The organism is Lysobacter yangpyeongensis (genome assembly GCF_042655745.1).
GTDB lineage: Bacteria > Pseudomonadota > Gammaproteobacteria > Xanthomonadales > Xanthomonadaceae > Agrilutibacter > Agrilutibacter yangpyeongensis.
This window is the reverse complement of sequence record NZ_JBHSNM010000003.1, coordinates 169,505-276,085: the sequence shown is the minus strand read 5'-3', so window position 1 is coordinate 276,085 and position 106,581 is coordinate 169,505. Positions and strand designations below refer to the sequence as shown.

The following is a 106,581-nucleotide window of genomic DNA, read 5'->3' as shown; positions in this document are numbered from 1 at the left end:
CTGTTCGCCGGCCCGGTCGCGCTTTCGCAGTTGTGGCTGTTCTGGCTGGCGCCGATCCTCGGCGGGCTGATGGGCGGCTACCTGCACCGGATGCTCGAGCGCGATTGAGCATCGCGGATGCGACCAAGGCCGCGTGATCAACGCGGCCTTCGTCGTTTCGCATCGCTGTTGTCGAAGCGTGCCGCACAGGCACCTGCCTCAGAAGCGCCCTTCCTGGTAATCCACGAAGGCCTGCATGAGCTCCTGCTTCGTGTTCATGACGAAGGGGCCGTAACGCGCCACCGGTTCGCGCAACGGCCGGCCCGCCACCAGGATCAGGCGCGCGCCGGCGCCGTGCGCGGTCGCCTTGAACACGTCGCCGCCACCGAGCACCGCCATCTCGTGCGTCGCCAGGCGCCGCGCGTCTTCGCCATCGCCGATGCTCGCCTCGCCTTCGAAGACGTACGCGAAAGCGCTGTGCCCCGGCGGCAGCGCGTATTCCCACACGCCGTGCGGATCGAGCGCGACGTCCAGGTACAGCGGATCCGTCGCCGGTTGCGAGATCGGTCCGCGCGCGCCGTCGACTTCCCCGGCGATCACCTTCACGCTGACGCCATCGCGCGGTCGCACCACCGGCATCCGCTCGGCCGGGAATTCCTGGTAACGCGGCGGCGTCATCTTCTCCTTCGCCGGCAGGTTGACCCACAACTGGAAGCCGCGCATGCGGCCTGCCTGCTGCTCGGGCATTTCCGAATGCACCAGGCCGCGGCCCGCGGTCATCCACTGCACCGCGCCCGGCGTCAGCAGGCCTTCGTTGCCGTGGTTGTCGCGATGGCGCATGCGGCCGTCGAGCATGTAGGTCACCGTCTCGAAGCCGCGATGCGGATGCTCGGGGAAGCCGGCGAGGTAGTCTTCCGGCTTGTCGGTGCCGAACTCGTCGAGCAGCAGGAACGGATCGAGTTCGGACAGCTGCGGCCCGCCGATGACGCGGGTGAGGCGCACGCCGGCGCCGTCGGACGTCGCCTGTCCGCGCAGGGTGCGCACGGCGCGGGCGTAGGAGGAAGAAGCCGGGGTGTTCATGCGGAAGCATTCCTGTGGGCTGCGGCCAAGATGGCGCCGGCCCGGCGACAGCGAAGTGACGCCGCGGCGAAGCAACGTTCCGGCAGCGGCTTCAATGCGCCGCGGATGCGCGCGCGTGACGCGAGTACACGTACACCGTGGCGGGCGGGACGTTGCGCAGGACGAAGTCGCCGCGATGCACCTTCAGGTCCAGCTCCCGCGCCACCGCGTCCGCCACCGGTGCGGCCGGCCCGTAGGTGAACTGGATGAAGACGCCGTCCGCGCGCAGGCAGCCGAAAGCGGCGGCGAGGATTTCCTGCTGCAGCGAGGGCGGCATCGTGAGCAGACCGAGTCCCGACACGACCGCATCGGCGGGTCCCTCCTCGAGGAAGCCGCAGGCACCCGCCAGTTCCGGCAGCGAGCGTGCGTCGCCGAGCACGACGTGCACGCCGGGAAAACGCGCATGCAGATGCGCATGCAGTTCCTCGTTGAGCTCCAGCACGAGCAGCTGCGAAGCGTGGATGCCGGCCGCAAGCAATTCGCGGGTGATCGCACCGGTGCCGCCTCCCAGCTCGATGACGCGGCGCGTGTCTTCTGGCAGCTCGGCGATCATCGCGTAGGCCAGTTCGGAGCTGGACGGCACCACCGCAGCGGTGCGCAACGGGTTCTTCAACCATTGCCAGAAGAACTTCCAGACGCCCGGACGCGCTCGCTTCATCGACTCGCGTTCCGTGTCAGCCGCCAGCAACGGTGGATGCGCGCATCGCGCCCGAAGTCGGGCGGCAGGGTTTCGCGCGTGATTTCCACGCAGTGCGCGAATTGTGCCACCGCGGCCTCGTCGAGGCGGAAGCGGCGGAAGTTGTTGGAGAAATACAGCGCGCCCTCGCGCGACAGCCGCGCCACCGCGGCACGCAGCAAGGCGACATGCGCCGCCTGCACGTCGAAGTCGTCGGCACGCTTGGAATTGGAGAAGGTCGGTGGGTCGCAGAAGATCAGGTCGTACTCCCCCTCGTCGTGCGACAGCCATTCCATCGCATCGGCCTGCACCAGCCGGTGCTTCGCGCCGCCGACGCCGTTCTCGCGCAGGTTGTCGGCGCACCACTGCAGGTAGGTGGCGGAAAGATCGACCGTGGTGGTGGCGCGCGCGCCGCCCAGCGCCGCGTGCACGGTGGCTGCGCCGGTGTAGGCGAAGAGGTTGAGGAACCGCGCGTCGCGGGCCTCGTCGGCGATGCGCAGGCGCATCGGGCGATGGTCGAGGAACAGGCCGGTGTCGAGGTAATCGAACAGGTTGACGCGCAGGCGCGCGCGGCCTTCACGAACGACCACGAATTCGCCGCGCGTGTCGAACTGGCCGTACTTGCTGCCGCCCTTGCCGCGGGCCCGCGTCTTCAGTGCGATGCGTTCGCGCGGCACGCCGAACACCTCGCGCGCGGCGGCCAATGCCTCGTTGAGCCGACGCCGCTGCACGTCCTGCGGAATTTCGGCCGGCGCGGCGTATTCCTGCACGTGCAGGAAGGTGCGCGAGGGCGATTCGTCGGTCTCGTAGACGTCGATGGCCGCGGCGTATTCGGGGATGTCGGCGTCGTAGGCGCGGAAGCAATGCACGCCTTCGCGCTCGCGCCAGCTCTTGAGCTTGCGCAGGTTCTTGCGCAGGCGGTTGGCGACCATCTGCGCGCCTTCGGACAGTTCGCGCGGCGCCGCATCCTCCGCGCGTTCGCGCTGCGGTGGCGCGATGGGATCGACCACGATCAGCGTGCATTCGATCGCGCCGTTGAAGACCTGGTACTTCTTCGCCGCGCGCAGGCCGGTGGCGTAGGCGAGATCGGCATCGCCGCACAGCAGGCTCGCGCGCCACTGCGGCACCGCGCGCTTCAGCGCGTCGCCGAGCGCGCGGTAGAGCGCGGGATCGGCGGCGAGGCGGGCGTCGTAGGGCGGGTTGCAGGCGACGAGGCCGCGTTCCGGCTGGCCCTCGGCGGCGGCGAGTGCGCGCACGTCCTCGACCTTCCACTCGATCGCTTCGGCGACGCCGGCGGCTTCCGCGTTCTCCCGCGCCGCCCGTACCGCATGCGGATCGATGTCGCGACCCTGGAACACCGGCCGCAGCGCCGTGCGGCCCTTCGCCTCGCGTTCGATCGCCTCCACGCGCAGCTGCTTCCAGGCATCCGTGTCGAATCCGAGCCACCCGGTCGGCATGAAACCGCCATGCCGCTGCAACCCCGGCGCGACATCGGCCGCCATCAGCGCGGCCTCGATCACCAGCGTGCCGCTGCCGCACATCGGATCCAGCAATGCGCCGCCCTCCGCATACATGCGCGACCAGTTGCCCCGCATCAGCACGGCGGCGGCAAGGTTTTCCTTCAGCGGCGCATCGCCCTGGATGCGGCGCCAGCCGCGGCGGTGCAGCGGGCCGCCGCCGAGATCGACCGACAGCACCGCCCGGCCCTTGCGCACGACGAGGTTGAGACGCAGGTCCGGCGATTCGACATCCACGTCCGGCCGCGCGCCGGTGCGCGCGCGCATCACGTCGACCACCGCGTCCTTCACCCGCTGCGCCGCGTAGCGCGCGTGGGTGAGCGCCTCGCCCGACACGTGCGCATCGACCGCGAGCGTATGACCGGGAGCGAGGTGCCGCGGCCAGTCGATGCGGCTCGCGCCTTCGTACAACGCGTGTTCGTCGGGGCAATCGAATTCCGCCAGCGGCCACAACACCCGACTGGCCAGGCGCGACCACAGCACGGCGCGCTGCGCATCGGCCAGCGAGCCTTCGGCATTCGCGCCGGCGACGGTGGCGGTGGCGCGCGCGCAGCCCAGCGCGACAAGTTCGTCGGCGAGCAGGTATTCCAGACCCTTGCCGCAGCTGGCGAAGAAGCGGCTCACGCGATCGTTCCGGCAGGGGCGCCCGGGGGCGCGGTGTGTTTGGTCATTGGTGATGGTCGCGCCCGTGGGGCGCTCCTACAGGGAGTGGAGGAATTGGGCGAAGGCGGTGGCGGCCAACGCCGTGACCCTGGTCGCGTCCGGGCCGCTTTCGAAACCGTGGCAGAGGAAGCAGTGTCCGGGCATGAAGAGGTTTGCGAGGAAAAGAAAGTGCGCGATGCCGCGCGACGCGATCGCGTCAGCTCAGCACGACCACCGCATCGCCGAGCCGGAACATCCCGCCTTCGACGATCCGCGCGCACAGCCCGCCATGGCTGCGCATCGCATTGAAGCCGCCCGGTCCCAGCGCGCGCTCCATGTTCGAACACGGATCGCATTCGCCGGTGCCTTCGAGCACCACCTCGCCGATGCGGAAGCGCCGTTCCTTGAGCGCGAGCAACGGCAGTCCCGACACCACGACGTTCCGCCGCAACAACGACGGCGCCACGTCCGCATGGCCCGACAGCGCCGCGATCACCGGCAGGTGCTCGGCCTGGATCAGGGTGACGCCGCGCTTGCCGCTGCCGTTGGCCAGCGCATAGCGGTCGCCGACGAGGCCCTTGCCCGCAACTGCCTGCGCTTCGCCGACCGCGCGCATCGCCTCGCCGCGCGCGGGACGCAATCCGATCCACTCCACGCGACCGGGCCGTGGCAGCGTCGCCATCAGCTTGCCGAGTTCGGAATCCGCCGGCGGCAGGGTCATGGGGCGCCCGTCGAAACGAGTGGAACAGGGGCGAATGCTAGCATCCGGCGCATGTTGACCACCCCGCCGCCGCTGCCGATCACCGTCGATCTCCTGCCCTACGAGGCCCGCCTGGACGCGCGTGCGCTGGCGCAGATCGACCTGGTGGTGATCCATTGCACCGAACTGCCGGACCTGGCGACGGCGCGCGCCTTCGGCGAACGCGAACTCTATGCCTCGGGCACCGGCAACTGCGGCCACTACTACATCGACCGCGACGGCAGCGTCGTGCAGTACGTGTCGCTGCAGCGCATCGCCCACCACGTGCGCGGCTACAACGTGCGCGCGATCGGCATCGAACTGGTGAATACCGGCCGCTATCCGCACTGGCACGATTCGCGCCATCAGGCGATGGACGAGCCCTACACCGAGGCGCAGATCGCCGCACTGATCGCGCTGCTGCGCCGGTTGCAGGCCGAAGTACCGTCGCTGCGCCTGATCGCGGGCCACGAAGACCTGGACACCACGACCGAAGCCGCATCGGACGATCCCGCCGTGCAGGTGCCACGCAAGCGCGATCCCGGACCGCTGTTCCCCTGGCCGCGCGTGCTGGAAGCGGTGACCCTGCAACGGCTGCTTCCGTAAACCTCGCAACACCGCGACACGACAAGCCGGATCATTGCGCGCGCGCCCGCGTTCCGCGAACGTGCACGCCGCACGCCGTTGCCGCCCTTCGTCCACGGACTCACGCTATGCAGATCGCACCGCTCGCTGCCGACGACCGCGCCCAGTGGGAAGCGCTCGCGCGCGGCTACAAGGACTTCTACGCCACCGCGACCAGCGACGCCGAATACGCGCTGGCCTGGCAGCGCCTGCTCGCGCAGGACGGCGTGTACGGCCTGGGCGCGAAGATCGATGGCGAACTGGTCGGCATCGCCCATTACCTGTTCCACACCTCGACCTGGTTCCGCACGACGTGTTACCTGCAGGACCTGTTCACGGCGCCGGCCGCGCGCGGTCGCGGCGTCGCCCGCGCGCTGATCGAAGCCGTCGCCGAGGCTGCCCGCGCGCAGGGCGCCACGCGCTACTACTGGCTGACCCAGGACAGCAACGCCACGGCACGCGCGCTGTACGACAAGGTTGCGCTGAACAAGGGCTTCATCCGCTACGACTTTCCGCTGCATCCCGGCGGCTGAGCGCGCCGCGGCGGGGGCGCCCGGGCACGCCCCGTATACTTGCGGCCTTCCGCCGGAGTCCGCCGCCCATGACCTCCCCCGTTTCCGAGCTCATCGAGCTGCTGTCGCTCGAACGCCTGGAGGACAACCTGTTCCGCGGCCAGAGCCGCGACATCGGCACCAAGTACGTGTTCGGCGGGCAGGTGCTGGGGCAGGCGCTGTCGGCGGCGCAGGCGACGATGGACTCGGCGAGCGCGCCACGCAACGCGCATTCGCTGCACGCCTACTTCCTGCGCGCGGGCAACATCGAGGCGCCGATCGTCTACGTCGTCGACCGCACGCGCGATGGCGGCAGCTTCTCGGTGCGCCGCGTAACCGCGATCCAGCACGGCCAGCCGATCCTGTTCCTCGCCGCCTCGTTCCAGAAGGACGAGGACAGCGCCGAGCACCAGCTGTCGATGCCGGAAGTGCCCAAGCCCGAGGACATCGAACCCGCGCCCGCGCTCGCGCCGGAAGTGCTCGCCACGCTGCCGACCAAGGTGCAGCGCTGGGTGTCGCGGCAGGGCCCGTTCGAATTCCGCCACGTGTATCCGCGCGACGAACTCAATCCGCCCAAGCGCCCGCCCTACCAGCATGTCTGGTTCCGGCTGTCGGAGAAGGTCGGCGACGCGCCCGAACTGCACCGCGCGCTGCTCGCGTACTGCTCCGACTTCCACCTGCTGGGCACGGCCACGTTCCCGCACGGCATCAGCTATTACCACCCCAACGTGCAGATGGCCTCGCTCGATCACGCGATGTGGTTCCACCGTCCGTTCCGCGCGGACGACTGGCTGCTGTACTCGATCGACAGCCCCAGCGCGCAATCCTCGCGCGGGCTGGCGCGCGGCATGATCTACGACCGCGACGGCCGCCTGGTCGCGAGCACCGCGCAGGAAGGCCTGATCCGCGTCCTGCATCCCGAAGACCGGCCGGCCCGCGCCGTGCCGCAAGAACCGAAGACGAAGTAAGCCGATGCGCCAGGTATTCAGCAGTCTCCGCCTCGAGAACGTCGAATCGGTCGCGCAGCTCCTGCGCGATGCCGGGATCGAGGTGCGCATCAGCAACGGCCGCAGCTACAAGGGCAAGATGCGCAGCCGCGCCAGCTACAGCGACGATTCCGCGCCGAAACCGGCGGTGTGGGTCGTGCACTCCGAGGACCACACCCGCGCGCGCGAGATCCTGCGCGACAACGGCCTGCTCGAATCCACGCGCCCGAGCGACAGCTTCCTGCCGATGAGTTTCCACACCGAGGAAGCGCGCGACGCGAAGACGCCAGCGCAGAAGCGCGTGTTCCGCTTCAAGCTGGTCCTGCTCGGCGGCATGGCATTGATCATCGTGCTGGCGATGCTGCGCGGCTGCTACACGCCGCGGCAGGCGCCGGTGTCGAAGCCGGCCGCACCCGCCGTGTCCGATCGCGCCGCCCGCCAGGGCGGCACGCCCGAATCGCTGGCGCTGGTGGTGTTCGCGCGCGAAGTCCCGGCCGAGAAGATGGTGCTGTGCCTGTCCATCGACGATGCCGACGCTTCCGGCGCGATCGTCGCGGCGATGACCCAGCCCGGCCACGTGGTCGTGCCGATGTCGCAGTGCGTGCGCGAATACGACCCCGACCGCGGCAGCTACCAGGCCGCCACCGGCAAGCCCGCGCTGCTGGCGACGGTGCGTTCGTTCAAGCCGACCGGCCCGGACGCGGGGACGGTCGAGTTCGAGTCCTTCCATCACGGCCAGTACGCGCACTACAAGACGCTGGAAGTGAAGCGCGTCGACGGCGCCTGGCAGGTGGTGAAGGTCCTGCGCCACGTCGCCTCCTTCGGCATGACGGAATGAAGCCGCGCCGGCCCGGGCCGGCCGCGCCCGGGTAACGACGGGTTCACCCGGCGCACGCAGCCGGTTTCGCGCCACGGCGCTATGCTGCCGCCATGGGCACCGACCCCGGCCAGCATGCAGACGATTTCCGTCTGTTCCAGACCACCGAGCACCCCTGCGGTTACTGGCCCGATCGCGTCGCGCGCGACCTGGTGTTCGACCCGCGCGATCCGCGCATGGGGCAGTGGTATCCGCTGGCGCTGGGCTGGGGCTTCCGTCGTTCCGGCGACATCGTCTACCGCCCGCACTGCGCGCAATGCCGCGCCTGCGTGGCGGTGCGCGTGCCGGTCGCGCGCTTCCGCCCCGACCGCAGCCAGCGCCGCTGCCTGGCGCGCAACGCCAACGTGGACATGCGCGTGCGGCCGGCCGAGCGCACCGCCGAACAGCTCGCGCTGTACCGCCGTTACCTGAAGGCGCGGCACGCCGGCGGCGGCATGGACGACCACGGCGCAACCGAGTTCGACCAGTTCCTGGTCGGCAGCTGGAGCGAGGGCCGCTTCATCGAACTGCGCGAGCATGCCGAGCACGGCAGCGGTCGCCTGCTCGCTGTCGCGGTGACCGACGTGATCGATTCGGCGGTCTCGGCGGTCTACACCTTCTACGAACCCGAACTCGCCGACCGCGGCCTGGGCACGCTGGCCATCCTCCGGCAGATCGAGTGGGCGCGCAGCACCGGCCGCACGCACGTGTACCTGGGCTACTGGATCGCCGGCCACCGCAAGATGGACTACAAGCGCCGCTTCCGCCCGCTGGAAGGCTTCGACGGACGCGAATGGCGCGAACTCGCGTTCGACGACGCGGGCGACGCCGCTTCCGGTGCGTGACGCCTGAAGCGATTCAGTCGTAGTTGGACACTTCGATCAGGTTGCCGTCCGGATCGCGGAAATACAGCGAGCGGATCGGCCCCGTCGCACCGGTGCGCGCCACCGGCCCTTCGATCACGTCGACGCCGCAGGCGCGCAGATGGCGCCGCACTACATCCAGCGGCGTCGCCGCGATCAGGCACAGGTCGGCCGTACCGGGCAGCGCGTGCGCCGCCTTCGGTTCGAACTCGTGGCCGTGCGCGTGCAGGTTGATCTTCTGCATGCCGAACGCGAGCGCCCTGCGGCCGGCGCCGAACGTCACCACCTGCATGCCGAGGACGCGGGCGTAGAACGCGCACGTCGCCTCGATGTCGCGCACCGTCAGGACCAGGTGGTCGAGGCGGTCGACGACGATCATCGCGAATGCGCAACCGCGCCAGGCGCCTTCACGGCTTGGGCGGGGTCTGCGTGGGCGCGTCGCCCGTGTCGGCGGGCACGGATTGCGGCGCGGATTGCGCCGGTGCGCCGGCCGGTCCCACCGGCGGCAGGGCCTGCGCCGGCGCGGCGGGATAACGCGGCTGGAAACCGAACTGCTCGTCGCCATGCGCGGACACGATCATCCGCACCATCGAGCCGGGCACCATCAGTTCGATCTGCACCGTCTTGCCGTCCGGCGTCTGTCCGGCCAGCGTCATCTCGATCAACGCACCGCCCGTGTCGACCTCGCGGCAGAGGATGTGCTGGTTCTCGCCCTCGCCAAGCAGGTAGGGCTTGATGGGATTGCCCAGCGCCTCGAGCGCCTGCGGGTGGAAGAAGACGAAATAGCCGTGTGCATCGTTCATGGGCGCGCTCCGGTTCGTGGGTCCTGTCTGTCGCGCGCTCAGCGCAACCCGATCTGCAATGCCGCTGCGGCGGTGCGCGCACGCTCGCGCGCGGTGTCGATGTCGCCGGCGAGCGCCAGGGTCACCGCGACGCGGCGATGGCCCTCCACGCGCGGCTTGCCGAACAGCCGCAGTTGCGTGTCGGCCTGCGCCAGCGCCGCATCGACGCCGTCGAACACCGGCACGCCGTGGCCCTGCGCCAGCACCGCGCAGGAAGCCGCGGGCCCGTTCTGGCGGATCGCCGGAATGGGCAGGCCGAGGATCGCGCGCGCATGCAGGGCGAATTCGCTCAGATCCTGCGAGGCCAGCGTAACCAGGCCGGTGTCGTGCGGGCGTGGCGAGACTTCGCTGAACCAGACCTCGTCGCCCTGCACGAACAACTCGACGCCGAACACGCCCCAGCCGCCGAGTTCGTCGGTGATCGCCTTCGCGATCTGCTGCGAGCGTTCCAGCGCCTTCGCCGACATCGGCTGCGGCTGCCAGCTCTCGCGGTAGTCGCCGTCGCGCTGCAGGTGTCCGATCGGATCGCAGAAGCTGGTGCCGTCGCGGTGGCGCACGGTCAGCAGGGTGATCTCGTAATCGAAATGGATGAAGCCTTCGACGATCACGCGTCCGGCGCCGGCACGGCCGCCGGTCTGCGCGTAATCCCACGCGGCATCGATGTCCGCTTCGGTGCGCACCAGCGACTGACCCTTGCCCGACGAGGACATCACCGGCTTGACCACGCACGGCAGGCCGATGGCCTGTACCGCTGCACGATAGTCGTCGAGCGTGTCGACGAAGCGGTAGGCCGACGTCGGCAGCCCCAGCGTCTCCGCAGCGAGGCGGCGGATGCCTTCGCGGTCCATGGTCAGGCGCGCCGCGCGCGCGGTCGGGATCACGCGTGTATGGGTGCCTTGCGTGGCGAATTCCTGCTCCAGTTCCACGAGCGTCTGCGTGTGGATCGCCTCGATCTCCGGCACGATCAGGTGCGGGCGTTCCTGCGCGACCAGCGCGCGGATCGCGGCGCCATCGAGCATGTCGAGCACATGGCTGCGATGCGCGACCTGCATCGCCGGCGCATTCGCGTAGCGGTCGGCGGCGATGACTTCCACGCCGAAGCGCTGCAGTTCGATCGCGACTTCCTTGCCCAGTTCGCCCGATCCGAGCAGGAGCACGCGGAAGGCGTGCGGAGACAGCGGCGTACCGAGCTGGGTCATGGCGATGCGGGGGCGCGTGGCGAAGGGGCCGCCATTTTAGCGGCCGGATCCCGTCGTGGCCGGATCGCGGAGCGCATGCGATGCTTCGGCCATGCCGCGCACCGTCATGTCCCTGCTGCTTGCCCTTGCCGTGCTCGGCACGGCGGCGTGTTCGCGCGACGAGACGCCCGCGCAGGCGGGCAGCGGTTCGCTGTCGGGCGTGCTGCTTGACTCGCAACTGGCCGAGGTCAGCGGGCTGGCGGCGTCGCGACGCCATCGCGGCGTGCTGTGGCTGCACGACGACGGCGGCAATCCGGCGCGACTGTTCGCGATCGGCACCGACGGCGATCGCCTGGCCACGCTGCGCATCGAGGGCGTGACCAAGACCGACTGGGAAGACATGGCGGCCTTCCGTCTCGACGGCCACGACTACCTGCTCATCGCGGACACCGGCGACAACGGCGGCCTGCGCCGCACGCTGCAGCTGCACGTGATCGAGGAACCCGCGCGACTGCAGAACGCGCGGCTGCGTCCGGCCTGGTCGATCGTGTTCCGCTGGCCCGACGGCGCGCGCGATTGCGAAGCGGTGGCGGTGGACGAACGCGCGGGCCAGGTGCTGCTGATCTCGAAGAAGCGGCGGCCGCCGGAAGTGTTTGTGCTGCCGCTGCGTCCGTCGCGCGGCATCCAGACCGCGCGCCCCATCGGCAGGCTCGCCGGCGTCCCGCAACCGACCGCGGCCGAACTGCGCGCGGATCCGAAACAGGCGCGCATCCTCAACCAGGTCACCGCGGCCGATATCTCGCCGGACGACCGCACGCTCGCGGTGATGACCTACCGCCACCTGCTGCTGTATCGACGCGGGCAAGGCCAGACCTGGACACAGGCGACCGCGGCGACGCCGAAGGTCAGCGCCCTGCCCTGGCTGCCGCAGGCCGAAGCGCTGGGCTGGTCGGCCGACGGCAAGGCGCTGTACGCGACCGGCGAATTCATCCCGGCGCCGCTGTACCGGATCGAGCCGTAGCCACCCCTTCTCCCCGCGGCAGCGGGGAGAAGGTGGCGCGAAGCGACGGATGAGGGGCGCTTTTCAGGCGCGGATGGTTAGGTCGACGCGGCGCCACGTCCCCTGACCCTGCGTTGCTTCGCGACACTGTCCCTCGCTCTGCCCCCGGCCCCTCGTCGCCGTTGATTCCCTTCTCCCCGCGGCAGCGGGGAGAAGGTGGCGCGAAGCGACGGATGAGGGGCGCTTTTCAGGCGCGGATGCCTCTCACCCTGCGTTGCCCGCAACGCTGTCCCTCGCTCTGCCCCCGGCCCTTGCGCGTAGCGCAAGGGCGTTCAGTCGGGCGTGCGCCAGTGGCGCACAAGCGCCCGCCTTCACCCGCAAGCAGGGCGAGGGGAAGCGGTCTGCGTACCGCGTTCCTTGCCCACCCGTTCCCGCTTCCCGGCCCCGGCACCCCGCCGTCCGTCGGCGGCCTCTTGTTTTGATATCAATTTGATATCAACCTATCTGCACCACAGGAGAGCCTCCATGAAAGAGAACCCGACCCAGTCCCTCCCCGGCATCCCCACCCTGCTGGCGATCATCGTCGCCTGGCTGCTGGCCGCCTGGCTGTTCATGACCGGCATCGCCTCGCAGGCCCCGGGCATGCTCGCCGCCGGCGCGGTGGTCGCGGTGCTCGCCTTCTTCTGCCTGTTCGGCCTGTACATGGTCGAGCCCAACCAGGCCGCGGTGCTGAGCCTGTTCGGCAAGTACGTGGGCACGGTCAAGGACAACGGCCTGCGCTGGAACAACCCCTTCTACGCCAAGCGCAAGGTCAGCCAGCGCGTGCGCAACTTCGAGAGCGGCAAGCTCAAGGTCAATGAGCTGGACGGCTCGCCGATCGAGATCGCGGCGGTGATCGTGTGGCAGGTCGTGGATTCGGCCGAAGCCGTCTACAACGTCGACGACTACGAGAGCTTCGTGCACATCCAGTCCGAATCGGCTCTGCGTGCGATGGCGACGAGCTATCCGTACGACCAGCACGAGGAAGGCCAGCTCGCGCTGCGCAGCCACGCCACCGAGATCAGCGCGCACCTGCAGCAGGAACTGTCCGATCGCCTCGCCGATGCAGGCGTGCAGGTGCTCGACGCACGCATCAGCCACCTCGCCTACGCGCCGGAAATCGCCCAGGCGATGCTGCAGCGGCAGCAGGCCAACGCGATCATCGCCGCGCGCACGCGCATCGTCGCCGGCGCCGTGGGCATGGTCGAGATGGCGCTGGCCGAGTTGCAGAAGAACGGCGTCGTGCACCTCGACGAGGAACGCAAGGCGCAGATGGTGAGCAACCTGCTGGTCGTGCTGTGCGGCGAGCGCGCCACCCAGCCGATCGTCAACGCCGGCACGCTGTACTGAACCATACCCCGGGCCGCGCGTCGCAAGGACGCGCCGGCCCGACACCAGGAGAGAACGTCATGAACAGCTTCCACGGCGCCGCCGTCCTGATCGCACTGCTGCCGGTCCTGCCGCTGGCCATGGTTCTGCGCCGCCGTTCCCGCGACCCGCGCGCGTTCCGCGGCGCGGCGGCGGTGTCGCTGGTCCTGCTCGTCTGCGGCATCGCCGCGGCCGTCGCCGGCGCCTGACGACAGCGCACAGGAGCCGCACGCGACGATGAGTGAGAAGAAGGCCTATCCGCTGCGCATCAGCGCCGACGTGCTCGCCGCGGCGCAACGCTGGGCCGACGACGAGTTGCGCAGCCTCAACGCGCAGATCGAGTACGTGCTGCGCGATGCGCTGCGCAAGGCCGGACGCCTCAAGGCGCCGGAGGCCGAGCCGCCCACGGAAGACGACGCGAAGTAACCCACCCCGCCTGTCCGGACTGTCCCGCTCCATCAGAAGGATTTGAAATGAAACGCATACTGCAACGCCTGTTTCCCGTGCTGTGCCTGCTCGTGGCCACCGGCGTGTCCGCCGCGAGTGCGCTCGCCATGGCGCAGGCGAAGGATCCCGTCGCCATCGCCACGCACCTGCTCGACGAGCTCGACGCTGGCCGCTTCGACGCGGCGGAAAGCGGATTCACCGAAACGATGCGCACGGCCGTGCCGGCCGCAAAGCTGAAAGCGGGATGGGAAGCGCTGCCGGCGCAGGCCGGTCCCGCGCAGGGCCGTGGCGTTGCGGTGGCACAGCCGCAGGGCCTGATGACGCTCGTCGTCGTACCGCTGCACTACGCGCGCATGGAAGTGGTGGCGAAGATCGCGATCGACGCGTCGGGGCAGATCGCGGGCTTCCTCATCCAGCCCGCGCCGCCGCCGTCGGCCCCGGTGCCCGCCGATGCCGCCTTCACCGAACGCGAAGTCGCGATCGGCGACGCCACCGCGACGCTGCCGGGCACGCTGGCCCTGCCCAGGGGCGCGGGCCCCTTCCCGGCCGTCGTGCTGGTGCACGGTTCCGGACCGCACGATCGCGACGAGACCATCGGCCCCAACCGGCCGTTCCTCGACCTGGCGCGCGGGCTGGCCGCTCAGGGCATCGCCGTGCTGCGCTACGAGAAGCGCACGCGCGCGCGTCCAGGCGACTACACCGCCACGCCGCTGACCATCGACAGCGAGACCACGCAGGATGCGGTGGCCGCGGTCGCACTGCTGCGCACGATCCGTGAGATCGACGGTAAGCGCATCTACGTGCTCGGCCACAGCCAGGGCGCGATGATGGCGCCGCGCATCGCCGCGCGCGCGCAGGCCGCGGGCCTCATCCTGCTGGCCGCGCCGTCGCGACCGCTGCTCGACATCCTGGTCGAACAGAACCGCCGCCTCGCGGCGATGGACGGCAGCGTCTCGCCCGAAGAATCCGCGTTCATCGACACGCTCGTGCAGCAGGCCGCGCGCATCCGCGCCGGCGAGGACGTGCCGCCACAGGACACGCCGATGGGACTGCCGGCCGCGTACTGGCGCGATCTCGACAGCGTGGATGCGGTCGCCGAAGCGAAGCCGCTGCATCAGCCGATGCTGTTCCTGCAGGGCGGACGCGACATCCAGGTGGTCGATGCCGACTGGCAGCGCTGGCAGGACGCGTTCGGCAGGGATGAGCGCGCCACGTTCCGCCGCTATCCCGCGTTGAACCACTTGGCGATCGCCGGCGAAGGCCCCGGTTCCCTCGCCGAATACCAGACGCCCGGGCACGTCGACACCGGACTGATCGGCGACGTGGCGCGCTGGGTCCTGTCGCGCTGAGTGCCGGCCATGCGCACGACTTCCTCCACTGACCACGGCCCCGCCGAATTCGCGGTGGCTCCCGTCGACGCGCGCCTGGTGTGGCTGTTGCCCGGCCTCGCCGCGGTGGGCGTGCTCATCGGCGCGCTCGTGCTCCTGCCGCGCGAGCCCCGCGTCTGGCCGATGCTGCCGGTGGCGTTCGCCGTGCTCGCCCTGGTTGCCGTGCTGGTGCGTCGGCGTCGCGTCAGCATCGTCGACGACACGCTGGTGGTGGTGGCCGGCTTGAACCGACATCGCATCGCGATCGCCGATCTGGACCTGGCGAGTGCGCGGGTGGTCGATCTGCGCGAACGTCGCGAATGGAGGCCGTGGATCAAGGTGTTCGGCACGCGCATGCCGGGCCTGAGCATGGGCCACTTCCGCCTGCGCGACCGCAGCCGCGCCTTCGTGCTGATGACGACGACGGCGCGCGTGCTGGTGCTCGACGAAAAAACTTCCGGGCGACGCCTGCTGCTGGGCCTGGCCAGACCGCAGGCCCTGCTCGATGCACTGCAGGCCCGGAGCCGCAACAGAACCTGAGGCGCGCCCCGTCGGCGCGCAAGGAGCGTGCGATGAAACCGTTCACTGCTACCGCGTGCGTATTGCTCGGCGTGATCGCCGTGCTGCAGCTCGTCCGTTTCGCGGCGGGCTGGGAGATCACGGTCGACGGCCACGTCGTTCCGGTGTGGGCCAGCGGCGTCGCCGCGCTCGTCGCGGGCACGCTGGCGGCAATGACCTGGCGCGAATCGCGGCGCTAGTGGCGCATCGCGGCGCCAGCGCGGTTCGACGCATCGCCGATCGCTGAATGCGGCACCCGGCATGGCGCCGCTGCACGCCGATCGCTACCCTGCGCGCATGCGCCCTGCCTCGCACCTGCTGGTCAACACCCCCGACATCGAGATCTGGCCCGGCGGTTTGCTGCGTGCGCGCAGCAACCACGATGCGCGCGCACTATCGCGTGCCCGGCACGTACTGCGACGCAAGCGCGACGGCCAGTACCTCGCCGCCGACCTGCCCGAAGGCCTGCTCGCGCTGGTGCCGCGGCTGCGGCGCGAGGACGGCATCGAAACCGCACTGTTCGTGCTGGAACGCCTCCGCGAACCGCAGCGTGCCGGCATCGACGCGATCGGCGAGCTGCCGCTCGACCGCCTGCAGGAACGCCTGCACGCGCTCGGCCTGGACGAAACCTACGCGCAGCGCACCGGCCTGCCGCTGGTGGCCGAGCCGACGATGCTCACCCTCGCCGGCTTCGACCGCTATCGCCGGCCGCTGTGGCTGGTGCCCGGCGCCGCGCGCGCCTGGCGTTCGATGCACGCGGCGGCGCTGCTCGACGACGTGGTACTGGAAGCGATCTCCGGTTACCGCAGCCACGACTACCAGCTGGGGATCTTCGAACGGAAGCGCGCGCGCGGACTCACGGTGGAAGAGATCCTCACCGTCAACGCCGCACCGGGCTACAGCGAGCACCATTCCGGCCGCGCGCTGGACATCGGCGCACCCGGCGAACCGCCGGCGGAAGAATCGTTCGAGAACACCGCGGCCTTCGCGTGGCTGCGCGACAACGCCCCGGCGTACGACTTCGCGATGAGCTATCCGCGCGACAACCCGCACGGCATCGTCTACGAACCGTGGCATTGGGCTTGGCGCGGCGCTTAGCCGATGCCCTATCGGCATCGGCTGCCGCGCCAAGCGCGTGGCCATGGATGGCCAGGCCGGACGATCCGAAGCCGATATCGTCGCGCCAGGGATGGCAACCGCTTCTTCTAACGAAGCAGAGCCCCATCGGCATCTGCTGCCGTGCCCTGCGCCCGGCCATGGATGGCCGGGCCGGACGATCCGAAGCCGATATCGTCGCGCCAGGGATGGCAACCACTTCGTCGAACGAAACCGAGCCGATGTCCTATCGGCATCGGCTGCCGCGTCAAGCGCGTGGCCATGGATGGCCAGGCCGGACGATCCGAAGCCGATATCGTCGCGCCAGGGATGGCAACCGCTTCTTCTAACGAAGCAGAGCCCTATCGGCATCTGCTGCCGTGCCCTGCGCCCGGCCATGGATGGCCGGGCCGGACGATCCGAAGCCGATGTCGTACCGCCAAGGATGGCAACCACTTCGTCGAAAGAAGCAGAGCCGATGCCCTATCGGCATCGGCTACCGCGCCAAGCGCGTGGCCATGGATGGCCAGGCCGGACGATCCGAAGCCGATATCGTCGCGCCAGGGATGGCAACCGCTTCTTCTAACGAAGCAGAGCCCTATCGGCATCGGCTACGGTGCCCTGCGCCCGGCCATGGATGGCCAGGCGGGACGATCCGAAGCCGATGTCGTACCGCCAAGGATGGCAACCACTTTGTCGAAAGAAGCAGAGCCGATGCCCTATCGGCATCGGCTGCCGCGCGGTTCGCTAAGTCGTACGCGGATGCCCCGGGTGGGCTGCGCTTACCCGGGCTACTTGCTGCGCTGGCCATGGATGCCAGGACGATCCGGAGCCAGTGTCTTAGCGCCAGAGTGGCAACCACTGCGTCGAACGAAGCAAGACAAAGTAGCCCCGGGTAAGCGCAGCGCACCCGGGGAAGCCCCCAAGCGAGCCGCCACCCCCTACTCCTGCGACCGCTTCGTCGGCTCCTTCGCCTTCACGCCCGTATCCGCGATCCGCCACAGATACAGGCTCGCGTAGGTCCGGTACGGCCCCCAGCGCTCGCCGCGTTCCAGCAGCTCCTTCGGCTTGAGCATCTCGTCGAGCTTGTCGACCAGCTGCGCACCCTTGCGCACACCCAGGTCGTCGACCGGCAACACGTCGGGACGGCCGAGGCGGAACATCAGCATCATCTCCACCGTCCAGCGACCGATGCCGCGGATGTGGGTTAGCGACGCGATGATCGCGTCGTTGTCCATCGTGCTCATGCGGCGCAGGTCGGGGATCTCGCCGCGGGCCTCGCGCGCGGCGAGATCGCGCAGGGCGAGCGTCTTGTTGCCGGAGACGCCGCAGGCGCGCAGGCCAGCATCGTCGATCTTCGCCAGCGTGTCGCAGTGGAAGCGGTTGCTGCCGATCGCGGTCTCCACGCGCCCGACGATCGTGGCCGCGGCCTTGCCACTGAGCTGCTGGTAGAGGATCGCGCGCGCGAGCGCATCGACCGGATCGAACGGCTTGCGCCAGCGCGGATCGCGCTCGATCGGGCCCAGCTTCTTCATCCAGGCGCCGAGTTTGCGGTCGCGCCGCGAGAGGTGATCGAAGGCGGCCTGCGTATCGAAGCCGCGGCTGTGTCGCGGCATCGTCAGCGCCTCAGGGATGCGACGGCGTAGAGCAGCCAGGACACGATCAGCAGGCCGCCGCCGAACGGCGCCAGCCCGAGGGACCGATCGAGCAGGTAGCGCACCACGATGCCGCCGGAAAACAGCAGCGTGCCCAGCAGCAGGCCGGACAGGGTGAAGAACTGGATGCGCAGCCGCGCGGGCGGTGCGAGCGCCGCGAGGGCGACCCCGTGGCCGAAGGCGAAGATCGCCGCGGTGTACAGCGACGTCTGCGCAGGGCCGGCGACGGCATGCGCCGCGTACGCCGCCAGCGCGACGGATATCGCCGCGAGCGCGGCGCCGGAGGCGGCCAGCACGCGTAGGCGTCGGGCCAGTTGGTCGGGGGTATACATGGGGCGCACGATAGAACGCCGCGGGCGGGCTTTGTAGTCCCGCCGCCACGACAGGCGCCAGCCCTCCCCCGAAAAGCAAAACGCCGCGCAATGCGCGGCGTTTGCAGGTGTCGCTGCGTTCGGCAGCCGGCGTCGCTTACTTGACCGCCCACACCACGTCGTACTCGCCTTCCTGGCCCGGCGCGAAACCGGCATCGATGCCGTTCTTCCAGATTTCGTACGGACGCTCGGTCGTTTCGTAGCCGCGGGTCATGGCCCAGGCGCGCAGGGCGTCGCGCACGTTCTGCAGGTTGGACATGTGGCCCTTGAACGCGACCTGCGCGGTCCTGCTCGGCGGGTTGTAGAGCAGTTCGACGCTGTTGGCGAGCTTCAGGCCTTCCAGCTTGACGGTCGGGTCGGCGTCGGCCTTGCGGACCTGCTGGGCGACGTCGAACGAGTAGATCTGGCTGCCGTATTCGTTGGTGATGATGCGCACCGGGCCGACGGGCTCGAGGCCGTTGGCGGCGATGTTCTTCTTGATCCACTCGATGTTGGTCTTCATCTGGTTCTGGATCGTCACCTGGTTCAGCGGAACCGCAGCGCTGAGCACCAGCAGGTTCTCGCCCGGACGGTCGACCAGCTTCGGCGCCATGGCCGGATCGTCCTTGCCCAGCACGGTGTAGTCGAGGTTCGGGATCGTCGCCAGCATGTTGCTGAGGCTGGCCAGGCCGAGCTTCATCTTCTCGCCGACGTTGCTGGTGACGTACAGGCCCGAGTAGCGACCCAGCAAGTTCATGCCGTAGTCGACGTCGTAGGTCTGCGTGATCTGGAGGTTGCGACCGCCCTTGCCGGTCGGGGTGAAGGTGAATTCCGAACGCTTGTTGTGGCCGCGGTCGATGTCTTCGATGTCATACGCGACCAGCTTGCCCGGCTCGCTCTTGCTGATCGTCCAGCTGCCCTGACCGAGTGCCTTTTCTTCGGAATCCCAGCTGACCCTGGCGCCGACGCCCGACTCCGGACCGGAGAGGGTGATCTTGATCTTCGGATCGCCGGCGACGGCCGGGTTCCAGTCCTTGAAGCGACGCACGCTGTTCAAGGTATCGAACACGATCGGCATCTTGCGGTTGGTCTCAACCGAGTTTTCCAGATGACGACTCGACGGCAGGATGAAGCCGACGACGGTGAACAGCACGGCGACGATCGCCAGGGAAATCAGGATCTCGAGCAGACGGGTCATTCAGGGTTCTCCAGGGCCCGGTCTCGGCAATCGGCCGGGGCGCAAGTCGGCAATCGTACCCCAGCCAGCGGCCGCAAGGCAGCTTGGCGCGGGCAGAAGGGCCGTTGCGGCACGTCCGGAGCCGTACGGCGCCACGAAAACGCAAAGTCGATCAAGGCCCGGCGTGGCGGTCACCCACGGGATCGGCAAAGGTGCCCCGGTCCGCGGGGTTTGTCTGGCCGAGGGGAGTGCGAACGGAGGCAGCGAACACCCCTCCAGACACCGGCCCCAAGACCCGTTCCCCGTGGGCGCGACGCGCGACGCCACCTCGCCGCGCGGGTGCCGCAGCCGTCAGACCAGCTGCAACTCGAAGGCCTTGAGCACCGCGCGCGTGCGGTCGCGCACGCCCAGCTTGCTCAGGATGTTCGAAACGTGGTTCTTGATCGTGCCCTCGGCGACGCCCAGGGAGTTGGCGATTTCCTTGTTGGAGAAGCCGCCTGCCATCAGCCGCAGGATCTCGGTCTCGCGCTCGGTCAGTGGATCGGGACGATCCAGGCTGACGAAGTCGTTGCGCATGTGCTCCAGGCCCGACAGCAGGCGCTGGGTCATCGCCGGCTGGACCAGCGAACCACCCTCGGCCACGGTCTGGATCGCGCCGACCAGCTGTTCCAGCGAGACGTCCTTGAGCAGGTAGCCCTTCGCGCCCGCCTTCAGGCCGGCCAGTACCAGCTGGTCGTCGTCGAAGGTGGTCAGGATGATGGTGGGCGGCAGCGAATTCGTGCGTGCCAGCGCCTGCAGCGCTTCCAGGCCCGACATCACCGGCATGCGCATGTCCATCAGCACTACATCGGGCCGGACCTGCGGAATCATCTCCACCGCCTGCTTGCCGTCGCTGGCTTCGGCGACCACGTCGATGCCTTCGGCCAGGGCCAGCAGTGAACGCACGCCCTGGCGCACCAGGGTCTGGTCGTCCACCAGCAGCACACGGATGCTCTTTTCACTCATGCAATCGCTCCTTCGCTTGCGGCCAACGTGGCCGAGGCCGGCAGCGTCAGCCGCAGGCGGAATCCCGCCTCGGGGTGAGGCCGGGATTGGGTTTCGATACGCAGGTCGCCGCCGTGCTGGAGCAGGCGCTCGCGCATGCCGCGCAGGCCATTGCCCGCCACCAGTGCATCGGCGCCGCGACCGTCGTCGCGCGCATCCACGACGATGTTGCCACCCTCGCGCCGCGCATGAATCCACAGGTTGTGCGCGTTGGCGTGCCGCACCGTATTGGTGATGATTTCCTGCGTGCAGCGCAGCAGCACGTGGGCGCGTTCGGGATCGTCCAGGGTCAGCGGTGTCTCGATGTCCATGTGGATGTCGAGCGAAGGCACGTTTTCCGACAGCGGTTGCAGCGCGGCGGCGAGGTCGATCGCGCCGCCCTCGCGCAGCTGGCTGACGGCTTCGCGCACGTCGGTGAGCAGCAGCTTGGCGAGGGTGTGCGCCTGCTGCACGTGCTCGCGGGCGCGGCCTTCGGGCGCGAGGTGGCCGGCGACTTCGAGGTTGAGGCTCAGCGCGGTCAGGTGGTGACCAAGCAGGTCGTGCAGTTCGCGCGAGATGCGGGTGCGTTCGTTGACGCGCACGCTCTCGCCCAGCAACGCGCGGGTGGCGCGCAGTTCGGCGTTGAGGCGACGCTGCTCCTCGCGCGCCTCGGCCTGCTGCCGCGCGACGAGCGCGGTGACGAAGACGAAACTCGAGAACCCCAGATACAGCAGCGACTGCAGCACCCCGATCATGGGCGGGAAGTCGAGCGCATTGACGAACACCGGGACCGTCGCGAGATTGCTGGCGATCAGCCAGGCCACGCCCACCGGCAACCGCAGCAGCCAGGGCAGCAGACCGGCCAGCACCATCAGCAGGATGCTGCCCAGCCCCGTGCCGGAGAAATAACTCACGCCGATCGCACACGCGGTCAGGACCAGCAGCAGCGCGTGATCGGCAAATCCGGGGCGGCGCTGGCCGAGCGAACGCGTGATCCACCAGAACACCACGCCGAACACCAGGTACACCGCCAGCCAGCGCAGGATGCGCAGGCTCAGCACCTCGCCCGGCTCGGGTGGAACGAAGGCCGGGTCGAGCCACACGTTCAACAGCCACAGTCCCACCGCGCCCCAGGTGAACAGACCGGCGTAACGGAGCAGCCGCGAGTGGTTGAGTCGGGAAAGCATGAACCCATGCTAACCATTCGCCCCTGTAGGGGAGCCGTCCGAAAGTCATGCAAGGGGGCCGGATCGGCCGCCAACTTCAGGGAACTGCGTTGGCACAGGCAGAAGCATGCGGCTTCGCTGCCCCTGTCGGCCGTGCGATAATCGCCGGGCCATCGGCACCAGGGCCGCCGATGGCCAGAACCATGGAGTCACGACGAAATGTCGATCGTTGTCCGCGACGTGCGTGAGCACGAGCTGGATTCCGTCCTCGCTCTCAACAACGCCGCCGGACCCGCCATCCTGCCGCTGGACGCGACCCGACTGCGCTACTTCTTCGATCACGCCGAGTACTTCCGCGTCGCCGAGCGCGACGGGACGCTGGCGGGTTTCCTGATCGGCATGGGTTCGGGCTCGCGGCACGACAGCAGCAACTTCCGCTGGTTCCGCGAGCGCTACCCGGATTTCTTCTACATCGACCGCATCGTGGTGGCGAGCCGCCGACGCGGCGGTGGCGTGGGCCGCGCGTTCTATGCCGACGCGCAGAGCTATGCCGAACTGCGCTATCCGCACATGGCCTGCGAGGTCTTCCTCGACGGCACCAACGACCCGGTGCTGCTGTTCCATGGCAGCTTCGGCTTCCGCGAGGTCGGCCAGCACGTGATGCAGGAAACCGGCGTGCGCGCCGCGATGCTCATGAAGCCGTTGTGCAGCTACGCCTGGGTGCACGAGACCTACGGCGACGCATTGCCCAACGTGCCGTGGCTGAGCCGCCCGCGCACTTCCGCGGCGCAGGTGGCGCCGCGCGCGACGGGAACCTGCCCGTGAGCGTGGCGGTCGACTACGAGCTGGCCGGCGATCTCAAGATCGGCCAGGTGGGCATCGCCAATCTGCGCATCCGCGCCCTGGACGTTCCGCGTCTGGTCGAGGAAATGCGCGGCCGCGTGCAGCGCGCGCCCAAGCTGTTCGCGCGCGCGGCGGTGGTGATCGACTTCGGCGGCCTGACCCGGACGCCCGACGTCGACACCGCACGCCAGCTCATCGACGGCCTGCGCGAGGCCGGCGTGCTGCCGGTGGCGCTCGCCTACGGCACCAGCGAAATCGAGCGCCTGTCCGAGCAGCTGGGCCTGCCGTTGCTGGCGAAATTCCGCGCCTCGTACGAACGCGACGGCGAAACCGAACCGACGCCCGCCCCGCCCCCGCCGGCACGCGCCCGGGCGGAAGCGGCCAAACCCGACCCCGCGCCCGCGCAGCAGGCGCCGACGGCCCCCGGGCTGATCCATTCCACGCCAGTGCGCTCGGGCCAGCAGGTTTACGCCGCCAACCGCGATCTGAGCGTGCTGGCGAACATCGGCGCCGGTGCCGAAGTGATGGCCGACGGCTCGATCCACATCTACGGCCCCCTGCGCGGTCGCGCCCTCGCCGGCGCGCAGGGCTGGAGCCAGGCACGCATCTTCTGCCGCGAATTCCACGCCGAACTCGTCGCCATCGCCGGCCACTACAAGGTGCTGGAAGACATCCCCAGGGAACTGCGCGGCAAGGCCGTGCAGATCTGGCTGGAAGGCGAGGAATTGAAGATCGCCGCGCTCGACTGATCGACGATCCGCCGGACGCCGGGCTTGCCCGGCGTTTTTGCTGTAAATAGTGCTACGACAAGACGCGGGCCATGCCCGCCATTACAAGAAGAACGGCGGATCCAGCGACGAGCCCGCCGTCGAGAACAGGACTGGGAGAGACAACTTGGCAGAAATCATCGTAGTCACCTCGGGCAAGGGCGGCGTGGGCAAGACCACCACCAGCGCCAGCGTCGCCTGCGGACTCGCCCGCCGCGGCCACAAGGTCGCCGTCATCGACTTCGACGTCGGCCTGCGCAATCTCGACCTGATCATGGGTTGCGAACGTCGCGTGGTGTACGACTTCGTCAACGTCATCAGCGGCGAAGCCTCGCTCAAGCAGGCACTGATCAAGGACAAGCGCTTCGACAACCTCTTCGTGCTCGCCGCCTCGCAGACCCGCGACAAGGACGCGCTGACCAAGGAAGGCGTGGAGAAGGTGCTCAAGGACCTGTCCGACGACGGCTTCGACTACATCGTGTGCGACTCGCCCGCCGGCATCGAGAAGGGCGCGTTCCTGGCCATGTACTTCGCCGACCAGGCGGTGGTCGTGGTCAATCCGGAAGTCTCCTCGGTGCGCGACTCCGACCGCATCCTGGGCCTGCTGTCGTCCAAGACGCGCCGCGCCGAGAACGGCGAGCGCGTCAAGGAGCATCTGCTGCTGACCCGCTACAGCCCCAAGCGCGTGGAAACCGGCGAGATGCTGAGCGTCGGCGACGTGGAGGAGATCCTCGGCCTCAAGACCATCGGCGTCATTCCCGAATCCGGCGACGTGCTCAATGCCTCGAACAAGGGCGAGCCCGTCATCCTCGAAGCCGAATCCGACGCCGCGCAGGCCTACGACGACGCGGTTTCCCGACTGCTCGGCGAGGATCGCCCGATGCGTTTCACCCAGGTGGAAAAGAAGGGATTCTTCAGCAAGATCTTCGGAGGTTGAGATGGGTTTGTTCGATTTCCTGATCGCGAAGAAGCCCACCGCCTCGATTGCGAAAGACCGGCTCCGCATCATCGTCGCCCACGAACGCAGCGGCCGCGGCAGCAGCCCGGATTACCTGCCGATGCTGCAGCGCGAACTGCTGGAAGTGATCCGCAAGTACGTCAAGGTCGACGACGAAGCGGTGAAGGTCGACCTGATCGGCGAAGGCGACAACAAGGTGCTGGATATTTCCGTGGCACTGCCGGAGCAGCCGGCGCAGGCGTGATTCGCCTGCGTCGTCCTGACGAAGCGTTTTATGCCGTACTTGCGGCGCACGCCGATTGCCGTCGTCATCCCGGTGCAAACCGATTCCTGTTGTCGGCCTGCCGCAATCCGATTCCCGCCGTCATCCCGGCGCGAGCCGTATCCCGTTCGTCATCCCGGCGCAAGCCGGGATCCATTTTGACCTTTGCTCTTGCCGTTGTTGTCGAACCACAAAGCAACGACAACAGCAAAATGGATCCCGGCTTTCGCCGGGATGACGAGCAAAAGCCGGGACGACGGACAAGCCGGCACGACGCGCCGCCACCATGCTCACCCTCGCCGACATCTCCATCCCCGACGTCGTTTCCCTGCTCGCCCGCTACGGCCTGCAGTTCCAGCCTGTAGCCGATGGCGAAGCCATCCCCGGCAGCTACTGGGGCGAATGCGAAGCCGGCCTGATCGGATCCACGGTTTACGCGCGGCAGGACACGCCCGTGCATTCGCTACTGCACGAGGCCGCACACCTGATCGTGCTGCCGCCCGACCGTCGCGCGCAGGTGCACACCGACGCCACCGATTCGGTCGAGGAAGAAGACGCCGTGTGCGTGCTGCAGGCGTTGCTGGGCGACGAACTGCCCGGCGTGGGTCGCGATCGCGTGCTCGCCGACATGGACGAGTGGGGCTACACCTTTCGCCTGGGTTCGGCCCGCGCCTACTTCGAACACGATGCCGAGGCCGCCTGGCAGTGGCTGTCCGCACACGGGTTGATCGACGCGCCGCACGGCCGCCTGGTCCGCATCGCCGCCTGACCCGCCTCGCGGGCGTGAGACCTTGCCGATCGCGGGGTCGCGACCGGCATCACTTGCAGCCCCCTGCCCGCCCCTACTAGCCTCGCGGTTCTCCGCGCCCACCCGGGCGCCCGCAGAGGATTCGCCGTGAACCACCGTCATGCCCTGCTCGCGCTCGCCGTAGCCGCGGGCCTTACCTTGTCGGCCTGCAAGAAGGAACAGGCCCCCGCGGATGCGGCGAAGGCGCCGGAGGGCGAGACCGCCGACCAGTTCGTCGCGCGCGTCAACGAGGAAATGCGCAAGATCTATCCGGAGCTCAACGCCGCTCAGTGGACGTCGTCGACGTACATCAACGGCGACACCGAGATGCTCACGGCGAAGGCGAACGAGCGCTTCCTGTCGCAGCTCAACAAGTGGATCGACGAGTCGCGCAAGTTCGAGGGCCAGAAGATGTCGCCCGAGACCGCGCGCGCGATCAAGCTGCTGAAGCTGTCGGTGGCGATGCCGCCGCCGAAGGATGCGAAGAAGCTGGAAGAACTCACCGGCATCGCCACCCGCATGGAAGGCATGTACGGTTCGGGCGAGTACTGCAAGGGCGAAGGCAGCGCACGCAAGTGCCGCCAGCTCGGCGAACTCGAGGACGCGCTGCGCGATCCCGCCGCCACCTACGACGAGCAGCTCGACGCCTGGCAGGGCTGGCACACGATCTCGCAGCCGATGCGCAAGGACTACACGCGCTTCGTCGAACTGGTGAACACCGGCGCGAAGGACATGGGCTTCGCCGATACCGGCGAGCTGTGGCGTTCGGGCTACGACATGACGCCGGCGGAAATCGCCGCCGAAACCGATCGCCTGTGGCTGCAGGTCAAGCCGCTGTACGAACAGCTGCACTGCTACACCCGCACGCAGCTGGAGAAGAAGTACGGCGACAAGGGCCATGTCGAGGGCGGCATGCTGCCCGCGCACCTGCTGGGCAACATGTGGCAGCAGGACTGGGGCAACCTGTGGCCCATCCTGCGGCCGTACAGCGATGCGCAGGCCGGCAGCCTCGACATCAGCGGCACGCTCAAGCAGGCCCGCGACGCCAAGGAAGCCGCGCTGCTGCGCGCGCTCGACCACGAGCCCACCTACGACGAGCGTGCCGACATCGCCCGCGACGCCGACCTGGCCGAAGCCAGGGAGATGACCGAACGCGCGCAGGACTTCTACACGTCGCTGGGCATGCCCAAGCTGCCGGAGAGCTACTGGACCAAGACCCAGTTCATCAAGCCGCGCGACCGCGACGTCGTCTGCCACGCCAGCGCGTGGGACATCGACATGCAGGGCGACGTGCGCACGAAGATGTGCATCAAGCCGAACGAGGAAGATTTCACGACGATCTACCACGAGCTCGGCCACGTCTATTACTACATGGCCTACAACGACCTGCCGCCGATCTTCCAGCAGGGCGCGCACGACGGCTTCCACGAAGCCATCGGCGACACCATCGTGCTGTCGATGACGCCGGCCTACCTGCAGTCGATCGGCCTGGTCGGCGCGCAGACGCCGAGCAACGAGGGCCTGATCAACGCGCAGATGCGCATGGCACTGGCGAAGGTGTCGTTCCTGCCGTTCGGCCTGATGATCGACCGCTGGCGCTGGGGCGTGTTCGACGGCTCGATCAAGCCGGACCACTACAACCAGGCCTGGTGGGACCTGAAGGCCAAGTACCAGGGCGTGGCCCCGGTGACGGCGCGCGGCGAGGACTTCTTCGATCCGGGCGCGAAGTACCACGTGCCGGGCAACACGCCGTACACGCGCTACTTCCTCTCGCACGTGCTGCAGTTCCAGTTCTACAAGGCGCTGTGCGACGCCTCCGGCTACAAGGGCCCGCTGCACGAATGCAGCTTCTACGGCAACAAGGCCGCCGGCGCGAAGTACCAGGCGATGCTGAGCAAGGGCGCCAGCCAGACCTGGCAGCAGACGCTGAAGGAACTGACCGGGAGCGAGAAGATGGATGCGTCCGCGATCCTGGAATACTTCTCGCCGCTGCAGGCCTGGCTGAAGGAACAGAACGAAGGCAAGACCTGCGGCTGGAATGCGGCTGCGGCGAAGGCGGCACCGGGTGAGGAGAAGAAGGCGGCGGGTTGATTCGTTGCCTTGTTCCGTTACAAGAAAGCCGGCAATGCCGGCTTTCTTGTTTTTTGGCTCGCCGCTGGGGCGGCAATACCCATGCTCTCTCCGCCGCAATGCGGAGAGCATTTTCCAACTCCGTGATGCCAGAGCATTTCCCCTCTCCCCGCTTGCGGGGAGAGGGTCGAAGCGGCGTCAGCCGCTGCGGGAAGGGCGGGTGAGGGGGAACGAGCGCAGCGAGCTGCTTTGGCTGTTGCTCTTGCTTGAAGAAAAATCAAAAGCAGCTCGCTGCGCTCGCCCCCTCATCCGGCGCTGCGCGCCACCTTCTCCCCGCAAGCGGGGAGAAGAGGAGTGAAAGCGACGTAGGATGCCCAGAGCATTTCCCCTCTCGCCGCTTGCGGGGAGAGGGTCGAAGCGGCGGCAGTGGCTGAGGGAAGGGCGGGTGAGGCGGAGCGAGCGCAGCGAGCTGCTTTGGCTGTTGCTCTTGCCTGAAGAAAAATCAAAAGCAGCTCGCTGCGCTCGCCCCCTCATCCGGCGCTGCGCGCCATCTTCTCCCCGCAAGCAGGGAGAAGAGGAGTGAAAGCTACGTAGTTCGCAGCGAGCGGCTTTTGGCTGCTGCTTGAAGAAAAATCAAAAACAGCTCGCTGCGCTCGCCTCCCCTCATCTGCCCTGCGGGCATCTTCTCCCCGCAGCGGGGAGAAGAGGTGCTGAGGCGGCGTGTCGGATGGAGGCGCTACCGTCGAAAGTAACGGACACGAACCATCGAAGCCGCACGACGCCTTACCGCACCGCCGCCGCCGTCTGTCCGAACAGGATGCGGCGCTCTTCCTCGGAAATATTGCTCCGCCCCTGATACGGCGGCGCCACGCCTTCATACGCCCGCACCGTCGCCGGCCGCGCCTTGATCGCTTCGAACCAGCGCCTGAGATTCGGGAAATCGTCCAGGTCCTGCCCGTGCGGCACGTAAGGCACGATCCAGGGATAGATCGCCATGTCCGCGATCGAATATTCGTCGCCCGCAACGAATTCGCGATCGGCCAGGCGCTTGTCGAGCACGCCGTACAGGCGATTGGTTTCCTTCACGTAGCGCTCGATCGCATACGGCACCTTCTCCGGCGCATACACCGCGAAGTGTCCGTTCTGCCCGGCCATGGGTCCCAGGCCGCCCACCTGCCAGAACAGCCACTGCAGGACCTCGGCGCGACCATGCAGGTCCGACGGAATGAACCGCCCGGTCTTCTCGGCGAGATACAGCAGCATCGCGCCGGATTCGAACAGCGAAACCGGCGCGCCTCCGCCCGCGGGATCATGGTCGACCAGCGCCGGGATCTTGTTGTTCGGCGAAATGCGCAGGTACGCGGGCGCGAACTGCTCGCCCTTGCCGATATCGACCGGAACGATCCGGTGCGGCAGACCGCTTTCCTCCATGAACAGCTTGAGCTTGAGGCCGTTGGGCGTGCCCCAGTAGTACAGGTCGATCATCGTTCGCTCCGATGGGATTTCCGTGTGGTCTGAGGGTGGACGGCGGCCGGGCCAAGGCGTTGCTCCGGTCCACTGTGTTGCGGGGATGGCCCGATGCGCTATCCGCCCTTTGCGGTGAACACACAGTGCGCTGTGCGCACGTGGCGTCGGGAACCAGATCCGGGCGCTTTCCGGGAACCAGTTGCGGCCGCTGGCGGCAGGCGCGGAAGGAACGCGATACTCGCCGCATGAACAGACCCGACACCGCCCACGACCTCGCCCCGCAACCGCTCGCCCACGCCACCGCGCTGCCGGCGCGCTTCTATGCCGATCCGGCGATGGTGGCCGTCGACCGGCAGCTGATCTTCGATCGCGGCTGGCAGCTGCTGGCGCACGTGTGCCAGCTGCAGAACGCGGGCGACCACGTGGTCGGCGATTTCGGCGGCCTGCCGGTACTCGCGGTGCGCGGCGCCGACGGCGAGATCCGTGCCTTCCACAACGTGTGCCGTCACCGCGCCGGTCCGATCGCGCAATGCGACGGCCTGGCCGCGCGCTCGCTGCGCTGCCGCTACCACGGCTGGACCTACACGCTGGAAGGCACGCTGCGTTCGGCGCCGGAGATGGGGACTGCGCCCGACTTCGACGTGGCGCAGATCAAGTTGCCGCAACTCGCCGTGCGCGTATGGCAGGGCCTGGTGTTCGCCGCCGTCGACGAAGCGAAGGCGCCCGCATTCGATGATTTCGTCGCCGGCATCGACGCGCGCATCGGCCCGGATGCGCACCTGGAACGCTACGGCTACCACAAGCGCGTCGGTTACGACGTCGCCTGCAACTGGAAGGTCTACATCGACAACTACCTCGAGGGCTACCACGTCCCGCACGTGCACCCGGGCCTCAACAAGCTGCTCGACTATCGCAACTACGTCACCGAGACCGCGCGCTGGTACTCGCTGCAGTTCAGTCCGCTGGTCAGCACCGGCACGCCCAGCCCGTACGGCACCGGCGGCGACGACAGCGAGGCGCTCTACTACTGGCTGTGGCCGAACACGATGCTCAACATCCTGCCCGGCCGTCTGCAGACCAATCGCGTGATTCCCAAGGGCGTCGGCCACTGCCGCGTCGAGTTCGACTTCTACTTCACCCTGGACGAGTCGGAAGAAGCCGCCGCGCGACGCCTGTCCGATCTGTCTTTCAGCGACGAGGTCCAGTTCGAGGACCTGGGCATCTGCGAAGACGTGCAGCGCGGCATGGCCTCGGGTTCGTACGTGCCGGGGCGCCTCAACCCGCTGCGCGAGAACGCCGTGCACCACTTCCACGAACTGCTGCGCGAGACCTATCGCAACGCGTAGGGTGGGCCCTGGCCCACCGATGTATTCACGCGACCGTCATTCCGCACGGTGGGCCTGGGCCCACCCTACAGCGTCTCGCCCGGCACCGTTTCGGTCTCGCACGTCGGCGGCTGCAGCGGACGCGAGACGCGCCGCTCCCAGGTCCAGAATCCGAACGCGAGCAGCAGGAACAACGAGGACACGCCGACCATCCACGGCACGTGCGCGCTGATCAGCGGCGACAGCACGCCGGCGATCAATGCATTGAGGACGAGGCTGGTGAAGGCCTGCAACGACGATGCCGAGCCGCGCTGGCGCGGATACATGTCGAGGATGGCAAGCGTCACGATCGGAAATACCAGCGCGATGCCGAAGGCATTGAGCGAAATCGGGATCACCGCCCACGGCACCGTCGGGTGTTCGATCAGCAGCGTATAGGCGAAGTTGAGCAGCATCGCCACGGCACTGGCGATGAAGCCGATGCGCACCAGCTTCTCGCCGCTGATCCTGCCGGCGAAGCGGCCCGACACGAAGGAGCCGCTCACCATGCCCGTGATCATGGGCACGAAGAACCAGCCGAAGTCGCTTTCGCCCAGGCCGAGGTGATCGACCACGAACGCCGGCGCCGACGATATGAACAGCCACAGCGCCGCGAAATTGAACGCGCTGGCCGCCGCCAGCCGCTGGAAACGCGGGTTGGCGAAGATCGCCACGTAGTCGCGCGTCAGCGAGCCCAGACGCAGCGGCAGGCGTGCCTCCGGCGCGTGCGTTTCCGGCAACCCGAACCAGGTCACCGCCAGCAGCACCACCGAAAACAGCGCGAGGAACCAGAAGATCACCGACCATGCGCTCCAGCCCAGGATCCACCCGCCGATGATCGGCGCGATCGCCGGCGCGATACCGAAGATCATCGACACCTGGCTCATCAGGCGTTGCGCGGCTTCGCCATGCAGCACGTCGCGGATGACCGCACGGCCCACGATCAGGCCCACGCCAGAGGACAGACCCTGCAGCGCGCGGAATGCCAGCAGCGTGGTCAGATCCTGCGACAGCGCACAGCCGATCGAGGCAAACGTGAACACCACCAGCCCACCGATGATCACCCGCTTGCGTCCGATCGCATCCGACAGCGGGCCGTGCACCAGGCTCATCACGGCATAGGCCACGAGGTAGGCGCTGATCGTCTGCTGGATCTCGATCTTGTCGGCGTCGAGCTGCGCGCCGATGGCGGGAAACGCCGGGAAGATCGTGTCGATCGAGAACGGCCCGAACATGGCCAGGCCACCGAGCAGCAGGGCGAGACGGCGGAAGGAGAGCGTGGAGCCTGCGGGGGTGGTCATGGGGTTCGGTAGCTTTGTACTGCTTGTGATTGAGGCTGGAGCCGCGGTTTTCGCGACTGCGTGTCCAGCGCGTCTGGCGCAGGCTCTCGGGGACAGATGTCCGGTTGTCGCAACTGTGTGTCCACCGCCGCCGACGCGGCCTCATTTGTGTCGTGGTTTCAGTTAGTCGCGGGTCGGCGGGCCCTTCAGTTCGACCAGATTGCCTTCCGGATCGAACAGATACTGCGAAGGTCCCTCGCCCTCCGCGCCGTAGCGCGATCCGAAGTCGCCGATACGCACGCCATGCGCCTGCAGGTGCTGCGCGATCGCCTCGCGGTCGAACGGATCCACACGCAGGCACAGGTGGTCCATGTTGCGGCCTTCCACACCGGGCGCCGCGCCTCCCATCGCACCCAGCTTGCCGTCCACCCGCACCAGATCGATCAGCGATCGGCCGGCCCGCAACTGCACCAGTCCGATCGTCTCCTGCCGCCGCTCCACCGTGCAGCCGAGCACGTCGCAATAGAACGCGATCATCGCCGCCTCGTCGACCACGCGCAGCACGACGTGGTCGATATGGCGCAATTCGAACGGAGCAGCCATGGCGTGTCTTCCATGCGGGGCGCGCCAGCATAGCAAGCGCGATTGCCCAGGACCGCGTCGACAAACACGACTGCTCAGCGCTGCCCGACCCGGGAAATGAAATCGTCGATCAGCATCGCGATGCGCGGCGCTTCCTCTTCCAGCGCGAAATGGCCGCTGTCGAGGACATGCACCTCGGCGTCGGGCAGGTCGCGCCGGTAGGCGTGCGCACCCGGCTCGGGAAAGAACGCGTCGTTGCGCCCCCACAGCACCAGAGCGGGCGGGCGATGCTCGCGCAACCACGCCTGCCAGACCGGGTAGCGCGCGACGTTGCTGCGGTAGTCGAGCGCGAGATCGCGCTGCATCTGCTTGCGCCCTGGCTGATCGAGGAAATGCTGGTCCAGCGTCCATCCGTCCGGGGCGATATGCGCCGGGTCCCCCGCACCGCCGAGGTACTGGTTGCGCGTCATCTCCAGCGTCAGCAGCTGGCCCAGTTCGCGCTCCGCCGCCTCCCCCGGCTGCAGGGCGACCAGGGCGCGGGCCATCGGACTGAGGCCTTCCTCGTAAGCATTGGCGTTCTGCACGACGATCCCGGCGATGCGCTGCGGAAAACGCTCGGCCAGGCGCATGCCCACCGGCCCGCCGAAATCGAACATGTAGAGGAAGAAGCGCTGCAGTTGCAGCGCGTCGCAGAATTTCGCGATCACCTCCGCCAGCTCGTCGAAGCGGTAGTCGAACGTGCCGCCCTCCGACGCGGGCCGCGGCGCGTCGCTGTGACCGAAACCGGGATAGTCCGGCGCGACCAGCCGATAGCGCGTGCCCAGCGCATCCATCAGGCGCCGGAACTGGTGCGACGAAGCCGGAAAGCCGTGCAGCAGCAGCAGGGTCGGCGCGTCCTGCGGGCCGGCTTCGCGGTAGAAAACGCGCACGCCATCGATATCGACATGGCGGTGGCGTACGACGGGCAAGGCATTGATGGCGGACATGGTGATGCTCCTGGGGTTTCCGGGCGATCAATAGGCGACGTTGAACAGCTGGCGTTCGTGCTGCGGCTGTTCCAGCTCGTCGATCATGGCCTTGGCGTAATCGGCGACGCTGATCCGGCTCTGGCCTTGCGCGTCGACGAGGAACTGTCCGGTACCGATGCGGTAACGAGCGGTGCGCTCGCCGGGCTCGAGATGCGCCGCGGGCGCGAGGAAAGTCCAGCGCAACGACGGCGTCTGGCCAAGCAGGCGCAGGCTTTCGCGCGTGGCCAGTGCGGTCGCTTTCCACTGTTCGGGAAATTCGGGCGTATCCACCAGCTGCACGCCCGGCGCCACTTCCAGCGTGCCGGCGCCACCGACCACGAGCAGGCGACCGGCGGTGGAGCGCGCGACGCCGGCGATGATCGCGCCGATGCCCGCGACGTGGTGCGCATACAGCCCGGGGTCGGCCAGGCCGGGGCTGAAGGCGCTGATCACCGCTTCGTGACCGTTCGCTGCCGCGGCGATCGAAGCGGCGTCGTACACGTCCGCGTCGATGGCATCGAGGGCCGGATGCTGCGGCAGGCGCGAGGGATCGCGGACGACGGCCGATACCTGGTGGCCACGGTCGAGCAGTTCCTTGAGCAGGGCGCTGCCGACATAGCCGCTGGCGCCGATAAGCAGGGTCTTCATGGGAGAGGTTCCTCGGTTGGGGTGGCGCGGCAGTATCGGACCGGGGACTGTCGCGATAAACAGCCATAAACTGGAATATCTGTCCAATAACCATGGACAATCCGGATCATGCCGAAACCATCGCAACGCCCGCGCCGCGCTCCTTCCCTGGACCGACTGAGCGCCTTCCTCGCGGTCGCCGAAGCCGGCGGCTTCACCGCCGCGGCGCAACGGCTCGACATCAACAAGACCGTGCTCAGCCAGCAGATCGCCCGGCTCGAAAGCGAACTGGGCGGCGCCCTCTTCACCCGCACCACGCGCCGGGTCGAGCTCACCGAAGCGGGCCGGTTGCTCTTCGATGAATCCGCGCCGCTGCTGCAGCAACTGGAATCCGCGGTCGCGCAGTTCGGGCAGGCCAGCACCGATCCCAGCGGCACCCTGCGCATCACCGCCCCGGCCGACTACGCGGTCAACGTGCTGGGTCCCGCACTCGCGGCCTTCCAGCGCGAACATCCGCAACTACAGGTCGACCTGATCGCCACGCACGACGTGCTCGATCTCGTCGCCGAACGCATCGACCTCGCGGTGCGCTTCGGCTGGCTGCGCGATTCCTCGTTGCGTGCGACGAAACTCGGCGAGTTCCGGCAGCTCGTGCTCGCCTCGCCCGACTACCTCGCACGCGCGGGCGCACCGCGGCGGCCGGAGCAATTGGCCTCGCACGCCTGGATCGCGCTGTCGTTGTTGCGCAGCCCGTTGACCTGGCGATTCGAAAAGCACGGTGGCCGGCAGGTCACGGTGCGCATGCGGCCGGGCCTGCGCGCGAGTTCCCCCGAGGGCGTGCTCGGGCTGCTGCGCGGTGGCGCGGGCATTTCGGTGCTCACCGATTTCGCGGCGACACCGGATCTTCACGCGGGCGCATTGCAACAGGTACTGCGCGACTGGTCGCTGCCCAGCGGCGGCATCCATCTGGTGTATCCGGCCACGCGCCAACCGCCGGGCAAGGTGCGCCGCTTCATGGACTTCTTTCGTGACTGGCTGGCAAACGGCGCGGGCCAATAGTCGCAATCCCGCACACCGTCGCGTGCCGAGTGCAATCCACGTCACGAAACGCGCCAACCGCTTAATGGAAGCTCTACGCCCCCACGGCTAACGTGCCGCTCTGTCCGCACGTCCCTCGTGCGGACACTCGTCCGGATGCGGCCTGCGTCCGGAAACCGAGGAGCGAGCGGCCTTGATCGATCCCAAAGCGCGCAACCACCCGAGCGGCAAGCCACCCGTGCGCGATGCGCGCGGACGCGGCGCGTTGTCCGCCGACGCCGCCGACCTGGGGCGCCTGGAAGCCGAGCTGCTGCAGAAGAACGCACTGCTCGAATCGCTGCTGGAAAATGTCGACGCATGCATCTACACCAAGGACCGCGCGCGCCGCTACACCTACGCCAACGCCAAGATGGCCGCGATCGTCGGACGCGAGCCGCAGGAGCTGCTGGGCCGAACCGACGACGAACTCGTCGCCCCCGAAGTCGCCGCCAACTGGCGCGTGCTCGACGATCGGGTATTCACCACGGGCTCGACGCAGTCGGGCGAGCAGATCTCCACCGCACCCGACGGCGAGATCCGTCACTTCTGGGTCGTGCAGATCCCGCAGCGCGACCGCGGCGGCGAAATCGTGTCGCTGCTCGGCATCGCCACCGACTTCACCCAGTTCTACAAGCTCAAGGAAGAACTCGCGCGCCAGGCCACCACCGACGAGCTCACCGGCGTGCGCAACCGCCGCAGCCTGCTGGAAACCGCGCGCCAGGAATTCACCCGCGCCCTCCGCTACCAGCATCCCCTGTCGGTGCTCATGCTCGACATCGACCACTTCAAGGACATCAACGACAGCCACGGCCACGACGTCGGCGACCAGGTGCTGCGCGCCGTCGCCGATGCGTGCCGCCGCGAACTGCGCGACAGCGATGTGCTCGGCCGCCTCGGTGGCGAGGAGTTCGGCGTCGTCCTGCCCAACACCCGCCACGAAGGCGCGCTGGCCGTCGCCGAACGCCTGCGCGCACGCATCGAAGCCCTGCGCGTGGGCGATGGCATCGCGCCGAAGGTAAGCATCGGCGTGGCCTGCATGGAGGGCGCCAATGGCATCGAGGACGTCCTCAAGCGCGCCGACCAGGCGCTCTACGCAGCCAAGGCCGCCGGGCGCAACCGCGTGAGCCTGGCCGCCAAACCCGCCTGACCCCGATTTTCGAGGGTTAACCGGTAGGAGCAGGGCGCACCCGCGACCGCTCCTGGGAAACCGTCGCGAGCATGGCCCACTCCTCCGGATTGCGGTCGGGCAGGCGGGCCGAACCGGTATAATTCCCGCTCCACGCACACGGTGGGAGAAGCGGCTGGCCAGACAGGGGCAGCCGCTGCCGAAGGCGCAACCGCCCGGAATCGCTCAGGCCCACGTACTTCCGTGTCGCGATGGATGTGTCCGCTTCCCCGTGGCCTGCTGCGGGAAGGCAGGCATATCCAACACTCTGGAGAGATCGGCTCGCAGGCGACACGCGGGAACCGGCGCCGAAGGGGCAAGAAGCAACGGAGCGGGACTCCTCCCCCTCCCGCTCCGCTTCCCAAACTCTCAGGCAAAAGGACAGAGGGGCACTGCCGAACCGGCATGCTTTTGCTCGTCGTTCCCGCGCAGGCGGGAGCCCAGCGCCTTCCGCCTTTCGCCGATCAGTCGTACGAGCGCAAGGGCACTGGATTCCTTCGCGGGAACGACGAACGGAAGCGCCGACATCGGCGCCCTCCACTTCCGGTGCCCTTTGTCATGACCAAGTCCTCGCTGCGCGACCTCGAACACCACGACGCTTTCCTCGAGCGCCACATCGGCCCCAACGACGCCGAAATCGCGCACATGCTGCGCGTCGTCGGCCACGACTCCCTCGATGCGCTGACCGACGCGATCGTCCCCGCCTCGATCAAGTCCGCCAACCCGCTGGTTCTGCCCGAGCCGGTCACCGAAGTCGAAGCCCTCGCCAAGATCCGCGCGATCGCGTCGAAGAACCAGGTGTTCAAGTCGTTCATCGGCCAGGGCTACTACGGCACGCACACGCCGAACGTCATCCTGCGCAACATCCTCGAGAACCCGGCGTGGTACACGGCCTATACGCCGTACCAGGCGGAAATCTCGCAGGGCCGCATGGAAGCGCTGATCAACTTCCAGCAGATGTGCGCCGACCTCACCGGCATGGAGATCGCCAACGCCTCGCTGCTCGACGAGGCGACCGCCTGCGCCGAGGCGATGACGCTGGCCAAGCGCTCGTGCAAGTCGAAGTCGAACGTGTTCTTCGTCTCCAGCGGCGTGCACCCGCAGTCGCTCGAAGTCATCCGCACCCGCGCCGAGCCGCTGGGCATCGAGATCGTGGTCGGCAACGATGCCGAGGCGAAGGACGTCGATGCGTTCGGCGTGATGCTGCAGTACCCCGACACGTTCGGCCAGATCGGCGACTACAAGGCCGTGGCCGACGCCGTGCACGCGCGCGGCGGCCTGGTCGCCGTCGCCACCGACTTGCTGGCGCTGACGCTGATCGCGGCGCCGGGCGAATGGGGCGCCGACATCGTCGTCGGCAACTCGCAGCGCTTCGGCGTGCCGTTCGGGTTCGGCGGCCCGCACGCCGCGTTCATGGCCTGCCGCGACGCGTACAAGCGTTCGATGCCGGGCCGCCTGATCGGCGTGTCGATCGACGCCGAAGGCAAGCCGGCCTACCGCCTGACCCTGCAGACGCGCGAACAGCACATCCGCCGCGAGAAGGCGACCTCCAACATCTGCACCGCGCAGGTGCTGCTGGCGGTGATGGCGTCGATGTACGCCGTCTACCACGGCCCCGAAGGCCTGGCCCGCATCGCGCAACGCACGCACCGCCTCGCCGCGATCCTCGCCGCCGCGCTGGGCAAGGCTGGCGTGAACGTGGGCCCGGACTTCTTCGACACGCTGCACGTCACCGGCGTCGACGCCGCCGCGATCCACGCGAAGGCGAAGGCCGCGCGCATCAACCTGCGCGCGATCGACGCGAACAGCGTCGGCATCAGCCTCGACGAGACCACCACGCGCGATGACGTCGCCGCGCTGGCCGCGCTGTTCGGCGCCACGGCGGACATCGACGCGCTCGATGCGGCCACCGCCGACGCGATCCCGGCTGGCCTCAAGCGCACGTCGGCATTCCTCACCCACCCGGTCTTCAACACGCACCACAGCGAGCACGAACTGCTGCGCTACATGCGCGCGCTCGCCGACAAGGACCTGGCGATGGACCGCACGATGATCCCGCTGGGCTCGTGCACGATGAAGCTCAACGCCACCGCAGAAATGATCCCGGTGACGTGGCCGGAATTCGCCAACCTCCATCCACTGGCGCCGGCCGAACAGGCGCAGGGCTACCAGGAGCTGATCGCCAGCCTCGAAGCCATGCTGGTCGAATGCACCGGCTACGACGCGGTGAGCCTGCAGCCGAACTCCGGCGCGCAGGGCGAATACGCCGGCCTGCTGGCGATCCGCGCCTACCACCGCGCGCGCGGCGAAGGCCATCGCGACATCTGCCTCATCCCCGACTCCGCGCACGGCACGAATCCGGCCTCCGCGCAGATGTGCGGCATGACCGTCGTCGTGACCAAGACCGATGGCAACGGCAACGTCGACGTCGAGGACATCCGCCGCAACGCGGAGAAGTACAGCGACCGCCTCGCCGCGATCATGATGACCTACCCGTCCACGCACGGCGTGTTCGAGGAGGAAGTCGTCGAGATCTGCGAGATCGTGCACAGGCACGGGGGCCAGGTGTACACCGACGGCGCCAACATGAACGCCCTCGTCGGCGTGGCCAAGCCGGGCAAGTGGGGTTCGGACGTCTCGCACCTCAACCTGCACAAGACCTTCTGCATCCCCCACGGCGGCGGCGGTCCCGGCGTCGGTCCGTGCGCGGTGAAGTCGCACCTCGCGCCGTACCTGCCGGGCGCGCTCGGCAAGGACGGCGTGCGCACGCCGGGCGTGGGCAACAACGCGATGGTGTCGGCGGCGACGTTCGGCTCCGCCTCGATCCTGCCGATCTCGTGGATGTACATCACGATGATGGGCGCGGCCGGCCTGCGCCGTGCGACCCAGGTCGCCCTGCTCAACGCCAACTACATCGCCAGGCGCCTGGAAGCGCACTACGAGACCCTCTACACCGGCCGCAACGGCCTGGTCGCGCACGAGTGCATCCTCGACCTGCGCCCGCTCAAGGACGCGACCGGCGTGTCCGCCGAGGACGTGGCCAAGCGCCTCATCGACTTCGGCTTCCACGCGCCGACGCTGAGCTTCCCGGTCGCCGGCACGCTGATGGTGGAACCGACCGAGTCCGAGTCGCAGCATGAACTCGACCGCTTCATCGACGCGATGATCCAGATCCGCGAGGAAATCCGTGCGATCGAGGAAGGCAAGCTCGATCGCGAGGACAACCCGCTCAAGCACGCACCGCACACCGCGACCGCCGTCAGCGCCAGCGAGTGGACGCACGCCTACCCGCGCGAGCTGGCAGCCTTCCCGCTGGCCACGCTGAAGCAGCAGAAGTACTGGCCGCCGGTCGCGCGCGTGGACAACGTCTACGGCGACAAGAACGTCATGTGCGCGTGCATCCCGGTGGATGCGTACAAGGAAGAAGCCGAGGCGTAAGCCGGCAGGTTCCGCTCCACAAAAGCCCCGCGAAAGCGGGGCTTTTTGTTTTGGCGCATCCATCGGAAGAAACGGAGCGCGTTGCCAGCGGCAATGGCGCCGCGATTGCCCCCCCTGAGATGGGGGGCTCCGGAATCTTTCCGTTCGGCTACTTATCCGGCTCTGCCGGATCCAACGGCGGTCTTCTCGCGGTTTTCCAACCCGCACGATGCCTGTGCGGCCCTTCCTGCACGTCATCGTGCGACATCCCGAGTGAGGTCTTATGTTCAACATCAAGTCGTCGTCTCTGTGGTTGGTATCCGCCGCTCTCCTGCTGATCCTTGCCGCGCCCGCAGCCAGGGCCGCCGGAATGGCACCCGCCGGAAACTTCGTGTCCGTGCGCATCAACGGCGCGCATGTGGCTTACGGCGCGATCCTCAGCCCGACCAAAATCCTGGTCCCGGCGCATATCGGCGGCGGCGCGCTGTCCACCATGAGCATCCTGGCCGGCGCGCCCGATCGCACCGTGACCACTTGCGGCACCTGCCAGTTGCGGGCGGTGCAGTCGTTCGTACGCCATCCGAACTACAACAGCGGCGGCGCACCGTTCGGCAACGACGTGGCGGTCATCCATGTGTCCGCGCTCAGCTACAACGCGAACGTCTTCGGTTCGACGATCGCCGCACCGTTCTCGAATGCGGTGGGCACGCAGTTCACGCAGATCGGATACGAGTCGGGCGGCACCAACCACAACCGCCTGCAGACGACGGCCACGTCACCGTGGACGCTGGCGACGATGCCGGGTTACGTCTACACGCCCGGCGCCTTCGTCACCGCGACCGTCGATACCACGCTGAACGGCATGATCAGCTACGCCATGGGCACGACGCAGACGTACACGAAGCTCTCCGACTACGCCGCGTGGATCAATGCCAACTGACGCCGGCCGTACGAAGCAGTCAGTCAGCCCCTGAGCGTCTGACTAAGGCAAGACGTAGCCCGGGTAAGCGAAGCGCACCCGGGATCGCACCACCGCAACGTGTGCACGAATACCCCGTGCGGCTCCGGCCTGGAGCCGCACGGCTTGAAGCCCGCCGGTCGCACGACCGTGCCTAGGCGCCGGCTCGGTCAATCGAAAACGCCAGTACGAACCGACGGCGGATCATGGGCTTGACATGATTCCATATTTCCGGAATATTGGAAGTATGGAAACCCCAGCTGCCCTCTCCGCGCTCTCTGCCCTCAGCCACGACTCCCGCCTCGCCGCGTTCCGCCGCCTGGTCCAGGCCGGCCCCGCCGGCCTGTCGGTCGGCGAGTTGCGTGAGCACCTCGACCTTCCTCCCGCCACGTTGAGCGCGCACCTCAACGTGCTGCGCGCCGCCGCGCTGGTGGAGGACCAGCGCGAAGGCCGGGTGATCCGCGTGCGCGCCAACTACGGGCAGATGAATGCCCTGCTCGCCTACCTCACCGAAAACTGCTGCGCCGGCGCCGATGACTGCGGCCCGGCGTCGTCCTGCACACCCAAAAAAACCGGAGCCAGGAAATGAACCGATTCCACGTACACCTCAACGTCGCCGACCTCGCCGGCAGCATCCGCTTCTACACCCAGCTGTTCGCCGCGGAGCCGAGTGTGGTCAAGCACGACTACGCCAAGTGGATGCTCGAAGACCCGCGCGTCAATTTCGCCATCTCCAGCACCGGTCGCGCACCGGGCATCGATCATCTCGGACTGCAGGTCGATTCGGCGGACGAACTGGCCGCGCTCGGCCCGCGCCTGGATGCGGCGGGCGGCACGGTGGTACCGGAAGACGCGACGATCTGCTGCTACGCCCGCTCGGACAAGCTGTGGACCGAAGATCCGCAGGGCACGCGCTGGGAGAGCTTCCACACCGTCGGCGAAGCCACGACCTACTACGCGGCCGATGCCGCCTGCGCGACCGATGGCGCCGCTTGCACGCCGGATGTGCGTGAGATGAAGCCGAAGATCGACAAGGGCGCAGCGTGCTGCGCACCGCAATCGGCCTGCTGCTGAGCGGCGGCGATGGAACTGCGCCCGCTTCAGGAAACCGAGCACGCGGACATCCGCGTGCTCCTCTCCGACAACAAATTGCCGACCGAAGACCTGGATCCCGCCGCGATCGAGTTCATCGTCGCGGTGGATGACGCGCGCGTCGTCGGCGTGGTGGGACTGGAAACGCATGCGAACGCCGGACTGTTGCGCTCGCTGGCCGTGGATGTGGCGCACCGCAGCACCGGCCTGGGCGCAGCACTGGTGCAGGCCGTGGAAGCGCGCGCACGCGACAGCGGCCTGTCGCAACTGGTGCTGCTGACGCAGACCGCCGAAGCATTCTTCGCCCGGCGCGGCTACGCCGTCATCGACCGCAGCAGTGCGCCGCCGCCCGTGCAGTCCAGCGCCGAATTCCGCTCGATCTGTCCGGCCTCGGCCACCTGCATGTCCAAACTTCTTTCCTGAGCCCTATCGATGAAGCATCCCCCGAAGAAACGCGTCCTGTTCGTCTGCGTCGAGAACTCCAATCGCAGCCAGATGGCGGAAGCCTTCGCGCACATCCATGGCGGGGACCAGGTGGACGCCTTGAGCGCCGGTTCCGCGCCTTCGGGCGTGATCAATCCCAAGGCCATCCGCTTCATGGCGGAGGTCGGCTACGACCTGAGCGCCCATGCATCGAAGTCGCTCGACGAAATCGGTGGCGCGTTCGATGCGGTCATCACCATGGGCTGCGGCGACAACTGCCCGTGGGTGCCGGCGAAGCGGCGCGAGGACTGGGGCCTGCCTGATCCCAGGGACATGGACGACGAAGGCTATCGGGCGGTACGCGACGAGATCTCGGCACGCGTGAAGCAACTGCTGGCGGAGCTGTAACCATGCTCCTGCGCAGACTGGCGGCCGAGTTCCTCGGCACGGGGGTGCTGCTCGCCACGGTGGTGGGTTCCGGGATCATGGGCGTGGCGTTGTCCGGTGGCAACGACGGCATCGCCCTGCTGGCGAATGCGGGTGCAACCGCGGGCATCCTGTACGTGCTGATCACCGTGCTGGGTCCGATCTCCGGCGCGCATTTCAATCCGGCCGTGACGATCGCGTTGCGCTGGCGTGGCGAACTTCGCACCGCGGAAGCTATTGCCTACATGCTGGCGCAGGTGATCGCCGCGATCGGCGGCGTGCTGCTGGCGCACGCGATGTTCGACCAGCCGCTGTTGCAGCCCGGCACCCATGCACGTACCGGCGCGGCGCAGCGGCTGAGCGAAGGCGTGGCCACCGCGGGACTGCTGCTCACCATCCTGCTGGGCCTGCGGGCGCGGCCGGCGGCGATTCCGGCGCTCGTGGCGAGTTACATATTCGCCGCGTACTGGTTCACCGCCAGCACCGCTTTCGCCAATCCCGCGGTCACGGTGGCACGTGCATTGACGCAGACGTTCGCGGGAATCCGTCCCGACGACGTGCCGGGGTTCGTGATGGCCCAGCTCCTGGGGACCGCAGTCGCCCTGGTCGTGGCGTCCGTGTTGGGGGAACGGACGATCGATCCGGGTGAGGCATCGTCTTAGGCCGCGTCGAAATGGCCGCGGCGTTGCCAACGCGCCAATGCTTGCATGTCGGCAGCAAGTAGACCGGCCAAGTGAAGCGCACCCGGGTAGCCACCGCGGCGATGTACACGAATGCCGCGTGCGGCTCCGGCGTGGGCCGCACGGCTTGACCCCGCCGGTCGCGCGACCGAGCCTTGACGCCATCGCCGCCAGCGCTGCCGAGGTGGATGCATGTACGCCAAGCACATCACCCCCATCCTCAACGTCTCCGACATGGAGCGCAGCTTCGCGTGGTTCAAAGCGTTGGGCTGGGACAAATGCTGGGACTGGGGCACGCCGCCGACCTTCGGTTCGGTCGGTTCGGGCGAATGCGAGATCTTCATGTGCCTCGATGGCCAGGGGCACCGGCAGGATCCCGCCGCCGGCTACGTCGAGACCGGCGGCGTGTGGATGTCGATCTGGGTGGACGACGTCGATGCCATCCACCGGACGTGCCTGCAGAACGGCATCGAGGTGACGTGGCCACCGACCGACGAGCCCTGGGGTGTCCGGGAAATGCACGTGCGCCATCCCGACGGCCACGTCTTCCGCATCAGCCAGTCGCGGTGACCGGCAACGATTTGGTCTCCGATCCGGCGACCCGGGCCGGATAGGCCCGATCAACCCGGCGGCATTCGACCCGCGCCGTTGCGGTCGCGATCACGCTCCGTCGGCCGGATGCCCCTCGCTTGCCAGCACCGCCTGCAGCAGCCCGGGAAACGCGGCATCGAGGGCGTCGCGCCGCAGCACGTTCAACGCCAGGCCGCCTTCGCGATGCGTGGCGATCACCCCCGCCTCGCGCAGGATCCGGAAGTGGTGGCTGAGCGTGTTCTTCGCCACCCCGGTGTCGAAGCGGCCGCAGGCGATCGGCGCCGTCGACTGGCCCAACTGGCGCACCAGGTCCAGGCGCACGGGATCCGCCAGGGCGCGCAGGACGCTGGTCAGGTCGAGCCGGGCGGGAATTTCGGGGTACGAGGTCATCGCAGGCTCTGAGGCGGGACACGGCCGGGTGTTCCATTATCATGGAACTAGTTCTATTCTTGTTCGATGAATATCGAACAGACACGCCGGGGCCTCGTCGCCCTCGCCCTGATTGCGTCGTTCATGGGTGTTCGTCGTCACCCCTCCCGCACTGCTGTCGCATGACGGCAGCACCGCGTCCGCCAATCCGGACCGGATTTCTCCCCCCGAAAGCAACTGGAGTTCCCATGCCCTTTACCCGCATCGCCATCCCTGCCGGCACCTCGCCCACGCACAAGGCCGCCATCGCGCGCGCCGTGCACGACGCGATGGTGACGGCGATCCGGATTCCCGAAGACGACTTCTTCCAGCTGTTGTCGGAGTACCAGCCCGGCGACTTCCACTTCGACCGCGATTTCCTGGGGCACCAACGCTCCGATCGCATGATCGTCGTACAGATCACCTTGCGTCGCGGTCGCAGCGACGCGATGAAGCGCGAGCTCTACGCCCGCATCGCCGCCAACCTCGAACAGGCCGCGCAAATTCGCGCTGAGGACGTATTCGTCTATCTGGTGGAGAACGACTTCTCCGACTGGTCGGTCGGCAGCGGGCGGATGAGCATGGAGATTCAGGTACAAGCGGCATCGGCTGCGTAGATCCGTTGACCAGCGGAAGAATGGGGTGGCATCGGCCTTTGCAGATGCCGCCCGTCACGCGGCGCGGGCACTGGCGATGCCACGCCCGCGTTCCCACGAAGAGGCATTCCGATGACGGACCTGCGCGTTTACCAAATCGATGCGTTTACCACGAAGCGATATCAGGGCAATCCGGCGGGTGTGGTCGCCAACGCGGACGGTTTGAGCGATACGCGCATGCAGGAGATCGCGCGAGAACTCAACAACTCCGAAACAGCGTTCGTCCTGAGTCCCCTCCGTGACGATCACGATGTTCGCGTACGGTTCTTTACGCCGACCACCGAGGTCCCGGTCTGCGGCCATGCAACCCTCTCTGCGCATTACGTCATGGCGCTGGAGGGACGACCACCGGGACGTTACAGGCAACTGACGGGAGCGGGCATCCAGTACGTCCGGGTCGCAGAGGTGGACGATGACTACCTCGTTGCGATCGGGCAGGGCCGTCCCAGCTTTTCTCCTCCGCTGCCCGACCAGATCGCCGCCGATGTCGTGGCCGCACTCGGCGTGGATCACAGCGCACTCGACCCCAGATGTCCCCTGCAATTCGTCAGCACCGGCCATGGCAAGCTCATGATTGGCCTGCGCAAACGTGCCACGCTGCAACGTCTTGCTCCCGACGTCGCGCGCCTTGCTGCCCTGTCGGAAGCCGCCGGGACCAGGGGCTACTTCGCCTTCACGCTGGATACGCCGGACGGTGACGAGGCGTACACATGGGGCCGGATGTTCGCTCCCTCCATCGGAATCACGGAAGACCCCGTGACGGGCAACGCGAACGGGCCACTCGGCGCCTATCTGGTAAAGCACGGATTGATCGCGGTCGAGGATGGTTGCGCCCGCTATCGAGCGCGTCAGATCGCTGCCAATGGCCGGGGCGGCTGGATGGATGTCACCGTCGCTGTGGAATCGGGTTCACCCGTTTCCGTGCAGATCGAAGGCCGCGCGGTCATGTGCTTCCGCACCAGGCTCCCTGCTGATTGACCTTTGGCGGCCGGCGCCGGAATGGACATGTCCCGCACGCCGAGATCGCGAACTCAGCCATCGCGCGAAGGCGTCACGGAAATGCGGAAAATTCGGCCCCGGTGCATTGCGAATTGCACTCGATGCGGAATGCGGGCCAGTTCGACCCCTCGCTATCGGAGGCAGCGCGCGAACCGGCGCGACGACGGTCCGGCCGATCTACGGCTTCGTCGCCGGTGCAGATGCAGTCGCAGCGCACGTGGCCCGACCCGTCGCCTCCGCGTGCGCACGCGCCACGTAGTCGCTCACGAGTTGCTTGAGCTTCGGATAGTCGGCGCGATCGGTCACCGCACCGGAAATCGTTCGGCCCGACACCGGCTCGCGCGCGACCAGCGTACCCCAGAAGCCGGAATGGCCTGCGGCCGCGGTGCCGTCGAGGTCGTACGCGAAGATGCCGAGCCGGTACTGGCTGTCGGTCGGCAGTCCGTCGGCCGATTGCATCAGCGCCAGCGTTTCTGGCTTGCTGAAGACACGTCCTTCGAGCAACGCATCGAAGAACACGGCGACGTCGATCGGCGGTGCGACCAGGCCACCGCCGCCGTACAGGTCCATCGACGGATCCCAGTCGTAAGTGTCTAGGCCTTCGTAGCGCTGGTGCGCACGCGGTCCACCGACCGGCTTCTCGTAGCGCTCCCAGTACGTACCCGGTACGCCAAGCGTGTCGAGATGCAACTGCGCGCGCGCCGCCTGCGGCAGCGTCTGCCCGGTGATGTGCTCGATGATCGCGCCGAGCAGCACGTAACCCGTGTCCGAATACGCGAACTTCTCGCCCGGCCTGCCGACCGGATCGGTCCATTCGACCAGGTCGTGCAGGTCGCCCTCGCGCGTCCACTGTGTATGCGGATGCGCCTTGAGGGTGGCGATGAACTGCGGCGCCTGTGCCGCGTCGGCCATGCCGCTGGTGTGGCTCAACAACTGCCGCACGGTCATGGCGTGCGGCTGGTAGCCGTCGCTGGCGAGCAGCTTCATCCAGTTGTCCGGCAGGTAGCGGTCGATCGGCGCCTGCAGCTCCAGGCGTCCCTGCTCTGCCAGGCGCAGCGCGGTGGCGGCGACATAAGTCTTGGTGATGCTCGCCAGGCGGAATCCCTCGCTGCCCTGCAGGCCCTCGCCGGTCGCGGGGGTGCCGAGAACGCGCATGTCGCGACTGCCGTCGGGCGCCAATGCGGCGATCGCGATCTGCCCGGCGCCGCCTGTGAAGGCATGCGCGTCCACTGCCTGATCGAGGCAGCCATCCGCGGCGTGGACGGTGGACGTGGTCAGGGCGAGCAAAGAGGTCACCAGCAGTCGCTTCATGTCGGAGCCCGTTTCCAATGAGGGATTGATTCTCCGTACCCACCGCGCGGAACGACTCTGGCAATGGTCACGAGGGCTTTGCAGCATCCGGCGGCAAACGGGAACGCCGTACGGGGCTGTATGGCTTAATGCCGCGGGCCGCGGGATCCGCGGTTGGCCGGATTTGCCTTCACGCAACGCTTCTATAGAGGCCGGCAGCATCCGCCGGCCGGGTCGTCTCGCGGTAATGGGCCACCGCAACCCGACGGGCCGTGCACCTCGACCTTCATCCATAGGGGGTAATCCCAGATGCGCAAGTTCGACTCATGGGCCAGGCGTGGCCTGTTCATCCTCTCGCCGCTGTCGCTCGCCGTCGCCATGGCTGCTTCCGCCGCCGGACCGTCCGACGGTCTCTCGCCGACGCTGCGTGCCGCAATGCAGCGCGACCTCGGTATGTCATCGGCCCAGCTGGCCCAGTACCTGAAGATCGAACGCCTCGCCGCGCAGCAGGAGAAGCTGCAGGCCAAGGCGCAAGGCCGCAACTTTGCCGGCAGCTGGATCGAGCGTTCGGCCGATGGCAGCTTCCACATGGTGGTGGCCACCACCACGGTTCGTCCGCAGAAGGGCGCGGCCGGCATCGAGATCCGCAACGCGCGCCACAGCCTGGCCGAACTCGACGGGTCGAAGGCGCGGCTCGACGCGATGCTCGCGCGCGGCGCAAAGGTGCCCAGGGGCGTGTACGGCTGGTACGTCGACCTGCCCGGCAACAGCGTCGTGGTCACCGTCGGCAAGGGCCGGCAGCAGGACGGCATCGACTTCGTCGCCGCCAGCGGCATCGATGCGCAGACCGTGCGCCTGGTCACCGAAGACGAGCAGCCGACCCTGCGCGCCGACCTCAAGGGCGGCCTGGGCTACCTGCGCAACCCGGGCGACGGCTACCTCTACGCGTGCTCGATCGGCTTCAGCGTGACCAAGGGCACCACGCCCGGTTACGTCAGCGCAGGCCACTGCGGCGATGCCGGCGAGAAGGTCTATCTGGAACTGTCGCCGCAATGGACGCTGGGCCCGCAGATCGGCACGTTCGCGGCATCCAGCTTCCCCAATCCCGGTCAGACCGGCAACGACTGGTCGTGGATCCAGGTTTCCGCCGGCCACAACACGCTGCCGACCGTCTACGGCTGGGGTAAGGGCGACGTGACCGTCAAGGGCGGCACCGAGGCCGCGGTGGGTGCGGCCATCTGCCGCTCCGGCCGCACCTCGGGCTGGCGCTGCGGCACGATCGAAGCCAAGAACCAGACCGTGAACTACAGCAGCGGCGAGACCATCCTCAACCTGACGCGCACCACCGCGTGCTCGGAAGGGGGCGACTCGGGCGGCTCGTTCATCACCGGCGCGGGCCAGGCGCAGGGCGTGCTGTCCGGCGGCAGCGGCAGTTGCAAGGGCAAGCAGCCGAACAAGCGCACGCGCAGCTTCTACCAGCCCCTGCTGCCGATCCTGTCGACCTACGGCCTGACGCTGAAGACCGGCTGATCGATCGCGGTTGTGCAAACGAAACGCCCCGGCATGCCCGGGGCGTTTTTGTTCGCAAGACGCGAATGCTCAGTGCTGCGCTGCGCCGTCCAGACGCACGCCGCGTCCGTAGCGAGCGCGCACGTCGCCCTTCATCCAGTCCGCGAGCAGCTTCAGGTAACCGTCGGTGATGCGCGTGGACTTGCGGCTGCCATCGGGCTGCACGGCGTACTCGAACATGCCGTGGTCGGTATCGGGGAACAGGTACACGTCGATCGGCTTGCCCGCCGCGACCTGTGCGGACAGCACGCGCCGCGAGGTGTCGATGGGCGCTTCGCGGTCGTCTTCGGCAAGCACCCACAGCAGCGGAACCTGGAGACGATTCAGCACCGCGACCGCGTCGTAGTTCCAGATCAGCTCGACGTTGTCGAAGATGGCGCGGCCGACGCGACGCAGTTCCGCATCGCTGGTGCGCAGCATCTCGCCGCTGTACTCGCCGCGGATGGTCCGTGCCCAGGGCTTGTTCGCGAACTCGCCCCGCAGCCGCTCCAGTGCTTCGAAGCCTTCCGTGAAGTTGGACGTCACCAGTTCCGCAGTGGCCTGCGAAAGCCGTTCGATATCGGCGCGTGCCTCGTCGGACAGTCCGGCGGCGTTCGCTTCGCTGAGCATCTGCTCGCGGTCTTCATCGATGGGCGACACGACCAGGCCGAAGCCAACCGCAACGAAGTCTGCATGCGAATGCGTCGCCGCCAGCGGCGCGACCCAGCCGCCCTGGCTGCCGCCGTAATAGCCGGCGCGGCCGAAGCGTCCCGCCGCCATCGTGCGGGCATGCTCGAGCGCGGCCGCCGCGTCGTCCGCGAGCAGTTCGAAATTCTGCGTGTACTCGCCCTCGGATACGCCGGTGCCGCGCTTGTCGTACGCGAACACGCGCAGACCCTGCGCGGCGAGCGCGTAGGCATAGGGCGAATGGGTGGACGACCAGCGCTCCGAACCGTGCACCATGACCACCAGCGGCGCGTCCGCAGCGGCCGATGCGGGTTCGATCAGGTTGCCTGCGAGCTGCTTGCCGTGGCTCGCGAATGTAGTCGCGGTTTCGCGCATCGCGATGCGGGGCCAGGACGCGGCCCGGCCGTCCTTGCCCGCCACTTTTACGCTCTCGCCTTCACAACGCGCGAGGGCATCCTGGTCCGTCGTGGAGCCGCGGCGTCCATCGCGGAACATGTAGCGCTGTGCCGGCGGGGCCAGCGTGTCCGGCGAGGTCAGCACGACGAAGTCGCCATCGCCCGGACCATACGCGCCGGTCGGACACGCAGCGGAAACCGCCGATGTCCATGACAGCCCGACGAACAGCAGCGAGGCACAGAAGTTTCTTGCGGGAACGGACATGGTCATGGGATGCGGTTCGCCTCCTGTGGGTTTAAGGGAAGGAGTGTCGCGATGGCGACGAAGCGTCAGCTCTCGCGATGGATCATTCACGCCACGCATTCCCGCACCGAAGTGCCGATGGTCACGAAGCGCGCGACGCGCATCGTGTTCATGATGGGATTTGCGTGGGAACGCGGCGAATACTCGCACCGCTTCGCAGGTGTTTTGCAGACATGAATCGCGCGCTGCGTTGCGCACGCGCTATTGCAGGTAGCCCACCACCATGCGCGTGGCCTGCTCGACAAGCGCGTCCGTTGCTTCGTCCGACAGTGCTTCGTTGCCATGCAGGACCGCCGTATGCGCGACGGCCTCGATCGACGTCGCGCACAGGAACGCCGCGAGCTCCACGTCGGCGACGCGCAGTTCGTCGCGGTGCGCCTCCAGATAACTACGGAACAACGCGTGCGCCTCGCGATTGAAGGCTTCGATGTTCTTGAGGCGACCCGTACGCGGGATCTGCTCGGCCAGCACGCGATGCAACCGGGGATCGATACGGTGCGCTTCGATCGCCACGGCAACCAGCCGGCGCACGGCCTGCGCAACCGGCCGGTCGGCGACTTCTGCCAGCGCGCTGCGGACCACCCGCATGATCTCGGCGTTGTGGCGATCGATGACGGCCGCGACCAGCGCCTCCTTGCACGGGAAGTACTGGTACAGCGAGCCGATGCTCACGCCGGCCTTCTCCGCGATGCGGTTGGTGCTGGCCTTCTCGAAGCCTTCCCTGACCAGAATGCGAGCGGTCGCCTCGACGAGCGCGTCGACCGTGGCGCGCGAGCGCTGCTGGACCGCGTTTTTCCGGGGTTGCGTCAGCGGTTTGCGCGCCATGGCCGGGCCTTCCGGATGCGAGTAGCGAATATGAGTCTTCGCTCGCATTCTATCCGCACACCACGACACGGACCATCGGGAGCGAAAACGCATGAACGAACTGCTGCATCGCCTGTTCCGCTACAAGGCCTGGGCGAACGAAGAGCTGCTGGCGACGCTGGAGCGCCTGGGACAGGCACCCGTGACGACCCTGGCCATCAAGGCACTGAGCCATACGTACGTCGTGGACCGGATCTTTGCCGCGCACCTGCGGCGGTGCGAACACGGCTACGCCTCCACCAATCCCGATCCCCTGCCCCCGCTGAAGGACCTCGCCGCGAACATCCGCGCCAGCGATCGCGACTACGTCGACTACGTCGCCACGCTCGACCGCGATCGGCTGGCGGAGCGGATCGACTTCACCTTCACCGACGGCAGCGCCGGCCGCATGTCGCGCGAGGAGATGCTCATGCACGTGATCACGCACGGGGCAGGCCATCGCGGGCAGATCAGCGCGGTGCTGCTGCTGAATTCAGCCACGCCCGCGGTCGACGGCCTCACCACCTACCTGCATCGCGCCGAGGGGGCGACGCGGAGGCGGAGTGGCAGTGCACAGATGGCCGGAGCATAGGGCGGGAATTTCGCCACATGACCGCGGGTGAGGTGGCGACCCGAGTCAGGTTGCGCGAACCGCTTCCCTCGTTGGCTGCACGCGGCTTCGTCGCCGGATGGCACGCTTCATCACGTCCACCGCCCGGTTCGTCGCATTCGTGCTTGTTCGCGGCCGGCGCGTGTCCCGACAATCGCGTGCCTGCCGGTCGCCCGACCGCGAACGCCAACGAGGACCCCGCCATGAAGACCTTCATCGCCATCGTCGCCTGGTGCCTGCTGTTCGTGCTGTGCTGGCCGCTGGCGCTGCTCGTGCTGGTGCTGTGGCCGCTGGCGTGGCTGATCGCGCTGCCGTTCCGACTGGTGGGCATCACCTTCGACGCCGTGTTCGCGCTGCTGCGGGCTCTCCTGTTCCTGCCCGCGCGTCTGTTCGGCTGGCGGCCTGCTGCCGCGTCGCGACAGGCAGCGGCCTGACCGACGGCGTACAGGCGCCGCGCGCGATGGGTTTCAGTCGAAGCAGTAACCGTCGGCGACGTGCAGCGCTTCGTCGATGATCGCCAGCCCGTCGCGCAGCGCCTGCTCGTCGATGACCAGCGGCGGCACCACATGCAGGCGATTGGCCGCGACGAAGGGCCACAGCCCGCGCTGTTTGCACGCCGCAGCGAACGCGCCCATCGGTTCGGCATCGGCGCCGGTGGCATTGAAGGGCACCAGCGGCTCACGCGAGGCGCGATTGCGCACGAGCTCAATCGCCCAGAACAGGCCCAGTCCGCGCACGTCGCCCACCGCAGGATGGCGCGCCTGCATCGCGCGCAATGCCGGGCCGATGATCTCCTCGCCCAGACGCCGCGCGCGCGGAATGAGTGTCTCGTCGCGATAGATGCCGATGCATGCCACGGCGGCCGCGCAGGCCAGCGGATGGCCGGAATAGGTCAGGCCGCCCGGATAGGCCTGCGTGCGGAAGCGTTCGCCTATCGCCTCGCGCATGATCACGCCGCCCAGCGGCACGTAACCGGAGTTGACGCCCTTGGCGAAGGTGATCAGGTCGGGCATGACGCTCCAGCGGTCGATGGCGAACCACTCGCCGCAGCGGCCGAAGCCGGCCATCACCTCGTCGGCGATCAGGACGATGCCGTGCGCGTCGCACAGCGCGCGCACGCCCTGCAGGTAGCCATCGGGCGGCACCAGAATACCGTTGGCGCCGACCACCGTTTCCAGCAGGATCGCCGCGATCGATGATGCGCCTTCGACCCGGATCGTGTCGGCGAGGTGCGCCAGCGCGCGTTCGCATTCCTGCGCTTCGTCGACGGCGTGGAAGGCGGAGCGGTACGGATACGGGCCCCAGAACTTCACGAAACCCGGCGCGCCGGGCTCCGATCCCCATCGCCGCGGATCACCGGTGGCGGTGATCGCGCCGGTCGTGGCGCCGTGGTAGCTGCGATAGCTGGAAAGGATCTTGTGGCGCCCGGTGTACAGCCGCGCGATGCGGATCGCGTTCTCGATCGCTTCGGCACCGCCGTTGGTGAAGAACACGCGGTTGAGGTCGCCCGGCGCGACTTCCGCGATCAGGCGCGCCGCCTCGCTGGTGGCGGCATTGGCGTGGTACGGCGCGATCGTGCAGAGCGTGTCGGCCTGCGCCTTGATCGCGGCGATCAACTTCGGGTGCTGGTGGCCGACGTTGGCGTTGACCAGCTGGCTGGAGAAGTCGAGCCAGCGCCGGCCGCTCTCGTCGCGGAACCAGGCGCCTTCGCCAGCGCCGACCACGAGGGGCGCGGGACCGTCGAGCGCGGACCATGAGCGCAGCAGGTGCCGGCGATCATTCTCCAGCGTGGCCGATGGCGCGTTCGGCCGTGCCTGCGTTGCGTCGTTGCCGACGCGCTCGGAACCGGAATCGCGCATCGTGGCCGCCGCGTCGCTGCCGCTCACGGAATGAAGGTCTGTTCGGGATCGTCGAAGGACTTGAACTCCAGCGCATTGCCCGACGGATCGAACAGGAACATGGTCACGTGCTGGCCCGGCTTCCCCTTCAGACGCAGATGCGGCTCCTCATGGAACGCGATGCCGGCGGTCTTCAGGCGACGCGCCAATGCTTCCCACGATGCCCGATCGAGATTCATGCCGAAGTGCGGTACCGGCACCGCTTCGCCGTCGAAGCGTCCACCCTGCAGCGGCTGGCCCTCGGCGGAGACGTGCGCGACCAGATGGTGACCGAAGAAGTCGAAATCCTGGTACGTCACATCGCTGCGTCCCTGCGGGCAACCGAGCACGTCGCCGTAGAAATGGCGCGCCTCGTCGAGGTCGCGCACGGGGAAGGCGAGGTGGAACTGCGCGACCGGAGCGAGCGATGCGTTCATCGCACCTCGCTCGCGCGCGACACGCTGGCTTCGAAAATGTTCTGCCAGAAGTGGTTCCAGGCGGTGATGCTGCGTTCGTAGCCCTGGGCCAGTTCCGGCAATGCGTCGGGATCCTCGCGGATGTAGTCGTCGATGGCCTGGCGCGTGAGCTCGCCGTGGATGATGTCCTGCTCGCCGGTGTGGATGGTCCAGAACTCCCAGTCGATGGACGCGTCGTTCGCGCGGATCCAGGGATGCTTGCGCAGGTGCTCGAACAGGACCGACAGATAGGTCTGGCACAGGCATTCGCCGCCCATGCCGCGCAGGCCCACGCCGAACGCCGGGCCGCGGCGCGACATCTCGCTGGTCAGGCCGCTCAGGATCGCGCGGTTGGCCGGCAGGCAACGTTCGCGCGCTTCCGGCGTCACGCCGATGCTGGCCAGGAAGCGGTCGTAAATCGCCGGATGCGCCTTGTCCGCCGCGCCCTCGCCCAGTTCCTCGTGCAGGATGCGGCCCAGCAGGCTGCGCAGGCCGCCGAACGGCAGCTTCGCCACGAGCAGCGACAGATCGCTGATGTAGTCGATCGTGAAGAAGCGGTACTGCGTGCAGACCTGCCGCAACGCATCCACCGGCAACTCCGCGATCACCGCCATCCGGCGGTCGGCCAGCGCTTCGGTGGCTTCCTTGGCCTCGTCGGCGAATTGCCAGAAGCCCAGGCGGTCCAACTCGCCCGATGGCAGTGGCATCACGGGCAACGAAAGCGCGGGGTTCAGATTCTTCTGAAGGTTCATGCATCCATCCGGTAACAGGTCGCCACGTAGTGTTCACGAGTGCATGTGGAGGAATGAACAAAATTGCGCGGCATCGCGAAGTGCGCTGGCGCCGGTTCACTTGCGCTTAACCATTGCGATCTAACGTCGCGTCGCGCCCCCGCGTTTTGGCGTGTTGCGCGGCCGCATCGCGATGCACTTGGTGCAGCCCCGCATTCATGTTCGCGACCAACGTGACGTTCCCACTTCTATCGAGTTTCGCGATCGATGCCCGCAACGCCAGCCAGCGCCAGCGATACGCACGTCGACCTGCTGTGGACCGGCGGCTGGGACTCGACCTTCCGCCTGTTGCAGTTGCTGTTGCTGCAGCGCGTGCCGGTCGTGCCGCATTACCTGCAGGACCCGACCCGTCCCTCGACGCCGGTCGAACTGCAGGCCATGGCGCGTATCGCCGCGCACCTTTGCGCGCGCTTTCCGCACGTGCGCGAGCTGCTGCGGCCGCTGCGTATCGCTCACGTGGACACGCTCGCCATCGACCCCGACATCGCCGATGCGCTGCGCGACATCCGCCGGCGCAGCTACATCGGCGACCAGTACGCGTGGCTGCCGATGTACTGCCGGCGCAACGGCATCCACGGCATCGAGCTGGGCGTGCACATCGACGACAAGGTGCAGGCGCTGGTGCGCCCCGTCGCCGCGGAATACGCGCATCCCGCGGGCTACCGCAGCGTCCGCGTCGATCCGCGCTGGGCCGGTTCGTCCGAGCATCGCCTGTTCGGCGACTTCGGCTTCCCGCTGTTCGGCATCGACAAGGTCGGGATCGATCGCGCCGCGGATGCCGCGGGCTGGAGCGAGATCATGGAGATGACCTGGTTCTGCCACACGCCGGTGCGCGGCAAGCCGTGCGGTATCTGCGCGCCCTGCCTGTACACCATCGAGGAAGGTCTCGCGCGCCGCGTGCCCGCGTCGCGGCGCGTAGTGTCGTTCTTCTATCGCCGCCTGGTCCTGCCGTTCAAGGCGCCGCTGCGGCGGATGCGCATGTCGTTGCGCGAACGCCGCGCGGATCGGCGCGCCGCGTAGCTGGTGAAGGCTGCCGTACGCGTCACAGCGCGGCGGCGATCAGCGTGCGCGCCTGCACCAGCGAATCGACGATGCGATGCCCCAGTGCACGCGCCGCGGCGTCGGGAATCACCAGATCGGGCACCTGGATCGGCGTCATGCCGGCCGCGAGCGCAGCGCGCACGCCGGGCACGGAATCCTCCAGCACCACGCAGGCAGGCGGTGCCACGCCCAGCGTTTGCGCCGCGAGCAGGTACAGGTCGGGTGCGGGTTTGGGACGCGCCACGTCGCTGCCGGTGACGACCGCGTGGAAGCGCGGCAGCAGGCTGCAGCGCGTGAGCTTCTGCAGCGCGCGCTCGCGCTGCGTGGAGGTCACCACCGCGCGCGGCAGGTCGTGGCGTTCGAGCAGCGCCAGCAGTTCGGACACGCCGGGCTTGAGCGGCAGCCCCGCGTCCACGTGCGCGTCGTAGCGCAGTTGCGCTTCCGACAGCAGCGCCTGCACCTGCGCGGCTTCCAGCCGCTGGTGCAGCAGTTCGTTGCAGGCGTGTTCGGAAAGACCGACGAACGACAGCCACAGCGCATCGTCCACCTGCGTCAGCTGCAGGGCGCGAGCGGCTTCCTGCCAGCATTGCAGCAGCGCCCGCTCGCTCTCGATCAGCAGGCCGTCCATGTCGAACAACACGGCGGCGGGGGCAAAGGGTACGGGCGTCATCGCCTCTGATCCTGTTCGGGGACGAAAGCCACTGTAACGGTGGGTACAGGCCCGGGTCGCGTCCGTCGGGTGGCCTGCGTGGTTGGCCGCTGCCGTACGGAAGCGCCGTTTTCCTGCGGGACGGGGTCGACAAGCGAACCAGGTCCCCGCCGGGCGGTCCGTCGCCGGCCACCGGACCTGCTAGCGTCAACCCGCAGTCGTTGCACAGGGCCTGGACAGGGACGCCCTGACATCGTTGCCGGACGGGTCCCGCCGCTGCGGGACCCCTGCCGGCACCTTCACATCGGAGGTGATGCTTGCCCGCAGCCGCAGCCGACCTGCTGATCGTCGAGGACTCGCGCGCCGACGCGCACATGGCGATGAAGGTGCTGTTCAAGCGCCACATCGCCGAGCGCATCGAATGGGCGCACGACGGACGCGCGGCGCTCGACTACCTCTTCCATGAAGGCGAGTACGCGGATCGCGAACCGGGCAATCCCCGCCTCATCGTGCTCGACATCAACATGCCCGGCCTCAACGGCCTGCAGGTGCTCGAGCGCGTCCGCCTGCATCCGCTGACGAAGCACGTGCCCGTCGTGCTGTTCAGCACCTCGGATTCGTCCGCCGACATCCGCATGGGCTACGAGCGCGGCGCCAACAGTTACCTCAACAAGCCGATCGATCCCACCGACTACGTCGAATTGCTGGCGACCGTCGGCGCGTACTGGCTGCGGCAGAACCGCACGCCGGACTGACGCGTCCCGGGCGCTGCACCGCCCTGCAGCAGGAGGAATTTCGCGCAAATCGCGGGTTCATGCAGTTCCGAATCAAGCAACCGGTGCGCACCAGCGGCACTTTTTGCTGACCCGTTCCGTCAGTTCCGGCCCTGCGCGGTCGATTCGCTCGCTGCGCACGGTGACCCCGGTCCCGCTTTGTGCAGTGGTTCGCAAAACACCCTTTCGAGTGTGACCTTCGTTCCAAATCCGCATACGCCGTCTTGACCACGCTGCGCCCAACGTTGGTGGAACTCAAGGAGGAAGCAATGTGCTACCGGATCGAATTCCTGACCGAAGGCAGCGACGCCGGCATTGCCAGCGCCCTGGACGACACCCGGTTCCCCATCCTGCTGCACGCCGTCGCGGCGGCGCGGGCAGAGGTGACGAACTGGGCCCGGGAGCGCGCGGCGCAGGTAGTCGTGCACATCTTCGACCAGCGCGATCGCCTGGCGAGCCGACTGCAGCTGGTCGTGCCTGCCAACGATCCCGCGCGAGCCTGACCCGGATGGTGCTGCTATGTCACCACTACCGGGAATCCTCGCCGGATTGATCCTGGCCGCGGCCTGCGGCCCGTGCCAGGCCCAGGGCGCCAACATCGGGCTGTCGCTGCGCGTGCTGCCGGCCTCCGGCGAAGCGCTCGCTGCCATGGACCTGCCGATGCCGCCGCAGGCAAGGGCCCTGCCGGCCGGGCGTCACCATCAGCGCCTGCTCTACCCGGGCCCGGCCGACGCCGCCCGCCGCTTCTACGAAACCACCCTGCCCGCGCTCGGGTTCGAACGCATGCGCCTGTATGCCACGGGCGCGACCTGGGTCCGCGGCGGTATCCGCGCCGAGCTGCAATTCCTGCCGGTGGTGGGTGAGCAGGACGCCACCGGCATCCTGGTCCGGATCGACGACGAGAAGTCCTGACATCGGCGCCGCCGCCACGGAAGGCGGCGGCGGGGCGGCCGGAAGCGCGACAGGCATGCTAGTTTCCGCGCCGACGTCCCAGCCGTGAGCGCCATGAGCGACCCGAAACAGGATCCCGAGTACGTATTGCGCGGCGTGGTGGGCCGCGTGTTCGGGCGCAGCTACCACCTGCTCGCACCGACGACGCTGGGCCGCGCGCCCGAATGCGACATCTGCCTGGCCGACCACGGCATCTCGCGCATGCATGCGCGACTGCGCCCGCTCGACTACGGCGTGGAAGTGGAGGACCTGCGCTCCACCAACGGCAGCTTCCTCAATGGCCAGCGCGTCACCGTAGGCGTGGCGCGCGTCGGCGACGAAATCGCGTTCGACCAGCTCCGCTTCCGCGTCGAGCGCGCGGTGCATTCGCGTGCCGGGAGCGAGGGCATACGCACGGCGAAGTCCACGCGCGCACGTTGGCCGTGGCTGCTGCTTGCCGCGCTGGTCGCGGCCGCAGGGGTGGCCGCGCTGCTGCTGCGCTGAAGCAGACACGACGCTCCATCGAAAGGAAAAGAAAAGGCCCGCAGTGCGGGCCCTTTCGTCACGGCGCGAACGCGTCCGTCAGCGCGCCGGCAGCGAGGAACGATGCTGCTGCAGCCATGCGTCGATCGCCGGCAGGCGTTCGTCGCGGACCTTCATCCGGTACTGGATGTTGGCGATCGCAGTGTCGGTCGCACGCCGCGAGCTGGCGGCGATGTACTTGTCGGCGAACGCGCGCAGCTTTTCGATCGTCGCCACCTCCATCGAGTTGCCCGCCAGGCCGGGGTAGTAACGGCTGAGCGAGGTGGTGTCGACCTTGGTGTTCACCGCTTCGCGATGACCGGTGGCGAAATCGAATGCGAGTTCCGGATGCCGGTAGGCCACGGCCGAGATCATGCGCGCGCTATTGGTCTCTCCCGGCTCGGCGGTGAGCGACAGTTCCAGCGCGCGCCGGGCGAGCGCGGGATCCTCCGCCGAGGACAGCAGCACGTAGTACTGGTCCTTCACCAGCGGCGTGGTCTCCGATCGCGCGGCCGCGTGCAGCGCGTCCCACGTCGTCGCGTCGGCGTGGGTGGCGACGACGCGGAGGATGGTCTTGCGCAGCGCGGCAGGCATGGCGTTGGGATCGGTGGCGCTCGCGGCGAAACGGCGGCGCGCCTCGGCGATGACATCCCCATCGCCCAGCGTCCCCAGCGCATCGATCAGCTGCGTGCGCAGGATCTTGACCGGATCGGCTTCGCCCGCCCTGACGTCCCAGCCCACGCGCGCGAACACCGGCGCCAGCGTGCGGAGCGCGTACGCGCGGAACTTCGCCTGTCGCGCGGCATCGCCGCGGTAGTAGTCGTCGATGCCGGTGAAGGTGTCGGCGATATCGCCCCAGATCTGCGGATCGGCATCGACCGGCGTCGCGGTGGCGAGTTCCAGGTAATCCGTCGCCGGCCGCAGTCCCGCCATGCCCAGTGCCCAGGCGTCGCCCATCAGGCCGAGCTGGTCGATCGGGTCGAGCTTGGCGAAGCCGTCGCGGAGCGCCGCGAACTGCGGCTGCGCATACAGCGTGCGGTAGTAGCCGCTCTGTCCGGCATTGACGATCACCGGTCCGCAACCGGGCAGGTCCAGCGTTGCCGCACCGCCTTCGACCACGCTGCGCACGGCTTCGCCGCCGGCCTGCGCGATCACCGGCACGCGCCAGCGCAGCGACTGCTTGTCGGGGCGATCCTTGGTGAACTCGCCCTGGGTCAGCTTCAGCGTGGTGCGCTGGCCGTCGCAGGTCGCCGATTCGACGCGGATCAGCGGCACTCCCGGCTGCAGGGTGAAATCGTGCGCGATATCGAGGATCGGCTTGCCCGCCGCCGCCTGCACTTCGCGCCAGAGGTCGTCGGAGACCGTGTTGCCGTACGCGTGCGCCTTGATGTAGTTGCGCACGCCGGTGCGCCACGCGTCCTCGCCGACGAAGCCTTCGAGCATGCGGATCACCGCACTGCCCTTCTGGTAGGTGATCGAATCGAAGGCCTGGCTGGCCTGCTCGACCGTTTCCACGTGCTGCACCACCGGGTGCGTGGAGGCCACCGCATCGCGCGACATTGCGCTCTCGCGGCCATGCACGGTGCCCAGGCGGGTGTTCCATTCCGGATGCAGCTTCGCGGTCGTGCGCCCGGCCATCCAGGTGGCGAAGCCTTCGTTGAGCCACAGGTCGTCCCACCAGCTCATCGTCACCAGATCGCCGAACCACTGGTGCGCGATCTCGTGCGCCGCGACCGAATACACGCGCTGCTTGTCGGCCTGCGTCGAGATGGTGGGATCGAGCAGCAGCGTGTGTTCGAAGGTGAAGATCGCGCCCCAGTTCTCCATCGCGCCGAAGAACTGGCTGCTGCCCGGCGAGGCGACGTTGTCGAGCTTGGGCAGCGGGAACTTCACGCCGAAGTAGTCGTTGTATTCGCGCAGGACGCCCACCGACGAATCGAGCGCGAACTTCGCCTGGTCGACGAGCCCGGACTGGGTGACGACACCGACTTCGGTATCGCCCAGCCGCGCAGTCGCGCGATCGAAGTCGCCGAGACTGAAGAACAACAGGTACGTCGACATCTTCGGCGACTGCGCGAACGTCACCTGCTTCGTGCCGTTGCCAAGATCCTTCGTTTCCACCGCCGGCATGTTGCTCACCGCGAGCTGGTCCGCCGGCACCGTGGCGGTCAGCGTGAAGGTGGCCTTGTGGTTCGGCTCGTCCCACGAGGGCACGAACTTGCGTGCATCGGAATTCTCGAACTGCGTGTACAGGGCGCGCTTCCTGCCGGCCCTGGTGTCGTAGTCGATCGCGAACAGGCCGTTGGCCTGGGTGCCGATCCGGCCCGTGTAGTCGGTGGCCAGCGTGTAGCGACCCGGCGCGAGCGGCGCGTCGAAGGCGAACGTGGCCGTCTGCGCATCGGCATCGACGGAAACCTTCGGCGCCCTGGTCTTGCCCTGCGGGCCGGCGAGCGACGCGTTGCTGAAGGTCATGTCGACCGCGTTGAGCACGATCGACGTGGTCGGCTCGAGCACGTCGAGCGTGATCGCGACATGACCCCTGAAGGTCAGCGACTGCGCGTCCGGCGTGACCGCGATGTCGTAATGCGCCGGACGCACGCTGCGCGGCAACTGGGTGGTCGCGTCCTTCACTTCGGGGGCCGCGATCGGCGCGGTGATACCCGCCTCCGCGGCCAGGACGGGGGCGGTGCCGGCGAGAGCCAGCGCGATGGCGGTGACCAGACTGCGACGCATGCGAGTGCCTTTGGCAGGGGCCCGGCGCGACCATAGGACGGGGCGCGCAAGGCCGATGTGAGCGGAAACGCCGATGCTGAGGGCTCAGGACGAGACGACCGACCGCCAGAAGTCATGGGCCGTGAGGCCGTCATCGGCAAAGCGTCCGCGAGACACGGAGGCGGGTTCATCCCTGCCGGTTCGCGAAGTGAAGCAGCACGCCGCCTGTCCCATGCCGGCCAACGCCGCTTCGACGCGTTCCCGCCCTTGGACAGGGGAGGAACGATCGCCCGCAATCGCCCCATCGCCCGCCGATCCGTCGCGCTTCCGCGCCGCTTCATCGCGCGGATCCGCGTTCCGTCGCGCACCGCCTTCCCATGCTTCCGGCGGCCGCTATCCTTCGCCGCAACACCGAATACGACCGGGTGATCACGTGATCCGCAACCTCTTCTTCGTCGCCCGCATCGCAATCGCCTGGTTCGTGGCGCTGCTGATCGTTGCCGCGTTCTGGTCGGAAATCCCCCTGCTCGGTCGCCTCGACCTGCCGATCGTGTTGTTCACCTTCATCACCCTCGGCCTGGTCGTCACCGCGGCGTTCTCGCACCTGCGGCGCGTGCGGATGATCGCCGGTTCGGAAACCGAATCGCTCGGCAACCGCCAGCGCCGCCAGGTCGAGATCCCCTTCGAGGCGGGCGAGGCCTTCGACCTGCTCGAAGCCGCGATCCGCGAACTGCCGCGCACCGAAGACATCGAAAGCGCACGCGACAGCCTGCAGGTCCGCGCCAGGGTGCAGCGCCCCGTCAACTTCACCGACCAGCCGATGGGCAAGTGGCACCCGATGTACTGGTTCGGCAACACGCGCAACCAGATCACCGCCACGGTGACGCCGACCAACGGCACCGGCAGCGTCACCCTGATCTGCGAGCCGGAAGCCGGCGCGTGGAGCGACTGGTTCCGCGTCGACGACGGCAGCAACCTCGACAACGCCAACGCGATCACCCGCGCCATCGCGCGCCGTGTCGCCGAGCGCCGTCGCAACGAGCAGGCCGCCGCCGCGCAGACCGCGACCGAGAAGGAACTCACCGTAGCCCGCCTCAATCTGCTGCACGCGCAGGTCGAACCGCACTTCCTCTACAACACGCTGGCCAGCGCGCAGTACCTCACCCGAACCGACCCGGCGCGCGCCGACGAGATGCTCGGGCACCTGATCCAGTACCTGCGCCATTCGCTGCCGCGCACCCGCGATGAGCTGGCGACGCTGGACGACGAACTCGAGCGCGCCCTCGCCTACCTGGAAATCCTCAGGATCCGCATGGGCCAGCGCCTGAATGTGCAGGTCGACGTGCCGACCGACCTGCGCGGCGTCCGCCTGCCACCGATGATGCTGCAGACCCTGGTCGAGAACGCGATCAAGCACGGGCTGGAACCGCGTACCGCCGGCGGCACGGTCTGGATCCGCGCGCGCTGCGCCGATGGCGTGGTGTCGATCACCGTGGCCGACGACGGCGAAGGCTTCAATGCGCAGACCAGCGGCACCGGCATCGGCCTGAAGAACATCCGCGAACGCCTGCAGCTCGTGTACCGCGGCCAGGCTTCGCTGGCGGTGGTGGCCAATTTCCCGTCGGGCGTCGCCGCGACCATCAACATCCCGGCACCTGCCGTGCCGCCGGCAACGCCGCCCGTCGCCGCCGGCACGATGGAGGAACGCAGCGATGTCTGAGTCGCCCACCGTCGTCGTCGCCGAAGACGAAGCCCTGCTGCGCAGCGCCCTGCTGGAACAGCTCCATCGCGCCTGGCCGGGCATCCAGGTCGTCGCCGAATGCGAGGATGGCGCCAGCGCGCTGGAAGCGATCGACGAACACCAGCCCGACGTCGCCTTCCTCGACATCCGCATGCCGGGCCTGACCGGCCTGGAAGTCGCGGCCGCCGCGGCGCAGGCGAGCCCGGGCACGCAGATCGTGTTCGTGACCGCGTACGACCAGTACGCGATCGATGCGTTCGACCGCGGCGCGATCGACTACCTGCTCAAGCCGATCGCGCACGAACGCCTCGCCGCGACGGTGCAGCGCCTGAAGCTGCGGATGGCGTCCGGCGCGACCGACGCCGCCGCGCTGGCCGAAGTGCTGCAGCGGCTTGGTGCCGCCCTGCCGAAGAATCCGGCGCGTCCGCCGCTGACCTGGCTGACGGCGAGCGCGGGCCGCGAAACGAAGCTGATCCTGGTCGACGACGTCGCCTACTTCCGTGCCGACAACAAGTACACGACGGTGATGACGGCCGAAGGCGAATCGCTGTTGCGCACGCCGATCCGCGAACTGCTCGCCGTGCTCGACAACGACACGTTCAAGCAGATCCATCGCTCGACCATCGTCAATCTCAAGGCCATCGCTTCGATCGTCCGCGACGACAGCGGCAAGGGCACGGTGCGACTGAAGAACCGGCCGGAAACGCTGACGGTGAGCCAGCCGTTCATGAGTCTGTTCAAGCACATGTAAGCCCGGCGCCCCGGCGTCGACACCACTTCGTCCACGCGGCGCTGCCGCGAAAGCTGCGAGAAGCCATCATGCGCAACCTGATCGCCGCGATCTATTTCCTGCTCGCCATGTTCGGCTGCAACGGCGGCGGCACCACGATCGTCACCCGGTCCGTGATCGACGGCGTCGAAGCGGTCCACAGCCGCATCCGCGTCACCGCGGACGTCGCCCGCTTCGAGTGCATCGCCAGCGCCAGCGGCGAATGCCACTACACGCTGTTCCGCGATGAGTGCGCCACCCCGCGCGATTGCGCCACGCAGCCGATGGAACGCTTCGCCATGGCTACCGGTGCCTCGCGCGAGATCGTGGGCCTGCCGGAATTCGGCGCCTGCGTGACCCCGGACGACGTCGCCCTGACGAAGGACTGCAAGCCGCGGCCGCAGGCGCGCTGAATTCAAGCGGCGCGCTGCGTTGAGCGCGAGCGCTGCCGCAGCATACTCACGAGCTCGCGATCAGGCGTGCAATGCGGCCGCGTGGTGGGCGACGTGTTCGCCGATCAGGCTTGCGATGAAGTAGTAGCTGTGGTCGTAGCCGGCGTGGCGACGCAGGACCAGGGGATGGCCGGATGCACGGCACGCCTGTTCCAGAAGCTCCGGGCGCAACTGCGTGGCGAGGAACTCGTCGGCTTCGCCCTGGTCGACCAGCAGCGGCAGCCGCTGCGCGTCCGGCGCGAGCGAAGCCAGCAGTGCGCACGCGTCCCAGTCCCGCCCTGCGTCGCGGTCTTCGCCCAGATACGCAGCAAAGGCCTTCTTGCCCCACGGCACCTGCGTGGGTGCGACGATCGGCGCAAACGCCGACACGCTGCGATAGCGCCCCGGATTGCGCAGGTACAGCACGAGCGCGCCATGGCCGCCCATCGAATGCCCGCTGATGCCACGCGCGGTGCTGGCGTTGAAGCGCGCCTCCACCAGCGCCGGCAACTCGTCGACGACGTAGTCGTGCATGCGGTAGTGCGTCGACCACGGCGCCTGCGTGGCGTTGAGGTAGAAGCCCGCGCCCTGCCCGAGGTCGTAACCCTCCGCATCGGGAACCTCCGCACCGCGCGGGCTGGTGTCGGGGGCGACCACGATCACGCCATGCTCGGCGGCGTAGCGCTGCACGCCTGCCTTGGTGATGAAGTTCTGCTCGGTGCAGGTGAGACCACTGAGCCAGTACAGCACCGGACAACGCGCCGTCGCGGCCTGCGGCGGCAGGTAGACGCCGAAGCGCATGTCGCAGGCCAGTGTGTGCGAGGCGTGCGTCCAGACTTCCTGACTGCCGCCGAAGCAGGCGTGCGATTCGATCTTTTCCATGGCCGTGCCCGACGGATCAGTAATGGATCACGCTGCGGATCGACTTGCCTTCGTGCATCAGGTCGAAGGCGTCGTTGATGCGTTCCAGCGGCAGCGTGTGCGTGACGAAGGGCGCGAGCTCGATTTCGCCGCGCATCGCCTGTTCCACCATGCCGGGCAGCTGGCTGCGCCCTTTCACGCCACCGAACGCGGTGCCTTTCCAGGTGCGGCCCGTCACCAGCTGGAACGGCCGCGTGGAAATCTCCTGGCCCGCGCCCGCCACGCCGATGATGATCGACTGGCCCCAGCCGCGATGCGCGCATTCGAGCGCCGCGCGCATGACGTTGACGTTGCCGATGCATTCGAAGCTGTGGTCCACGCCCCAGCCGGTCATCTCGACGATGACCTGCTGCACCGGCTTGTCGTGATCGCGCGGATTGACGAAGTCGGTGGCGCCCATTTCCTTCGCCTTGGCGAACTTGTCCGGATTGGTGTCGACGGCGATGATCCGCCCCGCCTTCGCCTGGCGTGCGCCCTGGATCACCGCCAGGCCGATGCCGCCGAGTCCGAACACGGCGACCGTATCGCCTGGCTGCACCTTCGCCGTGTTGTGCACGGCGCCGATGCCGGTGGTGACGCCGCAACCGAGCAGGCAGACCTGTTCGTGGTTCGCCTGCGGATGGATTTTCGCCAGCGACACCTCGGCGACGACGGTGTATTCGCTGAAGGTCGAGCAGCCCATGTAGTGGTGCACGGGCTGGCCGTTGTACGAGAAGCGCGACGTGCCGTCGGGCATCACGCCCTTGCCCTGCGTGGCGCGCACGGACACGCACAGGTTGGTCTTGCCCGACTTGCAGAACAGGCACTCCCCGCATTCGGCGGTGTACAGCGGGATCACGTGGTCGCCGGGCTGCACGCTGGTCACGCCCTCGCCCACTTCGATCACGACGCCCGCGCCTTCATGGCCGAGCACGACCGGAAACAGCCCTTCCGGATCGTCGCCGCTGAGCGTGAACGCATCGGTGTGGCACACCCCCGTGTGGGTGATCCGCACGAGCACTTCGCCGGCGCGCGGCGGGGCGACGTCGATTTCCACGATCTGCAACGGTTGGCCGGGAGCGAAGGCGACGGCGGCGCGGGATTTCATGGACATTCCTCTCCTTGGTGGCAGATGGGAGTACGTGGCGCAGCAAAACGAGCCTGCGGCTCTCGGCGCAAGGCCCGGATTATGGGCCGCAAATTCCCCACCCGGGCGAGCCGGCGCAAGCGGCCCGAACAAGCGGCCCAAATCGGCACGGCGGTGCCGGCTCCCGCGCGGCATGATGGCCATTTCCCGCAACAGGACACCGAGATGGTCGCAGCACGCCCCGAATTCGCCGTCGGCCAGACCTGGCGCTGCGCCGGGCGCACCGCGGCGGAGGCACCGCTGGTGCTCATCAACCGGATCGACGCGCATCCGCTCGGCACCGGCGACATCTACCACGTCTCCATCAGCGGCGTGCGCATCGCCAACCCGGCGGCGCCGGACACGCCGATCGAGGCGCTGCCCCACATTCCCGTAATCCGCCAGACCTTCGAGCGCAGTGATGCCGTCTACGTCGGCACGCAGGTACCCGACCCGGGCTACCTCACCGGCTACGCGCAGTGGAAACGCGAGTTCGACGCCGGCAATGCGGGTTCCTTCGGCGTCAGCATCGCCGAGGTGCTGGAGTTCATCGAGCGCTCGATTGCGGCGCGGCGCTGAGGCGCGCGCACGCGATCCGATCGAAGTGCTGCCATGAAGCGGCATCCGACGAAAAAAAGCCCCGCAATGCGGGGCTTTTCTCTTTCTCGGAGTCGATCGGCGATTACGCCCACGGATCCCGCAGCACGATGTTCGCGTCGCGATCCGGACCGGTCGACACGATCGCCAGCGGGCAGCCGGAGAGTTCTTCCAGCGCGCGCAGGTAGGCGCGTGCGGCCGGCGGCAGCTTGTCCCAGTCGGTGATGCCGGCGGTGGATTCTTCCCAGCCCGGGAATTCGAGGTACACCGGCGTGCACTCTTCCCAGCCCGCCGCGTCGAGCGGCGCGTATTCGCTGCGCTTGCCGTGGTACTCGTACGCGATGCAGACCTTGAGGGTCTTCATGCCGTCGAGGATGTCGAGCTTGGTGATGCACAGGCCGGTGATGCCGTTGATGGCTACGGCGCGCTTGAGCGCGACGATGTCCATCCAGCCGCAGCGACGCGGACGGCCGGTGGTGGCGCCGTATTCCTGGCCGCGGTCGCGGATGCCCTGGCCAATGTCGTCGTTGAGTTCGGTCGGGAACGGGCCGCCGCCGACGCGCGTGGCGTAGGCCTTGGCGATGCCGAGCACGTAGTCGATCGCGTCGGCACCGACGCCGGTGCCGGCGTAGGCGCCGCCGACCGTCGTGTTGGACGAAGTGACGTACGGATACGTGCCGTGGTCGATGTCGAGCAGCGAGCCCTGCGCGCCTTCGAACAGCACGCGCTTGCCCTGCTTGCGCAGGTCGTGGAGGATGCCGGCGACATCGGACTTCATCGGTTCGACGTATTCGCCGAACGCGAGCGCGTCGTCGAGCGTCTTCTGGAAGTCGACGGCTTCCACGCCCAGGTACTTGGTCAGCACGAAGTTGTGGTAGTCCATCGTCGCGCGCAGCTTTTCTGCCAGTTCGGCCGGATAGCGCAGGTCGGCGACGCGGATGCCGCGGCGGGCGACCTTGTCTTCGTACGCCGGACCGATGCCGCGACCGGTGGTGCCGATGGCGCCCTTGCCGGCGGCCTTTTCGCGAGCCTGATCCAGCGCGATGTGGTACGGCATGATCAGCGGCGTGGCCGGGCTGATCTTCAGGCGCGAACGCACGTCGACGCCGTTGGCTTCGAGCTCGCCGATTTCCTTCTGCAGCGCGCCCGGGTGCAGCACCACGCCGTTGCCGATCAGGCACAGCGCGTCGTCGCGCAGGATGCCGGAGGGAATCAGGTGCAGCACGGTCTTCTTGCCGCCGATGACGAGGGTGTGGCCGGCGTTGTGGCCGCCCTGGAAGCGCACGACCGCGCCGATGTCCTGCGTCAGCAGGTCGACGATCTTGCCCTTGCCTTCGTCGCCCCACTGGGCGCCCAACACCACGACTGACTGACCCATTGGTCTGAACTCCCGAAAAGATTTCCCGCAAGCGGGTTCATCGGCGCGCTGCGGCGCGTTGGATTGGATTGCACGCCGGCTACCTCGCGGCGCCGCGGCGCGACACGGAAAAAGCCGGAGGGGCAGGCCCCGTCCGGCTTTTGCGCATTATCCGGGTTTTGGGGGGGCGGGGCTACCCTTTCCGCCCCTTCGCTCAGAACCGCCTGACCAGGAACAGCGAAATCAGGCCGATGGCGATGAAGAGGCCGCCCAGCAGGCGCAGCCCGCGGTCGGACAGCTGGTGCAGCTGCTCGACCGCCTGCCGCCAGCCGCGTGGCGTGACGAAGAGGAACAGCCCCTCCAGCACGGCCACCAGGCACAGCGCGGACAGCAGCTCGACCGTCATGGCGGCGATCAGCGGTCCGACTTCATGTACTGCAGGAAGGGATCGTTGCGGTCGAGCACGATCACGCTCTGCCCGTCCTGGAAGGACGCGCGATACGCCTCCAGGCTGCGCTGGAAGGCGTAGAAGCCCGGGTCCTTGTTGGCCGCCTGCGCGTACAGGCGCGTGGCTTCGGCATCGCCCTCGCCGCGCAGCTTCTGCGCGTCGCGCTCGGCCTCGGCCAGGATCACCGCGCGGTCGCGCTCGGCCTGCGCACGGATCACCTGCGCCTGCTCGACGCCCTCCGCGCGCAGCTGGCTGGCGACCTGCTTGCGCTGCGAGCGCATCTGGTCGTAGACCGAATTCACCACGTTGCTGTCCTGAGGCAGGTCGATGCGCTTGATGCGGATGTCGACGATCTTCACGCCAAGCGTTTGTGCGCCTTCGTTGATCGCCTTGAGCTGCCGGCCGATGACCTGCGTGCGGTCGCCGGACACCACTTCCTGCAGCGTGCGCGCGTTGATCTCGTTGCGCAGCGAGTCGCGGATGATCGGCGCCAGGCGCAGCACCGCGACTTCCTCGTTGCCGCCGGTGGCGCGGAAGAACGCGCGCAGGTTGTCGATCCGCCCCAGCGCGAAGAAGTCGACGCTGACGTCCTGCTTGTCCTCGGTCAGGTAACGCTCCGACTCGGCGGGCAGCACCAGCAGGCGGCGATCGAAGATGCGCGCGTTCTCGATCAGCGGCACCTTGAAGTGCAGGCCCGGCGTGACGTCGGTGCGGACGATGGTGCCCAGGCGGAAGACGATCGCGCTGTGGCCTTCGCGCACCACGAACACCGAGCCGAGCAGCGCCAGCAGCGCCGTCACGGCCAGTGCGGTCCAGACGGAAATCCTCATCGACGCTCCTCCTCGCGGGTCGTGCGCGAACCACGCGCCGGACGGACCGGCGATTCGTTCGTATCGGACGTGACGGCCGGCGACAGCGCCTGCGGCGTCAGCAGCGGCGCACCGGCGGTCGCCTGGGCGGCGCGCTTGTCGTCCATCGGCACGTAGATGAGCTGGCGCGAATCGCCGCCGACGATCTTGCGGTTCTCGCTGAGCACATCCTGCACGGTCTCCAGCCACAGGCGCTTGCGGGTCACGTCCGGCGCGGCCTTGTACTGATCGACCAGCAGCGAGAAGCGGGTCGCATCGCCCTGCGCGCGGGCGACGGTCGCGGTCTTGTAGCCCGCGGCGGCGGTGCGGGCGCTCGCCGCTTCGCCGCGTGCCTCCGGCACGATCCGCTTGGCGTAGGCCTGGGCCTCGTTGATCGCGGTGTTCTTCTCGGCGCGGGCGCGCTGGACTTCGTCGAACGCATCCTTCACGTCATCGGGCGGACGCGCATTGGGCAGGTTCAACTCGGTCAGCACCAGGCCAGTGCGATAGGCCTGCAGGGCGCGCTGCAGGTGGTCGCGCACCGCGACGGTCAGTTCGCCGCGCGCATTGAGCACGGTATCGAGGTCGGAGCGACCGACCTGTTCGCGCACGGCGCTCTGCGCGGCTTCCTCCAGCGTGTCGTCCGCATTCCGCGTGCCGAACTTGTACAGATAGGGATCGCCGATGCGGTACTGGACGTTGATTTCGACGTTCACCAGATTGCCGTCGCGGGTGAAGACCGGCACGTTTTCGCTGTACGCGTTGCTCTGGGTCGCGTTGACCTTCTCGACGGTCTCGATCGGCCACGGCGCCTTGAAGTGCGGGCCGGGATCCAGGATGCGGGCGAAGCGACCGAAGCGCAGGACCACGCCCCGCTCCTGTTCGGTGACCAGGACGAAGGTGCTGAACACCAGCCAGAGGCCAAGCACGATGGCGACCCAGCGCCAGGCCGTGCTGCCGCCTCCGCCAAAGAGCCCGCGACCGGTATCGATCAGGGTGTCGAGCACGCCGCCGGTCTTGCGCGGGCGATGGGGGCGGCGGCCGTCCGGGCCGGAAGGGTTGTTGCCGCTACCAGGGGTGTTCCAGGCCATGCCTGCTCCAAGGGGGGACAGTCGCGCTGGTGAGACGCGCGCCGATTCTAGGTGAGGGCCTGATAGGCCTCAAACAAGGCGGAGTCCGGAACTACCAGTCCCGCGGCTCCTCCAGGGCTCCGGCGGCCTCGAGAAGGGGCCGCAACGCGTCGCCATGCGCCTGTGCGTACAGGCGCAGCGCATCGGCGATGGCGAGGTCGACCTGCAGACGCCAGCCCTGCTCGTCGTGCGTTTCCTCGCGGATCGCGCCGATCGCATGCAATCGCGCATGCAGGCGTGCGGCCCGCGACGGCAGGCGCAGTTCACCGACGACATGGCGCAGTTCGAGCACTTCGGCAAGCGCCCTGCGCAGCAGGTCCAGGCCCAAGCCGAGCTGGGCCGATACCCATACGCGCTGGCGGCCTTCGCCGGGATGGTCGTGGCGCGGTTCCGGCGCCGCGCCGTCCTCGCGTTCGAGCCGGTCGATCTTGTTGAAGACGAGCAGTTGCGGCAGGTCGCCGGCGCCGATTTCGGCCAGCACTTCGTCGACCTGGGCGATGCGCTCGTCGCGCAACGGATCGGATGCGTCGACGACGTGCAGCAGCAGGTCCGCGTCGCGCGCTTCCGACAAGGTCGAACGGAACGCGGCGACGAGCTCATGCGGCAGGTCGCGTACGAATCCGACGGTATCGGCCAGCACCGCGCCGCCGCCCGGCAGGGCGATGCGCCGCACGGTGGGATCCAGCGTGGCGAACAACTGGTCCGCCGCATAGGCCGCGGCACCGGTCAGCGCATTGAACAGGGTCGACTTGCCGGCGTTGGTGTAACCCACCAGCGCGATGCGCGGCAGTTCGCTGCGCATGCGCGCGCGGCGCATCTGCGTGCGCTGCACTTCGACCTTGTCGAGGCGCTTCTGCAATTGCTCGACGCGCTTCTGCAGCAGGCGGCGGTCGGTTTCCAGCTGGGTTTCGCCGGGTCCGCGCAGGCCGATGGAACCGCCGCGCTGGCGCTCCAGGTGGGTCCAGCCGCGCACCAGGCGCGTGGCCATGTGCTTGAGCTGCGCGAGCTCGACCTGCAGCTTGCCTTCGGCGCTCTGCGCACGCTGCGAGAAGATGTCGAGGATCAGGCCGGTGCGGTCGACGACGCGCCGCTGCATGGCCTTTTCGAGGTTGCGCTCCTGTCCCGGCGACAACGCGTAGTTGACGAGGATCAGGTCCGCGCCGCTGGCATCGGCCGCGGCCTTCATCTCCTCGAGCTTGCCGCTGCCCACGAGGGTGGCGGGATTCGGGCGATCGATGCGCGCGGTCAGCAACGCGGCGACGGTGGCGCCGGCCGAGCGCGCCAGGTCCGCGAATTCCTCCATCAGCCCTTCGTCCGGCGGACCGCCGGCATGAGGCTGGATCAGCAGCGCGTGCTCGCCCTTGCGGGAACGTTCAAACATTCGACCGGTGTGCTCCTTCCCCACGGACGGGGAAGGAGGAATGGGGATGCGCCGGCCCCGCTTCAAGCCGGAACGCCGGCCCGGGCCGCGATCGGCTTATTCGCCGTCGTCGCTTTCCTCGCCGCCTTCCCCGGACTGCACATGACCGCCGCCCGGTCCCACGCGCACGTTGCGCGCCGGCACCACGGTCGAGATCGCGTGCTTGTAGACCATCTGGCTGACCGTGTTGCGCAGCAGGACGACGAACTGGTCGAACGATTCGATCGTGCCCTGCAGCTTGATGCCATTGACCAGGTAGACCGAAACCGGCACGCGCTCGCGCCGCAAAGCATTCAGGAACGGGTCCTGCAAGGATTGCCCCTTCGACATCGTTTTCCCCACGTTCTTTCTAGTTATGGATGGCGACGGTGCGTGACGGGCACGGACCGCATCGCATCGTGGGCGCTAGTCCCCGCGCCGACGACCGCCCGATGGTAACCCACCCGGGCAGGAAGCGAGCGCGACACGGGCCGCGTTTGCGTGAACAGGCCCGCGCCTTTGCCGGTACGGCAATCAGCGCGGCAGGAACCAGCGCAGCGCCTCTTCCAGCGCGGCCCTCTCCTGCTGTGGGTCGAACCAGCGCGCGTCCAGCTCGCCGCGTAGCCAGGTGAGCTGGCGCTTGGCGAGTTGCCGGGTGGCGAAGATGCCGCGGTCGCGGAACCCGGCCGCATCGGTTTCGCCCCCGAGATGCTCCCAGGCCTGCCGGTAGCCCACCGCGCGCAGGGCAGGCAGGTCCAGGGGGCGCGGATGCGTCCGGAGTTCGGGCAGCGCGCGCAGACGACGCACTTCATCGAGGAAACCGGCGGCGAGCATCGCGTCGAAGCGTTGCTCGATGCGCTGGTGCAGCACCGCGCGGTCGCGAGGCGCGAGTATCAGCTTGAGGACGCGTAACGGCAGGCGTGGCGTGCCGGCCGCCGCGCGACGCCAGTCGCTGATCGTGCGGCCCGACACGCGGAAGACTTCGAGCGCGCGCTGGATGCGCTGCGCATCGGTGGCGTGGATGCGCGCCGCTGCCTCGGGATCGATCCGCTGCAGGTCCGCGTGCAAGGCGGCCCAGCCCTGCGTCGCGGCTTCGGCTTCGATCTGCGCGCGGACGTCGGGATCGGCCTCGGGCATGTCCGACAATCCGTGCAGCAGCGCGTGGAAGTACAGCCCGGTGCCGCCGGCCAGGATGGGAATCCGGCCGCGCGCGGTGATCCCGGCGAGCACCTGACGCGCATCGTGGGCGAACTCCGCGGCCGAGTAGGCCTGCCACGGATCGCGCAGGTCGAGCATGTGGTGGACCACCGCGGCCTGCTCGGCACGCGTGGGTTTGGCGGCGCCGATGTCGAGCCCGCGATACACCAGCGCCGAATCGACACTGACGATCTCGCCGCCCAGGCGTTGCGCCCATTCCAGCGCGAGCGCCGTCTTGCCCGAGGCGGTCGGGCCCATCAGGGCGATGGCGGAGGGGCGCGGGGCCTGCTTCATGCGTTCGTTTCGAATTGGCCCCGGCCGCGAGAGGAAGGCGTGGCAAAGCGGCGACGCGACGACGCCGGCACCGCGGGAGCGCGCAAGCTTACCGCGCCCACCCGCAGTCGCGCGGGCCCGGCGGGGCGATTAGCCTTGGCGCATCTCCGCTGCAGAGCGCGCCGATGCCGAACCTGACTGCCATCGCCGGAACCATCGCCATCGCCGTGGTTGTCTGGCAGGTCCTGCGCGCAAGGCGCGGCACACGCGACCGGCGGGCCACGCGCGGCACGGACGCAGCAAACGGGACTGCCTTCATCGACGGCAGCTGGCCGGCGGATGGTAGTGCCGTGAACGACTGCAGCGGCGATTCCGCTGGCGATGGCGGCGGATGCGATGGCGGCGCGGACGGCGGCGACTGAGCGCGCAACGATGAAGGCATTTCGTCACGAAGGCGGCTGCCATTGCGGCGCGACGCGCTGGACACTGGAAACCTCACAGGCGCTCGACGCCTTCGCACCGCGCGCCTGCGACTGCGACTTCTGCACGCGCCATCGAGCCGCGTGGGTCTCCGATCCGCTCGGCCGCCTGCGCATCGCCGCCAACGGGTCCGTGCGTCGCTATCGGCAGGGATCGGTGCAGGCCGATTTCCTGTTCTGCGGAACCTGCGGCGTGCTGGTGGCGGTAACCTGCACCGGCGAGGACGGCGCGCCGCGCGGCGCGGTCAATGGCAACAGCTTCGACCTGCGCGACCGGCTCGGCGCGGAGGTCGTCGCTTCGCCGCAGAAGCTGGAACCCGGCGCCAAGCTGGCGCGCTGGACGCAGCTGTGGACTCCCATGACGAGCGACGCGGATTGGACCTGAGCCGCGGAGCGATCGAGTTGTTCACAGCGCTTGTGGACAGCTTTCCCGGACATCCTGTGGACAACCGTCTGCGCGCCTTGCAGGACAAGGCTGTCAATAGGATTGGCGAAAAAATGACCAGACGTCGCAGCAAAAATAATTGGCGAAAATTTCGCCATCGCGCTTGACACGCCCGTGGTTGCTGGGCGGCAGCGAGTTGTCCACAGGATGTCCGTCCGGCTTGCCCACAGCAGTTGTGCACAACTCCCGGTTCAGTCGTCGTCGGGCCAACGTATGGCCGGGGCGGCAGGCTTCGCGCGTGGGGACGGCTGCGCAGCCACGGCGCTCCACACCTTCAGCGCATCCACGGTCGCGGCGACGTCGTGCACGCGGACAAGCTTCGCGCCGCGCTGCGCGGCGATCACATGCGCGGCGACGGAACCGAAGACGCGCTCGTGCGGCGCGTCGCGGCCGGTGAGTTCGCCGATGGTCTTCTTGCGCGACAGCCCGGCAAGGACCGGCACGCCGAGTTCGGCAAGGCGTTCCAGTTGCGCGAGCAGCACCAGGTTGTGCTCGCGGTTCTTGCCGAAACCGAAGCCGGGATCGACCAGCAGCTGCTTCTTCGCGATGCCGGCCATTTCCGCGGCGAAGATGCGCTCGGCCAGGAACCGGTGCACTTCGGCGACGACGTCGTCGTAATGCGGCGCGGACTGCATCGAGCGCGGCTCGCCCTGCATGTGCATCAGCACGACCGGCACGCGCGCCGCAGCGGCCGCTTCGAGCGCGCCCATGCGACGCAACGCGTAGACATCGTTGATCATGCCCGCGCCCGCGGCGACGGCGGCCCGCATCACTTCGGGCTTGGACGTATCGACGCTGATCGGCAGCGTGGTTTCCTTCGCCAGTCGCTCGATCACCGGGATCACGCGGCGCAGCTCCTCCTCGACGCCGACCTCGCCGGCGCCCGGACGGGTCGATTCGCCGCCGATATCGAGAACGTCGGCACCCTCTTCCGCCAGCCGCAGTCCGTGGGCGACCGCAGCATCGACGCTCGCATGTTCGCCGCCGTCGGAGAAGGAATCCGGCGTCACGTTGACGATGCCCATCACCCGCACGCGATCGAGGAGCAGCGCGCGGCCGTTGCAATCCAGGCTTGGGGTCAGGTCGAACATGCTCAGTCCTTCCTGCGCCTTTCGCGCACTGTCAATGCGATGGCGACCAGCAATCCGATGCCGATACCTATCGAGAGCCTGTGCATCGCCATACCCAGGGCGACGCCGATGGCGAGACCGATTGGCAGCCAGCGGGCGGAATTCGGTGGGGACGCCATGGTCCGGGCTCCAGGCAAAAGAAAAGGCCAGAGCGGACTCTGGCCTTTCCGGTTCGAAGCGGCAAGCGATCAGGTCTGCGCCGCGGGCCCGCCGATCGGCGGCAAGGGCGGCGCTTCGGCCTGCTTGCCGTTGCCGTTCCTGCCCCAGCCTTCCGGCGGCGGCGGCTCGCGGCCTTCCATGATGGCGTCGATCTGCTTGGCATCGATGGTTTCGTACAGCAGCAGCGCCTCGGCCATCGAATGCAGCTTGTCGAGGTTGTCCTTGAGGATCTGCGTGCTGCGCGCGTAGGCCCGGTCGAGGATGTCGCGCACCACTTCGTCGATCCTGCGCGCGGTCTCGTTCGAGACGTTCTTGTGCTGCGTCACCGAACGACCCAGGAAGACCTCGTCCTCCTCCTCGCCGTAGGCGATCGGGCCGAGCTCGTCCGACAGGCCCCACTTGGTGACCATGTTGCGCGCCATCTTGGTCGCACGCTCGATGTCGTTGGAGGCACCGGTGGTGACCTTGTCGGCGCCGAAGATCAGCTCTTCGGCGACGCGGCCGCCGTACAGCGAGCACAGCTGCGATTCGATCGCGACCTTGTTGTAGCTGTACTTGTCGCCCTCGGGCAGGTACATGGTCACGCCCAGCGCGCGGCCGCGCGGAATGATCGTGACCTTGTAGACCGGATCATGCTCGGGCACGACGCGACCGACGATGGCATGGCCGGCCTCGTGGTAGGCGGTGAGCTTCTTTTCCTGCTCGCTCATCGCCATCGAACGGCGCTCGGTGCCCATCAGGATCTTGTCGCGGGCACGGTCGAAGTGCTCCATGCGCACTTCCTTCGCGTTCTCGCGCGCGGCGAACAGCGCAGCTTCATTGCACAGGTTGGCCAGATCGGCGCCGGAGAAACCCGGCGTACCGCGCGCGATCGTCATCGGATCCACGTCGTCGGCCAGCGGCAGCTTGCGCATGTGCACGCGCAGGATCTGCTCGCGGCCCTTCACGTCGGGCAGCCCGACCACGACCTGGCGGTCGAAACGGCCCGGACGCAGCAGCGCCGGATCGAGCACATCGGGGCGGTTGGTCGCGGCGATCACGATCACGCCTTCGCCGCCCTCGAAACCGTCCATCTCGACCAGCAGCTGGTTGAGCGTCTGCTCGCGCTCGTCATGGCCGCCGCCCAGGCCCGCACCGCGATGGCGGCCAACCGCGTCGATTTCGTCGATGAAGATGATGCACGGCGCATGCTTCTTCGCCTGCTCGAACATGTCGCGCACGCGCGAGGCGCCGACGCCGACGAACATCTCGACGAAGTCGGAACCGGAGATCGAGAAGAACGGCACCTTCGCTTCACCGGCGATCGCGCGCGCCAGCAGCGTCTTGCCGGTGCCCGGCGGGCCCACCATCAGCACACCGCGCGGAATCTTGCCGCCGAGCTTCTGGAACTTGCCCGGATCGCGCAGGAATTCGACCAGCTCCTGCACTTCTTCCTTGGCCTCGTCGCAACCGGCGACGTCGGCGAAGGTGACCTTCACCTGGTCCTCGCCCTGCATCTTCGCGCGCGACTTGCCGAAGCTCATCGCGCCCTTGCTCCCGCCCTGCTGCATCTGCCGCATGACGAAGATCCAGAAGCCCACGATCAGCAGGATCGGCAACAGGTTGAACACGATCGACCAGAACGACGGACCGGAGCTGGGCGCCTTGCGGGTGATCTCGACGTTGTGGTTGACCAGGTCGTTGACCAGGTCCTCGTCCGAGGGACCGTAGACGTTGCCCTTGCTGCCGTCCTTGCGCTCGAACTGCAGCGCGTTCACGGCGAGGTTGGTGTCCTCGGTGAACTCGACCGCCTTGATGCGGTCGGCCTGGACGTCGCGGATGAACTGGGAGTAGTTGACCTCGCTCGCGGGCGTCCCGAGGCCGGTGCGCGGGCCGAAGGCCTGGAACACCACCATCAGCACGACGGCGACGATGACCCAGAGCAGGAGGTTTTTAGCGAGGTCGTTCATTGATTTGCCCGTTCAGCGATCCGTGCCAGCCTGAATAGACACCGGTGGGTGCACCGATGGAAACCCGGAAAAAAACCGGCCTGCTAGGGTCGCAGAAAAATGCGGCGAGGTCCCGGTTTCATCCGACACTTCGCGCATCTGCCGCCCTGGCGGACAGGTTCACTTCATCTGCGCCAGCTTTCCCTGCGCCAGCGCATAGACCTCCGGCGATCGCTTGCGCGAGGCCGCAGGCTTGCGGATCACGACCTTGGCGTAGCGACGGCGCAGTTCACGCACGTAGTCGTCGAAGCCGACGCCCTGGAACAGCTTGATCAGGAACGTGCCCCCGACGCGCAGATGGTGGTCGGCGAAATCCATCGCCAGTTCCGCCAGATGCATCGCCCGCGGCAGGTCCACCGCGTCCACGCCACTCATATTGGGGGCCATGTCGGACAGGACAAGGTCCACAAGTTGGCCATCCAGAGTGGCTTCCAGCCGGGTGAGTACGCTGTCTTCACGGAAATCGCCGTGAATGAACTCGACCCCGGCCAGGCCCGGCATGTCGAGGATGTCCAGAGCAATCACGCGCCCCTTGTCGCCCAGCGCCTGCCGCACCCACTGCGACCAGCCACCGGGCGCGGCGCCGAGGTCGACGACCACCATCCCGGGCTTGAGCAGGCGGTCGCGTTCGACCAGTTCCTCGAGCTTGTAGGCGGCGCGCGAACGCAGGCCCTCGGCCTGGGCCTTCTTCACGAACGGGTCGGAAAAGTGTTCCTGGAGCCAGCGATGGCTGCTTTTGCTGCGGGTGGCCACGAGGCGCTCGGCCGGGGAACGGGGGCGCCATGATACCCTGCGTGCCCGTTTTCTCCCCCGCATTTGCCATCCATGGCGCACCCCAAGCCCACTTCCGGAACGTCCCGCCAGGACGTTGCCGATGCCGACAGGGCGTCGGCCCCGTCCGCCGCGATGCCGCTGACCGCCGCCCAGACCCGTTTCCTGCGCGGCCAGGCGCACGACCTGCGGGCGATGCTGCAGGTGGGCGGCAAGGGCGTCACCGATGCCCTGATCGCCGAGATCGACCTGGCACTCGAGCATCACGAACTGATCAAGGTGAAGGTGGCCGCCGAGGACCGCGAAGCGCGCGACGCGATGATCGGCGCCATCGCCGAACGCGTGGGCGCCGCGCTGGTGCAGCGCATCGGCCACACCGCCGTGCTCTACCGGCCGAGCCGCGACAAGCGACAGATCGTCCTGCCGCGGGCCTGAATCGCACCGCGGCATGCAGCTCAACCTCGAACATCCCGACCACGAATTCCTGCTGCGCGGCGCCGATGGCAGCCGGGCCCTGGTCAACGATCGCCGGCTGGACCGGAGTTTCGTGGTTGCACCCGATCGCCTGATCGAAGACTGGGCGGTCGCCGATGCCCGGGCCCTCGCGCCCGCCGATCTGGAGCCCTTGCTGGCGCTGGATCCGGAAGTCGTCCTGCTCGGCACCGGCGCCAGCCAGGTCTTTCCGCCCGCCGCGGTGATGGCGGCCTGCATGAGCCGCGGCATCGGCATCGAGGTCATGAACAACGCCGCCGCCGCGCGCACGTTCAACGTGCTGGCCAGCGAAGAGCGACGCGTGGTGGCGGGTTTCGTACTTTCGCCCTGACGGAGCGAAGTGCATGCGTCCTCTGGCCGCTGCGCTGCTGGTGCTGCTGGCTGTTCCCGATCCGCCACGGATCGTTACGAGTACTGGCTCTCCGCTGGCCCGCGCGATGAGGTGCGGGCCTATGAAACCTATCTGCGCAGCCAGGGTGTCGACGGCATTCTTGCCACGCGGGAACTGCTGCGCACCGGACGTCGCTGGCGGCACTGTCGTGTCGACGAATTCAGCGTGCCACCGCGCGAACTCTGGCCGCGCATGGTGGCAACGCTGGTGCTGGTGCGCGATCTGCAACGCCGGGGACTGCTCCGCGCTCCGCACGTGGCATCGGGCTGGCGCAGCGAGTCGTTCAATCGTTGCGAGGGCGGCAGCTTGCGAAGCCGCCACCTGGACAATGCCGCCATCGACTTCGATATCGAACCTGCGGACGACGACGGGGAGCGATTGTGTCGCTTCTGGCGCGAGTCTGGCCCGCACGTGAAATTTGGCCTCGGCTTCTACTCGTCGAATCGGATCCACGTCGACACGGCGGGGTTTCGCACCTGGGGCTACGACCACCATCGTTCGACTTCGCTGTGCCTGCGCGACGCCGGGCGAACGGATTCCTAGCGGGTCGCGGCGAAGCGCAGCCGCGCCCATGTCCCGAAATGATCCGAAGGCCAGGTGCCGTCGGCGTCGGGCTGGTCGAGGATGCGGCGCGACTCCAGCGGGAGCAGTCGGTCGCGCTGGGCAAAGATCAGGTCGATGCGCTGCGGGCGCTCGTGGTACTTCGGATTGAGCGTGACGCGCTCCGGGCGGGCATCGTCGGCCGGGCCGTGCAGGTAGGCATACGCGTCGTCGTAGCGTTCGCGCAGCGGCGCCAGTTCGGGACTGTCGCCGCGTGTGTTGAAGTCGCCGGCCAGCATCACCGGCGCATCGCCGCGCGTTGCTTCGATGAAGGACTGCAGGTCGGCAATCTGTTGCGTGCGTATCGCGCCGCTGGCATCGGTGAAATTCAGGTGGACGACGTAGATGTTCACCGGCCGGCCATGCACCGCAGTGCGCACCCAACCCGCGATGCGGTAGTCGTCCATGGGTCGCAACGCCTTTTCGCCGCGCGCAACGGGCGATTCGCGGGTGAGGATCGCATTGCCGTAGCGCCGCGCCCGGTCGGGCGGATCGACGGACACGAAATGCCACGCATATCCCAGGCGTCGTGCCAGCGTCTCCGCCTGGTTCGGCAGCCCCTTGTCCTGCAGAACTTCCTGCAGGAGGACCACGTCCGGGGCCAGCCGTTCGAGTTCGCTTGCGATCAGCGCTTCACGCCGCGGCCAGTCCTCGCGGTCGTGCCAGAGGTTGAGCGTCACCACGTCCATCGTCGCCTCCACATCGACGCGATCGGCACTGCCGGCACTGCGGCATGCGGACAGTCCGACGACCAGGAGCGCCACCAGCAGCGCGCCCCACTGCATCCGGCGGAAACCGTCGCAGGCGCGCCCGCCGCTCATCGCTTCGGCAGGTACAGCAACGGATCGACCGGTTTGCCGTTGTAGCGGATCTCGAAATGCAGCATGTCGCGCGGCGCGCCGGTGCGGCCCATCACGGCGATCTGCTGGCCGGCCTTGACGATCGCGCCTTCGTTGACCATGCGCGCGCGGTTGTGCCCGTACGCGGAAAGCCAGGCGTCGCTGTGCTTGATGATCACGAGCTCGCCGTAGCCGACCAGGCCCGAACCGGAATACACCACGACGCCATCGGCCGCGGCGTTGACCGGAGTACCGCCGTCGCCGGTGATGTCGATGCCCTGCTTCGTCGGTTCTCCTGCCACGAAGCGGTTCAGCAGCGTGCCTTCCGCGGGCCAGCGCCAGCGGATATCGCTGGCAGGCGCAGGCGCCGGTGGCGGTGGTGTAGTGACCGGCGGCGTCGTGGGCCTGGTTGCGACCGGGCGGTCCGGAGCCGTCTGGCTGGTCGCCGGTTGCGTCGGCGGCGTGGTGGCCGGACGCGGTGGGGTCGTCGCGGGTCGCGTCGCCGCCGTCGTGCCGCGGCGCGGATACAGCCGCAGGATCTGCCCGGGATAGATGGTGTACGGGGCGCCGATGCCGTTCCATGCCGCCAGGTCGCGGACGTCGATGCCGTTGCGGAACGCGATGCCGTACAGCGTTTCCCCGCGTTCCACGCGCACGGTGACACCGAACTTCGGCGTGGACACACGCGGTGCCGCCGCGGTCGTCCTCGTGGCGCCGCTCGTGCGCACCACGGTGCTGGTGCAGGCGGCCAGTGCGACGGCCGCGGTAACGAAGAATGCGATGCGTTTGATGGTCATACGCCCTGTCGTGCCTTCCATACCAGCCAGGCGACCAGCGCGAGCAGCAGCACGGTCGCGATCCAGCCCACGGGTTCGATGTAACGGCGCAACGCGGCTTCCGCCCGCGGGCCGCCGATGCGGATCACCGCCGCGAGCAGGAAGACGCGCTTGCCCCGGCCGATCAGCATGCTGAGCATGTATTGCAGCATGGGAACGCCGACGATCCCCGACGCCCACGTGAACACCTTCATCGGAATCGGCATGAAGCCGCCGAGGACGAGGAAGGTGAACACCGCCCACGGCGATTCGGCCATCTTCGCCTGCACGATGCGGATCCCCGATTCGATGGCGTCCAGCATCCCCAGCGCGGCGAACAACGGCTTGATCGCCTCGAACGCGTAGTGTCCCAGCGCGTAGCCGACCACGGCCCCGGCCATGGAGCCGGCCAGGCTCAGCGTCGCGAACCAGAATCCCCGCTTCGGCTGGCCCACGCACATCGGCGCGAGCATCACCTCCGGCATCACCGGAAAGATGATCGCCTCGAAGAAGCTGAGGAGGGTCAGGTAAGCCGGCGCATGGCGATGGCGCGCCCAGCCCAGGGTGCGGTCGTAGAGCGGACCGAAGAGCTTCAATCGATCATTCCCGAAAGCAGCGGCACGAACACCACCGGCGCCAGCGACTCCTGCACGATCCCGCCCTCGGCGTTCTTGTGCAGCTTCATCAGCGATTGCGAGGACGCGCCGCCGACCGGTGCGATGAGGTTGCCGCCGGGCGCCAGCTGCGCGGTGAGGGCGTCGACCAGCGCGGGCGCGGCGGCCGTCACCATGATCGCGTCGAAGGGGCCGTTCTCCGGCCAGCCGATGCGGCCGTCGTCGTGCTTGCTGCGGATGTTGAGGCCCAGCGTGCGGAAGCGCTTGCGCGCCGTGCGCAGCAGTTCGCCGATGCGCTCGACCGTGTGCACTTCCAGTCCAAGTGCCGCGAGCACAGCGGCCTGATAACCGGAACCGGTGCCGATTTCCAGCACCTTCGTCGGCGCGCCTTCGAGCAGCGCCTCGGTCATCTTCGCGACGACCCACGGCTGCGAGATCGTCTGGCCGTGACCGATCGGCAACGCGGTGTCTTCGTAGGCGCGGGTCGCGAGCGCTTCGTCGACGAAGAGGTGGCGCGGCACGGTGCGGATCGCGTTCAGCACGCGCTCGTCGCGGATGCCGGCCTCACGCAGGCGATCGACCAGCCGGTCGCGCACGCGCTGCGAGGTCATGCCGGTGCCGATGGCCTGGGGCTGAAGCTTCATGCGCATCATCATGCGGCCTTCCCGGTGGACGCGGCGAGACCGGTGACCCAGCTGGCCACGTGTTCCAGCGCGGTGTAGCGCGTCAGGTCGACCTGGATCGGCGTGATCGAAATGTGGCCATTGCGCACCGCGTGGAAATCGGTACCCACGCCGGAATCCGCTTCCGGACCCGCGGAACCGATCCACCACCACTGCCGGCCGCGCGGATCGCGCTGTGGAATGCATGGCTCGGCGCGATGCCGGTTGCCCAGGCGCGTGGCCTCGAAGCCGGCCAGTTCGTCCCACGGCAGGTCCGGCACGTTGACGTTGAGGATGGTGTCGGCCGGCAGCGGGTCGGCGACCAGGCGCGCGATGATCTCGACGACGGCCTGCGCCGCGGTCTCGTAATGGCGTCCCTGGTGATCGCTCGTCACCAGCGACACTGCCACCGCCGGCAATCCGAGGAAGCGGCCTTCCATCGCAGCGGCCACGGTGCCCGAGTAGATGACGTCATCGCCGAGGTTGGCGGTGTTGTTGATGCCGGAGACCACGATGTCGGGTTCGGCCTCGAGCATGCCGGTGATGGCCACGTGGACGCAGTCGGTCGGCGTGCCGAACACGCGCCAGGTCGCGGCGTCCTGCTGGACCACCCGCACGGGCATGTCCAGGGTGAGCGAGTTGCTGGCACCGGAGCGATCGCGATCGGGCGCGACCACCACGACTTCATGGCCGGCGGCGCGAAGCCTGGCGGCCAGAACCTTGATACCGGGGGCGTCGACACCGTCGTCGTTGCTGACCAGAACGCGCATCTATCGGGAAATCGCGGATTTGGAGCGGAGCGGCCATGATAGCCGATGGCCGTTGCCGGCCGGCGCCGCGCATGACTCGCGCGGCACACGCGCCGCGCGGCGCGTTACGCTCGCCCCATGATGTCCGACGAAGACGACGACTCCGAACTCTTCCGCTCCGCCGTCGGGCCGGTGCGGCGCCTGCGCGACGCAACGCCGCCACCGACTGCACCGAAGCCGAAACCACGGGCGCGCATGGCCGAGCGCGACGAGGCAGCGGCGCGCGAGGAATTCCGCCATGCGCTCGATGCCAGCCTGCTCGAGGCCGGCGACGTGGTTTCCTATCGTCGCGAAACGCTGCCGCCGCGGACGCTGCAGCGCCTGCGCCGCGGCGAGATCGCGGTGCAGGAGGAGTTGGATCTGCATGGCGCCGATGCGCGCGAGGCCGAGGCCTTGCTGCGCGCGTTCATCACGCACGCCCGCGAACACGACGTGGGATGCGTGCGGATCGTCCACGGCAAGGGGCTGCACGGCGGCGGATCGGTCCCCTTCACCGGCCGCGACGCACCCGTTCTCAAGAATCTGGTCGATCGCCTGCTGCGTCAGCGCGCAGACGTCCTGGCGTTCCACTCCGCGCCGCCGGCCCAGGGCGGCACTGGAGCCGTGCTGGTACTGCTGGCGCCGCGCCGGCTTCGCCCTGCCTGATCACGCCGGAACGGCGCGCCCAGGACAGGGAGAACCTGCGGCGCAGCGATTCACTCCTGCTTCGCGACGATCTTCCGCGGCGGATTCACCCAGGTCAGATCGATGCCGCGACGACGCGCAGCAGCTTCGACGCGGGCCATGTAGGCATCGTCGGTGTCGAGTCGTGTCTGGGCATAGGTCTTCGCTTCGGGAGCGTAGCTGGCGGTCCCGCCGCTGCTTGCGCACGCGGCCAGGAAGACCACTGAAGCGGACAACACAGCCATGCGAAGTTTCATGACGGCATCTCCAGTCGATGCGCCCCTGCGCCTGCCGCAAGAGCGGCCCCGGCCATGCGCCGGTTGCACTTCCGGCTTATACGCCGCCGACCTGCGGCAGCCAGTGTAGGCAATGCCTTTCCGACGAGCGGTCGTCAGGTCGCCACGGCCGAGCTGACTTCGCCAAGTTCTGCCAATACCGAGGTGGCGTAACTCCCCGGCGGCAGGGCGAAGGACAGCTCCAGCGCGGCGTCGTCCGCAAGCCATCGCCAGGCCAGTTCGGTCGGGCGCAGGCGCAGCGCGCGCCGCTCCTGTTCCATGCCGGCGGCTTCCAGCCCACGTTGCAGGGCGACCGCCGTTTCCCCTGCCATGGCCGCACGTTCCAGTGCCGCTGCGGCATCGCGACTGCGCAGCTCGCCGCGTCCCCACAACGGGCCGCTCGGATGGATGTCGAACGCCGCGAGTCGCTGCGCCAGCGCGTCGCTGAACGGCTCGGGCCCGAACACGCTGCGACTGCCGTCCAGCGACCAGATTTCTCCCTCCAGGGGCTGGTCCCAGGTGCCGCCGCGCACACGCGCCGCGAGCACGCGGTTGAACAGTTCCGAGCGCGCCGCGGACAACAGCAGGGTGCGCTCTTCGCGGCGAACGCGCCGGCCCGCGAACATCGCCAGCGCCTGCGCGACGTTGTCGCCGTCGCGCCCGAATCGCTGTACGCCGAAATAGTTGGGCACGCCGCGCGCGCCGATCGCGTGCAGGCGCGCTTCGGCAGCGGCGCGGTCGCCTTCGACATTACGCAGCACCAGCACGAAGCGGTTCCCCGCCAGCGCGCCGCGGGGCAGCTTGCGTGCGTGCCAGGTGTGCTCGACTACGCGCATGTCACTGCCATCGAGCGCGGCGAGATCGGGAGCAATCTTCTTCGGCAGATGCACGCTGAAGCGCTGGCGAGTGATCGCGTGGCGGTCCTTCAGGCCGGCATAGCTCACGGCGGCCTCGGTTACGCGCGCCCACTGCGCGATGCGGCGCGCCGCGTATACGGTGTTCATCCCGCGCTTTTCGATGGTCAGCAGCAGGTGTTCGCCGCTGCCGCTGGGAGCGAATGCGGGCAGTTCCTCGACGAAGAAATCTTCCGGCACGGCGCGCATGCGCGCGGAAAGCACCGCCGGGCCGTGCGCACGCGGCAAGGCTTGGGGAGAAGTTGCATCCATCTCGCTCAGCCCGCTCATCGCGCGACCAGCAGGACCACTGCCTGCGCGGCGATGCCTTCGCCGCGGCCGGTAAAGCCGAGCTTTTCGCTGGTGGTCGCCTTGATGCTCACCGCATCCGGCGCGAGCTCCAGGTCGGCGGTGATCCGTTCGCGCATCGCCGCTGCGTGCGGTCCGACTCTGGGTCGCTCGCAGATCACGGTCATGTCGGCGTTGCCGACCTTCCAGCCGCGCTCGGCGAGCATTTCGTTGCAGCGGCGCAGGAACGCGCGGCTGTCGGCGCCTCTCCATTGCGGATCGCCGGGCGGAAAGTGCTGGCCGATGTCGCCCAGCGCCAGCGCGCCGAGCATGGCGTCGCACAATGCGTGGATCACCACGTCGCCGTCGGAATGGGCGACGACGCCACGATCGTGCGCGATGCGTACACCACCGAGGACGACATGGTCGCCTTCGCCGAAGGCGTGCACGTCGAAACCCTGGCCGATGCGGATGTTCATGTTCGATGCCCCACGGCGCAGCCGGCGCCGGATCGGTTACGCGTCAAAGCGAAAGCAGGTAGGTGGCCAGCGCCAGGTCGGCGGGCGTGGTGACCTTGAGATTGTCCTCGCGGCCTTCGACGAGCATGGGCTTCGCGCCCATGCGTTCCATCGCCATCGCTTCGTCCGTGACGACCACGCCATCGACGCGCGCGCGCTCCAGTGCGGACGTCAGCGCGGCGCGGCGAAAGGCCTGCGGCGTCAGCGCGCGCCACAGGCCATCGCGCGGTGCCGTCGCCAGCACGCACGCATGCGCATCGGCGCGCTTGAGCGTATCGCGGACCGGTGCCGCCAGCAGGGCGCCATCGGGGTGTTGCGAAGCGGCCGCGATCAGGCGCGCGATGTCGTCCTGGCGCAGGTTCGGTCGCGCCGCGTCGTGCACGAGCACCAGGTCATCGCCGGCAACGGCGGCCGGCAACGCGCGCAGGGCGGCCAGCACCGAATCCGCGCGTTCGGCGCCGCCCGTGCAGCGCAGCAGCAGCTTGCCGCATCGCGAGGTCCAGCCCGGCCAGCGTTCGTCGTTCGCGGCGATCGCCACCACGGCCCCTTCCACCGCCGGGTGCGCGAGCAGCGCGTCGAGCGCGTGTGCGATCAGCGGGCGCCCGGCGATTTCCAGGTACTGCTTGGGAACTTCGCCGCCGAAGCGTTTGCCGCTACCGGCGGCGGGAATGACCGCCCAGATGCCGTGTGCACCAGCCATGCTCAGGGCTTCGCCTCGTCGGGTTCCGTCGCATCGGCCCCGGGTTCCGCAGGCGACTGCGGCTCGACCACTCGGTAGAAGGTTTCGCCGGGCTTGATCATGCCCAGCTCGCTGCGCGCACGCTCTTCCACCGCGGCTTCACCGGACTTGAGGTCCTCGACTTCGGCCGCCAGCGCGGCATTGCGCTGGGCCAGGCCCTCGTTCTCGTGACGCTGCTGTTCCACCTGCGCCTGCAGCGCCGCCACGGAACGGCGACCACCCTCGCCCCACCACAACCGGTACTGCAGGAATGCCAGCAGCGCGAGCAGCGCTACCAGCATCAGCGGACCGATACGCAGCGGTTGCCACCGCATCGTCGGAGTCCGGTCTCAGCGCTTCAGCGACACGAACGCATCGCGGCCCGCGTACCGCGCGACATTGCCGAGTTGCTCCTCGATGCGCAGCAGCTGGTTGTACTTGGCCACGCGGTCGCTGCGGCACAGCGAGCCGGTCTTGATCTGCGTCGCGGTGGTGGCCACGGCGATGTCGGCGATGGTCGTGTCCTCGGTTTCGCCGGAACGATGCGACACGATCGCCGCGTACTTCGCCGCATCGGCCATGGCGATGGCTTCGAGCGTTTCGGTCAGCGTGCCGATCTGGTTCACCTTGATCAGGATGGCGTTGGCCACGCCCTGCTCGATGCCTTCCTTGAAGATCTTCGGATTGGTGACGAACAGATCGTCGCCGACCAGCTGCACAGTGTTGCCGATGCGGTCGGTGAGCTGCTTCCAGCCGGCCCAGTCGTGCTCGGACATGCCGTCCTCGATAGTCACGATCGGGTACTGCGCGCACCAGTTGGCGAGGAAGTCGACGAACTGCTCGCTGGTCAGGCGCTTGCCTTCGCCGGTGAGGTTGTACTTGCCGTTCTCGAAGAACTCGCTCGAGGCCACGTCGAGGCCGAGCAGGATGTCCTCGCCCGCCTTGTAACCGGCCTTGCCGATCGCTTCGAGGATGGTTTCCAGCGCTTCCTCGTTCGAACGCAGGTCCGGCGCGAAGCCGCCTTCGTCGCCGACCGCCGTGCTCAGGCCACGGCCCTTCAGCACCGACTTGAGTGCATGGAACACCTCGGTGCCCGCGCGCAGCGCCTCGGAGAAGCTGGCCACGCCCACCGGCAGGATCATGAATTCCTGCAGGTCCACGTTGTTGTCGGCGTGCGCGCCACCGTTGATGATGTTCATCATCGGCACCGGGAGCACGGCCTGGCGGCCGTGTGCGAGGTACTGCCACAGCGGCAGCTTCTTCGACGCGGCCACGGCATGCGCATTCGCCATCGAGACGCCGAGCAGCGCGTTGGCGCCCAGGCGGCCCTTGTTCTCGGTGCCGTCGAGGTCGATCAGGCGCTTGTCGATCGCGGTCTGGTCGGACGCATCCAGGCCGGCGAGCGCCGTGGCGATCGTGGTGTTGACGTTGTCCACGGCCTTGCGCACGCCCTTGCCCAGGTAGCGGGTCTTGTCGCCGTCGCGCAGTTCGACGGCTTCCTTGGTGCCCGTCGACGCGCCCGAGGGCACGGCCGCGCGGCCGAAGCTGCCGTCGCTCAGGGTGACTTCGGCTTCCAGGGTGGGATTGCCGCGGCTGTCGAGAATCTCGCGGGCGTGGACTTTGGCGATCGTGGTCATCGGTCTGATGGGTTTGTCAGGAAATCTGTATGGCGGGTTTCGACCCACCGCTTCATGAGCCGGCGAACGGCGGGTTGAAACCCGCCTACACGGAAGCTTCGAGGAAACCGTTCTTCTTGGTGATGCGGTCGATCTCGAGCAGCGTTTCCAGCAGGGCGCGCATCTTCGGCAGCGGCCACGCATTCGGGCCGTCGCTGAGCGCTTCTTCCGGCCTGGGATGGGTCTCCATGAAGATGCCGCTGATGCCCACCGCCATCGCCGCGCGCGACAGTACCGGCACGAATTCGCGCTGGCCGCCGCTCTTGCCGCCGGCACCGCCGGGCAGCTGCACGGAATGCGTGGCGTCGAACACCACCGGACAACCGGTATCGCGCATCACGCTGAGCGAGCGCATGTCGCTCACCAGGTTGTTGTAACCGAAGCTGGCGCCGCGCTCGCAGACCATGATGTCGGTGTTGCCGGTGGCCAGCGCCTTCTCGGCGACGTGCTTCATTTCCCACGGCGACAGGAACTGGCCCTTCTTGATGTTCACCGGCTTGCCGGCGCGGGCCACGTTCTGGATGAAATCGGTCTGGCGGCACAGGAAGGCCGGCGTCTGCAACACATCGACCACGCTCGCGACTTCGTCCATCGGCGTGTATTCGTGCACGTCGGTGAGTACCGGCAGGCCGAGCTGGCGCTTCACCTCGGACAACACCTTCAGGCCCTCTTCCATGCCCGGACCGCGGAAGCCGGAGACGGAAGTGCGGTTGGCCTTGTCGAAACTCGACTTGAAGATGAAGTTGATGCCGAGCTCTGAGGTGATTTCCTTCAGCGTGCCGGCAGTGTCGAGCTGCAACTGCATCGACTCGATGACGCAGGGGCCGGCGATCAGGAAAAAGGGCTTGTCGAGGCCGATCTCGAATCCGCAAAGCTTCATGCCGTGGCTTCCTTCAGCAGGCGACCGCCCGCCTTGTGCTCGCGCGCGGCGCGGATGAAGCCGATGAACAGCGGATGGCCGTCGCGCGGCGTGGACAGGAACTCCGGGTGCGCCTGGCAGGCCAGGAACCAGGGATGCTTCGAACGCGGCAGTTCGACCATCTCCACCAGCGTTTCGTCCATCGACTTGGCGCTGATCACCAGGCCGGCGTTTTCCAGCTGGTTGAGATAGCGGTTGTTGAATTCGTAGCGATGGCGGTGGCGTTCACCGACCACGTCCTTACCGTACAGCTCGCGGGCGAGCGTGCCCGGCTTGATGCGCTGGTCCTGCAGGCCCAGGCGCATGGTGCCGCCCAGGTCCGAATCCTCGCTGCGGCGCTCGACGTCGCCACTGGCGGTGCGCCATTCGGTGATCAGTCCGATGACCGGATGCTGCGACTGCTTGTTGTTCTCGGTGCTGTTGGCGTCGCTGAGGCCGAGCACGTGGCGTGCATAATCGACCACCGCGGCCTGCATGCCGTAGCAGATGCCGAAGTAGGGGATGCCGTGCTCGCGTGCGTACTGCGCGGTGAGCACCTTGCCCTCGAAACCGCGATCGCCGAAGCCACCCGGCACCAGGATGCCGTCGACGCCTTCCAGCACCTTGCCGCCGTGCTGCTCGATGTCGGTGGATTCGAGCCACTTCAGCTTCACCTTCGTGCGCTGGCGCAAACCGCCGTGCTTGAGCGCTTCGGCCAGCGACTTGTACGCATCCTGGTGATCGATGTACTTGCCGACGACCGCGATGGTCACGACGTCGACCGGATGCTCGGCGGCATCGACGACGGCGTTCCACTCCGACAGGTCGGCTTCCGGCTTCGCCTTGCCTTCCAGGCGCAGGCGCTCGACCACGATCTGGTCCAGGCCCTGCTGGTGCAGCCACATCGGAATCTTGTAGATGTTGTCCAGGTCGACCGCCGAAATGACGGCCTTTTCGGACACGTTGGTGAACAGCGCGATCTTGCGGCGTTCGCCGTCGGGCAGTTCCTGCTCGCTGCGGCACAGCAGGATGTCGGGCTGGATACCGATCGAACGCAGCTCTTTCACCGAGTGCTGGGTCGGCTTGGTCTTGAGCTCGCCGGCGGCGGCGATGAACGGCACCAGGGTGAGGTGCATGAACAGCGCCTTGTCCGGGCCGCGCTCGGTGCGGATCTGGCGGATCGCTTCGAGGAACGGCAACGACTCGATGTCGCCGACGGTGCCGCCGATCTCGACCAGGGCCACGTCGAAGCCGGCCGTGGCCTCGTCGATGCGGCGCTTGATCTCGTCGGTGATGTGCGGGATGACCTGCACGGTGCCGCCCAGGTAGTCGCCGCGGCGCTCCTTGCGGATGACCGATTCGTAGATCTTGCCGGTGGTGATCGAGTTCTTGCCGGACAGGCGCACGCGCAGGTAGCGCTCGTAGTGGCCCAGGTCCAGGTCGGTTTCGGCGCCGTCGTCGGTGACGTAGACCTCACCGTGCTGGAACGGGCTCATCGTGCCGGGATCGACGTTGATGTAGGGGTCGAGCTTCATCATCGTCACGCGCAGACCGCGTGCTTCGAGGATGGCGGCCAGCGATGCGGCCGCAATGCCCTTGCCAAGCGAAGACACCACACCGCCAGTGACGAAGACGAGCGGCGTTATGGAATTTTGGGGGGTCATGGGGAAGCGGGCTCCCGGAAAGCCATAGTTTACCGACTGGTGACCGCCCGGGCGAGCTTGACGCGGCGATCCCGGCGCCTCCACTCGCCCCGAGCGACCGGCGCAAAAAGGAAGCGCCCCGACATGCGGGGCGCTTCCGGACACCATGCTGGCAGCGTCAGTGGCCGCGTTCTTCGGGCTCGTCGGGCTGTTCGCCGGCGTTCTTCTTGCCGGACCTGGCCTTCTCGTCCTTCCTGCCCTTGCGCTCGGCCTTGGCCGCATCCGCCTTTGCGCTGTCCTCGGCCTTGCGGGTCGCGGGCGCCGTGGCCTTGGCGTCGTCGGCCTTGTCGGCCGTCTGCGCCTTCTGGGCGAATGCGACGGGCGCGGCCAGTGCGGCGGCGATCAGGGTCGGAAGCAGCAGCTTGCGGATGGTCATGTCGGATCTCCCGGTGCGCTGCAGGACCGCTGCAGCGGGCGCCACCATACGGCATGAGGCCATGCCCGGGACTGAATGGCGCCCCTCGCAAGAAGACTCCGCCTCAGCGCCGCTGCTCGTCACGGCGCGTCCTTTCCCGCCCTGCCTTTTCGCGTTCCGGCTTGTCTTCGGCCGAACCGGCCGCGTCGTGTTGCTCGCGCGCATCGATCCCGGCCGCTCCCTCGGCCTCGCCCTGCAGGCCGACTGCGTCGCTCCGGCCCGACGCGGCGACTTCGCCCGACGCCGTCGCAGCGCCGGCCGCTTCGAGTGCCGGATTCGCAGTCGCCTGCGCGCTGCCATCGACTGACTCGGCGGCCTGTGCGCTGGCGCTGGTCGCTGCCTGCGCGCCGGCGCGCGCGGTCTCGCGCACGTCGCCGCTGGTCTGCGCGACGCCATCGCCTGTCCCCGCGACGGCGTCGCGGGCACCGGCACGCTTCCGCGCATCACTGCGGGCGCGGCGAGCATCGATGCCCGCATCGCCGCGAGCACCGACGCCTATGGAATTCATGTTCACGCCGACATTGCCGCCACCACCGATGCCAACGGCCACCTGGGCCCAGCTCGTCGGGGCGAACAGGGCACCTGCCACGATCGCGATCGAAAGAATCTTGCGCATGCTGCTCTCCTGCATTCGGGGGAACCGCGGTCGCCCGCGGCGTCGCGGATGGCGACGCCCGGACCGTAGGCAGGCGGCGCCGACTCGCTCCTGAATTCGGCCATGGGGATTAACACCCACGAGCACGCCCCGCCCACGAAAGCACGCCCCGCCCACGAAGCACGCCTCGTTCACGCTTGACCGCTCCGGACCGGGTCGCCATGCTCGCGGCCTCTTTGGGGGAAACGAACCATGTCCAGACGCCTTTTCGCGCTCACGCTGAGCATCGTCCTCGCCTGGTGTCCGGCCGCGTTTGCTGCATCCGCCGCTGCACCACTGGCGCCCGACAGGATCAAGGTCGGCGAGCTGCTTCGCGACGTGATGCGGGTCGATGCTTCCGGCGACTCGATCGAGATGGTGCTCTGGCTGCCCGTTCAGTACGTGGAAGCCTCGCTGGCACAGAACAAGGCCGACGAGAAAGGCAGCCGCGAGATCGTCTCGGTGTTCGGGCAGTACACCGTCGTGGCGGCATTGCAGGGCACGGTAGGAACGCTGGGCAACACCTACACCAGCGAGCAGGATCTGCGCGGCAAACTGCGCATCGTCGACGCCACCGGCCACAGCTATGCGCCGATCCCGGCCGACAAGCTCGACAAGAAGATGTCGAGGCTGATCGCGATCCTGCAACCCTTCATCAAGCAGACCGCGGGCGAAGTGGGCGACAACCTGGCGCTGTTCGTATTTCCCGGCAAGGGCAGCGACGGCAAGCGCATCGCCGACGCAATGGATAATGGCTTGTTTACCGTGCAGATCGACGAAACCGCGCATCGTTTCCGCTTGCCACTGGGCAGTCTGCTGGCCTCGCGAATCGACGCGGACACCGGCGAAAGCTTCCCCGGCAGCTACAATTTCAATCCATACACCGGCGCCCCGTTGACGGCGGCTCCTTGAACGTCCTCGCCATCCGCACCGCCTTCCGATGAGTTCCCGCTACAACGCCGCCGATATCGAAGTCCTCTCCGGCCTTGACCCCGTCAAGCGCCGCCCCGGCATGTACACCGACACCGCGCGGCCGAACCACCTCGCGCAGGAAGTCATCGACAACGCGGTGGACGAGGCGCTCGCGGGCCATGCACGCTCGATCGAGGTCACGCTCTACAACGACGGCAGCTGCGAAGTCGCCGACGATGGCCGCGGCATGCCGGTGGACATTCATCCTGAAGAGAAGATCCCGGGCGTCGAGCTGATCCTCACGCGCCTGCACGCAGGTGGCAAGTTCAGCAACAAGAACTACACCTTCTCCGGTGGCCTGCACGGTGTGGGCGTGAGCGTGGTCAATGCACTGTCGAAGCACGTCGACGTCTTCATCAAGCGCGAAGGCAACGAGTACAAGATGAGTTTCAGGGACGGCGACCGTGCCTCGAAACTCGAGGTCGTCGGCACCGTCGGCAAGAAGAACACCGGCACGCGTCTGCGCTTCTGGCCCGATGCGAAGTACTTCGATACGCCGAAGTTCAACCTGCGCGCGCTCAAGCACCTGCTGCGCGCGAAAGCGGTGCTCTGCCCCGGCCTCACGGTGAAGCTGTACGACGAAGGCACCGGCGAGAAGCACGAGTGGATGTACGAGGACGGCCTGCGCGACTACCTCAAGGGCGAGCTCGCCGGCATCGAGGTGCTGCCGCCCGAGCTGTTCGTCGGCTCGCTGAAGAAGGACACCGAAGTCGCCGACTGGGCCGTCGCCTGGCTGCCAGAAGGCGAACTGGTGCAGGAAAGCTACGTCAACCTGATCCCGACCGCGCAGCACGGCACCCACGTCAACGGCCTGCGCACCGGCTTTACCGACGCGCTGCGCGAGTTCTGCGACTTCCGCAACCTGCTGCCGCGCGGCGTGAAACTGGCGCCGGAAGACGTGTGGGACCGCGTGTCGTTCGTGCTGTCGGTGAAGATGACCGACCCGCAGTTCAGCGGCCAGACCAAGGAGCGGCTGTCGTCGCGCCAGGCCGCGGGCTTCGTCGAGAGCGCCGCGCACGACGCGTTCTCGCTGTGGCTCAACCAGCACACCGACCTGGGCGAGAAGATCGCGCAGCTCGCCATCGAACGCGCCGCCGCGCGCCTGAAGACCGAAAAGCAGATCGTCCGCAAGAAGGTCACGCAGGGCCCCGCCCTGCCCGGCAAGCTCGCCGACTGCACGTCGCAGGATTTGTCGCGCACCGAATTGTTCCTCGTCGAAGGCGATTCGGCTGGCGGCAGCGCCAAGCAGGCGCGCGACAAGGACTTCCAGGCCATCCTTCCGCTGCGCGGCAAGATCCTCAACACCTGGGAAGTCGCATCGGGCAGCGTGCTCGCCTCGCAGGAAGTGCACGACCTCGCCGTGGCGATCGGCTGCGACCCGGGCAAGGACGACATCTCCGGCCTGCGCTACGGCAAAGTGATCATCCTCGCCGACGCGGACTCGGACGGCCTGCACATCGCCACGCTGCTGTCCGCGCTGTTCGTGAAGCACTTCCCGGCGCTGGTGAATGCCGGGCACGTGTTCGTGGCGATGCCGCCGCTGTTCCGCGTCGACGTGGGCAAGCAGGTGTTCTACGCGCTCGACGAGGAAGAGAAGCGCATCCTGCTGGAGAAGATCGAGCGCGAGAAAGTCCGCGGCCAGGTCAACGTCACCCGCTTCAAGGGCCTGGGCGAAATGAACCCGGCGCAGCTGCGCGAATCGACCATCCACCCGGACACGCGCCGGCTGGTGCAGCTCACCGTCGACGACAACGTCGAAACGCATGCGCTGATGGACATGCTGCTGGCGAAAAAGCGCGCCAGCGACCGCAAGACCTGGCTCGAAACGAAGGGCGACCTCGCAACCCTGGAAGTCTGACCGGCGTTACCCGCCCCTTCGTTGGAGCGGGCCATGCCCGCGACCCGGTGATATCGCGCGCCGACTCCGCACTTGCGGCCTGCAATGTCGCCGCGCCGAAAATGGCGCGACACAGGCTAGGACGTGAGCGCCTGGAACCTCGCCAGCAACCAGTACCAGACCTGGTGCAGTTCGTAAGGGAACAACGCGGTCAACGCCCAGCACGCCGCGACGGCCGCCAGGAGCAGCGTCGCCACGGCGAACAGGTAACCACCGCGCCTTGGGGCCGGTTTTCGTGCGGTGAGGTGCGTCATGCCAGTGCTGCCTCCAGCAGGGATCGGATCGCGGCCTGTGCGCCGGCGGCCTTGTCCGGTTCGTAGTCGAACGTTTCCTCGTCCATGTAGATGCGCTGGCTGATCTCGAGCTGGATCGCGTCGATTCCGCGCGCGGGATCCGCATAGTGGCGCGTGATGTAACCACCCTTGAAGCGCCCATTGACGACGAAGTCGTAGCGCGACTGCGCGGCAAGCGCGGCCTCCACGCGGGCCTGGCGCTGCGGCGAACAGCTGGCGCCGCCGGAAGTGCCGACGTTGAAGTCCGGCAGGCGCCCCGGGAACAGGAATTCCAGATCGCTGCCCTTGATCGAATGGCCTTCCCACAGCAGCACCTGGCCGTGCGCCGCATGCAGGCGCGCGAGTTCCGCCTGCAGCGCTTCGTGGTATGGACGCCAGTAGGTTTCCACGCGCGCCGCGATCTCGTCCGCCGACGGCGCCTGGCCTTCCAGATACACCGGCGCGCCGGTGAACTGCACGGCGGGGCACAGACCCGTGGTGTTCTGCCCGGGATACAGCGACGTGTCGTCCGGCGGACGGTTGAGATCGACGACATAACGCGAATAGCGCGGCACCAGCATCGACGCACCCAGTTCGCGCGCGAAGGCGTACAGGCGCGCGACATGCCAGTCGGTGTCGGGCGCCAGGCGCGCTCGCTCCACCATGCGCTGCTGCAATGCCACGGGAATCTCGCTGCCGTTGTGCGGCAGGCTCACCAGCAGCGGCGCGGTGCCGCGCTGCAGTTCGAAGATGTCGGTCATGGGGTTCAGAGGAAGCGTTCGGGTCGATACGGTGCGGGATCCACGGCGGGGTCGCGGCCGGTGAGCAAGTCGGCAACGAGCTGGCCGGTGGCGGCGCTCATGCTGACGCCCATCATGCCGTGGCCGGTCGCGAGCCACAGTCCGTCGCGCGCGGGGACGCGACCGATCAGCGGCACGTCGTCGATACACATGGGGCGCCATCCGTACCACTTCTCGCGCACTTCGGGCCCGACCGGCCGGCGCAGGTATTCGGCGGCGCCGCGCTCCAGCGCCGCCAGGCGCTTTTCGTTGAGCGTGTCGTCGTAACCGGAGAACTCCATGGTGCTGCCCAGGCGGAAGCCGCTGCCCCAGGCAGTGACGCACACGGAGCGCTCGCGCAGCACGATCGGGCGGCGCGGCACCAGCGACGGCGCCGAGTAGGTGATCGAGTAGCCCTTGCCGGGCTGCATCGCGCGGCGCAGCGCCGGAAAACCGATCGCAGCGGCCTGTTTCGGCGACCACGCCCCGAGAGCGAACAACACGTCGCGGGCCTGCATGGTGCCCTGCGACGTCTGCAGTGTTGCGCCGTCGGAAGCGGATTCGACGGACTCGAACGCGCAGTGTTCGACGATCTCCCCGCCCCGCTCGCGCACCAGTCGCGCGAGTTCGTCCACGTAGCGATCCGGCCGCAGCACCGCATCGCCATCGAAGCGCATCGCACCGGCAATGCCGGACTTCAGCGCGGGTTCCAGCGATTCGTAGCGGCTGCCGTCGATGGCCTCGACCGCGACGCCCAGCTCGCGCATCAACGGGATTTCATGCTGTTCGGCGGCGAACGCACGCGCGTCGCGGAAGACGTAATCCACGCCGGCTTCGGCGAATTCGCACTCCAGCGCGTAGTCGCGTACCCATTGCCCCAGCCGCGCGCGCGAATCGTTGAGCAGCGCGCCCTTGGCTATCGCGCTGCGGCGCCAGTCGGCCGGATTGCAGCGCGCGGCGAATCCCAGCAGCCAGCGCCACAGCGAGGGATCCACGCGCGGCTTGATGTAGAGCGGCGCATCCGGCGTGAGCATCCAGCGCAGGGCCACGCCGACCATGCCCGGCGCCGCCAGCGGTGGCGCGTGACTGGGCGTGATGGTGCCGCAGTTGCCATGCGAGGCGCCGCCGCCGATCCGGCCGGCATCGATGACGCACACCGAACGCCCGGCTTCCAGCAGGGCGAGCGCACTGGCCAGGCCCACCACGCCCGCCCCCACGATCACGACATCATTGTTTTTGCGCATTGGCGTCTGATTTCACCTGGAAAGCCGAGGAATTCGTAGCACCCGGTCGCATTGCAACCGTTTTCCACAGCGCTTGCTGCGCCGCGTCATGACAGGTTCGGCAAAGTCGCACCTAATGCCCGCGCTTCACCACCCGCCGTGCTGCATGGGCCGCAGTCCGGACTGGTCGCCTACCTCACTTCTCGAACCGCCGTACCGGGTGCGGGAAGTGTATGTGCGCAGTCCCGGATTCGTCCGGTCCATCTCTCGACAGGGGTAATTTTTCAATGCAAGTCCGTCTCCTCAGCACGGCCGTGCTGGCCGCGCTCGCCGCTGTTTCCGCCTCCGCTCCCGCCTTCGCCGCCAAGTCCGACTCGCCCGCCGCCCTGCGCGCGCGCGGGCTGATCGACGGCAACGCCGCTGCCAGCGTGCAGCGCGCCGATGCCGATGCCTTCGCCGTCAAAAACGTCGTGGTCGACCGCGACGGTTCCGAGCATGTCCGCTTCGACCGCTCCTACCGCGGCTTGCCGGTGATCGGCGGCGACGTGGTGGTGCATTCCAAGAACGGCCGGTTCACTTCGGCGACGCTGACCCTCAAGACCCGCGGCCGTCCGGACCTCGTCCCGCAGATCAGCGCCGACCAGGCGATCGTCGAAGCCGGCGCCGAGTTCGGCCCGGGCTTCCGCGGCGTGCCGACCGCGAGTCTGGTGATCTACGCCCGCGGCGCGCAGCCGGTGCTGGCTTACGAAGTGCGCATGAACGGCACCAAGGCCGACCAGACCCCGACCGAGATGCGGTACTTCGTCGATGCGCGCAACGGCCAGATCCTCGACGGTTGGGACAACGTGCATACGGCCGCGGCCGTGGGCACCGGCAACACGCTGACCCTGGGCACGGTGACCCTCGACACCAACTCGGTGACCGGCGGTTACGAGCTGAAGGACACCACGCGCGGCAACGGCTACACGCTGGACAACCACAACGGCGCGACCACGTCGACCACCGGCACGCAGTACATCGATGCCGACAACGTCTGGGGCAACGGCAGCAACTCCGACCGCGCCACCGCCGCGGCCGACGCGCACTACGGCGTGGCGGCGACCTGGGACTACTACAAGAACACCTTCGGCCGCAGCGGCATCAAGAACGACGGCGTGGGCGCCAAGAGCCTCGTGCACGTGGGCACCAACTGGGTCAACGCCTCGTGGAGCGACGGCTGCTTCTGCATGCGCTACGGCGATGGCGATGGCGTGACCTACCGTCCGCTGGTCGCGCTCGACGTCGCCGGTCACGAGATGACCCACGGCGTGACCGCCGCGGTCAACGGCCTGGCCTATTCGATGGATGCCGGCGGCCTGAACGAAGCCTCGTCCGACATCATGGGCACGATGGTCGAGTTCTCGGTCAACAACGCCAACGATCCGGGCGACTGGCTGATCGGCGAGGAGATCTACATCTCCAACCCGAACGGCACCAAGGCCCTGCGCCAGATGTTCAAGCAGAACCTCGATGGCGGCTCGTACGTCTGCTATCCGAAGAAGGGCTTCAGGCGCAACGATGATCCCCACTACACCTCGGGCGTCGCCAACCGCTTCGCCTACCTGCTGTCGGAAGGCGCCGTGGTGCCGGCCGGCTTCGGCGCGGGCACGAGCTACAACCTGACGGCCTCGTCGCTGGTGTGCAACGGCGACACCGCAATCGCCGGCATCGGCCGCGCCAAGACCGCGGCGATCTGGTATCGCGCGATGGACGTGTACTTCACCTCCAGCACGACCTATCCGCAGGCGCGCACGGCCACGCTGAACGCCGCCAAGGACCTGTACGGCCTGAATTCGGCCGAATACAGCGCCGTTGCCCGCGCCTGGAGCGCAGCGGGCGTCAACTGATCCGGAAGCAACAGGAACGGCCCGCGCACGCGGGCCGTTCCCCTTCCGATCGCCGTCATCCCCCGTCCACCCAGAGGAAATGGAATGAAGCTGATCAACGTCGTGTCCTGCTCTGCCGTTCTCGCCGGCGCCGTCGCCGCTGCCGCGTCCGCCCAGCCGTCCACCCGTGCCAACCCGCTGCGCGTCAGTCTGGTCGCTGCGCAGGCCTCCAGCGGCGGCTTCCTCGGCTCGGTCGATGTCACCATCACCAACACCAGCAACCACACGGTCCGCGTGCCGAAGTGGGAACTGCCGTCGGACTTCCTCGAAGCCAAGCTGTTCCAGGTCAGCCGCGACGGCCAGCCGGTGCAGTACCAGGGTCCGATGATCAAGCGCGGCCTGCCCAATGCGGCCGACTTCGCCATCCTGCGCGCCGGTGAAACGCTGCGCACCACCGTCGACCTGTCGGGCAGCTACGACATGTCGAAGAGCGGCGAGTACGTCGTCACGCTTGCCTCGCCCCTGCAGCACGCCTCGCTGTCGAATGGCGAAATGCTGAAGAACGCCAACGGCGTCCCGATGGCCATCCGCTCGGTGCCGCTGCGCCTGTGGGTCGATGGCAGCGATATGCTGGAAGCCAAGGCGCCGACGGCCGGCAAGGGCAAGCCGGGCGGCGGCGGCAGCGGCGGCACGGTCGTCAACGGCGTCTCGTATGTCGGCTGCTCGAACACGCAGATCAACGGTGCCGGCCAGGCCGTCGTCGAGGCCCGCAAGTACGCCGAGAACGGCAAGGGTTATCTCGCCGGCAGCGCGGGCCCGCGCTACACGACGTGGTTCGGCGCCTACACCAGCTCGCGCTGGAGTACCGCCGGCCAGCACTTCGCCGCCATCGATTCGGCGATCGACCAGAACGCCGGCCAGGTGAAGATCAACTGCGGCTGCAACCAGAGCTACTACGCCTACGTGTATCCGACCCGGCCGTACGAGATCTTCGTCTGCCGCGCGTTCTGGAATGCGCCGCTGACCGGCACCGACTCCAAGGCCGGCACGCTGATCCACGAAATGAGCCACTTCAACGTGGTGGCCGGCACCGACGACCATGTCTACGGCCAGTCGGGCGCCAAGAGCCTGGCCATCTCCGATCCGGCCTCGGCCCTGGACAACGCCGACAACCACGAGTACTTCGCCGAGAACAACCCGTTCCAGAACTGAGGCAAGTCCTCGCACCAACGAAAACGGCCCGCTTCGGCGGGCCGTTTTCTTTCGGGTCTGCGGCGCGGGTAGCGAACCCGACACCGCCGCGACTCATCAGTGGTGATGACCGCCTTCGCCGTGCACGTGCCCGTGCTCGATTTCTTCCGCGGAGGCCTCGCGCACGTCGGCGATCTCGATCGCGAAGTGCAGGTCCTTGCCCGCCATCGGGTGGTTGAGGTCGACGTCGACCACGCTCATGCCGACCTTCTGGATGGTCACCGCGCGCGGGCCGAAGTTGGTCTGCAGGATCACCTGCATGCCGGGCTCGAGGCGCTGGTTGCCGAAATGCTTCTTCGGGATGCGCTGGCTCAGGCCGTCGCGCTTTTCGCCGTAGGCATCGGCGGCGGCGACGTCGACTTCGAACTTGTCGCCGGCGGCCTTGCCTTCCATCGCCTGCTCCAGGCCCGGGATGATGTTGCCGTGGCCGACCAGGATCACCAGCGGATCACGGCCGAAGGAGCTTTCCAGCGGCTCCTGGCCCTGTTCGCTGACGGTGTAGTGGAAGCTGACGACGCGGTCTTTCTCGATCTTCATTGCGTGACTCGGTAGTGGGCCGCGGCGGCGGCCGGAGTGCCGGCGCCTTGCCGGCAGCGGCGGGAACGGCCAAGCTTCGGTGCGTGAAGACGCCAGTTCCGAGCCCCGCCGAGGGAGCCGCGCATTATCCGGGCAAGCCCGGCGCCATGCCAGCGCGGGGATGGCTGTTGCTGATGCTTGCCGCGGCGCTGCCCGGCTGCGGCGGCGACAAGCTGGTACGCCAGCGCCTGCCCGCCCACCGCGACTGGCCCGTGGTGGCCCCCGCCGACCCGGTCAGGGCCAATGCGGTGCTCATGCGCGCGATCAGCCTGGTCGGCACGCCTTACCGCTACGGCGGCAACACGCCCGACAGCGGCTTCGACTGCAGCGGGCTGGTCAACTATGTCTACCGCGACATGCTCGACCTGCGCCTGCCCCGCACCTCGCGCGAACTCGCCGCCTGGCAGGGACCGCGCATCCAGCCCGACCGCCTCGCCGCCGCGGACCTGGTGTTCTTCGGCTCCGGCAAGGCCGTGACCCATGTGGGCATCTACGTGGGCGAAGGCCGCTTCGTTCACGCCCCCAGCAGCGGCGGCACGGTCCGCCTGGACTACCTCGACGGGCCGTACTGGCGCGATCACTACTCCGGGGCCCGCCGGATCCTGAAGTGACGGCGGCCGCGGTTTGGCCACCCCGGGCCGGCCGTTAACGTTGATTTAACTTAATCTGAACATTCTCCCCCGTCCGGGTAGGCATCATCCGGGCGGTTTTCCGATTCGTGATGACTGCGTGACGACCTGCCGATCCGGCCGCCCTGCTGCCACCACCCCCGCCCGCACCCGCCGGGCCCTGTTGCATTTCTCCCTCGCGCTGGCGCTGTGCCTGCCCGCCTTCGGCGCCCTGGCGGCGCCCGCCGACGACGACGCGCCCTTCCCGACCAAGGCCCAGCCGGCCGCGGCGCCCGCCACCGACGCGACGCCCAAGCTTTCCCTGACCGACCGCGCCCTCGGCCTCGTCGCCGGCGCGAACCGCCTGTTGAATCCCGCCGCCGCCCTGGACCTGCCGGCCGAAGCCATCGGCACGCCGGTCGGCGAGGACGACGGCAAGGTCAAGTCGATCCTGCAGAAGGCGCTGGCCCTGCTCGGCACGCCCTACCGCTGGGGCGGCACGGATCCGTCGAAGGGCCTGGATTGCAGCGGCCTGGTCGGCTACGTCTTCCGCAGCGCCCTGGGCATCGAACTGCCGCGCGTCTCGCGCGACATGGCCAAGAACGGCGAACTCGTCACCGACCGCGCCAAGCTCATGGCCGGCGACCTGGTCTTCTTCGGCCTCAAGGGCCGGGTCAACCACGTGGGCATCTACCTGGGCGACGGGCGCTTCGTGCATGCCCCGCGCAAGGGCCGCGATGTCACCGTGTCCAGCCTCGACCAGGGGTACTGGAGCGGGCGCTTCCTGCAGGCGCGCCGGGTCAGCGTCAGCGGAGGCTGAGGCCTGCTCCGGATGGATTGCAAAGGCCGCCGACGAGGCGGCCTTTCGCGTTTCAGTCGCCCGCCACGCGGTAACGCTCGATGGTCTGTTCGATGCCCTTGCTCAGTTCCATCACCCGGGTGGCGTACTCGGCCAGGCGGCGATCCTCCTCGCTGACCAGTTGCAGCGGCGGCACGGCCACCGGCTTGCCTTCCACGCCGTCGAGCGCGACGAACACGATCACGCAGTGCGTGCACAGCCGCGGTGGTTCGCCACCGATCGGATCGGCCGCCATCACGTCGACCGCGAAATGCATGCTGCTGGTTCCGGTGTGGACCAGCTTGGTGGACACGGTGACGAGATCGCTGATGCGGATCGGCGCGACGAAGCGGATGCCGCCGACCGCGACGGTCACGCTGTAGCGCCCGCTCCAGCCGACCGCCGCGGCATAGCCCGCCTGGTCGATCCACTTCATCACCATGCCGCCGTGGACCTTGCCGCCGTAGTTGACGTCGGTGGGTTGCGCGAGGAAGCGCAGGGTGAGTTCGCGTTGCTGTCCGCTCATGCTGGTGGGGTCGTCGGTCGTACGGAGGACGGCAGTGTGCACGCTTGCGGCCGCCATCGGGAGCAGGCGATGCTCGCCTCCACTTCACGGGGAGCAAGCACGCATGGTCCGTACGATCCTGGGCATCCTGGCAGGCGCGGTGGTCGCCTGGCTCGCCATTTCGGTGTGCGAGTTCGCGAGCCTGTTCCTGCATCGGCCCGCACCGGGCCTGGACATGCGCGACCCGCAGGCGCTTGCCGCCCACATCGCCGCAGCACCGTTGTCGGCCATGCTGCTGGTGGTGCTGGGATGGTCGCTCGCCGCCCTTCTCGGCGCGTGGGTCGCCGCGCGCATTGCCAGGCACAAGACCGTCGCCGCTCTGTTCATCGGCGCATTGGTGCTGCTGGGCGTGGTCGCCAACAACATGATGATTCCGCATCCGCTGTGGATGACGATTGCCGGCGTCGTCCTGCCCATTCCGCTCGCCTGGCTCGCAACGCGCCGGATGCGATCCGGCGCGATCCGCTGACTGCTTTCCGGCGACGCACGCGCACTGGTTCGCCGCTGCGCGATCGCGGACACTGTGGCGCCCTGTCATCGCCCATCACGATGCGTCGCCTTGCTCTCTGTCTGTTAGCCGCCGCGTCGCTCGCGCACGCCGCCGAACCCGTCCTGCCGCAACTGCGCGCCTACGAAGTCGCCGACGCCTGGCGGCGGCCGGTCCAACCGTTCCGGCTCGCGGACCACACCTGGTACATCGGCACCGAGGGGCTCACGGCCTTGCTGGTGCAGACGCCGGAAGGCGCGGTGTTGATCGACGGCGGCATGCCGCAGGCGGCGGACATGCTGCTCGCCCACATGCGCCGGATCGGCGTCGAACCCGACTCGCTGAAACTCATCCTGCACAGCCATGCGCACGCCGACCATGCCGGTCCGCTCGCCGCGATCCGGCGTGCGACCGGTGCGCGCCTCGTCAGCAACGCCGAATCCGCGGCGCTGCTCGCGCGCGGCGGCAGCAACGACATCCACTTCGGTGACGGCCTGCTCTATCCGCCGGTGCAGGCCGACCGCCAGGTGATGGATGGCGAAGCGGTCGAACTGGGCGGCTTGCGCTTCATCGCGCACTACACGCCCGCGCACACACCCGGCAGCCTGAGCTGGACCTGGAACGACACGCGCGACGGCAAGCCGCTCGTCATCGCCTACGCCGACAGCCTGTCCGCGCCGGGCTACCGGTTGCTCGACAATCCGCGTTATCCGCGCATCGTCGACGACTACCGCCGCGGCATCGCGGCCGTGCGTGCGCTGCCCTGCGACCTGCTGATCACGCCGCATCCCGATGCGAGCGGCTGGACGCCCGCGGACAGCGCCAACCCGCATCCGATGCCCACCACCTGCCGCGCCTACGCGGATGGCGCCGAAGCGCGCCTCGATGCACTGCTGGAAAAGCAGCGCAAGGAGGCGCCGTAATGCCGTACACCCCGATCGTCGCCACGCTGGGCTACGTGCTCTCGCCCGACGGCAACGAAGTGCTGATGGTCCACCGCAACGCGCGGCCCGACGACCATCAGCTGGGCAAGTACAACGGCCTGGGCGGCAAGCTCGAACCGGACGAGGACGTGCTGGCCGGCATGCGCCGCGAGATCCACGAGGAAGCCGGCATCGACTGCATCGAGCTGTCGCTGCGCGGCACGATCAGCTGGCCGGGCTTCGGCAAGCACGGCGAAGACTGGCTGGGGTTCGTATTCCTCATCACGCGCTTCAGCGGCACGCCATTCGAGCGCAATGCCGAAGGCTCGCTGGAGTGGGTGGCGCGCGAGCGCCTGCACGAGTTGCCGATGTGGGAAGGCGACCGCCAGTTCCTGCCGCTGGTGTTCGACGCCGATCCGCGCCCGTTCCACGGCGTGATGCCCTATCGCGACGGGCGCATGCTGTCGTGGAAATATTCCCGCGCGTGATGACCGCGATCGCGCCGGTCAGTCCGGCAATCGCGGCGCGACGATGTATTCCATGTTGACCGAGGCGGGCGCCGTCTCGACGAAGCCGTACTTCGCATAGAGATGGCGTGCCTCGCCATCGGCGACGAGGGTCACGTACGCCGACGGTTCCGCGTTCTGGCGCAACCAGGCATCGAGCGCGTTCATGATGCGCTTGCCGAGCCCGCGCCCCTGGTAGGCCGGCGCGACCGCGATATCCACGACGGTGTAGAAGCACCCGCCGTCGCCGATGATGCGGCCCATGCCGATCACCTCGTTGTCACGCGTCAGGCTCACGCCGTACAGGGTGTTGGGCAGCCCCTTGCGCGCTGCCTCCAGCGTCTTCGGCGACATGCCGGCCTGCGCGCGCAATCGGCAGTAGGCGTCCGCATCGGGAAAATGCTCGACGAGCTGGATGTGTTCTTCGGCCATCACTGCTCCCAAGGTCACGGCATCGTCCGAACCGACCCGCGGCCATCTTGCTGCTCGAAGACGAAACGGTACGTGAGGCTCACGGCCAGCGGCGTCTCCTGCGCGCCGACGCAGGTGGGGTAGTCGGGCCTGGGTCCGTGCGCGAACACGCAGCGCACCGCCGGGTCGTAGCGCCACGCCGCCACCGCTGCCTGGGCCGCGGCGAGGAAGGACGGCGTCATCGCATCGGGGGCCGCACAGTCCGGCGGTTGCACCAGCGGCGCCGAGGTTTCCACGAGGCCCTGCGCATCGATGCTGACGCGCAGGCAGACCACCTGCGGTGCCAGGCGTTGCGCGAGCAGTTCCGGCGGGTAGGAAGGCAAGGCATTGCCCGGCTCGGGCAGCGGCGGCAGGAAGTTCTCGTTGTCTGCGAGCGCGATGCGCGCGGCCGGCGCGATCGTTGCGGTCAGATCCTGCACGCCGACTTCACCGTTGCGCGGCGGCGGCGTGGTGACCCGTCCGGCGGAGCAGCCGGCCAACACCAGCACCAGCGTGGATACGATCGATTGCGCGAGCATCCCTGCCCTCTGCCTCATGCGCTTTCCCGGGTGATGTTCGCCTTCACCTCGGCCGCCTCGCCCTCGGCGATGCCGACGTTGCTCGAAGCGGCCTCGTAGACCTCGCGATCGAGCAGGCCGGTTTCCTTCGCCACCAGCACCGGCACCAGCATCTGCCCGGTGACGTTGGTCATCGTGCGCATCATGTCGAGGACGCGGTCGATGGCGTAGAGGTAGCCGATGGCTTCCAGCGGCAGCCCTGCGGCGCTCAGCACCACCGTCGCCATGATCACCGCGGTTCCCGGCACGCCCGCGGTGCCGAAGCTGCCCAGCACCGAAGCCAGCGCGATGATCAGGTACTTGTCGAAGGTGAGGTCGATGCCCGCGTACTGCGCGATGAACGTCGCCGCCAGTGCGGGATAGATCGCGCCGCAGCCGTCCATCTTGATCGTCGCGCCCAGCGGCACCGCGAAGGCGGCGTAGTCGCGATCCACGCCATGGTTGTGGACCGCGCTGCGCAGCGACACCGGCATGGCGGCGAAGCTCGACGAGGCGACGAAGCCCACTTCCATCGCCGGCGCGGCGCCACGGAAGAACTTCAGCGGATTGA

123 protein-coding genes and 2 riboswitches (2 of these 125 only partly in view) are annotated in these 106,581 nt (G+C 68.0%); of the genes, 61 read left to right on the top strand and 62 right to left on the bottom strand.

The genetic code is table 11. The features are described 5' to 3' along the window. A protein-coding gene (gene aqpZ, locus ACFPN1_RS11675) for an aquaporin Z (protein WP_386755169.1) crosses the window boundary here: on the top strand, positions 1-108 show its final stretch. 603 nt of this gene lie to the left of the window's left edge; only the last 108 of its 711 coding nucleotides appear in the window; its start codon lies beyond the left edge, outside the window; its stop codon occupies positions 106-108. A gap of 90 nt (positions 109-198) precedes the next feature. Here the strand turns inward: aqpZ and ACFPN1_RS11670 are convergent, their stop codons facing one another. From ACFPN1_RS11670 to ACFPN1_RS11655, 4 genes are all read right to left on the bottom strand, one after another. Then, complete coding sequence (locus ACFPN1_RS11670) at positions 199-1,059, bottom strand: pirin family protein (RefSeq protein ID WP_386755168.1); 861 nt, start codon at positions 1,057-1,059, stop codon at positions 199-201. Positions 1,060-1,150: 91 nt separating this feature from the next. Continuing rightward, positions 1,151-1,756: a class I SAM-dependent methyltransferase gene (locus tag ACFPN1_RS11665; RefSeq protein ID WP_386755167.1), complete on the bottom strand. Its 606-nt coding sequence runs from the start codon at positions 1,754-1,756 to the stop codon at positions 1,151-1,153. Next, positions 1,753-3,915: a bifunctional 23S rRNA (guanine(2069)-N(7))-methyltransferase RlmK/23S rRNA (guanine(2445)-N(2))-methyltransferase RlmL gene (gene rlmKL, locus ACFPN1_RS11660; protein ID WP_386755165.1), complete on the bottom strand. Its 2,163-nt coding sequence runs from the start codon at positions 3,913-3,915 to the stop codon at positions 1,753-1,755. The genes ACFPN1_RS11665 and rlmKL overlap by 4 nt, the downstream gene beginning before the upstream one ends. Positions 3,916-4,150: 235 nt before the next feature. Beyond that, positions 4,151-4,654 carry an MOSC domain-containing protein gene (locus ACFPN1_RS11655; RefSeq protein WP_386755164.1) on the bottom strand — a complete coding sequence of 168 codons (504 nt, stop codon included), beginning with the start codon at positions 4,652-4,654 and terminating at the stop codon, positions 4,151-4,153. Positions 4,655-4,705: 51 nt separating this feature from the next. Here ACFPN1_RS11655 and ACFPN1_RS11650 point away from each other — a divergent pair, with 51 nt between their 5' ends. The 5 genes from ACFPN1_RS11650 to ACFPN1_RS11630 all read left to right on the top strand — a co-directional run bounded on the left by ACFPN1_RS11650 (position 4,706) and on the right by ACFPN1_RS11630 (position 8,534). Then, positions 4,706-5,278 carry an N-acetylmuramoyl-L-alanine amidase gene (locus ACFPN1_RS11650; protein ID WP_386755163.1) on the top strand — a complete coding sequence of 191 codons (573 nt, stop codon included), beginning with the start codon at positions 4,706-4,708 and terminating at the stop codon, positions 5,276-5,278. Between the two features lie 107 nt (positions 5,279-5,385). Then, complete coding sequence (locus tag ACFPN1_RS11645) at positions 5,386-5,829, top strand: GNAT family N-acetyltransferase (RefSeq protein WP_386755161.1); 444 nt, start codon at positions 5,386-5,388, stop codon at positions 5,827-5,829. Between the two features lie 68 nt (positions 5,830-5,897). Further along, complete coding sequence (tesB, locus tag ACFPN1_RS11640; protein ID WP_386755160.1) at positions 5,898-6,815, top strand: acyl-CoA thioesterase II; 918 nt, start codon at positions 5,898-5,900, stop codon at positions 6,813-6,815. Between the two features lie 4 nt (positions 6,816-6,819). Beyond that, entirely contained in the window at positions 6,820-7,671 is an 852-nt protein-coding gene (locus ACFPN1_RS11635) for a putative signal transducing protein (RefSeq protein ID WP_386755159.1), read from the top strand. Positions 7,672-7,763: 92 nt separating this feature from the next. Continuing rightward, entirely contained in the window at positions 7,764-8,534 is a 771-nt protein-coding gene (locus ACFPN1_RS11630) for an arginyltransferase (protein ID WP_386755157.1), read from the top strand. Positions 8,535-8,547: 13 nt separating this feature from the next. Here ACFPN1_RS11630 and ACFPN1_RS11625 read toward each other — a convergent pair whose 3' ends face one another. The 3 genes from ACFPN1_RS11625 to purT are packed head-to-tail and all read right to left on the bottom strand — an operon-like array spanning position 8,548 to position 10,593. Further along, positions 8,548-8,928, bottom strand: a complete 381-nt coding sequence (locus tag ACFPN1_RS11625; protein ID WP_386755259.1) for a VOC family protein — start codon at positions 8,926-8,928, stop codon at positions 8,548-8,550. Between the two features lie 31 nt (positions 8,929-8,959). Continuing rightward, the gene (locus ACFPN1_RS11620) at positions 8,960-9,355 is read right to left on the bottom strand and encodes a hypothetical protein (RefSeq protein ID WP_386755156.1); all 396 of its coding nucleotides are present in this window, start codon (positions 9,353-9,355) and stop codon (positions 8,960-8,962) included. 38 nt (positions 9,356-9,393) lie between these two features. After that, positions 9,394-10,593 carry a formate-dependent phosphoribosylglycinamide formyltransferase gene (purT, locus tag ACFPN1_RS11615; protein ID WP_386755155.1) on the bottom strand — a complete coding sequence of 400 codons (1,200 nt, stop codon included), beginning with the start codon at positions 10,591-10,593 and terminating at the stop codon, positions 9,394-9,396. Positions 10,594-10,684: 91 nt separating this feature from the next. On the opposite strand from purT, the gene ACFPN1_RS11610 reads away from it, so the two are divergent. The 8 genes from ACFPN1_RS11610 (at position 10,685) to ACFPN1_RS11575 (ending at position 16,449) form a co-directional block, all read left to right on the top strand. Continuing rightward, complete coding sequence (locus ACFPN1_RS11610) at positions 10,685-11,593, top strand: hypothetical protein (protein WP_386755154.1); 909 nt, start codon at positions 10,685-10,687, stop codon at positions 11,591-11,593. A gap of 504 nt (positions 11,594-12,097) precedes the next feature. Further along, the gene (locus tag ACFPN1_RS11605) at positions 12,098-12,961 is read left to right on the top strand and encodes an SPFH domain-containing protein (RefSeq protein ID WP_386755153.1); all 864 of its coding nucleotides are present in this window, start codon (positions 12,098-12,100) and stop codon (positions 12,959-12,961) included. Positions 12,962-13,020: 59 nt separating this feature from the next. Beyond that, on the top strand, positions 13,021-13,188 hold the full coding sequence (locus ACFPN1_RS11600) for a hypothetical protein (protein WP_386755152.1): 168 nt from the start codon (positions 13,021-13,023) through the stop codon (positions 13,186-13,188). A 28-nt stretch (positions 13,189-13,216) separates the two neighbouring features. Continuing rightward, positions 13,217-13,405, top strand: a complete 189-nt coding sequence (locus ACFPN1_RS11595; RefSeq protein ID WP_386755151.1) for a type II toxin-antitoxin system antitoxin — start codon at positions 13,217-13,219, stop codon at positions 13,403-13,405. 47 nt (positions 13,406-13,452) lie between these two features. Next, on the top strand, positions 13,453-14,775 hold the full coding sequence (locus ACFPN1_RS11590; protein ID WP_386755150.1) for an alpha/beta hydrolase: 1,323 nt from the start codon (positions 13,453-13,455) through the stop codon (positions 14,773-14,775). A 9-nt stretch (positions 14,776-14,784) separates the two neighbouring features. Then, positions 14,785-15,333 carry a PH domain-containing protein gene (locus tag ACFPN1_RS11585; RefSeq protein ID WP_386755149.1) on the top strand — a complete coding sequence of 183 codons (549 nt, stop codon included), beginning with the start codon at positions 14,785-14,787 and terminating at the stop codon, positions 15,331-15,333. Between the two features lie 32 nt (positions 15,334-15,365). Further along, complete coding sequence (locus ACFPN1_RS11580) at positions 15,366-15,551, top strand: hypothetical protein (RefSeq protein WP_386755148.1); 186 nt, start codon at positions 15,366-15,368, stop codon at positions 15,549-15,551. 97 nt (positions 15,552-15,648) lie between these two features. Further along, the gene (locus ACFPN1_RS11575; protein WP_386755258.1) at positions 15,649-16,449 is read left to right on the top strand and encodes a M15 family metallopeptidase; all 801 of its coding nucleotides are present in this window, start codon (positions 15,649-15,651) and stop codon (positions 16,447-16,449) included. A gap of 938 nt (positions 16,450-17,387) precedes the next feature. On the opposite strand, the gene ACFPN1_RS11570 is transcribed toward ACFPN1_RS11575, so the two are convergent. The 5 genes from ACFPN1_RS11570 to ACFPN1_RS11550 all read right to left on the bottom strand — a co-directional run bounded on the left by ACFPN1_RS11570 (position 17,388) and on the right by ACFPN1_RS11550 (position 21,838). Beyond that, positions 17,388-18,062, bottom strand: coding sequence for a DNA-3-methyladenine glycosylase family protein (locus ACFPN1_RS11570; protein WP_386755147.1), 675 nt, complete (start codon positions 18,060-18,062; stop codon positions 17,388-17,390). Positions 18,063-18,064: 2 nt separating this feature from the next. Further along, the gene (locus ACFPN1_RS11565; protein ID WP_386755146.1) at positions 18,065-18,433 is read right to left on the bottom strand and encodes a DUF423 domain-containing protein; all 369 of its coding nucleotides are present in this window, start codon (positions 18,431-18,433) and stop codon (positions 18,065-18,067) included. Positions 18,434-18,569: 136 nt separating this feature from the next. Then, complete coding sequence (locus ACFPN1_RS11560; protein ID WP_386755145.1) at positions 18,570-19,649, bottom strand: polyketide cyclase; 1,080 nt, start codon at positions 19,647-19,649, stop codon at positions 18,570-18,572. Positions 19,650-19,979: 330 nt separating this feature from the next. Further along, positions 19,980-20,633, bottom strand: coding sequence for a response regulator (locus tag ACFPN1_RS11555; protein ID WP_386755144.1), 654 nt, complete (start codon positions 20,631-20,633; stop codon positions 19,980-19,982). Then, positions 20,630-21,838, bottom strand: coding sequence for a histidine kinase (locus ACFPN1_RS11550; RefSeq protein ID WP_386755143.1), 1,209 nt, complete (start codon positions 21,836-21,838; stop codon positions 20,630-20,632). Before ACFPN1_RS11550 ends, ACFPN1_RS11555 begins: the two co-directional genes overlap by 4 nt. Positions 21,839-22,036: 198 nt before the next feature. Between ACFPN1_RS11550 and ACFPN1_RS11545 the strand changes: the two genes are divergently transcribed. From ACFPN1_RS11545 to ACFPN1_RS11520, 6 genes are all read left to right on the top strand, one after another. Further along, positions 22,037-22,642 carry a GNAT family N-acetyltransferase gene (locus ACFPN1_RS11545; RefSeq protein WP_386755141.1) on the top strand — a complete coding sequence of 202 codons (606 nt, stop codon included), beginning with the start codon at positions 22,037-22,039 and terminating at the stop codon, positions 22,640-22,642. Next, positions 22,639-23,409 carry a septum site-determining protein MinC gene (minC, locus tag ACFPN1_RS11540; protein WP_386755140.1) on the top strand — a complete coding sequence of 257 codons (771 nt, stop codon included), beginning with the start codon at positions 22,639-22,641 and terminating at the stop codon, positions 23,407-23,409. Before ACFPN1_RS11545 ends, minC begins: the two co-directional genes overlap by 4 nt. 145 nt (positions 23,410-23,554) lie before the next feature. After that, positions 23,555-24,364, top strand: coding sequence for a septum site-determining protein MinD (gene minD / locus ACFPN1_RS11535; RefSeq protein ID WP_386755139.1), 810 nt, complete (start codon positions 23,555-23,557; stop codon positions 24,362-24,364). 1 nt (position 24,365) lies between these two features. Further along, positions 24,366-24,629: a cell division topological specificity factor MinE gene (gene minE, locus ACFPN1_RS11530; RefSeq protein WP_386755138.1), complete on the top strand. Its 264-nt coding sequence runs from the start codon at positions 24,366-24,368 to the stop codon at positions 24,627-24,629. Between the two features lie 304 nt (positions 24,630-24,933). After that, positions 24,934-25,416, top strand: a complete 483-nt coding sequence (locus tag ACFPN1_RS11525; protein ID WP_386755137.1) for a hypothetical protein — start codon at positions 24,934-24,936, stop codon at positions 25,414-25,416. A 126-nt stretch (positions 25,417-25,542) separates the two neighbouring features. Then, the gene (locus tag ACFPN1_RS11520; protein WP_386755135.1) at positions 25,543-27,525 is read left to right on the top strand and encodes a M2 family metallopeptidase; all 1,983 of its coding nucleotides are present in this window, start codon (positions 25,543-25,545) and stop codon (positions 27,523-27,525) included. A gap of 762 nt (positions 27,526-28,287) precedes the next feature. Here ACFPN1_RS11520 and ACFPN1_RS11515 read toward each other — a convergent pair. Next, positions 28,288-28,989, bottom strand: a complete 702-nt coding sequence (locus tag ACFPN1_RS11515; protein ID WP_386755134.1) for a glutathione binding-like protein — start codon at positions 28,987-28,989, stop codon at positions 28,288-28,290. A gap of 227 nt (positions 28,990-29,216) precedes the next feature. On the opposite strand from ACFPN1_RS11515, the gene ACFPN1_RS11510 reads away from it, so the two are divergent. Beyond that, entirely contained in the window at positions 29,217-30,317 is a 1,101-nt protein-coding gene (locus ACFPN1_RS11510; RefSeq protein ID WP_386755132.1) for an aromatic ring-hydroxylating oxygenase subunit alpha, read from the top strand. Between the two features lie 65 nt (positions 30,318-30,382). Here ACFPN1_RS11510 and ACFPN1_RS11505 read toward each other — a convergent pair whose 3' ends face one another. From ACFPN1_RS11505 to ACFPN1_RS11490, 4 genes are all read right to left on the bottom strand, one after another. Beyond that, entirely contained in the window at positions 30,383-31,636 is a 1,254-nt protein-coding gene (locus ACFPN1_RS11505) for a multidrug effflux MFS transporter (RefSeq protein WP_386755131.1), read from the bottom strand. Positions 31,637-31,798: 162 nt separating this feature from the next. Continuing rightward, positions 31,799-32,218, bottom strand: a complete 420-nt coding sequence (locus ACFPN1_RS11500; RefSeq protein WP_386755130.1) for a VOC family protein — start codon at positions 32,216-32,218, stop codon at positions 31,799-31,801. A gap of 74 nt (positions 32,219-32,292) precedes the next feature. Next, positions 32,293-33,183 carry an alpha/beta fold hydrolase gene (locus tag ACFPN1_RS11495; protein WP_386755129.1) on the bottom strand — a complete coding sequence of 297 codons (891 nt, stop codon included), beginning with the start codon at positions 33,181-33,183 and terminating at the stop codon, positions 32,293-32,295. A 27-nt stretch (positions 33,184-33,210) separates the two neighbouring features. Beyond that, positions 33,211-33,852 carry an NAD(P)-dependent oxidoreductase gene (locus tag ACFPN1_RS11490; protein WP_386755128.1) on the bottom strand — a complete coding sequence of 214 codons (642 nt, stop codon included), beginning with the start codon at positions 33,850-33,852 and terminating at the stop codon, positions 33,211-33,213. Between the two features lie 108 nt (positions 33,853-33,960). Between ACFPN1_RS11490 and ACFPN1_RS11485 the strand changes: the two genes are divergently transcribed. From ACFPN1_RS11485 to ACFPN1_RS11440, 10 genes are all read left to right on the top strand, one after another. Further along, on the top strand, positions 33,961-34,890 hold the full coding sequence (locus tag ACFPN1_RS11485) for a LysR family transcriptional regulator (protein ID WP_386755127.1): 930 nt from the start codon (positions 33,961-33,963) through the stop codon (positions 34,888-34,890). A gap of 172 nt (positions 34,891-35,062) precedes the next feature. Then, positions 35,063-36,055, top strand: a complete 993-nt coding sequence (locus ACFPN1_RS11480) for a sensor domain-containing diguanylate cyclase (RefSeq protein WP_386755126.1) — start codon at positions 35,063-35,065, stop codon at positions 36,053-36,055. 132 nt (positions 36,056-36,187) lie between these two features. Continuing rightward, positions 36,188-36,285, top strand: a riboswitch (glycine riboswitch). 46 nt (positions 36,286-36,331) lie between these two features. Continuing rightward, a riboswitch (glycine riboswitch) is annotated at positions 36,332-36,468 on the top strand. 163 nt (positions 36,469-36,631) lie between these two features. Then, complete coding sequence (gcvP, locus tag ACFPN1_RS11475) at positions 36,632-39,511, top strand: aminomethyl-transferring glycine dehydrogenase (RefSeq protein ID WP_386755125.1); 2,880 nt, start codon at positions 36,632-36,634, stop codon at positions 39,509-39,511. A 349-nt stretch (positions 39,512-39,860) separates the two neighbouring features. Beyond that, positions 39,861-40,430, top strand: a complete 570-nt coding sequence (locus ACFPN1_RS11470; RefSeq protein ID WP_386755124.1) for a trypsin-like serine protease — start codon at positions 39,861-39,863, stop codon at positions 40,428-40,430. Positions 40,431-40,695: 265 nt separating this feature from the next. Continuing rightward, positions 40,696-41,037, top strand: a complete 342-nt coding sequence (locus tag ACFPN1_RS11465; RefSeq protein ID WP_386755123.1) for an ArsR/SmtB family transcription factor — start codon at positions 40,696-40,698, stop codon at positions 41,035-41,037. Further along, the gene (locus ACFPN1_RS11460) at positions 41,034-41,522 is read left to right on the top strand and encodes an ArsI/CadI family heavy metal resistance metalloenzyme (RefSeq protein ID WP_386755121.1); all 489 of its coding nucleotides are present in this window, start codon (positions 41,034-41,036) and stop codon (positions 41,520-41,522) included. Before ACFPN1_RS11465 ends, ACFPN1_RS11460 begins: the two co-directional genes overlap by 4 nt. A gap of 9 nt (positions 41,523-41,531) precedes the next feature. Further along, the gene (gene arsN2 / locus ACFPN1_RS11455; RefSeq protein ID WP_386755120.1) at positions 41,532-41,963 is read left to right on the top strand and encodes an arsenic resistance N-acetyltransferase ArsN2; all 432 of its coding nucleotides are present in this window, start codon (positions 41,532-41,534) and stop codon (positions 41,961-41,963) included. 9 nt (positions 41,964-41,972) lie between these two features. Continuing rightward, on the top strand, positions 41,973-42,371 hold the full coding sequence (locus tag ACFPN1_RS11450; RefSeq protein WP_386755119.1) for an arsenate reductase ArsC: 399 nt from the start codon (positions 41,973-41,975) through the stop codon (positions 42,369-42,371). A 2-nt stretch (positions 42,372-42,373) separates the two neighbouring features. After that, positions 42,374-43,051 carry an aquaporin gene (locus ACFPN1_RS11445; RefSeq protein WP_386755118.1) on the top strand — a complete coding sequence of 226 codons (678 nt, stop codon included), beginning with the start codon at positions 42,374-42,376 and terminating at the stop codon, positions 43,049-43,051. Between the two features lie 210 nt (positions 43,052-43,261). Further along, positions 43,262-43,639 (top strand): bleomycin resistance family protein, encoded by a 378-nt coding sequence (locus ACFPN1_RS11440; protein WP_386755117.1) that lies wholly within the window; start codon positions 43,262-43,264, stop codon positions 43,637-43,639. A gap of 90 nt (positions 43,640-43,729) precedes the next feature. On the opposite strand, the gene ACFPN1_RS11435 is transcribed toward ACFPN1_RS11440, so the two are convergent. Further along, positions 43,730-44,050 (bottom strand): ArsR/SmtB family transcription factor, encoded by a 321-nt coding sequence (locus ACFPN1_RS11435; RefSeq protein WP_386755116.1) that lies wholly within the window; start codon positions 44,048-44,050, stop codon positions 43,730-43,732. Positions 44,051-44,277: 227 nt separating this feature from the next. Between ACFPN1_RS11435 and ACFPN1_RS11430 the strand changes: the two genes are divergently transcribed. Both ACFPN1_RS11430 and ACFPN1_RS11425 read left to right on the top strand, forming a co-directional pair. Further along, the gene (locus tag ACFPN1_RS11430; protein ID WP_386755115.1) at positions 44,278-44,685 is read left to right on the top strand and encodes a tautomerase family protein; all 408 of its coding nucleotides are present in this window, start codon (positions 44,278-44,280) and stop codon (positions 44,683-44,685) included. A gap of 111 nt (positions 44,686-44,796) precedes the next feature. After that, positions 44,797-45,702, top strand: coding sequence for a PhzF family phenazine biosynthesis isomerase (locus ACFPN1_RS11425; protein ID WP_386755114.1), 906 nt, complete (start codon positions 44,797-44,799; stop codon positions 45,700-45,702). 198 nt (positions 45,703-45,900) lie between these two features. Here ACFPN1_RS11425 and ACFPN1_RS11420 read toward each other — a convergent pair whose 3' ends face one another. Continuing rightward, positions 45,901-47,034: a serine hydrolase domain-containing protein gene (locus ACFPN1_RS11420; protein ID WP_386755113.1), complete on the bottom strand. Its 1,134-nt coding sequence runs from the start codon at positions 47,032-47,034 to the stop codon at positions 45,901-45,903. Positions 47,035-47,322: 288 nt separating this feature from the next. On the opposite strand from ACFPN1_RS11420, the gene ACFPN1_RS11415 reads away from it, so the two are divergent. Then, positions 47,323-48,543 carry a S1 family peptidase gene (locus ACFPN1_RS11415; RefSeq protein ID WP_386755112.1) on the top strand — a complete coding sequence of 407 codons (1,221 nt, stop codon included), beginning with the start codon at positions 47,323-47,325 and terminating at the stop codon, positions 48,541-48,543. A gap of 69 nt (positions 48,544-48,612) precedes the next feature. On the opposite strand, the gene ACFPN1_RS11410 is transcribed toward ACFPN1_RS11415, so the two are convergent. Beyond that, a complete protein-coding gene (locus ACFPN1_RS11410) occupies positions 48,613-49,914 on the bottom strand; it encodes an alpha/beta hydrolase family protein (protein ID WP_386755111.1) in 1,302 nt (433 codons plus the stop codon). A 45-nt stretch (positions 49,915-49,959) separates the two neighbouring features. On the opposite strand from ACFPN1_RS11410, the gene ACFPN1_RS11405 reads away from it, so the two are divergent. Continuing rightward, the gene (locus ACFPN1_RS11405) at positions 49,960-50,124 is read left to right on the top strand and encodes a hypothetical protein (RefSeq protein ID WP_386755110.1); all 165 of its coding nucleotides are present in this window, start codon (positions 49,960-49,962) and stop codon (positions 50,122-50,124) included. Positions 50,125-50,148: 24 nt separating this feature from the next. Here the strand turns inward: ACFPN1_RS11405 and ACFPN1_RS11400 are convergent, their stop codons facing one another. Then, positions 50,149-50,772, bottom strand: coding sequence for a TetR/AcrR family transcriptional regulator (locus ACFPN1_RS11400; RefSeq protein ID WP_386755109.1), 624 nt, complete (start codon positions 50,770-50,772; stop codon positions 50,149-50,151). A gap of 91 nt (positions 50,773-50,863) precedes the next feature. Here ACFPN1_RS11400 and ACFPN1_RS11395 point away from each other — a divergent pair, with 91 nt between their 5' ends. Together ACFPN1_RS11395 and ACFPN1_RS11390 are read left to right on the top strand one after the other, a co-directional pair. Continuing rightward, positions 50,864-51,382, top strand: coding sequence for a DinB family protein (locus ACFPN1_RS11395; protein WP_386755108.1), 519 nt, complete (start codon positions 50,864-50,866; stop codon positions 51,380-51,382). Between the two features lie 221 nt (positions 51,383-51,603). Next, the gene (locus ACFPN1_RS11390; protein WP_386755107.1) at positions 51,604-51,834 is read left to right on the top strand and encodes a hypothetical protein; all 231 of its coding nucleotides are present in this window, start codon (positions 51,604-51,606) and stop codon (positions 51,832-51,834) included. Between the two features lie 33 nt (positions 51,835-51,867). On the opposite strand, the gene ACFPN1_RS11385 is transcribed toward ACFPN1_RS11390, so the two are convergent. Genes ACFPN1_RS11385 through ACFPN1_RS11375 form a run of 3 tightly spaced genes read right to left on the bottom strand, consistent with a single transcriptional unit; the run spans position 51,868 to position 54,484 of the window. Next, positions 51,868-53,286, bottom strand: coding sequence for an aspartate aminotransferase family protein (locus ACFPN1_RS11385; RefSeq protein ID WP_386755106.1), 1,419 nt, complete (start codon positions 53,284-53,286; stop codon positions 51,868-51,870). Next, positions 53,283-53,714: a VOC family protein gene (locus ACFPN1_RS11380; RefSeq protein WP_386755105.1), complete on the bottom strand. Its 432-nt coding sequence runs from the start codon at positions 53,712-53,714 to the stop codon at positions 53,283-53,285. Before ACFPN1_RS11380 ends, ACFPN1_RS11385 begins: the two co-directional genes overlap by 4 nt. Continuing rightward, a complete protein-coding gene (locus tag ACFPN1_RS11375; protein ID WP_386755104.1) occupies positions 53,711-54,484 on the bottom strand; it encodes an iron-containing redox enzyme family protein in 774 nt (257 codons plus the stop codon). Before ACFPN1_RS11375 ends, ACFPN1_RS11380 begins: the two co-directional genes overlap by 4 nt. Before the next feature lie 246 nt (positions 54,485-54,730). On the opposite strand from ACFPN1_RS11375, the gene ACFPN1_RS11370 reads away from it, so the two are divergent. Next, complete coding sequence (locus tag ACFPN1_RS11370) at positions 54,731-55,543, top strand: hypothetical protein (protein WP_386755103.1); 813 nt, start codon at positions 54,731-54,733, stop codon at positions 55,541-55,543. A 22-nt stretch (positions 55,544-55,565) separates the two neighbouring features. Here the strand turns inward: ACFPN1_RS11370 and ACFPN1_RS11365 are convergent, their stop codons facing one another. Next, positions 55,566-56,234 carry an HAD family hydrolase gene (locus ACFPN1_RS11365; protein ID WP_386755102.1) on the bottom strand — a complete coding sequence of 223 codons (669 nt, stop codon included), beginning with the start codon at positions 56,232-56,234 and terminating at the stop codon, positions 55,566-55,568. A gap of 296 nt (positions 56,235-56,530) precedes the next feature. Here ACFPN1_RS11365 and ACFPN1_RS11360 point away from each other — a divergent pair, with 296 nt between their 5' ends. The 4 genes from ACFPN1_RS11360 (at position 56,531) to ACFPN1_RS11345 (ending at position 58,420) form a co-directional block, all read left to right on the top strand. Beyond that, positions 56,531-56,968 (top strand): response regulator, encoded by a 438-nt coding sequence (locus ACFPN1_RS11360; RefSeq protein ID WP_386755101.1) that lies wholly within the window; start codon positions 56,531-56,533, stop codon positions 56,966-56,968. Between the two features lie 242 nt (positions 56,969-57,210). After that, the gene (locus ACFPN1_RS11355; protein ID WP_386755100.1) at positions 57,211-57,489 is read left to right on the top strand and encodes a hypothetical protein; all 279 of its coding nucleotides are present in this window, start codon (positions 57,211-57,213) and stop codon (positions 57,487-57,489) included. A gap of 16 nt (positions 57,490-57,505) precedes the next feature. Beyond that, a complete protein-coding gene (locus ACFPN1_RS11350) occupies positions 57,506-57,898 on the top strand; it encodes a hypothetical protein (RefSeq protein ID WP_386755099.1) in 393 nt (130 codons plus the stop codon). Positions 57,899-57,991: 93 nt separating this feature from the next. Further along, positions 57,992-58,420 (top strand): FHA domain-containing protein, encoded by a 429-nt coding sequence (locus ACFPN1_RS11345; protein WP_386755098.1) that lies wholly within the window; start codon positions 57,992-57,994, stop codon positions 58,418-58,420. 78 nt (positions 58,421-58,498) lie between these two features. Here ACFPN1_RS11345 and ACFPN1_RS11340 read toward each other — a convergent pair whose 3' ends face one another. Then, on the bottom strand, positions 58,499-61,171 hold the full coding sequence (locus ACFPN1_RS11340) for a M1 family metallopeptidase (RefSeq protein WP_386755096.1): 2,673 nt from the start codon (positions 61,169-61,171) through the stop codon (positions 58,499-58,501). 412 nt (positions 61,172-61,583) lie between these two features. Here ACFPN1_RS11340 and ACFPN1_RS11335 point away from each other — a divergent pair, with 412 nt between their 5' ends. The 3 genes from ACFPN1_RS11335 to ACFPN1_RS11325 all read left to right on the top strand — a co-directional run bounded on the left by ACFPN1_RS11335 (position 61,584) and on the right by ACFPN1_RS11325 (position 64,073). Continuing rightward, a complete protein-coding gene (locus ACFPN1_RS11335; RefSeq protein ID WP_386755095.1) occupies positions 61,584-62,870 on the top strand; it encodes a sensor histidine kinase in 1,287 nt (428 codons plus the stop codon). Further along, on the top strand, positions 62,863-63,642 hold the full coding sequence (locus ACFPN1_RS11330; RefSeq protein ID WP_386755094.1) for a LytR/AlgR family response regulator transcription factor: 780 nt from the start codon (positions 62,863-62,865) through the stop codon (positions 63,640-63,642). Before ACFPN1_RS11335 ends, ACFPN1_RS11330 begins: the two co-directional genes overlap by 8 nt. A gap of 68 nt (positions 63,643-63,710) precedes the next feature. Next, entirely contained in the window at positions 63,711-64,073 is a 363-nt protein-coding gene (locus ACFPN1_RS11325; RefSeq protein ID WP_386755093.1) for a hypothetical protein, read from the top strand. A gap of 60 nt (positions 64,074-64,133) precedes the next feature. Here ACFPN1_RS11325 and fghA read toward each other — a convergent pair whose 3' ends face one another. Together fghA and ACFPN1_RS11315 are read right to left on the bottom strand one after the other, a co-directional pair. Next, positions 64,134-64,973 (bottom strand): S-formylglutathione hydrolase, encoded by an 840-nt coding sequence (gene fghA / locus ACFPN1_RS11320; RefSeq protein WP_386755092.1) that lies wholly within the window; start codon positions 64,971-64,973, stop codon positions 64,134-64,136. A 16-nt stretch (positions 64,974-64,989) separates the two neighbouring features. After that, the gene (locus tag ACFPN1_RS11315; RefSeq protein ID WP_386755091.1) at positions 64,990-66,099 is read right to left on the bottom strand and encodes an S-(hydroxymethyl)glutathione dehydrogenase/class III alcohol dehydrogenase; all 1,110 of its coding nucleotides are present in this window, start codon (positions 66,097-66,099) and stop codon (positions 64,990-64,992) included. 204 nt (positions 66,100-66,303) lie between these two features. Here ACFPN1_RS11315 and ACFPN1_RS11310 point away from each other — a divergent pair, with 204 nt between their 5' ends. Further along, complete coding sequence (locus ACFPN1_RS11310; RefSeq protein ID WP_386755090.1) at positions 66,304-66,696, top strand: hypothetical protein; 393 nt, start codon at positions 66,304-66,306, stop codon at positions 66,694-66,696. A 103-nt stretch (positions 66,697-66,799) separates the two neighbouring features. On the opposite strand, the gene ACFPN1_RS11305 is transcribed toward ACFPN1_RS11310, so the two are convergent. The 7 genes from ACFPN1_RS11305 to miaA all read right to left on the bottom strand — a co-directional run bounded on the left by ACFPN1_RS11305 (position 66,800) and on the right by miaA (position 73,387). Beyond that, the gene (locus ACFPN1_RS11305) at positions 66,800-68,092 is read right to left on the bottom strand and encodes an adenylosuccinate synthase (RefSeq protein WP_386755089.1); all 1,293 of its coding nucleotides are present in this window, start codon (positions 68,090-68,092) and stop codon (positions 66,800-66,802) included. A gap of 193 nt (positions 68,093-68,285) precedes the next feature. Continuing rightward, positions 68,286-68,477 (bottom strand): DUF2065 domain-containing protein, encoded by a 192-nt coding sequence (locus ACFPN1_RS11300; protein ID WP_386755088.1) that lies wholly within the window; start codon positions 68,475-68,477, stop codon positions 68,286-68,288. A gap of 8 nt (positions 68,478-68,485) precedes the next feature. Further along, a complete protein-coding gene (gene hflC, locus ACFPN1_RS11295; RefSeq protein ID WP_386755087.1) occupies positions 68,486-69,349 on the bottom strand; it encodes a protease modulator HflC in 864 nt (287 codons plus the stop codon). After that, complete coding sequence (gene hflK, locus ACFPN1_RS11290; protein ID WP_386755086.1) at positions 69,346-70,458, bottom strand: FtsH protease activity modulator HflK; 1,113 nt, start codon at positions 70,456-70,458, stop codon at positions 69,346-69,348. Before hflK ends, hflC begins: the two co-directional genes overlap by 4 nt. A 91-nt stretch (positions 70,459-70,549) precedes the next feature. Further along, positions 70,550-71,878: a ribosome rescue GTPase HflX gene (hflX, locus tag ACFPN1_RS11285; RefSeq protein WP_386755085.1), complete on the bottom strand. Its 1,329-nt coding sequence runs from the start codon at positions 71,876-71,878 to the stop codon at positions 70,550-70,552. A 96-nt stretch (positions 71,879-71,974) separates the two neighbouring features. Continuing rightward, positions 71,975-72,247: an RNA chaperone Hfq gene (gene hfq, locus ACFPN1_RS11280; protein WP_386755083.1), complete on the bottom strand. Its 273-nt coding sequence runs from the start codon at positions 72,245-72,247 to the stop codon at positions 71,975-71,977. Between the two features lie 183 nt (positions 72,248-72,430). Then, entirely contained in the window at positions 72,431-73,387 is a 957-nt protein-coding gene (gene miaA, locus ACFPN1_RS11275) for a tRNA (adenosine(37)-N6)-dimethylallyltransferase MiaA (protein WP_386755082.1), read from the bottom strand. Positions 73,388-73,551: 164 nt separating this feature from the next. On the opposite strand from miaA, the gene ACFPN1_RS11270 reads away from it, so the two are divergent. Both ACFPN1_RS11270 and ACFPN1_RS11265 read left to right on the top strand, forming a co-directional pair. Next, positions 73,552-73,788 carry a hypothetical protein gene (locus ACFPN1_RS11270; protein WP_386755080.1) on the top strand — a complete coding sequence of 79 codons (237 nt, stop codon included), beginning with the start codon at positions 73,552-73,554 and terminating at the stop codon, positions 73,786-73,788. Between the two features lie 10 nt (positions 73,789-73,798). Next, on the top strand, positions 73,799-74,230 hold the full coding sequence (locus tag ACFPN1_RS11265; protein WP_386755079.1) for a GFA family protein: 432 nt from the start codon (positions 73,799-73,801) through the stop codon (positions 74,228-74,230). A 251-nt stretch (positions 74,231-74,481) separates the two neighbouring features. Here the strand turns inward: ACFPN1_RS11265 and folP are convergent, their stop codons facing one another. The 4 genes from folP to rlmE all read right to left on the bottom strand — a co-directional run bounded on the left by folP (position 74,482) and on the right by rlmE (position 78,320). Beyond that, on the bottom strand, positions 74,482-75,381 hold the full coding sequence (gene folP, locus ACFPN1_RS11260) for a dihydropteroate synthase (RefSeq protein WP_386755078.1): 900 nt from the start codon (positions 75,379-75,381) through the stop codon (positions 74,482-74,484). Between the two features lie 2 nt (positions 75,382-75,383). After that, on the bottom strand, positions 75,384-75,539 hold the full coding sequence (locus tag ACFPN1_RS11255) for a glycine zipper domain-containing protein (protein WP_386755077.1): 156 nt from the start codon (positions 75,537-75,539) through the stop codon (positions 75,384-75,386). Positions 75,540-75,608: 69 nt separating this feature from the next. Beyond that, positions 75,609-77,528, bottom strand: coding sequence for an ATP-dependent zinc metalloprotease FtsH (ftsH, locus tag ACFPN1_RS11250; RefSeq protein ID WP_386755075.1), 1,920 nt, complete (start codon positions 77,526-77,528; stop codon positions 75,609-75,611). A 159-nt stretch (positions 77,529-77,687) separates the two neighbouring features. Further along, positions 77,688-78,320: a 23S rRNA (uridine(2552)-2'-O)-methyltransferase RlmE gene (gene rlmE, locus ACFPN1_RS11245; RefSeq protein WP_386755074.1), complete on the bottom strand. Its 633-nt coding sequence runs from the start codon at positions 78,318-78,320 to the stop codon at positions 77,688-77,690. 153 nt (positions 78,321-78,473) lie between these two features. Here rlmE and yhbY point away from each other — a divergent pair, with 153 nt between their 5' ends. From yhbY to ACFPN1_RS11230, 3 genes are all read left to right on the top strand, one after another. Then, entirely contained in the window at positions 78,474-78,773 is a 300-nt protein-coding gene (gene yhbY, locus ACFPN1_RS11240; protein ID WP_386755257.1) for a ribosome assembly RNA-binding protein YhbY, read from the top strand. 13 nt (positions 78,774-78,786) lie between these two features. Continuing rightward, positions 78,787-79,161: an Mth938-like domain-containing protein gene (locus tag ACFPN1_RS11235; RefSeq protein WP_386755072.1), complete on the top strand. Its 375-nt coding sequence runs from the start codon at positions 78,787-78,789 to the stop codon at positions 79,159-79,161. Between the two features lie 111 nt (positions 79,162-79,272). Further along, complete coding sequence (locus tag ACFPN1_RS11230) at positions 79,273-79,764, top strand: D-Ala-D-Ala carboxypeptidase family metallohydrolase (RefSeq protein WP_386755071.1); 492 nt, start codon at positions 79,273-79,275, stop codon at positions 79,762-79,764. Here ACFPN1_RS11230 and ACFPN1_RS11225 read toward each other — a convergent pair. From ACFPN1_RS11225 to surE, 5 genes are read right to left on the bottom strand one after another with little or no spacing between them, the layout of a single operon-like run. Next, a complete protein-coding gene (locus ACFPN1_RS11225) occupies positions 79,761-80,642 on the bottom strand; it encodes an endonuclease/exonuclease/phosphatase family protein (protein WP_386755070.1) in 882 nt (293 codons plus the stop codon). The genes ACFPN1_RS11230 and ACFPN1_RS11225 overlap by 4 nt on opposite strands. Further along, positions 80,639-81,457, bottom strand: coding sequence for a peptidoglycan DD-metalloendopeptidase family protein (locus ACFPN1_RS11220; protein ID WP_386755068.1), 819 nt, complete (start codon positions 81,455-81,457; stop codon positions 80,639-80,641). Before ACFPN1_RS11220 ends, ACFPN1_RS11225 begins: the two co-directional genes overlap by 4 nt. Continuing rightward, positions 81,454-82,071: a YqaA family protein gene (locus ACFPN1_RS11215; protein WP_386755067.1), complete on the bottom strand. Its 618-nt coding sequence runs from the start codon at positions 82,069-82,071 to the stop codon at positions 81,454-81,456. The genes ACFPN1_RS11220 and ACFPN1_RS11215 overlap by 4 nt, the downstream gene beginning before the upstream one ends. Continuing rightward, a complete protein-coding gene (locus ACFPN1_RS11210; RefSeq protein ID WP_386755066.1) occupies positions 82,068-82,745 on the bottom strand; it encodes a protein-L-isoaspartate(D-aspartate) O-methyltransferase in 678 nt (225 codons plus the stop codon). The genes ACFPN1_RS11215 and ACFPN1_RS11210 overlap by 4 nt, the downstream gene beginning before the upstream one ends. Then, entirely contained in the window at positions 82,742-83,521 is a 780-nt protein-coding gene (surE, locus tag ACFPN1_RS11205) for a 5'/3'-nucleotidase SurE (RefSeq protein ID WP_386755065.1), read from the bottom strand. The genes ACFPN1_RS11210 and surE overlap by 4 nt, the downstream gene beginning before the upstream one ends. A 117-nt stretch (positions 83,522-83,638) precedes the next feature. Between surE and ACFPN1_RS11200 the strand changes: the two genes are divergently transcribed. Next, positions 83,639-84,205, top strand: a complete 567-nt coding sequence (locus ACFPN1_RS11200) for a Smr/MutS family protein (RefSeq protein WP_417498525.1) — start codon at positions 83,639-83,641, stop codon at positions 84,203-84,205. 50 nt (positions 84,206-84,255) lie between these two features. On the opposite strand, the gene ACFPN1_RS11195 is transcribed toward ACFPN1_RS11200, so the two are convergent. The 10 genes from ACFPN1_RS11195 to ACFPN1_RS11150 all read right to left on the bottom strand — a co-directional run bounded on the left by ACFPN1_RS11195 (position 84,256) and on the right by ACFPN1_RS11150 (position 92,223). Continuing rightward, positions 84,256-84,480 carry a hypothetical protein gene (locus ACFPN1_RS11195; RefSeq protein WP_386755063.1) on the bottom strand — a complete coding sequence of 75 codons (225 nt, stop codon included), beginning with the start codon at positions 84,478-84,480 and terminating at the stop codon, positions 84,256-84,258. A gap of 134 nt (positions 84,481-84,614) precedes the next feature. Continuing rightward, on the bottom strand, positions 84,615-85,682 hold the full coding sequence (truD, locus tag ACFPN1_RS11190) for a tRNA pseudouridine(13) synthase TruD (protein WP_386755062.1): 1,068 nt from the start codon (positions 85,680-85,682) through the stop codon (positions 84,615-84,617). Then, positions 85,679-86,158, bottom strand: a complete 480-nt coding sequence (gene ispF / locus ACFPN1_RS11185; protein ID WP_386755061.1) for a 2-C-methyl-D-erythritol 2,4-cyclodiphosphate synthase — start codon at positions 86,156-86,158, stop codon at positions 85,679-85,681. The genes truD and ispF overlap by 4 nt, the downstream gene beginning before the upstream one ends. 43 nt (positions 86,159-86,201) lie before the next feature. Then, positions 86,202-86,897: a 2-C-methyl-D-erythritol 4-phosphate cytidylyltransferase gene (ispD, locus tag ACFPN1_RS11180; protein WP_386755060.1), complete on the bottom strand. Its 696-nt coding sequence runs from the start codon at positions 86,895-86,897 to the stop codon at positions 86,202-86,204. A gap of 2 nt (positions 86,898-86,899) precedes the next feature. Then, the gene (ftsB, locus tag ACFPN1_RS11175) at positions 86,900-87,250 is read right to left on the bottom strand and encodes a cell division protein FtsB (RefSeq protein WP_386755058.1); all 351 of its coding nucleotides are present in this window, start codon (positions 87,248-87,250) and stop codon (positions 86,900-86,902) included. Positions 87,251-87,265: 15 nt separating this feature from the next. Further along, a complete protein-coding gene (gene eno / locus ACFPN1_RS11170) occupies positions 87,266-88,552 on the bottom strand; it encodes a phosphopyruvate hydratase (protein WP_386755057.1) in 1,287 nt (428 codons plus the stop codon). Between the two features lie 85 nt (positions 88,553-88,637). Continuing rightward, positions 88,638-89,471 carry a 3-deoxy-8-phosphooctulonate synthase gene (kdsA, locus tag ACFPN1_RS11165; RefSeq protein WP_386755056.1) on the bottom strand — a complete coding sequence of 278 codons (834 nt, stop codon included), beginning with the start codon at positions 89,469-89,471 and terminating at the stop codon, positions 88,638-88,640. Further along, complete coding sequence (locus ACFPN1_RS11160) at positions 89,468-91,135, bottom strand: CTP synthase (RefSeq protein ID WP_386755256.1); 1,668 nt, start codon at positions 91,133-91,135, stop codon at positions 89,468-89,470. Before ACFPN1_RS11160 ends, kdsA begins: the two co-directional genes overlap by 4 nt. Before the next feature lie 175 nt (positions 91,136-91,310). After that, the gene (locus ACFPN1_RS11155) at positions 91,311-91,568 is read right to left on the bottom strand and encodes a hypothetical protein (RefSeq protein WP_386755055.1); all 258 of its coding nucleotides are present in this window, start codon (positions 91,566-91,568) and stop codon (positions 91,311-91,313) included. 103 nt (positions 91,569-91,671) lie between these two features. Further along, the gene (locus tag ACFPN1_RS11150) at positions 91,672-92,223 is read right to left on the bottom strand and encodes a hypothetical protein (RefSeq protein ID WP_386755054.1); all 552 of its coding nucleotides are present in this window, start codon (positions 92,221-92,223) and stop codon (positions 91,672-91,674) included. Between the two features lie 231 nt (positions 92,224-92,454). Here ACFPN1_RS11150 and ACFPN1_RS11145 point away from each other — a divergent pair, with 231 nt between their 5' ends. Continuing rightward, the gene (locus tag ACFPN1_RS11145) at positions 92,455-93,153 is read left to right on the top strand and encodes a hypothetical protein (protein WP_386755053.1); all 699 of its coding nucleotides are present in this window, start codon (positions 92,455-92,457) and stop codon (positions 93,151-93,153) included. 28 nt (positions 93,154-93,181) lie between these two features. Then, positions 93,182-95,071 (top strand): DNA topoisomerase IV subunit B, encoded by a 1,890-nt coding sequence (gene parE / locus ACFPN1_RS11140; RefSeq protein WP_386755052.1) that lies wholly within the window; start codon positions 93,182-93,184, stop codon positions 95,069-95,071. Between the two features lie 116 nt (positions 95,072-95,187). Here the strand turns inward: parE and ACFPN1_RS11135 are convergent, their stop codons facing one another. From ACFPN1_RS11135 to ACFPN1_RS11125, 3 genes are read right to left on the bottom strand one after another with little or no spacing between them, the layout of a single operon-like run. Further along, complete coding sequence (locus tag ACFPN1_RS11135; protein ID WP_386755051.1) at positions 95,188-95,364, bottom strand: hypothetical protein; 177 nt, start codon at positions 95,362-95,364, stop codon at positions 95,188-95,190. Next, positions 95,361-96,143 (bottom strand): N-formylglutamate deformylase, encoded by a 783-nt coding sequence (gene hutG, locus ACFPN1_RS11130; RefSeq protein WP_386755049.1) that lies wholly within the window; start codon positions 96,141-96,143, stop codon positions 95,361-95,363. The genes ACFPN1_RS11135 and hutG overlap by 4 nt, the downstream gene beginning before the upstream one ends. Before the next feature lie 5 nt (positions 96,144-96,148). Continuing rightward, positions 96,149-97,405: an NAD(P)/FAD-dependent oxidoreductase gene (locus ACFPN1_RS11125; protein WP_386755048.1), complete on the bottom strand. Its 1,257-nt coding sequence runs from the start codon at positions 97,403-97,405 to the stop codon at positions 96,149-96,151. Between the two features lie 266 nt (positions 97,406-97,671). On the opposite strand from ACFPN1_RS11125, the gene ACFPN1_RS11120 reads away from it, so the two are divergent. Both ACFPN1_RS11120 and ACFPN1_RS11115 read left to right on the top strand, forming a co-directional pair. Continuing rightward, positions 97,672-99,270: a M4 family metallopeptidase gene (locus ACFPN1_RS11120; RefSeq protein WP_386755047.1), complete on the top strand. Its 1,599-nt coding sequence runs from the start codon at positions 97,672-97,674 to the stop codon at positions 99,268-99,270. Positions 99,271-99,354: 84 nt separating this feature from the next. After that, on the top strand, positions 99,355-100,461 hold the full coding sequence (locus ACFPN1_RS11115; RefSeq protein ID WP_386755046.1) for a M35 family metalloendopeptidase: 1,107 nt from the start codon (positions 99,355-99,357) through the stop codon (positions 100,459-100,461). Between the two features lie 96 nt (positions 100,462-100,557). On the opposite strand, the gene ACFPN1_RS11110 is transcribed toward ACFPN1_RS11115, so the two are convergent. Beyond that, on the bottom strand, positions 100,558-101,037 hold the full coding sequence (locus tag ACFPN1_RS11110) for an FKBP-type peptidyl-prolyl cis-trans isomerase (RefSeq protein WP_386755045.1): 480 nt from the start codon (positions 101,035-101,037) through the stop codon (positions 100,558-100,560). A 146-nt stretch (positions 101,038-101,183) separates the two neighbouring features. Between ACFPN1_RS11110 and ACFPN1_RS11105 the strand changes: the two genes are divergently transcribed. Beyond that, a complete protein-coding gene (locus ACFPN1_RS11105) occupies positions 101,184-101,687 on the top strand; it encodes a C40 family peptidase (protein ID WP_386755044.1) in 504 nt (167 codons plus the stop codon). Positions 101,688-101,868: 181 nt separating this feature from the next. Beyond that, the gene (locus ACFPN1_RS11100; RefSeq protein ID WP_386755043.1) at positions 101,869-102,504 is read left to right on the top strand and encodes a C40 family peptidase; all 636 of its coding nucleotides are present in this window, start codon (positions 101,869-101,871) and stop codon (positions 102,502-102,504) included. Between the two features lie 52 nt (positions 102,505-102,556). Here the strand turns inward: ACFPN1_RS11100 and ACFPN1_RS11095 are convergent, their stop codons facing one another. Next, positions 102,557-103,048 (bottom strand): acyl-CoA thioesterase, encoded by a 492-nt coding sequence (locus ACFPN1_RS11095; protein ID WP_386755041.1) that lies wholly within the window; start codon positions 103,046-103,048, stop codon positions 102,557-102,559. A 103-nt stretch (positions 103,049-103,151) separates the two neighbouring features. On the opposite strand from ACFPN1_RS11095, the gene ACFPN1_RS11090 reads away from it, so the two are divergent. The 3 genes from ACFPN1_RS11090 to ACFPN1_RS11080 all read left to right on the top strand — a co-directional run bounded on the left by ACFPN1_RS11090 (position 103,152) and on the right by ACFPN1_RS11080 (position 104,985). Then, complete coding sequence (locus ACFPN1_RS11090; RefSeq protein WP_386755040.1) at positions 103,152-103,556, top strand: hypothetical protein; 405 nt, start codon at positions 103,152-103,154, stop codon at positions 103,554-103,556. Positions 103,557-103,636: 80 nt separating this feature from the next. Continuing rightward, positions 103,637-104,497, top strand: coding sequence for a subclass B3 metallo-beta-lactamase (bla, locus tag ACFPN1_RS11085; protein ID WP_386755038.1), 861 nt, complete (start codon positions 103,637-103,639; stop codon positions 104,495-104,497). Next, a complete protein-coding gene (locus tag ACFPN1_RS11080) occupies positions 104,497-104,985 on the top strand; it encodes an NUDIX hydrolase (protein ID WP_386755037.1) in 489 nt (162 codons plus the stop codon). The genes bla and ACFPN1_RS11080 overlap by 1 nt, the downstream gene beginning before the upstream one ends. A gap of 18 nt (positions 104,986-105,003) precedes the next feature. Here ACFPN1_RS11080 and ACFPN1_RS11075 read toward each other — a convergent pair whose 3' ends face one another. The 3 genes in view from ACFPN1_RS11075 to ACFPN1_RS11065 are tightly spaced (at most 14 nt apart) and all read right to left on the bottom strand, a layout consistent with a single transcriptional unit that may run on beyond the window. After that, positions 105,004-105,435: a GNAT family N-acetyltransferase gene (locus tag ACFPN1_RS11075; RefSeq protein ID WP_386755036.1), complete on the bottom strand. Its 432-nt coding sequence runs from the start codon at positions 105,433-105,435 to the stop codon at positions 105,004-105,006. 14 nt (positions 105,436-105,449) lie between these two features. After that, on the bottom strand, positions 105,450-106,010 hold the full coding sequence (locus ACFPN1_RS11070; protein ID WP_386755034.1) for a hypothetical protein: 561 nt from the start codon (positions 106,008-106,010) through the stop codon (positions 105,450-105,452). Then, positions 106,007-106,581: the final stretch of a dicarboxylate/amino acid:cation symporter gene (locus ACFPN1_RS11065; protein ID WP_386755033.1), read on the bottom strand. It continues 787 nt past the right edge of the window; the window shows 575 of its 1,362 coding nt (coding positions 788-1,362); the start codon falls outside the window, past its right edge — the gene reads right to left on this strand; the stop codon is at positions 106,007-106,009. The genes ACFPN1_RS11070 and ACFPN1_RS11065 overlap by 4 nt, the downstream gene beginning before the upstream one ends.

Excerpts from the sequence above, each read along its gene's own strand:
- ACFPN1_RS11515 (WP_386755134.1), bottom strand. The coding sequence starts at position 28,989 with ATGATCGACCTGTACTACTGGGGCACGCCCAACGGCCTCAAGCTCAAG.
- ACFPN1_RS11470 (WP_386755124.1), top strand. The coding sequence starts at position 39,861 with ATGGCACCCGCCGGAAACTTCGTGTCCGTGCGCATCAACGGCGCGCAT.
- ACFPN1_RS11120 (WP_386755047.1), top strand. The coding sequence starts at position 97,672 with ATGCAAGTCCGTCTCCTCAGCACGGCCGTGCTGGCCGCGCTCGCCGCT.
- ACFPN1_RS11590 (WP_386755150.1), top strand. The coding sequence starts at position 13,453 with ATGAAACGCATACTGCAACGCCTGTTTCCCGTGCTGTGCCTGCTCGTG.
- ACFPN1_RS11235 (WP_386755072.1), top strand. The coding sequence starts at position 78,787 with ATGCAGCTCAACCTCGAACATCCCGACCACGAATTCCTGCTGCGCGGC.
- ACFPN1_RS11445 (WP_386755118.1), top strand. The coding sequence starts at position 42,374 with ATGCTCCTGCGCAGACTGGCGGCCGAGTTCCTCGGCACGGGGGTGCTG.
- ACFPN1_RS11645 (WP_386755161.1), top strand. The coding sequence starts at position 5,386 with ATGCAGATCGCACCGCTCGCTGCCGACGACCGCGCCCAGTGGGAAGCG.
- ACFPN1_RS11300 (WP_386755088.1), bottom strand. The coding sequence starts at position 68,477 with ATGACGGTCGAGCTGCTGTCCGCGCTGTGCCTGGTGGCCGTGCTGGAG.
- ACFPN1_RS11325 (WP_386755093.1), top strand. The coding sequence starts at position 63,711 with ATGCGCAACCTGATCGCCGCGATCTATTTCCTGCTCGCCATGTTCGGC.
- ACFPN1_RS11485 (WP_386755127.1), top strand. The coding sequence starts at position 33,961 with ATGCCGAAACCATCGCAACGCCCGCGCCGCGCTCCTTCCCTGGACCGA.
- ACFPN1_RS11125 (WP_386755048.1), bottom strand. The coding sequence starts at position 97,405 with ATGCGCAAAAACAATGATGTCGTGATCGTGGGGGCGGGCGTGGTGGGC.
- ACFPN1_RS11075 (WP_386755036.1), bottom strand. The coding sequence starts at position 105,435 with ATGGCCGAAGAACACATCCAGCTCGTCGAGCATTTTCCCGATGCGGAC.
- ACFPN1_RS11635 (WP_386755159.1), top strand. The coding sequence starts at position 6,820 with ATGCGCCAGGTATTCAGCAGTCTCCGCCTCGAGAACGTCGAATCGGTC.
- ftsH (WP_386755075.1), bottom strand. The coding sequence starts at position 77,528 with ATGAACGACCTCGCTAAAAACCTCCTGCTCTGGGTCATCGTCGCCGTC.
- ACFPN1_RS11440 (WP_386755117.1), top strand. The coding sequence starts at position 43,262 with ATGTACGCCAAGCACATCACCCCCATCCTCAACGTCTCCGACATGGAG.
- ACFPN1_RS11420 (WP_386755113.1), bottom strand. The coding sequence starts at position 47,034 with ATGAAGCGACTGCTGGTGACCTCTTTGCTCGCCCTGACCACGTCCACC.
- ACFPN1_RS11080 (WP_386755037.1), top strand. The coding sequence starts at position 104,497 with ATGCCGTACACCCCGATCGTCGCCACGCTGGGCTACGTGCTCTCGCCC.
- ACFPN1_RS11390 (WP_386755107.1), top strand. The coding sequence starts at position 51,604 with ATGAAGACCTTCATCGCCATCGTCGCCTGGTGCCTGCTGTTCGTGCTG.
- fghA (WP_386755092.1), bottom strand. The coding sequence starts at position 64,973 with ATGGAAAAGATCGAATCGCACGCCTGCTTCGGCGGCAGTCAGGAAGTC.
- ACFPN1_RS11495 (WP_386755129.1), bottom strand. The coding sequence starts at position 33,183 with ATGTCCGCCATCAATGCCTTGCCCGTCGTACGCCACCGCCATGTCGAT.
- yhbY (WP_386755257.1), top strand. The coding sequence starts at position 78,474 with ATGCCGCTGACCGCCGCCCAGACCCGTTTCCTGCGCGGCCAGGCGCAC.
- ACFPN1_RS11370 (WP_386755103.1), top strand. The coding sequence starts at position 54,731 with ATGCCCGCAACGCCAGCCAGCGCCAGCGATACGCACGTCGACCTGCTG.
- ACFPN1_RS11435 (WP_386755116.1), bottom strand. The coding sequence starts at position 44,050 with ATGACCTCGTACCCCGAAATTCCCGCCCGGCTCGACCTGACCAGCGTC.
- ACFPN1_RS11210 (WP_386755066.1), bottom strand. The coding sequence starts at position 82,745 with ATGATGATGCGCATGAAGCTTCAGCCCCAGGCCATCGGCACCGGCATG.
- ftsB (WP_386755058.1), bottom strand. The coding sequence starts at position 87,250 with ATGCGGTGGCAACCGCTGCGTATCGGTCCGCTGATGCTGGTAGCGCTG.
- ACFPN1_RS11580 (WP_386755148.1), top strand. The coding sequence starts at position 15,366 with ATGAAACCGTTCACTGCTACCGCGTGCGTATTGCTCGGCGTGATCGCC.
- ACFPN1_RS11090 (WP_386755040.1), top strand. The coding sequence starts at position 103,152 with ATGGTCCGTACGATCCTGGGCATCCTGGCAGGCGCGGTGGTCGCCTGG.
- ACFPN1_RS11525 (WP_386755137.1), top strand. The coding sequence starts at position 24,934 with ATGCTCACCCTCGCCGACATCTCCATCCCCGACGTCGTTTCCCTGCTC.
- ACFPN1_RS11605 (WP_386755153.1), top strand. The coding sequence starts at position 12,098 with ATGAAAGAGAACCCGACCCAGTCCCTCCCCGGCATCCCCACCCTGCTG.
- ACFPN1_RS11425 (WP_386755114.1), top strand. The coding sequence starts at position 44,797 with ATGACGGACCTGCGCGTTTACCAAATCGATGCGTTTACCACGAAGCGA.
- ACFPN1_RS11620 (WP_386755156.1), bottom strand. The coding sequence starts at position 9,355 with ATGAACGATGCACACGGCTATTTCGTCTTCTTCCACCCGCAGGCGCTC.
- ACFPN1_RS11220 (WP_386755068.1), bottom strand. The coding sequence starts at position 81,457 with ATGACCATCAAACGCATCGCATTCTTCGTTACCGCGGCCGTCGCACTG.
- ACFPN1_RS11345 (WP_386755098.1), top strand. The coding sequence starts at position 57,992 with ATGAGCGACCCGAAACAGGATCCCGAGTACGTATTGCGCGGCGTGGTG.
- ACFPN1_RS11195 (WP_386755063.1), bottom strand. The coding sequence starts at position 84,480 with ATGAAACTTCGCATGGCTGTGTTGTCCGCTTCAGTGGTCTTCCTGGCC.
- surE (WP_386755065.1), bottom strand. The coding sequence starts at position 83,521 with ATGCGCGTTCTGGTCAGCAACGACGACGGTGTCGACGCCCCCGGTATC.
- ACFPN1_RS11265 (WP_386755079.1), top strand. The coding sequence starts at position 73,799 with ATGAAGGCATTTCGTCACGAAGGCGGCTGCCATTGCGGCGCGACGCGC.
- ACFPN1_RS11375 (WP_386755104.1), bottom strand. The coding sequence starts at position 54,484 with ATGAACCTTCAGAAGAATCTGAACCCCGCGCTTTCGTTGCCCGTGATG.
- ACFPN1_RS11665 (WP_386755167.1), bottom strand. The coding sequence starts at position 1,756 with ATGAAGCGAGCGCGTCCGGGCGTCTGGAAGTTCTTCTGGCAATGGTTG.
- ACFPN1_RS11110 (WP_386755045.1), bottom strand. The coding sequence starts at position 101,037 with ATGAAGATCGAGAAAGACCGCGTCGTCAGCTTCCACTACACCGTCAGC.
- ACFPN1_RS11630 (WP_386755157.1), top strand. The coding sequence starts at position 7,764 with ATGGGCACCGACCCCGGCCAGCATGCAGACGATTTCCGTCTGTTCCAG.
- ACFPN1_RS11400 (WP_386755109.1), bottom strand. The coding sequence starts at position 50,772 with ATGGCGCGCAAACCGCTGACGCAACCCCGGAAAAACGCGGTCCAGCAG.
- ACFPN1_RS11225 (WP_386755070.1), bottom strand. The coding sequence starts at position 80,642 with ATGAGCGGCGGGCGCGCCTGCGACGGTTTCCGCCGGATGCAGTGGGGC.
- truD (WP_386755062.1), bottom strand. The coding sequence starts at position 85,682 with ATGAGCGGGCTGAGCGAGATGGATGCAACTTCTCCCCAAGCCTTGCCG.
- ACFPN1_RS11270 (WP_386755080.1), top strand. The coding sequence starts at position 73,552 with ATGCCGAACCTGACTGCCATCGCCGGAACCATCGCCATCGCCGTGGTT.
- ACFPN1_RS11595 (WP_386755151.1), top strand. The coding sequence starts at position 13,217 with ATGAGTGAGAAGAAGGCCTATCCGCTGCGCATCAGCGCCGACGTGCTC.
- ACFPN1_RS11465 (WP_386755123.1), top strand. The coding sequence starts at position 40,696 with ATGGAAACCCCAGCTGCCCTCTCCGCGCTCTCTGCCCTCAGCCACGAC.
- ACFPN1_RS11610 (WP_386755154.1), top strand. The coding sequence starts at position 10,685 with ATGCCGCGCACCGTCATGTCCCTGCTGCTTGCCCTTGCCGTGCTCGGC.
- ACFPN1_RS11550 (WP_386755143.1), bottom strand. The coding sequence starts at position 21,838 with ATGCTTTCCCGACTCAACCACTCGCGGCTGCTCCGTTACGCCGGTCTG.
- ACFPN1_RS11575 (WP_386755258.1), top strand. The coding sequence starts at position 15,649 with ATGCGCCCTGCCTCGCACCTGCTGGTCAACACCCCCGACATCGAGATC.
- ACFPN1_RS11500 (WP_386755130.1), bottom strand. The coding sequence starts at position 32,218 with ATGGCTGCTCCGTTCGAATTGCGCCATATCGACCACGTCGTGCTGCGC.
- ACFPN1_RS11560 (WP_386755145.1), bottom strand. The coding sequence starts at position 19,649 with ATGACCCGTCTGCTCGAGATCCTGATTTCCCTGGCGATCGTCGCCGTG.
- eno (WP_386755057.1), bottom strand. The coding sequence starts at position 88,552 with ATGACCACGATCGCCAAAGTCCACGCCCGCGAGATTCTCGACAGCCGC.
- minE (WP_386755138.1), top strand. The coding sequence starts at position 24,366 with ATGGGTTTGTTCGATTTCCTGATCGCGAAGAAGCCCACCGCCTCGATT.
- ACFPN1_RS11555 (WP_386755144.1), bottom strand. The coding sequence starts at position 20,633 with ATGAGTGAAAAGAGCATCCGTGTGCTGCTGGTGGACGACCAGACCCTG.
- ACFPN1_RS11155 (WP_386755055.1), bottom strand. The coding sequence starts at position 91,568 with ATGACCATCCGCAAGCTGCTGCTTCCGACCCTGATCGCCGCCGCACTG.
- ACFPN1_RS11310 (WP_386755090.1), top strand. The coding sequence starts at position 66,304 with ATGGTCGCAGCACGCCCCGAATTCGCCGTCGGCCAGACCTGGCGCTGC.
- ACFPN1_RS11070 (WP_386755034.1), bottom strand. The coding sequence starts at position 106,010 with ATGAGGCAGAGGGCAGGGATGCTCGCGCAATCGATCGTATCCACGCTG.
- ACFPN1_RS11415 (WP_386755112.1), top strand. The coding sequence starts at position 47,323 with ATGCGCAAGTTCGACTCATGGGCCAGGCGTGGCCTGTTCATCCTCTCG.
- kdsA (WP_386755056.1), bottom strand. The coding sequence starts at position 89,471 with ATGAAGCTTTGCGGATTCGAGATCGGCCTCGACAAGCCCTTTTTCCTG.
- ACFPN1_RS11380 (WP_386755105.1), bottom strand. The coding sequence starts at position 53,714 with ATGAACGCATCGCTCGCTCCGGTCGCGCAGTTCCACCTCGCCTTCCCC.
- ACFPN1_RS11490 (WP_386755128.1), bottom strand. The coding sequence starts at position 33,852 with ATGAAGACCCTGCTTATCGGCGCCAGCGGCTATGTCGGCAGCGCCCTG.
- ispF (WP_386755061.1), bottom strand. The coding sequence starts at position 86,158 with ATGAACATCCGCATCGGCCAGGGTTTCGACGTGCACGCCTTCGGCGAA.
- miaA (WP_386755082.1), bottom strand. The coding sequence starts at position 73,387 with ATGAAGCAGGCCCCGCGCCCCTCCGCCATCGCCCTGATGGGCCCGACC.
- arsN2 (WP_386755120.1), top strand. The coding sequence starts at position 41,532 with ATGGAACTGCGCCCGCTTCAGGAAACCGAGCACGCGGACATCCGCGTG.
- ACFPN1_RS11450 (WP_386755119.1), top strand. The coding sequence starts at position 41,973 with ATGAAGCATCCCCCGAAGAAACGCGTCCTGTTCGTCTGCGTCGAGAAC.
- ACFPN1_RS11570 (WP_386755147.1), bottom strand. The coding sequence starts at position 18,062 with ATGCCGCGACACAGCCGCGGCTTCGATACGCAGGCCGCCTTCGATCAC.
- ACFPN1_RS11655 (WP_386755164.1), bottom strand. The coding sequence starts at position 4,654 with ATGACCCTGCCGCCGGCGGATTCCGAACTCGGCAAGCTGATGGCGACG.
- hflK (WP_386755086.1), bottom strand. The coding sequence starts at position 70,458 with ATGGCCTGGAACACCCCTGGTAGCGGCAACAACCCTTCCGGCCCGGAC.
- purT (WP_386755155.1), bottom strand. The coding sequence starts at position 10,593 with ATGACCCAGCTCGGTACGCCGCTGTCTCCGCACGCCTTCCGCGTGCTC.
- ACFPN1_RS11340 (WP_386755096.1), bottom strand. The coding sequence starts at position 61,171 with ATGCGTCGCAGTCTGGTCACCGCCATCGCGCTGGCTCTCGCCGGCACC.
- ACFPN1_RS11305 (WP_386755089.1), bottom strand. The coding sequence starts at position 68,092 with ATGGGTCAGTCAGTCGTGGTGTTGGGCGCCCAGTGGGGCGACGAAGGC.
- ACFPN1_RS11395 (WP_386755108.1), top strand. The coding sequence starts at position 50,864 with ATGAACGAACTGCTGCATCGCCTGTTCCGCTACAAGGCCTGGGCGAAC.
- ACFPN1_RS11105 (WP_386755044.1), top strand. The coding sequence starts at position 101,184 with ATGCCAGCGCGGGGATGGCTGTTGCTGATGCTTGCCGCGGCGCTGCCC.
- ACFPN1_RS11200 (WP_417498525.1), top strand. The coding sequence starts at position 83,639 with ATGATGTCCGACGAAGACGACGACTCCGAACTCTTCCGCTCCGCCGTC.
- ispD (WP_386755060.1), bottom strand. The coding sequence starts at position 86,897 with ATGGCTGGTGCACACGGCATCTGGGCGGTCATTCCCGCCGCCGGTAGC.
- tesB (WP_386755160.1), top strand. The coding sequence starts at position 5,898 with ATGACCTCCCCCGTTTCCGAGCTCATCGAGCTGCTGTCGCTCGAACGC.
- parE (WP_386755052.1), top strand. The coding sequence starts at position 93,182 with ATGAGTTCCCGCTACAACGCCGCCGATATCGAAGTCCTCTCCGGCCTT.
- hutG (WP_386755049.1), bottom strand. The coding sequence starts at position 96,143 with ATGACCGACATCTTCGAACTGCAGCGCGGCACCGCGCCGCTGCTGGTG.
- ACFPN1_RS11600 (WP_386755152.1), top strand. The coding sequence starts at position 13,021 with ATGAACAGCTTCCACGGCGCCGCCGTCCTGATCGCACTGCTGCCGGTC.
- ACFPN1_RS11510 (WP_386755132.1), top strand. The coding sequence starts at position 29,217 with ATGAACAGACCCGACACCGCCCACGACCTCGCCCCGCAACCGCTCGCC.
- hfq (WP_386755083.1), bottom strand. The coding sequence starts at position 72,247 with ATGTCGAAGGGGCAATCCTTGCAGGACCCGTTCCTGAATGCTTTGCGG.
- ACFPN1_RS11430 (WP_386755115.1), top strand. The coding sequence starts at position 44,278 with ATGCCCTTTACCCGCATCGCCATCCCTGCCGGCACCTCGCCCACGCAC.
- ACFPN1_RS11670 (WP_386755168.1), bottom strand. The coding sequence starts at position 1,059 with ATGAACACCCCGGCTTCTTCCTCCTACGCCCGCGCCGTGCGCACCCTG.
- ACFPN1_RS11460 (WP_386755121.1), top strand. The coding sequence starts at position 41,034 with ATGAACCGATTCCACGTACACCTCAACGTCGCCGACCTCGCCGGCAGC.
- ACFPN1_RS11650 (WP_386755163.1), top strand. The coding sequence starts at position 4,706 with ATGTTGACCACCCCGCCGCCGCTGCCGATCACCGTCGATCTCCTGCCC.
- hflX (WP_386755085.1), bottom strand. The coding sequence starts at position 71,878 with ATGTTTGAACGTTCCCGCAAGGGCGAGCACGCGCTGCTGATCCAGCCT.
- hflC (WP_386755087.1), bottom strand. The coding sequence starts at position 69,349 with ATGAGGATTTCCGTCTGGACCGCACTGGCCGTGACGGCGCTGCTGGCG.
- ACFPN1_RS11565 (WP_386755146.1), bottom strand. The coding sequence starts at position 18,433 with ATGTATACCCCCGACCAACTGGCCCGACGCCTACGCGTGCTGGCCGCC.
- ACFPN1_RS11135 (WP_386755051.1), bottom strand. The coding sequence starts at position 95,364 with ATGACGCACCTCACCGCACGAAAACCGGCCCCAAGGCGCGGTGGTTAC.
- ACFPN1_RS11410 (WP_386755111.1), bottom strand. The coding sequence starts at position 49,914 with ATGACCATGTCCGTTCCCGCAAGAAACTTCTGTGCCTCGCTGCTGTTC.
- ACFPN1_RS11330 (WP_386755094.1), top strand. The coding sequence starts at position 62,863 with ATGTCTGAGTCGCCCACCGTCGTCGTCGCCGAAGACGAAGCCCTGCTG.
- gcvP (WP_386755125.1), top strand. The coding sequence starts at position 36,632 with ATGACCAAGTCCTCGCTGCGCGACCTCGAACACCACGACGCTTTCCTC.
- folP (WP_386755078.1), bottom strand. The coding sequence starts at position 75,381 with ATGTTCGACCTGACCCCAAGCCTGGATTGCAACGGCCGCGCGCTGCTC.
- ACFPN1_RS11255 (WP_386755077.1), bottom strand. The coding sequence starts at position 75,539 with ATGGCGTCCCCACCGAATTCCGCCCGCTGGCTGCCAATCGGTCTCGCC.
- ACFPN1_RS11545 (WP_386755141.1), top strand. The coding sequence starts at position 22,037 with ATGTCGATCGTTGTCCGCGACGTGCGTGAGCACGAGCTGGATTCCGTC.
- ACFPN1_RS11150 (WP_386755054.1), bottom strand. The coding sequence starts at position 92,223 with ATGCGCAAGATTCTTTCGATCGCGATCGTGGCAGGTGCCCTGTTCGCC.
- ACFPN1_RS11365 (WP_386755102.1), bottom strand. The coding sequence starts at position 56,234 with ATGACGCCCGTACCCTTTGCCCCCGCCGCCGTGTTGTTCGACATGGAC.
- ACFPN1_RS11585 (WP_386755149.1), top strand. The coding sequence starts at position 14,785 with ATGCGCACGACTTCCTCCACTGACCACGGCCCCGCCGAATTCGCGGTG.
- ACFPN1_RS11115 (WP_386755046.1), top strand. The coding sequence starts at position 99,355 with ATGAAGCTGATCAACGTCGTGTCCTGCTCTGCCGTTCTCGCCGGCGCC.
- bla (WP_386755038.1), top strand. The coding sequence starts at position 103,637 with ATGCGTCGCCTTGCTCTCTGTCTGTTAGCCGCCGCGTCGCTCGCGCAC.
- ACFPN1_RS11350 (WP_386755099.1), top strand. The coding sequence starts at position 57,506 with ATGTCACCACTACCGGGAATCCTCGCCGGATTGATCCTGGCCGCGGCC.
- ACFPN1_RS11505 (WP_386755131.1), bottom strand. The coding sequence starts at position 31,636 with ATGACCACCCCCGCAGGCTCCACGCTCTCCTTCCGCCGTCTCGCCCTG.
- ACFPN1_RS11405 (WP_386755110.1), top strand. The coding sequence starts at position 49,960 with ATGGCGACGAAGCGTCAGCTCTCGCGATGGATCATTCACGCCACGCAT.
- ACFPN1_RS11145 (WP_386755053.1), top strand. The coding sequence starts at position 92,455 with ATGTCCAGACGCCTTTTCGCGCTCACGCTGAGCATCGTCCTCGCCTGG.
- ACFPN1_RS11315 (WP_386755091.1), bottom strand. The coding sequence starts at position 66,099 with ATGAAATCCCGCGCCGCCGTCGCCTTCGCTCCCGGCCAACCGTTGCAG.
- ACFPN1_RS11095 (WP_386755041.1), bottom strand. The coding sequence starts at position 103,048 with ATGAGCGGACAGCAACGCGAACTCACCCTGCGCTTCCTCGCGCAACCC.